General features: G+C 33.4%; 112 protein-coding genes, 6 tRNA genes and 1 other RNA gene (2 of these 119 cut by a window edge). 52 read left to right on the top strand and 67 right to left on the bottom strand.

Going from position 1 to position 115,343, the window contains the following annotated elements; genetic code table 11:
* Positions 1–1,798, bottom strand: partial view of a tetratricopeptide repeat protein gene (locus tag ACTU6T_RS10685; RefSeq protein WP_460218197.1) — the 5' portion only. It extends 1,226 nt beyond the left edge of the window; the window shows 1,798 of its 3,024 coding nt (coding positions 1–1,798); it begins with the start codon at positions 1,796–1,798; the stop codon falls past the left edge of the window.
* 219 nt (positions 1,799–2,017) lie between these two features.
* Here ACTU6T_RS10685 and ACTU6T_RS10680 point away from each other — a divergent pair, with 219 nt between their 5' ends.
* Positions 2,018–2,701, top strand: coding sequence for a cell division ATP-binding protein FtsE (locus tag ACTU6T_RS10680; protein WP_460218196.1), 684 nt, complete (start codon positions 2,018–2,020; stop codon positions 2,699–2,701).
* A 7-nt stretch (positions 2,702–2,708) separates the two neighbouring features.
* On the opposite strand, the gene ACTU6T_RS10675 is transcribed toward ACTU6T_RS10680, so the two are convergent.
* The 3 genes from ACTU6T_RS10675 to ACTU6T_RS10665 are packed head-to-tail and all read right to left on the bottom strand — an operon-like array spanning position 2,709 to position 5,763.
* Positions 2,709–3,656 carry a hypothetical protein gene (locus ACTU6T_RS10675; RefSeq protein WP_460218195.1) on the bottom strand — a complete coding sequence of 316 codons (948 nt, stop codon included), beginning with the start codon at positions 3,654–3,656 and terminating at the stop codon, positions 2,709–2,711.
* Entirely contained in the window at positions 3,649–4,095 is a 447-nt protein-coding gene (locus ACTU6T_RS10670; protein WP_460218194.1) for a hypothetical protein, read from the bottom strand. The genes ACTU6T_RS10675 and ACTU6T_RS10670 overlap by 8 nt, the downstream gene beginning before the upstream one ends.
* A gap of 51 nt (positions 4,096–4,146) precedes the next feature.
* On the bottom strand, positions 4,147–5,763 hold the full coding sequence (locus ACTU6T_RS10665; protein WP_460218193.1) for a right-handed parallel beta-helix repeat-containing protein: 1,617 nt from the start codon (positions 5,761–5,763) through the stop codon (positions 4,147–4,149).
* 71 nt (positions 5,764–5,834) lie between these two features.
* Here ACTU6T_RS10665 and ACTU6T_RS10660 point away from each other — a divergent pair, with 71 nt between their 5' ends.
* Positions 5,835–6,725, top strand: coding sequence for a glycosyltransferase family 2 protein (locus ACTU6T_RS10660; protein ID WP_460218192.1), 891 nt, complete (start codon positions 5,835–5,837; stop codon positions 6,723–6,725).
* Positions 6,722–7,657, top strand: a complete 936-nt coding sequence (locus ACTU6T_RS10655) for a glycosyltransferase family 2 protein (RefSeq protein WP_460218191.1) — start codon at positions 6,722–6,724, stop codon at positions 7,655–7,657. The genes ACTU6T_RS10660 and ACTU6T_RS10655 overlap by 4 nt, the downstream gene beginning before the upstream one ends.
* Here the strand turns inward: ACTU6T_RS10655 and ACTU6T_RS10650 are convergent.
* The gene (locus ACTU6T_RS10650; protein ID WP_460218190.1) at positions 7,630–8,040 is read right to left on the bottom strand and encodes a sugar 3,4-ketoisomerase; all 411 of its coding nucleotides are present in this window, start codon (positions 8,038–8,040) and stop codon (positions 7,630–7,632) included. The genes ACTU6T_RS10655 and ACTU6T_RS10650 overlap by 28 nt on opposite strands.
* A gap of 7 nt (positions 8,041–8,047) precedes the next feature.
* Positions 8,048–9,127 carry a glycosyltransferase gene (locus tag ACTU6T_RS10645; RefSeq protein ID WP_460218189.1) on the bottom strand — a complete coding sequence of 360 codons (1,080 nt, stop codon included), beginning with the start codon at positions 9,125–9,127 and terminating at the stop codon, positions 8,048–8,050.
* A gap of 36 nt (positions 9,128–9,163) precedes the next feature.
* On the opposite strand from ACTU6T_RS10645, the gene ACTU6T_RS10640 reads away from it, so the two are divergent.
* Complete coding sequence (locus tag ACTU6T_RS10640) at positions 9,164–10,303, top strand: glycosyltransferase (RefSeq protein WP_460218188.1); 1,140 nt, start codon at positions 9,164–9,166, stop codon at positions 10,301–10,303.
* Here ACTU6T_RS10640 and ACTU6T_RS10635 read toward each other — a convergent pair.
* The 7 genes from ACTU6T_RS10635 to ACTU6T_RS10605 form a co-directional block, all read right to left on the bottom strand.
* Entirely contained in the window at positions 10,300–11,133 is an 834-nt protein-coding gene (locus tag ACTU6T_RS10635) for a phytanoyl-CoA dioxygenase family protein (protein ID WP_460218187.1), read from the bottom strand. The genes ACTU6T_RS10640 and ACTU6T_RS10635 overlap by 4 nt on opposite strands.
* Entirely contained in the window at positions 11,126–12,379 is a 1,254-nt protein-coding gene (locus ACTU6T_RS10630; RefSeq protein ID WP_460218186.1) for an O-antigen translocase, read from the bottom strand. The genes ACTU6T_RS10635 and ACTU6T_RS10630 overlap by 8 nt, the downstream gene beginning before the upstream one ends.
* A gap of 95 nt (positions 12,380–12,474) precedes the next feature.
* Positions 12,475–13,788, bottom strand: coding sequence for an O-antigen translocase (locus ACTU6T_RS10625; RefSeq protein ID WP_460218185.1), 1,314 nt, complete (start codon positions 13,786–13,788; stop codon positions 12,475–12,477).
* Positions 13,789–14,892 carry a DegT/DnrJ/EryC1/StrS family aminotransferase gene (locus ACTU6T_RS10620; RefSeq protein ID WP_460218184.1) on the bottom strand — a complete coding sequence of 368 codons (1,104 nt, stop codon included), beginning with the start codon at positions 14,890–14,892 and terminating at the stop codon, positions 13,789–13,791. It abuts the gene before it with no gap.
* The gene (locus ACTU6T_RS10615; RefSeq protein WP_460218183.1) at positions 14,889–15,761 is read right to left on the bottom strand and encodes a GNAT family N-acetyltransferase; all 873 of its coding nucleotides are present in this window, start codon (positions 15,759–15,761) and stop codon (positions 14,889–14,891) included. Before ACTU6T_RS10615 ends, ACTU6T_RS10620 begins: the two co-directional genes overlap by 4 nt.
* Before the next feature lie 165 nt (positions 15,762–15,926).
* On the bottom strand, positions 15,927–16,871 hold the full coding sequence (locus tag ACTU6T_RS10610) for a glycosyltransferase family 2 protein (protein ID WP_460218182.1): 945 nt from the start codon (positions 16,869–16,871) through the stop codon (positions 15,927–15,929).
* A 96-nt stretch (positions 16,872–16,967) separates the two neighbouring features.
* Complete coding sequence (locus ACTU6T_RS10605; RefSeq protein WP_460218181.1) at positions 16,968–18,725, bottom strand: hypothetical protein; 1,758 nt, start codon at positions 18,723–18,725, stop codon at positions 16,968–16,970.
* A gap of 209 nt (positions 18,726–18,934) precedes the next feature.
* Here ACTU6T_RS10605 and ACTU6T_RS10600 point away from each other — a divergent pair, with 209 nt between their 5' ends.
* Positions 18,935–19,552 carry a class I SAM-dependent methyltransferase gene (locus ACTU6T_RS10600; protein ID WP_460218180.1) on the top strand — a complete coding sequence of 206 codons (618 nt, stop codon included), beginning with the start codon at positions 18,935–18,937 and terminating at the stop codon, positions 19,550–19,552.
* Here ACTU6T_RS10600 and ACTU6T_RS10595 read toward each other — a convergent pair.
* The 4 genes from ACTU6T_RS10595 to typA form a co-directional block, all read right to left on the bottom strand.
* Complete coding sequence (locus ACTU6T_RS10595; protein WP_460218179.1) at positions 19,530–20,993, bottom strand: alkaline phosphatase family protein; 1,464 nt, start codon at positions 20,991–20,993, stop codon at positions 19,530–19,532. The two genes, ACTU6T_RS10600 and ACTU6T_RS10595, sit on opposite strands and share 23 nt — an antisense overlap.
* Positions 20,990–22,372: a class I SAM-dependent methyltransferase gene (locus ACTU6T_RS10590; RefSeq protein WP_460218178.1), complete on the bottom strand. Its 1,383-nt coding sequence runs from the start codon at positions 22,370–22,372 to the stop codon at positions 20,990–20,992. Before ACTU6T_RS10590 ends, ACTU6T_RS10595 begins: the two co-directional genes overlap by 4 nt.
* Entirely contained in the window at positions 22,359–22,571 is a 213-nt protein-coding gene (locus tag ACTU6T_RS10585) for a hypothetical protein (RefSeq protein ID WP_460218177.1), read from the bottom strand. The genes ACTU6T_RS10590 and ACTU6T_RS10585 overlap by 14 nt, the downstream gene beginning before the upstream one ends.
* A gap of 86 nt (positions 22,572–22,657) precedes the next feature.
* A complete protein-coding gene (gene typA / locus ACTU6T_RS10580) occupies positions 22,658–24,457 on the bottom strand; it encodes a translational GTPase TypA (RefSeq protein ID WP_460218176.1) in 1,800 nt (599 codons plus the stop codon).
* A 307-nt stretch (positions 24,458–24,764) separates the two neighbouring features.
* Here typA and ACTU6T_RS10575 point away from each other — a divergent pair, with 307 nt between their 5' ends.
* The 3 genes from ACTU6T_RS10575 to ACTU6T_RS10565 all read left to right on the top strand — a co-directional run bounded on the left by ACTU6T_RS10575 (position 24,765) and on the right by ACTU6T_RS10565 (position 26,669).
* The gene (locus ACTU6T_RS10575) at positions 24,765–25,124 is read left to right on the top strand and encodes a hypothetical protein (protein WP_460218175.1); all 360 of its coding nucleotides are present in this window, start codon (positions 24,765–24,767) and stop codon (positions 25,122–25,124) included.
* Positions 25,125–25,162: 38 nt separating this feature from the next.
* Positions 25,163–25,981 (top strand): 3-deoxy-8-phosphooctulonate synthase, encoded by an 819-nt coding sequence (gene kdsA / locus ACTU6T_RS10570; RefSeq protein WP_460218174.1) that lies wholly within the window; start codon positions 25,163–25,165, stop codon positions 25,979–25,981.
* A gap of 214 nt (positions 25,982–26,195) precedes the next feature.
* Positions 26,196–26,669, top strand: a complete 474-nt coding sequence (locus ACTU6T_RS10565; RefSeq protein WP_460218173.1) for a GNAT family N-acetyltransferase — start codon at positions 26,196–26,198, stop codon at positions 26,667–26,669.
* Positions 26,670–26,671: 2 nt separating this feature from the next.
* Here ACTU6T_RS10565 and ACTU6T_RS10560 read toward each other — a convergent pair whose 3' ends face one another.
* A complete protein-coding gene (locus ACTU6T_RS10560; RefSeq protein ID WP_460218172.1) occupies positions 26,672–27,031 on the bottom strand; it encodes a DUF1801 domain-containing protein in 360 nt (119 codons plus the stop codon).
* 94 nt (positions 27,032–27,125) lie between these two features.
* On the opposite strand from ACTU6T_RS10560, the gene ACTU6T_RS10555 reads away from it, so the two are divergent.
* Positions 27,126–28,034, top strand: coding sequence for a transglutaminase domain-containing protein (locus ACTU6T_RS10555; RefSeq protein ID WP_460218171.1), 909 nt, complete (start codon positions 27,126–27,128; stop codon positions 28,032–28,034).
* Positions 28,035–28,069: 35 nt separating this feature from the next.
* Positions 28,070–29,044 carry a transglutaminase domain-containing protein gene (locus ACTU6T_RS10550; protein ID WP_460218170.1) on the top strand — a complete coding sequence of 325 codons (975 nt, stop codon included), beginning with the start codon at positions 28,070–28,072 and terminating at the stop codon, positions 29,042–29,044.
* Position 29,045: 1 nt separating this feature from the next.
* Here ACTU6T_RS10550 and ACTU6T_RS10545 read toward each other — a convergent pair whose 3' ends face one another.
* Positions 29,046–29,405: a hypothetical protein gene (locus ACTU6T_RS10545; protein WP_460218169.1), complete on the bottom strand. Its 360-nt coding sequence runs from the start codon at positions 29,403–29,405 to the stop codon at positions 29,046–29,048.
* 107 nt (positions 29,406–29,512) lie between these two features.
* Here ACTU6T_RS10545 and ACTU6T_RS10540 point away from each other — a divergent pair, with 107 nt between their 5' ends.
* The 7 genes from ACTU6T_RS10540 to ACTU6T_RS10510 all read left to right on the top strand — a co-directional run bounded on the left by ACTU6T_RS10540 (position 29,513) and on the right by ACTU6T_RS10510 (position 34,062).
* Positions 29,513–30,127 carry a hypothetical protein gene (locus ACTU6T_RS10540; RefSeq protein ID WP_460218168.1) on the top strand — a complete coding sequence of 205 codons (615 nt, stop codon included), beginning with the start codon at positions 29,513–29,515 and terminating at the stop codon, positions 30,125–30,127.
* A gap of 63 nt (positions 30,128–30,190) precedes the next feature.
* The gene (locus ACTU6T_RS10535; protein WP_460218167.1) at positions 30,191–30,484 is read left to right on the top strand and encodes a winged helix-turn-helix domain-containing protein; all 294 of its coding nucleotides are present in this window, start codon (positions 30,191–30,193) and stop codon (positions 30,482–30,484) included.
* A gap of 77 nt (positions 30,485–30,561) precedes the next feature.
* Positions 30,562–31,950, top strand: a complete 1,389-nt coding sequence (gene creD / locus ACTU6T_RS10530; RefSeq protein ID WP_460218166.1) for a cell envelope integrity protein CreD — start codon at positions 30,562–30,564, stop codon at positions 31,948–31,950.
* 65 nt (positions 31,951–32,015) lie between these two features.
* Positions 32,016–32,327: a hypothetical protein gene (locus ACTU6T_RS10525; RefSeq protein ID WP_460218165.1), complete on the top strand. Its 312-nt coding sequence runs from the start codon at positions 32,016–32,018 to the stop codon at positions 32,325–32,327.
* On the top strand, positions 32,324–32,707 hold the full coding sequence (locus ACTU6T_RS10520; protein ID WP_460218164.1) for a ribosomal maturation YjgA family protein: 384 nt from the start codon (positions 32,324–32,326) through the stop codon (positions 32,705–32,707). The genes ACTU6T_RS10525 and ACTU6T_RS10520 overlap by 4 nt, the downstream gene beginning before the upstream one ends.
* Complete coding sequence (locus tag ACTU6T_RS10515; RefSeq protein ID WP_460218163.1) at positions 32,695–33,351, top strand: DUF1361 domain-containing protein; 657 nt, start codon at positions 32,695–32,697, stop codon at positions 33,349–33,351. Before ACTU6T_RS10520 ends, ACTU6T_RS10515 begins: the two co-directional genes overlap by 13 nt.
* 6 nt (positions 33,352–33,357) lie before the next feature.
* Positions 33,358–34,062 (top strand): hypothetical protein, encoded by a 705-nt coding sequence (locus tag ACTU6T_RS10510; RefSeq protein ID WP_460218162.1) that lies wholly within the window; start codon positions 33,358–33,360, stop codon positions 34,060–34,062.
* Between the two features lie 20 nt (positions 34,063–34,082).
* Here ACTU6T_RS10510 and ACTU6T_RS10505 read toward each other — a convergent pair whose 3' ends face one another.
* Complete coding sequence (locus ACTU6T_RS10505) at positions 34,083–35,255, bottom strand: hypothetical protein (protein WP_460218161.1); 1,173 nt, start codon at positions 35,253–35,255, stop codon at positions 34,083–34,085.
* A gap of 72 nt (positions 35,256–35,327) precedes the next feature.
* Positions 35,328–36,536: an NAD(P)-dependent oxidoreductase gene (locus ACTU6T_RS10500; RefSeq protein ID WP_460218160.1), complete on the bottom strand. Its 1,209-nt coding sequence runs from the start codon at positions 36,534–36,536 to the stop codon at positions 35,328–35,330.
* A 417-nt stretch (positions 36,537–36,953) separates the two neighbouring features.
* Between ACTU6T_RS10500 and ssrA the strand changes: the two genes are divergently transcribed.
* Positions 36,954–37,347: a transfer-messenger RNA gene (ssrA, locus tag ACTU6T_RS10495) on the top strand.
* 281 nt (positions 37,348–37,628) lie between these two features.
* On the opposite strand, the gene ACTU6T_RS10490 is transcribed toward ssrA, so the two are convergent.
* Together ACTU6T_RS10490 and ACTU6T_RS10485 are read right to left on the bottom strand one after the other, a co-directional pair.
* Entirely contained in the window at positions 37,629–38,396 is a 768-nt protein-coding gene (locus ACTU6T_RS10490; RefSeq protein WP_460218159.1) for a hypothetical protein, read from the bottom strand.
* Positions 38,397–38,632: 236 nt separating this feature from the next.
* Positions 38,633–39,880, bottom strand: coding sequence for a hypothetical protein (locus ACTU6T_RS10485; RefSeq protein WP_460218158.1), 1,248 nt, complete (start codon positions 39,878–39,880; stop codon positions 38,633–38,635).
* 115 nt (positions 39,881–39,995) lie between these two features.
* On the opposite strand from ACTU6T_RS10485, the gene ACTU6T_RS10480 reads away from it, so the two are divergent.
* The 3 genes from ACTU6T_RS10480 to ACTU6T_RS10470 all read left to right on the top strand — a co-directional run bounded on the left by ACTU6T_RS10480 (position 39,996) and on the right by ACTU6T_RS10470 (position 43,869).
* On the top strand, positions 39,996–41,111 hold the full coding sequence (locus ACTU6T_RS10480) for a hypothetical protein (protein WP_460218157.1): 1,116 nt from the start codon (positions 39,996–39,998) through the stop codon (positions 41,109–41,111).
* Between the two features lie 274 nt (positions 41,112–41,385).
* The gene (gene glgA / locus ACTU6T_RS10475) at positions 41,386–42,588 is read left to right on the top strand and encodes a glycogen synthase (RefSeq protein WP_460218156.1); all 1,203 of its coding nucleotides are present in this window, start codon (positions 41,386–41,388) and stop codon (positions 42,586–42,588) included.
* A 6-nt stretch (positions 42,589–42,594) separates the two neighbouring features.
* The gene (locus tag ACTU6T_RS10470; RefSeq protein ID WP_460218155.1) at positions 42,595–43,869 is read left to right on the top strand and encodes a glucose-1-phosphate adenylyltransferase; all 1,275 of its coding nucleotides are present in this window, start codon (positions 42,595–42,597) and stop codon (positions 43,867–43,869) included.
* A 50-nt stretch (positions 43,870–43,919) separates the two neighbouring features.
* Here ACTU6T_RS10470 and ACTU6T_RS10465 read toward each other — a convergent pair whose 3' ends face one another.
* Positions 43,920–46,226: a transglycosylase domain-containing protein gene (locus ACTU6T_RS10465; protein ID WP_460218154.1), complete on the bottom strand. Its 2,307-nt coding sequence runs from the start codon at positions 46,224–46,226 to the stop codon at positions 43,920–43,922.
* A 193-nt stretch (positions 46,227–46,419) separates the two neighbouring features.
* On the opposite strand from ACTU6T_RS10465, the gene msrB reads away from it, so the two are divergent.
* The 6 genes from msrB to ACTU6T_RS10435 all read left to right on the top strand — a co-directional run bounded on the left by msrB (position 46,420) and on the right by ACTU6T_RS10435 (position 49,883).
* Positions 46,420–46,881, top strand: coding sequence for a peptide-methionine (R)-S-oxide reductase MsrB (gene msrB, locus ACTU6T_RS10460; RefSeq protein WP_460218153.1), 462 nt, complete (start codon positions 46,420–46,422; stop codon positions 46,879–46,881).
* On the top strand, positions 46,881–47,426 hold the full coding sequence (msrA, locus tag ACTU6T_RS10455; protein WP_460218152.1) for a peptide-methionine (S)-S-oxide reductase MsrA: 546 nt from the start codon (positions 46,881–46,883) through the stop codon (positions 47,424–47,426). Before msrB ends, msrA begins: the two co-directional genes overlap by 1 nt.
* Positions 47,427–47,515: 89 nt before the next feature.
* Positions 47,516–48,001 (top strand): peroxiredoxin family protein, encoded by a 486-nt coding sequence (locus ACTU6T_RS10450; protein ID WP_460218151.1) that lies wholly within the window; start codon positions 47,516–47,518, stop codon positions 47,999–48,001.
* 1 nt (position 48,002) lies between these two features.
* Positions 48,003–48,533 carry an N-acetyltransferase gene (locus ACTU6T_RS10445; protein WP_460218150.1) on the top strand — a complete coding sequence of 177 codons (531 nt, stop codon included), beginning with the start codon at positions 48,003–48,005 and terminating at the stop codon, positions 48,531–48,533.
* 46 nt (positions 48,534–48,579) lie between these two features.
* Positions 48,580–49,023 carry a peroxiredoxin family protein gene (locus tag ACTU6T_RS10440; protein ID WP_460218149.1) on the top strand — a complete coding sequence of 148 codons (444 nt, stop codon included), beginning with the start codon at positions 48,580–48,582 and terminating at the stop codon, positions 49,021–49,023.
* Positions 49,020–49,883, top strand: a complete 864-nt coding sequence (locus ACTU6T_RS10435) for an alpha/beta fold hydrolase (RefSeq protein WP_460218148.1) — start codon at positions 49,020–49,022, stop codon at positions 49,881–49,883. The genes ACTU6T_RS10440 and ACTU6T_RS10435 overlap by 4 nt, the downstream gene beginning before the upstream one ends.
* A 3-nt stretch (positions 49,884–49,886) precedes the next feature.
* On the opposite strand, the gene ACTU6T_RS10430 is transcribed toward ACTU6T_RS10435, so the two are convergent.
* From ACTU6T_RS10430 to ACTU6T_RS10410, 5 genes are all read right to left on the bottom strand, one after another.
* The gene (locus ACTU6T_RS10430) at positions 49,887–52,247 is read right to left on the bottom strand and encodes a protein-disulfide reductase DsbD family protein (RefSeq protein WP_460218147.1); all 2,361 of its coding nucleotides are present in this window, start codon (positions 52,245–52,247) and stop codon (positions 49,887–49,889) included.
* 142 nt (positions 52,248–52,389) lie between these two features.
* Positions 52,390–52,788 carry a rhodanese-like domain-containing protein gene (locus tag ACTU6T_RS10425; protein ID WP_460218146.1) on the bottom strand — a complete coding sequence of 133 codons (399 nt, stop codon included), beginning with the start codon at positions 52,786–52,788 and terminating at the stop codon, positions 52,390–52,392.
* Positions 52,789–52,802: 14 nt separating this feature from the next.
* The gene (locus tag ACTU6T_RS10420; RefSeq protein WP_460218145.1) at positions 52,803–53,114 is read right to left on the bottom strand and encodes a rhodanese-like domain-containing protein; all 312 of its coding nucleotides are present in this window, start codon (positions 53,112–53,114) and stop codon (positions 52,803–52,805) included.
* A 120-nt stretch (positions 53,115–53,234) separates the two neighbouring features.
* Positions 53,235–53,849: a thioredoxin family protein gene (locus ACTU6T_RS10415; protein ID WP_460218144.1), complete on the bottom strand. Its 615-nt coding sequence runs from the start codon at positions 53,847–53,849 to the stop codon at positions 53,235–53,237.
* Between the two features lie 6 nt (positions 53,850–53,855).
* On the bottom strand, positions 53,856–54,371 hold the full coding sequence (locus tag ACTU6T_RS10410; protein ID WP_460218143.1) for a TlpA family protein disulfide reductase: 516 nt from the start codon (positions 54,369–54,371) through the stop codon (positions 53,856–53,858).
* Positions 54,372–54,473: 102 nt separating this feature from the next.
* Between ACTU6T_RS10410 and ACTU6T_RS10405 the strand changes: the two genes are divergently transcribed.
* From ACTU6T_RS10405 to ACTU6T_RS10355, 11 genes are all read left to right on the top strand, one after another.
* Entirely contained in the window at positions 54,474–54,929 is a 456-nt protein-coding gene (locus ACTU6T_RS10405) for a MarR family winged helix-turn-helix transcriptional regulator (RefSeq protein WP_460218142.1), read from the top strand.
* A gap of 30 nt (positions 54,930–54,959) precedes the next feature.
* Complete coding sequence (locus ACTU6T_RS10400; protein ID WP_460218141.1) at positions 54,960–55,532, top strand: YceI family protein; 573 nt, start codon at positions 54,960–54,962, stop codon at positions 55,530–55,532.
* A 261-nt stretch (positions 55,533–55,793) separates the two neighbouring features.
* Positions 55,794–57,194, top strand: a complete 1,401-nt coding sequence (locus ACTU6T_RS10395) for an anthranilate synthase component I family protein (RefSeq protein WP_460218140.1) — start codon at positions 55,794–55,796, stop codon at positions 57,192–57,194.
* A 156-nt stretch (positions 57,195–57,350) separates the two neighbouring features.
* On the top strand, positions 57,351–57,914 hold the full coding sequence (locus tag ACTU6T_RS10390) for an anthranilate synthase component II (RefSeq protein WP_460218139.1): 564 nt from the start codon (positions 57,351–57,353) through the stop codon (positions 57,912–57,914).
* Position 57,915: 1 nt separating this feature from the next.
* The gene (gene trpD, locus ACTU6T_RS10385; protein ID WP_460218138.1) at positions 57,916–58,908 is read left to right on the top strand and encodes an anthranilate phosphoribosyltransferase; all 993 of its coding nucleotides are present in this window, start codon (positions 57,916–57,918) and stop codon (positions 58,906–58,908) included.
* On the top strand, positions 58,908–59,693 hold the full coding sequence (trpC, locus tag ACTU6T_RS10380) for an indole-3-glycerol phosphate synthase TrpC (RefSeq protein ID WP_460218137.1): 786 nt from the start codon (positions 58,908–58,910) through the stop codon (positions 59,691–59,693). The genes trpD and trpC overlap by 1 nt, the downstream gene beginning before the upstream one ends.
* The gene (locus ACTU6T_RS10375) at positions 59,690–60,316 is read left to right on the top strand and encodes a phosphoribosylanthranilate isomerase (protein WP_460218136.1); all 627 of its coding nucleotides are present in this window, start codon (positions 59,690–59,692) and stop codon (positions 60,314–60,316) included. Before trpC ends, ACTU6T_RS10375 begins: the two co-directional genes overlap by 4 nt.
* 65 nt (positions 60,317–60,381) lie before the next feature.
* Positions 60,382–61,569, top strand: coding sequence for a tryptophan synthase subunit beta (gene trpB, locus ACTU6T_RS10370; protein ID WP_460218135.1), 1,188 nt, complete (start codon positions 60,382–60,384; stop codon positions 61,567–61,569).
* 1 nt (position 61,570) lies between these two features.
* Positions 61,571–62,338, top strand: a complete 768-nt coding sequence (gene trpA / locus ACTU6T_RS10365; RefSeq protein WP_460218134.1) for a tryptophan synthase subunit alpha — start codon at positions 61,571–61,573, stop codon at positions 62,336–62,338.
* On the top strand, positions 62,338–62,745 hold the full coding sequence (locus ACTU6T_RS10360) for a DUF805 domain-containing protein (protein ID WP_460218133.1): 408 nt from the start codon (positions 62,338–62,340) through the stop codon (positions 62,743–62,745). Before trpA ends, ACTU6T_RS10360 begins: the two co-directional genes overlap by 1 nt.
* A gap of 17 nt (positions 62,746–62,762) precedes the next feature.
* Positions 62,763–63,221 carry a tRNA (cytidine(34)-2'-O)-methyltransferase gene (locus ACTU6T_RS10355; RefSeq protein WP_460218132.1) on the top strand — a complete coding sequence of 153 codons (459 nt, stop codon included), beginning with the start codon at positions 62,763–62,765 and terminating at the stop codon, positions 63,219–63,221.
* Between the two features lie 643 nt (positions 63,222–63,864).
* Here the strand turns inward: ACTU6T_RS10355 and ACTU6T_RS10350 are convergent.
* From ACTU6T_RS10350 to ACTU6T_RS10335, 4 genes are all read right to left on the bottom strand, one after another.
* Positions 63,865–64,104, bottom strand: coding sequence for a VF530 family protein (locus tag ACTU6T_RS10350; RefSeq protein WP_460218131.1), 240 nt, complete (start codon positions 64,102–64,104; stop codon positions 63,865–63,867).
* Positions 64,104–64,319 (bottom strand): DUF6500 family protein, encoded by a 216-nt coding sequence (locus ACTU6T_RS10345; RefSeq protein WP_460218130.1) that lies wholly within the window; start codon positions 64,317–64,319, stop codon positions 64,104–64,106. The genes ACTU6T_RS10350 and ACTU6T_RS10345 overlap by 1 nt, the downstream gene beginning before the upstream one ends.
* A gap of 2 nt (positions 64,320–64,321) precedes the next feature.
* On the bottom strand, positions 64,322–65,596 hold the full coding sequence (locus tag ACTU6T_RS10340) for a DEAD/DEAH box helicase (RefSeq protein ID WP_460218129.1): 1,275 nt from the start codon (positions 65,594–65,596) through the stop codon (positions 64,322–64,324).
* Positions 65,597–65,713: 117 nt separating this feature from the next.
* Positions 65,714–66,397, bottom strand: coding sequence for a M15 family metallopeptidase (locus ACTU6T_RS10335; RefSeq protein ID WP_460218128.1), 684 nt, complete (start codon positions 66,395–66,397; stop codon positions 65,714–65,716).
* Positions 66,398–66,427: 30 nt separating this feature from the next.
* Here ACTU6T_RS10335 and ACTU6T_RS10330 point away from each other — a divergent pair, with 30 nt between their 5' ends.
* The 10 genes from ACTU6T_RS10330 (at position 66,428) to ACTU6T_RS10285 (ending at position 73,698) form a co-directional block, all read left to right on the top strand.
* A complete protein-coding gene (locus ACTU6T_RS10330) occupies positions 66,428–67,027 on the top strand; it encodes an alpha-ketoglutarate-dependent dioxygenase AlkB family protein (RefSeq protein WP_460218127.1) in 600 nt (199 codons plus the stop codon).
* A gap of 377 nt (positions 67,028–67,404) precedes the next feature.
* Complete coding sequence (locus ACTU6T_RS10325) at positions 67,405–68,331, top strand: alpha/beta hydrolase (RefSeq protein ID WP_460218126.1); 927 nt, start codon at positions 67,405–67,407, stop codon at positions 68,329–68,331.
* Between the two features lie 249 nt (positions 68,332–68,580).
* Complete coding sequence (locus ACTU6T_RS10320) at positions 68,581–69,441, top strand: SPFH domain-containing protein (RefSeq protein ID WP_460218125.1); 861 nt, start codon at positions 68,581–68,583, stop codon at positions 69,439–69,441.
* Positions 69,442–69,443: 2 nt separating this feature from the next.
* A complete protein-coding gene (locus tag ACTU6T_RS10315; protein ID WP_460218124.1) occupies positions 69,444–69,629 on the top strand; it encodes a hypothetical protein in 186 nt (61 codons plus the stop codon).
* Positions 69,630–69,631: 2 nt separating this feature from the next.
* The gene (locus ACTU6T_RS10310) at positions 69,632–69,790 is read left to right on the top strand and encodes a DUF4177 domain-containing protein (RefSeq protein WP_460218123.1); all 159 of its coding nucleotides are present in this window, start codon (positions 69,632–69,634) and stop codon (positions 69,788–69,790) included.
* A 2-nt stretch (positions 69,791–69,792) separates the two neighbouring features.
* Positions 69,793–70,299: a DUF1648 domain-containing protein gene (locus ACTU6T_RS10305; RefSeq protein WP_460218122.1), complete on the top strand. Its 507-nt coding sequence runs from the start codon at positions 69,793–69,795 to the stop codon at positions 70,297–70,299.
* A gap of 67 nt (positions 70,300–70,366) precedes the next feature.
* Positions 70,367–70,546: a type II toxin-antitoxin system antitoxin gene (locus tag ACTU6T_RS10300; protein WP_460218121.1), complete on the top strand. Its 180-nt coding sequence runs from the start codon at positions 70,367–70,369 to the stop codon at positions 70,544–70,546.
* A gap of 58 nt (positions 70,547–70,604) precedes the next feature.
* Complete coding sequence (locus ACTU6T_RS10295; protein ID WP_460218120.1) at positions 70,605–71,936, top strand: DUF819 family protein; 1,332 nt, start codon at positions 70,605–70,607, stop codon at positions 71,934–71,936.
* A gap of 21 nt (positions 71,937–71,957) precedes the next feature.
* Positions 71,958–72,662, top strand: a complete 705-nt coding sequence (locus tag ACTU6T_RS10290) for a DUF4369 domain-containing protein (RefSeq protein ID WP_460218119.1) — start codon at positions 71,958–71,960, stop codon at positions 72,660–72,662.
* 79 nt (positions 72,663–72,741) lie between these two features.
* Complete coding sequence (locus ACTU6T_RS10285; RefSeq protein WP_460218118.1) at positions 72,742–73,698, top strand: acyltransferase family protein; 957 nt, start codon at positions 72,742–72,744, stop codon at positions 73,696–73,698.
* A 240-nt stretch (positions 73,699–73,938) separates the two neighbouring features.
* Here the strand turns inward: ACTU6T_RS10285 and ACTU6T_RS10280 are convergent.
* From ACTU6T_RS10280 to ACTU6T_RS10245, 8 genes are all read right to left on the bottom strand, one after another.
* Positions 73,939–74,012, bottom strand: a tRNA-Thr gene (locus ACTU6T_RS10280).
* A 63-nt stretch (positions 74,013–74,075) separates the two neighbouring features.
* Positions 74,076–74,345, bottom strand: coding sequence for a hypothetical protein (locus ACTU6T_RS10275; RefSeq protein WP_460218117.1), 270 nt, complete (start codon positions 74,343–74,345; stop codon positions 74,076–74,078).
* 26 nt (positions 74,346–74,371) lie between these two features.
* Positions 74,372–75,343 (bottom strand): type I phosphomannose isomerase catalytic subunit, encoded by a 972-nt coding sequence (locus ACTU6T_RS10270; RefSeq protein ID WP_460218116.1) that lies wholly within the window; start codon positions 75,341–75,343, stop codon positions 74,372–74,374.
* A complete protein-coding gene (locus ACTU6T_RS10265) occupies positions 75,343–75,750 on the bottom strand; it encodes a 6-pyruvoyl trahydropterin synthase family protein (protein WP_460218115.1) in 408 nt (135 codons plus the stop codon). Before ACTU6T_RS10265 ends, ACTU6T_RS10270 begins: the two co-directional genes overlap by 1 nt.
* Positions 75,747–76,274 carry an isopentenyl-diphosphate Delta-isomerase gene (gene idi / locus ACTU6T_RS10260; protein ID WP_460218114.1) on the bottom strand — a complete coding sequence of 176 codons (528 nt, stop codon included), beginning with the start codon at positions 76,272–76,274 and terminating at the stop codon, positions 75,747–75,749. The genes ACTU6T_RS10265 and idi overlap by 4 nt, the downstream gene beginning before the upstream one ends.
* 107 nt (positions 76,275–76,381) lie before the next feature.
* Positions 76,382–78,400: an OmpA family protein gene (locus ACTU6T_RS10255; RefSeq protein WP_460218113.1), complete on the bottom strand. Its 2,019-nt coding sequence runs from the start codon at positions 78,398–78,400 to the stop codon at positions 76,382–76,384.
* Between the two features lie 10 nt (positions 78,401–78,410).
* On the bottom strand, positions 78,411–79,340 hold the full coding sequence (locus ACTU6T_RS10250; protein WP_460218112.1) for a PorP/SprF family type IX secretion system membrane protein: 930 nt from the start codon (positions 79,338–79,340) through the stop codon (positions 78,411–78,413).
* A gap of 32 nt (positions 79,341–79,372) precedes the next feature.
* Positions 79,373–87,649: a DUF7507 domain-containing protein gene (locus ACTU6T_RS10245; protein ID WP_460218111.1), complete on the bottom strand. Its 8,277-nt coding sequence runs from the start codon at positions 87,647–87,649 to the stop codon at positions 79,373–79,375.
* Between the two features lie 392 nt (positions 87,650–88,041).
* Between ACTU6T_RS10245 and ACTU6T_RS10240 the strand changes: the two genes are divergently transcribed.
* A complete protein-coding gene (locus tag ACTU6T_RS10240) occupies positions 88,042–89,631 on the top strand; it encodes a peptide chain release factor 3 (protein ID WP_460218110.1) in 1,590 nt (529 codons plus the stop codon).
* Between the two features lie 143 nt (positions 89,632–89,774).
* Complete coding sequence (locus tag ACTU6T_RS10235; RefSeq protein ID WP_460218109.1) at positions 89,775–90,002, top strand: (4Fe-4S)-binding protein; 228 nt, start codon at positions 89,775–89,777, stop codon at positions 90,000–90,002.
* Between the two features lie 627 nt (positions 90,003–90,629).
* Here the strand turns inward: ACTU6T_RS10235 and ACTU6T_RS10230 are convergent.
* The 25 genes from ACTU6T_RS10230 to ACTU6T_RS10110 all read right to left on the bottom strand — a co-directional run bounded on the left by ACTU6T_RS10230 (position 90,630) and on the right by ACTU6T_RS10110 (position 113,922).
* Positions 90,630–90,944: a DUF3467 domain-containing protein gene (locus ACTU6T_RS10230; RefSeq protein ID WP_460218108.1), complete on the bottom strand. Its 315-nt coding sequence runs from the start codon at positions 90,942–90,944 to the stop codon at positions 90,630–90,632.
* A gap of 131 nt (positions 90,945–91,075) precedes the next feature.
* Positions 91,076–95,377, bottom strand: a complete 4,302-nt coding sequence (rpoC, locus tag ACTU6T_RS10225; RefSeq protein WP_460218107.1) for a DNA-directed RNA polymerase subunit beta' — start codon at positions 95,375–95,377, stop codon at positions 91,076–91,078.
* 73 nt (positions 95,378–95,450) lie between these two features.
* Positions 95,451–99,263: a DNA-directed RNA polymerase subunit beta gene (gene rpoB / locus ACTU6T_RS10220; protein ID WP_460218106.1), complete on the bottom strand. Its 3,813-nt coding sequence runs from the start codon at positions 99,261–99,263 to the stop codon at positions 95,451–95,453.
* Between the two features lie 124 nt (positions 99,264–99,387).
* Positions 99,388–99,765: a 50S ribosomal protein L7/L12 gene (rplL, locus tag ACTU6T_RS10215; RefSeq protein WP_460218105.1), complete on the bottom strand. Its 378-nt coding sequence runs from the start codon at positions 99,763–99,765 to the stop codon at positions 99,388–99,390.
* Between the two features lie 59 nt (positions 99,766–99,824).
* The gene (rplJ, locus tag ACTU6T_RS10210; protein ID WP_460218104.1) at positions 99,825–100,346 is read right to left on the bottom strand and encodes a 50S ribosomal protein L10; all 522 of its coding nucleotides are present in this window, start codon (positions 100,344–100,346) and stop codon (positions 99,825–99,827) included.
* Between the two features lie 20 nt (positions 100,347–100,366).
* A complete protein-coding gene (gene rplA / locus ACTU6T_RS10205; protein ID WP_460218103.1) occupies positions 100,367–101,047 on the bottom strand; it encodes a 50S ribosomal protein L1 in 681 nt (226 codons plus the stop codon).
* 18 nt (positions 101,048–101,065) lie between these two features.
* Positions 101,066–101,506 (bottom strand): 50S ribosomal protein L11, encoded by a 441-nt coding sequence (gene rplK, locus ACTU6T_RS10200; RefSeq protein ID WP_040251409.1) that lies wholly within the window; start codon positions 101,504–101,506, stop codon positions 101,066–101,068.
* Between the two features lie 74 nt (positions 101,507–101,580).
* Positions 101,581–102,138, bottom strand: a complete 558-nt coding sequence (nusG, locus tag ACTU6T_RS10195; RefSeq protein ID WP_460218102.1) for a transcription termination/antitermination protein NusG — start codon at positions 102,136–102,138, stop codon at positions 101,581–101,583.
* 16 nt (positions 102,139–102,154) lie between these two features.
* Positions 102,155–102,346, bottom strand: coding sequence for a preprotein translocase subunit SecE (gene secE, locus ACTU6T_RS10190; protein WP_460218101.1), 192 nt, complete (start codon positions 102,344–102,346; stop codon positions 102,155–102,157).
* Positions 102,347–102,439: 93 nt separating this feature from the next.
* Positions 102,440–102,512: transfer RNA gene (locus ACTU6T_RS10185), tRNA-Trp, on the bottom strand.
* Between the two features lie 63 nt (positions 102,513–102,575).
* Positions 102,576–103,763 carry an elongation factor Tu gene (tuf, locus tag ACTU6T_RS10180; RefSeq protein WP_460218100.1) on the bottom strand — a complete coding sequence of 396 codons (1,188 nt, stop codon included), beginning with the start codon at positions 103,761–103,763 and terminating at the stop codon, positions 102,576–102,578.
* 59 nt (positions 103,764–103,822) lie between these two features.
* Positions 103,823–103,894: transfer RNA gene (locus ACTU6T_RS10175), tRNA-Thr, on the bottom strand.
* A gap of 58 nt (positions 103,895–103,952) precedes the next feature.
* Positions 103,953–104,025, bottom strand: a tRNA-Gly gene (locus ACTU6T_RS10170).
* Between the two features lie 87 nt (positions 104,026–104,112).
* Positions 104,113–104,194 (bottom strand) — tRNA-Tyr (locus tag ACTU6T_RS10165).
* A gap of 54 nt (positions 104,195–104,248) precedes the next feature.
* Positions 104,249–104,322: transfer RNA gene (locus ACTU6T_RS10160), tRNA-Thr, on the bottom strand.
* 193 nt (positions 104,323–104,515) lie between these two features.
* A complete protein-coding gene (gene hpf / locus ACTU6T_RS10155) occupies positions 104,516–104,818 on the bottom strand; it encodes a ribosome hibernation-promoting factor, HPF/YfiA family (protein ID WP_460218099.1) in 303 nt (100 codons plus the stop codon).
* A 27-nt stretch (positions 104,819–104,845) separates the two neighbouring features.
* Positions 104,846–105,736 (bottom strand): tyrosine-type recombinase/integrase, encoded by an 891-nt coding sequence (locus tag ACTU6T_RS10150; protein ID WP_460218098.1) that lies wholly within the window; start codon positions 105,734–105,736, stop codon positions 104,846–104,848.
* A gap of 108 nt (positions 105,737–105,844) precedes the next feature.
* The gene (rpsU, locus tag ACTU6T_RS10145; RefSeq protein ID WP_460218097.1) at positions 105,845–106,039 is read right to left on the bottom strand and encodes a 30S ribosomal protein S21; all 195 of its coding nucleotides are present in this window, start codon (positions 106,037–106,039) and stop codon (positions 105,845–105,847) included.
* 89 nt (positions 106,040–106,128) lie between these two features.
* On the bottom strand, positions 106,129–107,556 hold the full coding sequence (locus ACTU6T_RS10140; RefSeq protein WP_460218096.1) for a carboxypeptidase-like regulatory domain-containing protein: 1,428 nt from the start codon (positions 107,554–107,556) through the stop codon (positions 106,129–106,131).
* Between the two features lie 58 nt (positions 107,557–107,614).
* Positions 107,615–108,781 carry an acyl-CoA dehydrogenase family protein gene (locus ACTU6T_RS10135; protein WP_460218095.1) on the bottom strand — a complete coding sequence of 389 codons (1,167 nt, stop codon included), beginning with the start codon at positions 108,779–108,781 and terminating at the stop codon, positions 107,615–107,617.
* Between the two features lie 22 nt (positions 108,782–108,803).
* A complete protein-coding gene (locus tag ACTU6T_RS10130; protein WP_460218094.1) occupies positions 108,804–109,661 on the bottom strand; it encodes a ComEA family DNA-binding protein in 858 nt (285 codons plus the stop codon).
* Between the two features lie 32 nt (positions 109,662–109,693).
* Positions 109,694–111,286: an alanine/glycine:cation symporter family protein gene (locus ACTU6T_RS10125; RefSeq protein WP_460218093.1), complete on the bottom strand. Its 1,593-nt coding sequence runs from the start codon at positions 111,284–111,286 to the stop codon at positions 109,694–109,696.
* A gap of 98 nt (positions 111,287–111,384) precedes the next feature.
* The gene (locus tag ACTU6T_RS10120; RefSeq protein ID WP_460218092.1) at positions 111,385–112,404 is read right to left on the bottom strand and encodes a potassium channel family protein; all 1,020 of its coding nucleotides are present in this window, start codon (positions 112,402–112,404) and stop codon (positions 111,385–111,387) included.
* Between the two features lie 3 nt (positions 112,405–112,407).
* Positions 112,408–112,635 (bottom strand): PspC domain-containing protein, encoded by a 228-nt coding sequence (locus tag ACTU6T_RS10115; RefSeq protein WP_460218091.1) that lies wholly within the window; start codon positions 112,633–112,635, stop codon positions 112,408–112,410.
* A gap of 15 nt (positions 112,636–112,650) precedes the next feature.
* The gene (locus ACTU6T_RS10110; protein ID WP_460218090.1) at positions 112,651–113,922 is read right to left on the bottom strand and encodes a DUF2851 family protein; all 1,272 of its coding nucleotides are present in this window, start codon (positions 113,920–113,922) and stop codon (positions 112,651–112,653) included.
* Positions 113,923–114,015: 93 nt separating this feature from the next.
* Between ACTU6T_RS10110 and ACTU6T_RS10105 the strand changes: the two genes are divergently transcribed.
* Together ACTU6T_RS10105 and ACTU6T_RS10100 are read left to right on the top strand one after the other, a co-directional pair.
* A complete protein-coding gene (locus ACTU6T_RS10105; RefSeq protein WP_460218089.1) occupies positions 114,016–114,489 on the top strand; it encodes a DUF1572 domain-containing protein in 474 nt (157 codons plus the stop codon).
* 37 nt (positions 114,490–114,526) lie between these two features.
* Positions 114,527–115,324, top strand: a complete 798-nt coding sequence (locus ACTU6T_RS10100) for a nucleotidyltransferase domain-containing protein (RefSeq protein ID WP_460218088.1) — start codon at positions 114,527–114,529, stop codon at positions 115,322–115,324.
* 13 nt (positions 115,325–115,337) lie between these two features.
* Here ACTU6T_RS10100 and ACTU6T_RS10095 read toward each other — a convergent pair whose 3' ends face one another.
* Positions 115,338–115,343, bottom strand: the final stretch of a protein-coding gene (locus ACTU6T_RS10095; RefSeq protein ID WP_460218087.1) for a uracil-DNA glycosylase family protein. It continues 762 nt past the right edge of the window; 6 of the gene's 768 nt are visible here — the last part of the coding sequence; its start codon lies beyond the right edge, outside the window — the gene reads right to left on this strand; it ends in the stop codon at positions 115,338–115,340.

The raw sequence follows: 115,343 nt of genomic DNA, 5'->3' as shown, positions 1-115,343 counted from the left end.
AGGCATCGAGACCTTGAATTTTTTTAGCAGCTTGTCCAACATAACCATAACTCATTGTTTTTTGAAAGGATGCATAATCACTTTCAATTTCGTTAATCCCAATAGCATTTTCATATGCAGATATGGCTTTATTGTAATTACTTGACACGAAATATCCATCTCCTAATCTGAGATAAGCATCATTTAATCGCAATTTATCATCCTGATTATTATCTATAAACTTCTGAAAGTTTGAAGTAGCTTGACTATAATCCTTCAGTTTAAAATAGGTGTATGCAATGTTATAATCGATATTTTTAATCTCATCAACATTGGATGCGCCAGTTTGTTGTGCAAATTGCTTAAATCCAATCAATGCCTCATCAAAATTATTTAAGTGATAATCTGTTTCTGCTTTCCAAAAGGTAGCTCTGGTCGTAAACTGAGCATCCTTTGCTTCATCAATTGACGTATTAAACAAGGCTTTAGCTTCATTATAATCTCCCTCGTTATAGACTTCAATCCCTCTATAAAAGGCTACTTTTTGATAGGCTACACGATTTTCAAAACTCTTTTTATTTTCTAAAAGCTTGATTGCTTCCTTGTAGTTTTTTGATGTGATGTAAGAGTCTATAAGTAACGTTTCAATTTCTTCTTTATAGCTTGTTTCAGGATATTTATCTAAGTAACTCGTTAACACTTGAGGAACTGATTGATATGGATTCCCTATATCATAGCTAATCTTAGCATAGTTGAGCCATGCATCTTCTTGGATTTTTAAATCGTAATCCATTTGAGATGCATTTCTAAAGGCATTTAAGGCTTCTTGTTTTTTATTTAAATTGATATAACTCTCTCCTAAATGATAATAAGCATTTTGAGCAACAGCATTATTACCACCTATGATTTTATTAAATTCGGAAATAGCATTTTCAAAATCATTTTGCTTGTAATGTGCATATCCTAATTGGTAGTAATCAACATTGTTCCAGCGTCCGCGTCGTCCTTTATATGCTTTTAAATATGGAATAGCTTCGGCATATTGCTCCAAATTAAAATAACTCTCTCCAATAATTTTATTAAGCTCCGATTGTTCTTTTGGACTACTTTTATCCAATTGTTCTTTGGCAAGCTGAATGGCTTTTTCAAACTTTCCGAGTTTAAAATTTAAATCGGCTTGATAGTAGGATAATTTTTCTTTGTATTTGTCTTGATCACTAACTTGATCGAAGTACTCATTTGCCTTATCATAATCATCACCTTCATACGCCATAAACCCAATATAATACTTTGCTTGAGAGCCATATTCTGGAGAAGTCACTACACGATTTAAATACTTATTTGCTCCAGTCTCATCACCTGTAGAATATAACGTATAGCCATAATTAAAATTGAATTTATCGCGTTCTGAACGTGAAATACTATTTTCATCTACTTTATCATACCACTTTCTTGCATAGGCATATTTACTATTGGTAAAATAATAATCGGCAACATCTAAAAACGCCGTATTACGCTTAGTACTTGTAGGGTATTCATCTACAAATTCTTGAATTAAATCATCAGCATTTTGTTGATTTAATCGCACTGCACAATTAGCAATGTAGTAGGCACATTCAGATTCTACTGTTTCATTTGGAGCTTCATCTTTAATGGATTCAAATAAAGACTGAGCAGCTTGATATTGTTTGTTATTGTAAAGTGTGAGTGCTTTTTGATACTCAACCAAGTCACTGGTGTAGGCTGCAGTTTGCTGAGCCTGCATATAGAAAGTCACTAATAAAAAACACAGTAAAACTCTTATTTTTCTGCAAATCATTACGTTCGATTTTTAATTGATGTCAAAATTAATTTATCTGATATCTATAACGCAACAATCGTGCTATAATTATAAACAGACTTATCAAAAGGACTAATGACATAAGATTTTGTTACAAAATTCGTTGTAGATGAGGCTCTAAAGATTAACTATTTTTGATATTGGTAGTTGCTACTTTTTATAATACATTTACATTTCTATAAAATCTCTGTACATATTATGTCTGAAACCATATTACAACTCAAAGATGTTTCCATTTATCAAGGTGATAGCATGGTACTTTCTGATGTAAACTTTGAAATGAATAAAGGCGACTTTGTATACCTCATTGGAAAGACAGGTAGTGGTAAAAGTAGTTTTATGAAAACTTTATACGGAGACTTACCATTAACTGAAGGTGAAGGTCATATTGTAGATTATGATTTAAGAACGATGAAAGAAAAAGACATTCCTTTTTTAAGACGAAAATTAGGAATCGTATTTCAAGATTTTAAATTGTTACCAGACAGAACCATAAATGGAAATCTAGAATTTGTTCTCAAAGCGACAGGTTGGAAAGACAAATCTAAAATTCAAGACCGAATTGAAACCGTTTTAGATAAAGTAGCCATGAAAACCAAGGGTTTTAAATTTCCACATGAATTATCTGGTGGCGAGCAACAACGTATTGCCATAGCTAGAGCCTTATTAAACGAGCCTGAACTTATTTTAGCCGATGAGCCTACGGGGAATTTAGACCCTCAAACCAGTATTGAGGTTATGGAAGTTTTACGAGAAATCAATACCAACGGAAATACCATTTTAATGGCTACTCATGATTACGCCTTACTTCTGAAATATCCGAGTAAGACTTTAAAATGCGACGAAAACAAAGTATTTGAAGTTGTGCAACGGAAAGACTAGTTGACTCTCAACGCTCGATAGATTTTCTTTTTGAAATATAAGCAAACCAATCTACAACTGGTAAACTCAAAAATGTTTGCTTCACATTAGTTTCTCTATAAAATGGAGACAGCAATAGTAGTATACCTATAGCACAAATAGCAATATAATTATTAACATCTAAGATTAGAGCCAGACCTAGCTTCATAAAAACAAGTGCTGCACCCCAAACTTTATATAAATTAGGCTTAAAAAAAATTGTTATAGAAAAAAACTCTAAATAAATAACCAGCAGGTACAATATCCATCCTAAAACGTAGTGTTCCATAAACCAACTTCCAAAAACAGTAATAGGTGTAACTTCATATTGAAGCACTAGAATATTCCTGAATGATAAAGGTGAAAACAAACTAACATCTTTAGTAAACAACTCAATGATTCCCCAAAATAACTTCCAGAACCCAGTAAGCGTATATGCCAAAAGCAAAAAAAACTTGGCGCTTAAATACATCAAAGCCGTTTTCTCTTTAAAATATGTATGACTTGCATTTGGAAGTAACGCAAAACAGAATAAAGGGATTAAAATAAAGTGCAAACCATGATTAATCTTTCCAAACGAGCTTAATAATGCAGCATACAACAGGTAATTTACAAATACATAGATTCTTAAAAAGCTTGTATTCTTAATAACTACAAAAACCAAACTAACCAACAAACTTATTTGAAGGAAAAAGGTAGTGAATAATAAATTATCCTGAGTAAGAAAAAACACTGGCCATAGCGGCTCTACGAGTCTAGATGTTGCGATATCATTTACATTAAACAAATGACCAAAAGCTAGAATTAAAAACGCCGCATAACTATATCTAACAAGTGAATTCAAATCTCGAAACAATGTCTCATTAGTCTCAGAGAATATTGATGTATAACGGACAACATATTTCCAAAAAAAATGATTTTTTAGTAGGTCATTCAAAATAAAAATTATTGTTTTTATAAGTTAATATCTCTTTGGTAACTAAACTAGATTTATAATCTTCTTTACTTAAATCTGCAGTAGTTTCATACAATTTGAAAACGGACTGTTTTGGAAGTGTATTAAATAACGTATTCTGTTTATAGTCATTTTTTTCTTTAACCTCTTTATAAAATTTTTGCACAATCAGGTTCATATCAACACTCTGTATATGGTGAAAATCAAAAAGGTTTCTAATATCTTTTGGCTCCTGTAACGTAGAATCTCCAATTTTTTCGACATGAATATAAGCTTGATTTAAAGTATTTGGGGTTTTAGAGTATAACGACCATCTAAAAAACGGAAAGTATTCCTTTTGAGACGATGTAAACCTTCCTATAAATGCAATTAGCAAATACAATATACTCCAATACACCAAGAAGTTTTTGTGGAATTTCATTTAGTTTCAAAACGGTAATGTAAATATAACTAAACTATTGATAAGGTAATATTAAAATCCGAGCCATCTAAAAAAACGCTTAAACGCATTGTCTCGTTTAACTTTTTTTTGCTGTTTAATGTCATCAAATTTGACAATAAATACTCCAAAGTTTGATAGCGTTTTTATTGCTTTTGTGTTATGTAATGGTTGCTCAAAATCGTTTAATTCCATTGAAAATGTAATTTTACGATCTTCTAATAATGTTCCTGTTCTCAGAATAACTTTCGAGTTTTCTACATCATAAATTTTATAGCTTTGGCCTACTTTAACATCTTTATCAGAAAAATCTATTGGAATATCTTTCCTATTTTCATCAAAAAGAACAACCTTAAACGCATCATTTTTTTTGCTAAATGGAGTGACAGAAGAAAAGGATGTTTGAAAGTTTTTAATTGAACTCCATCGACTGTTACTATCTAAATTAAATTCGGATTTCCAATTTTGGATTTTGTAATCTTTATCATTAATACTTCTGAAAGCATTACCTTTTTTTGTATAATATAAATTATCCTTAAAATCCCAATTCTTAACATGTGATTTAAATGAACCGTCTACAAGTACATAACCAGTATACGCTACATTATCACTAAAAGTTAATGATTTAGCATATAAAATTCTTAAGGCATTATTTCTACCAATAATGTAGTTATTCTTAACGATAACATTCTCAATTGGCGACCTTGGATTAAAGCCCAATGTTAAGGAAGCTGCATCACCATTAATTTCACTGTTTGCAACATTGGTATTATGATATAAAAAATTATCAAGTACTTGGATATCTTGTGCGATATTAATTCCGTTTCTATCACCTGAGGCAACTATCAAATTATCTTTTAAATATCCAGAAGGAGATCCGCTATTAAAAACAACCGTATTCTTTATTAAAATATTTTTTACATATGCCTCTTTAGCATTCTTATTTGCTGACCAAACTTCAATACCTTTATAAAAGTTGTTATAAATAATACAATTTGAGATAACTCGAGTTTGATTACTGTTATTTTGCACATAAATTCCTTCTCCTCTTCCTTTTCCGTTTTTTGCAATGTATCCATTATTGTAAATCATACAATTCTCAATAATAGAACCTGCACTATGTTTCCATGATCCAAATCCTAATCCTGGATTATTATAAATCTTCAGATTATAAAATCGACAATTTATACCTGTAAGATGGCGTATACCACTACAAACCTCAAAGTCATCGTCCTTTTCATGTCTGGAAAAATCTCCTAGCCATGTCACTTCAAAGTTTTTAAAAATAACTTGCTGACCTTTAACTTCTAAGACTGCATTTCTTGTAGACGTTACATTTCCGTTTAAAACTACAGTATCATTTTTATAAGCAGATACGGTGATATATTGATTGGGTTCAAGACTCTCAAGCGTACTTATAAACCGGCCATTATAGACCCCTTCATGTAGCCAAATGGTATCACCAGAATTCACAGTATCAGAATTTTGGCTTAAAGCCGTTTGTAAATCCCAAGGGTGAGAAAGTGATCCATCTCCTTCAACACTTCCTGGTGAATCTTTATCATCTATAGGGAAGACATGAAATTCTTGTTGTGCATTAAGATAATACCCAACAAAACATAAAATGATATATAGAAATTTCAACTTCATACTATCGGTATTTCAATTACTGTTCCAAATTACATAATAATTAATGTATTTTTAAACTTTAAAGTATTACAATGATTTCTGTATTAATTCCGGTATATAATTATGACGTTAAAACACTCGTAAAAACGATTCACAATCAACTAGAATTATGTCATATCCCGTTTGAAATTAGATGTTTAGATGATGCTTCTGAAGTTTCATTTCAGAAACAAAAAACTATTATAGAAGGGTTTTCCAATACATTTTATTATATATCCGAAAGAAATCATGGTAGAATAATAACCAGGCAACTTTTAGCTAAATCTGCACTTTACGACAATATTTTATTTTTAGATGCAGATGTTATTCCTAAGGAACATGCATTTATTTCTAATTATTTGACGTTTATAAATTCAAAGTACGATGCCGTTTACGGAGGTGTAACCTATACTAACGAAACACCTAAAAAAGAGTATAAGCTACGATGGGCTTACGGAAAGCTGAGAGAAAATGTACCAGCAGAAACTCGAAACAAATTGCCTTATAAAAACATTGTATCTGCCAATTTTTTTATAAAAAAGGCTGTGTTTTTAACATTAAACAATCAAATCGAACACAAAGGTTATGGTAGTGATAATTATTTTAGTATCATTTTAAAGCGTGCTGGAGTATCTGTTTTACATATTGATAATTTTGTATATCACTTAGGAATTGAAACGAGCACTACGTATTTAAAAAAGCAAGAAGAAGCCATAATAACACTATTACGCCTACATCAATCGCAAAACACTGAACTTCATGACAATCAACTCCTAAAAGTATTTGCTAGGTTAAAACGTTTTGGTTTTAATTATTTAATTTCGTGGTTTTATCCTCTAGGACATCATATAATCAAGAAGAATTTATTAGGATCAAACCCTTCTGTTACTATGTTACAAATGTATCGCTTAGGCTACATGTGTTATAAAGATTTAAATCCATGAACCCATTCTTTTCAGTAATCATATCAGTTTATAATAAGGAGGCTTATATTTCAAATACGTTAAACTCTGTTTTGAATCAAACCTATACAGATTTTGAAGTTATTGTGATAAATGATGGTTCAACAGATCATAGTTTGAAGATACTAAGTCAATTTAAGGATTCTAGAATTACCATTATCAATCAAGACAATCTAGGTGCCTCACAAGCCAGAAATCATGGAATGCGTATTACACAAGGTCAATATATAGCACTTTTAGATGGTGATGACTTTTGGGACAAATACTATTTAGAAAACATTCATACACTTATTAAGCAGTATCCTAATCAATCTGTATTTTCTACGGCAATAGCCCACAAACATGGCAACACTATCATTCCAGTAAAGTATAGCATACCTAATAACACTAAAGTCGCTGTATTAAATTACTTTGAAGCTAGTGAAGATCATACAATTTTATCTGGCTCTAGTACTGTATTTAAAACAACTATTTTAAAAATTACTGGTGATTTTGATTCCACAATAAGATCTGGTGAGGATACCGATTTATGGATTAGAATAGGTTTGCATTTTCCAATTGTGTTTTTAAACAAAGTATTGGTGTATTATGTGCAAAATCAAAATAGTCTATCTAATACTAATACCAACTTAAGCACAAAACCAAAATTTGACAAATACTTTAATGAAGAAAAGAATAATCCGAACTTAAAGAAATTTTTAGACAAAAATCGGTTTTCTTTAGCCATTCTAGCGAAGCTTAATAATGACCAAGATAATTATCATTATTATCGCAATGCACTTTCAAAACAAAGTTTGTCCTTTAAACGACAGCTACTCTTAATAACTCCAACATCATTATTAAAATTATTTTTAAAGTTTAAGAGCAGTAAAAATTTAAAAACATATTATCCGTTTTTAGAGGATACAAAATGATCATAATCTCTAATATAATCGCTTTCATCGAACTCAGTAGAAGCCATAACTAAGCAAATGGCACCCGCAGAGAAGTTTTCTATTTCTCTCCAAATTCCAGTAGGGATAAATAATCCGCGATCTGGTTTATTTAACATGATACGTTTTTTAGAGGTTCCATCATCAACTACAACTTCAAAACTACCACTCAAAGCTATAAGCACAGAGTTTTGTTTGATATGAGCATGACCTCCTCTATAGGCATCACTTGGCACATCATACAAATAATACACACGCTCAATTTTAAACGGAATAATATCTTTTTCTACAACGGCTAATTTACCACGATAGTCATGTACTTTTGGAATATTAACAAGATCAACCTGTTGTATGGTATGTTTCATATCATCATTAATTTAATACATTTTGCCATGCCTTTGCTATAGCGTCAATAGAAAAAGGCCGAACACTAGCTTGAGCATTAGCTTTACAAAACGCATACAAACTAGTATCATCTATAAAACGGTTCATGGCGTGAGCTAGTGCCTGAGGGTTATAATTTTCTACTAATAAACCATTATATGCCTCTGTAATCATTTCACTAGGTCCAGATTTACAATCTACCGAAATCACTGGAGTACCGATCGCTAAAGACTCTAGCACAGTTCTAGGAAATCCTTCATAGCGACTTGTAAGCACTGTGAATTTGGCATTTTGAACAGCATAGAACGGGTCTTCAGTAAAAGGTATAAAAATAACATTATTCTCAAGTCCAATAGCCTTAACTTTCAATTTCATGCGTTTTAAATCTTTTCCATCTCCAAGAATTACTAAAGAAATATTTTGCTTCGGCAATACTGACATCTTATAAGACTCTATGAGTAATGAAATGTTCTTTACCTCGTCTATAATTCTACCAAAGTATAATATATAGCCCTCAGGAAGATTATTAATTGTTTCTTGCTTTACCTCAATTTGTGGCACCGGATTGTAAATGGTCATAACATTTTCAAACCCATAAGTCGTTTCTATTGCATCTTGTATAGCTTTGGAAACAGCAACAATTTTAAATGCACTTGGATATAAGCATTTTACTATTGGCTTTATTGGTGGAAAATAAGTCTTTAAATTATAACTCCTTACACAATAAATTATTTTATCAGCTTTATATAACCATTTAGAGACAATTAACTCTTTAATTAGGTTTGGTCTAGAGCGGTTATCAATGATGACATCAAAATCATGCAACTTTAAATAACGTTTAAAAGCCTTATATTTTTTCACTTTCTTAAGTATAGACAATCTCGATGTTATCTTCCCTAAATTTAAAAGTGTTCCAGAAAAGCTATTATTAATATTGTCCATAATAGTCACTATATATATCTCATATCCTAAGTCACTGAGCAATTGAGATAGCAAAGCCGATGAACGCTCAGCTCCTCCCTTACCTAAGGATGTTACTACAATACATATCTTTTTCTCGTTAGACATGAACAATTAATTATCTTTATGCCAAATATAGCTTAAATGAACATATTATTGGTTGGTGAATACAACAGGTCTCATAAATCTTTAAAGGACGGATTAGTAGCATTAGGTCATGAAGCTAAGGTAGTAGGTTTAACCGATGGATTTAAAAAAGCCACTGTTGATATTGAAATTAAAAATCGATTTTCAAAAGGGCTCTTAAAAACATGGAGAACGTTTATTTATAAATTATTTAAGAAAGACCTTTATGCTCAAGATGTTAAAAAACAACTCCTCAAACGCAAAAGAGAATTAAGTGGTCATGATATTATCCAATTTGTAAATGAGTCTTCTTTTATTTGTCCGCCACATATTGAAATCGAATTATTTGACCTCCTTACCTCTTGGAATACAAAAGCATTTTTATTATCCTGCGGCACAGATTACACCAGTGTAAAATATGCCTATGATAAGAAGTTTAGGTATTCTATACTTACACCTTATTTTGAAAATCGGCTATCTAAAGACAGTTTTTCACTCGGACTCAAATACATTACCCCAGAGTTTGAAAAACTTCATAAGCATATCTTCAAAGCTGTAGCAGGTGTGATTTCTTGCGATTTGGATTATACCATTCCTTTAGAAGGTCATCCAAAGCATTTAGGGTTAATTCCACACGTGATTAATATAGATGCTATTACATATACTCCATTAACTATTGATCATAAAATCATCATATTTCATGGCATCAATAGAAATAATTATTATAAAAAAGGAAATGATATTTTTGAAAAGGCCATAGAGTTAATTGAAGAGCAATATGCAGATCGCATTGAAGTAATCACAGTTGAAAATTTGCCTTACAAAGCGTATATAGAGGCTTTTAATTCTGCCCATATCTTGTTAGACCAAGTGTATGCCTATGACCAAGGCTATAACGCTTTAGAAGCTATGGCAAAAGGTAAAATAGTCTTTACAGGTGCCGAACGAGAATGGCTAGACTATTATAAATTGGATGAAGATTCGGTTGTTATCAATGCATTACCAGATCCGGTAGCTATTGCAAAAAAATTAGAGTGGTTACTATTAAATCCTGAAGAACTTTTAAACATTTCTAAGCGTGCAAGAGCATTTGTTGAAGACAAGCATCACTACATAACAAATGCAAAACAGTATCTAGACCTCTGGCAAAAAGCTTAGTGTTTTAACTTCGGAAATCTCAACTCTATAGACACTCTTGTCGTGTCTTTATTTTTATTCACTGCCGAACCATGTATTAAAAAAGGTGTAAATAATAAAGCCTCTTTAGGCTTGGGATTTGGTCTCATCATTTTTATTTTCCCTTGTCTAGTTTCTAAAATACATGGCACATAATAGGTATTACCATTAATCTTAGCACCTTTACTTGCCGTTCTTAAAATATCATTTTCAGCAATTAAATGACTCCCAGGCAATACTGGCAAAGATGAGTATTCATTACATCCTACTATAGGTATCCATACATTAATAATATCTTCCCAATAGCTTAAATAACCATCTCGATGTGGCGGATTAATATCCAGAGAATTTGGTCGACTAATTCTAATTTGAATATGAGATTTTTGGAGTTCTTCAACCCAAGACGTTAAATCATAACCCAGCACCTCTCCAAAACGTTTGGCTAAGGCGTCAATATCAAAATCAAAGTCCTCATTTTCTAAATTTCGGGTAACCCCAATAATCTTATTATGCAATTCGTCGGTATTGACAACTTTATGATACTGCTCCAACTTAAAATTTGAAGGGTCAAAATCGGAAACGTGAGTTTGTATGGCTTTTACAATGTTTTGTTGGATAGACTGCTTAAAACGTTTAAAATCTTCAGAAGAAAATGCATCTACAACGCCAAAGCCCTCTTCCTTCCATGACATTTTAGAAATCACATTGTCTTGAGCTTTAAATAAGGTCTTTGGTTCTCCCCAAAAAAAATCACCTTCAACTTCAAATTGAAATCCTTCGTCATCTATAAACAACTCGCACACTTTAGACATTTGAACGCTTTTTATTGTTTCTTTTAAAGTAAAACCAAACAGTAACTATCACTATAAAAAAGTAAATGACATATCTATAAAAATGCGCCATTACAACGCCTTCGGCTCCATATAAATCTACATAATATTTTGATAAGCCATAAAACAAACCGAGAGATATAAGTTCTGTAATCACAAAACTCCAGACCATTTTTTTTGCTAAAAATTGATGTGCAACTACTAAAGTCCCTAAACGAACAAAATCGCCTAATAATTGCCATTTAAATAATGCCTCTAAACCTTCAAAATTAGGATATATAAAAGCTATGATAATATGTCTCAAAAGATAAACAGCAATCATTCCCAACCCAAATAAAGGGAGTAGTGTTTTGTATATATGAATAACTTCGTCTTTAAAGTCTTTTCCTGTCGTTATTTTTGCAAACTTTGGAATAACATACAGTGTAAAAATACTCGAAGAGAATACCATATAATTTTTAGAGATAAAATTCATAGCCGTCCAATAGCCTGCCTCTTCGATATTTATTCTATCGGTTATTGTGGTACGCACATCTAACTCTATATAGTTTAATAGAACAGTAGAAACAAATGACATTAAAGTAAAAGCCAGCAACGGTTTTGCAAATTCAAAATCGAGGCTTATGTCTTTGAGTTGAATATGCTTTTTAAGCTTATCTAAAAAAATTGTAAAAATTACTCCAAAACTAATTAGAGGTACTAATATGATTGAAAAGAGAACACCTTTAAGATTGAAATAATAAAGACATATTAATAACAAACATACCGATACAAGATATGCACCTAATTCAATTTTGGCATGCTTTTTATATTCTGATAAGCCATTAATTAAACCATATAGAATTCTATTTAGCCCTATAACAGGAGGTAAAATAGATAAGCACTTAATAAGATTAGTAAATTCATTCGTTTCAAATAATCTTACTGAAATATATTCTGCATTGAAGAAAAGAACGAGAGCAGATATCATAGACCCAATTGCTCCAAAAATAAATGCAGATGAAAACAATTTAGACAATTGTGCCTTATTGTTTTCGTTTTCAGACACATACTTTACAACACCATTAAAAATACCTAATGATGCTGTACTTGTTAGCATTTGCATTAAGTTTCGTAATTGTCCGATTTTAGCAATACCTGCCTCTCCTACATTTAATGCCAAAATACGTTGTACAAAGACAGAAATAACTAAGCGAATGACAATCACAACGGCATTCAAAGAGGTCATCTTTAATAAAAGATTTCTTTGAATAAGGCCTTTTAGATTTATCACAAGGATTACTGGTTTTTATAATACGTTAACTGTTTAAATATACTATTTGTTTATGAACTAGAATCGGGTTTATCATTAGAAATAACACCAAACAGTGAAGAACCAAATATCAATAATACAATTCCATAATGCATAAGATAACTTACAAAATGTCCAATTACGGCTCCTTTTACACCATAGACATCTATAAGATAAACGCTAGACACATATAACATTACTACCAAAAAGATTTCAATAATAATAAAGTGGGCAAACATCTTTTTTGCCAAGAATTGATAAGCAATTACAATAGATAATACTTTAATAAAATCTCCTAAAAGCTGCCAAAAAAACAAGTGTTCGACAGGCTCAAACTCTTTTGAAAAGATTAGAGGCACTATAAAAGATTTAAGTAAATACAAAAATACTAACCCAACACCAAAAATAGGCATCACCGATTTATAAAATCCGAAAACTTCTTTTCTAAATTCTTTTTTTGAATCGATTTCACTAAATCTAGGCACTATATACAAGGTAATAATAGACGTGATGAACATTAGGTAATAATTAGATATTCTATTCATTGCCTCCCAATGACCTGCTTCTTTTATACCAACTTCAGAAATAATATAGTTACGAATACAAATAGAAATTAACGGCAAAGCAATTGCCGATACTAGTGCCATAGCTGCATAAGGTCCAAACGATTTTAAGATATCAAAACTAATATGATCTGTTTTGATATAGGTCATTAAATTTCGTCGGTTTATAATTCCAACTAATGTAATTAAAAATATAAGCGATGGCGCTACTACTGCCGCAATTAAAGCACCATCAATATGGTTTTGATAAATTAAAAGCAAGGTCACCAATAAGCCTAAAATTTGACCAATAATATTAATTATAAGCAGCATTTTATAATTCGAAAATCCATTCATTATGGAAAAACTCATCATGTTTAAGGCATAAAATGGCAATGCTAATGCCATTATTTTTATGATATAAGCAAAATTATAATTTGATGAAAAGAGGATGTCATTTATGAATTGAGCATTGTAGTAACATAAAAAAGACGCAATTACTGTTGAGAAAAAACACAAGTAATATGCTGTGGATAATGTTTGGCTTAATTTCACACTATCCTCCTTAACTTTTGCAATAGTTTTTACCACTCCATTATAAAAGCCAAGTATAGAAACCGATTGCAAAGCACTAAGGAAATTTCTGAGGTTACCAATAAGAGCCATTCCTTCAGCTCCAATAAAAATTGCAATAGCTTTGGACGTTAGTATTCCAGCAATAATTTTTGTAATAATTGTTGCTGAATTAAGATGAGCAACTTTAAATAATACATTAGTATTAATGTACTTTATTAAACTTTTCAATTAATAAAGGTTTAGGGCATTAATTACGGTTTCAATCTCATTAGAAGTCATCACTGGACTTAGTGGAATACTTACCACAGTCTCATGAATCGCCTCTGTAATTGGTAAAGATAGAGATTTATATTGCAATAACGCCTTTTGATGATGAGGCGCAACAGGATAATGAATTAGACAACCAATACTACAGGCATCTAAATATGCCTTAAAGTGAGCTCTATCATGAACTCTAATAACAAACACGTGAAACACATGGTTTTCAGAAAAATCATAATAAGGCAATTTAATCTTAGGATTTACAATTTCATTTAAGTAACGTTTAGCAATTAATCGCCTTCTATTATTATCCTCATCAAGGTATGATAGTTTGACATTTAAAAACGCAGCTTGCAACTCATCTAAGCGGCTATTAACACCAATTTTTTCGTTAATATACTTTATTGAACTCCCATAATTATGCAACAAGTTAATGCAATTGGCAAGATCATCGTCATTGGTTGTAATAGCTCCTGCATCACCAAGTGCACCAAGATTTTTAGTTGGATAGAAACTAAAACCTGCGGCATGGGATAAATTCCCAGCTTTTTTCCTTTCGGAATCTAATACAGCGCCATGAGCTTGTGCAGCATCTTCAATGACTAATACATTATGTTGGCTCGCAATATTATTTATAGCGGTCATATCGGTTAATTGTCCATATAAATGTACTGCCAATATTGCTTTGGTTTGAGATGAAATATGCTTTTCAATTTCAGAAGGTGAAATATTAAATGTGACTTCATCTGGTTCAACAAATACTGGTTTCAAACCCGAATTTATAATTGCTAATATACTTGCGATATACGTATTTGCAGGTACAATAACCTCATCATTTACTTGTAATTTTCCTAATTCGATATAGGCTTTAAAAATTAAGCTAAGTGCATCCAAGCCGTTGGCAACACCAATACAATGCTTGACATTACAATACTTAGCAAAACGATGCTCAAAGTGTTTTACTTCTTGTCCTTTAATGTAATGTCCTGAATCTAAGAACAACTTAAACCGTTCTGAAAATTCCTCTTCAAATCGTGCATTCAATTTCTTTAAGTCTAGATACTTTATCATAACATGACGGTTTCCAACATTTTGTAATTATTTGTTTTTAGCTCATAAAAATCTTGTGTTTTTGTACGAGCACCAAAACCTTCCTTCCAATATTGAAGACCAGCATTGACTTGCTGACCTTGATTTTCGTTGGATGTTCCAAAATCAAAATACGTTTTTTCTTTAAAAACATCCTCAATAAGATACATATGTAAAAAGTCTAAACTACCTAAACTATTTTTATCATCATTTCCAGAAATATATTGAGAATGAGCAACGCATCTAGTTTCAAAAATAGTTGTACCAGCAACAATGTCATTATTCTTGTACACATTAAACTGTCTGATGCGCTTCGGAAATCGGGTCTTTAACAATGTAATTTCTTCTAATGTATGTACTGGTTTTGCTTGATGCTTTTTTTGAAGATTAGGTAGTAAAATAGTCGTCCAAAAAGCATCAAAAGTATCTTCTTCTTTGATAACTAAACCATGTTTTTTTCCTCGTTTATAACCTTCAATTCTGTTTTTTGACACTTTAGGTCTCTGCTCCAAATGTATGACAGACAAAGCATCTCGACGAATTAATTTTGCGTCACATATAAACATTAAATACAATAATTCATCATTAGGAATCTTAGCGTAAAATGAAGGCAGTTGTTTTAATTGGAGTAATTCAACACCATCATCGTACATGTGTTGAAGCACAGATTTAAAAACAGATAGCACATCTCTAAATTTTAGCGTTTCAAAAAACAACAACCCACCATAAGTTAACCCTTGATGAGAATACACTACATTACCTACTCTATTTGCAGGTAGAACAGCTATAAGTTGTTCCTCTTTATAGATCATTAATGAGTAATCCACAAAACGATCTTGATGATAGTCCATAAAATCCCTTAAGAATAGAAACGTAGCATTTTTACATTGTGACACAAATGTGTCCCATGTATTTTTTTGTTCAGGTTGGTATGTATGTATTGTTAAGATTGTAATATTTTAATAGTTAAACTTAAGAAAATACTATTTTATTCAAAAAATCAAACCAAATATCAATTAGTCATCTTTTTTAATATTAGTATCACTAATAATATATAACGGTCTGTTTTTAACATTGGTACTTATTCGGCTAATATATTCTCCTATAACACCAATAGATAGTAATTGTATACCTCCAATAAACATTGAACTAATAATAAGCGATGTCCAACCTGTAATCGTTTGTTTGAGGACAAAATGCGAGAAAATCGCAAATAAAATTACAAAAAATGATACCAGTGATATTATAAACCCAAGTCTACTAACCAACAACAAAGGCTTATCAGAAAATCCAGTTACAGCATCAAAAGCAAGACTAAACATTTTACTATACGAATATCCAGATTCTCCATATTTTCTTGGTTCTCTCTCAAACTCTACAAAGGTTTGCTTAAAGCCAAGCCAAGCTATTTGACCTCTTAAAAACTTATTTTGCTCTGGCATCCGTTGTAAGGCAGAAGCTACTTTTCTATCAAGAAGTCTAAAGTCGCCAACATCAAGCGGGATATCAAAAGCAGTAATTTTTTGGAGGATCCTATAAAACATTTTTGAGGTTAATTTTTTCAAGAATGTTTCCCCTTGTCTCGAAACACGTTTGGCATACACCACATTAAAACCTTTCTTATATTCGGCATATAATTTAGGGATCAATTCTGGAGGATCCTGTAAATCGGCATCAATAATCACAATAGCATTCGAAGTACAATAATCTAAGCCAGCAGATACTGCAACTTGATGACCAAAATTTCGGCTTAAATTAATATAAAGCACTCGACTATCTTCATTTGAAAGTGCTATTAGTTTTTTAAGTGAATCATCCTGACTTCCATCATTAACAAAAATGAGCTCAAAATCTTGAGTTATTTCATTAAGTGAAGTAATTAAACGTTTATATAATTCATCGATATTATGTTCCTCATTATAAATGGGAATCACAATAGATATATCTTTAATAGTTTTCATTTATTTGAAAATGTCTAAAAGCTAATTGCGCTACAAGATATAGGATATGACTAAAACTAGCATAGGTATCGTCTACTATTTTGATTAAAAATCAATTTATTTACTAGATTTATAGATATTGAAATAGTCATTACTCCAAATAATTTTATAAGCATTACGCTCGATAAAACTATTCATAGCTTTAGCTCTTCCTGGGTCATAAGTATTACTATAAGGCTTATCTTCAGCCAAATAATCATCTATGGGTTCTGAAAACTCCCAAATGGCAGTAAACTTCTGTTGTACAATAATTGGTAATGTAACTATATTTGTTTCAGCCAATTTAAGCTTTTGTTCAAATGATACATGATCATAAATCCAAACCCAAGGATTGTAAGTATATGGCCGTGTTTCAGTTAAAAAATGAAGCATTGGAGCACTATCATAAACAAACATGTAATCATTAGGCTCCACATGATTTTCAAGTTCTTTGAGGACATCATTGATAACCTTAGCGCGTTCATTTGTGGTATAGATGCCATTGGTAAATTTATTATCGATTACCGCCGTTTTACTTAATCGGTTTCCTTTATCAAAATAAGCTTCTTGTGATATGCTATAGCCTTTATATCCAAAATAAGAGATTGCTATAATTGAAAACAAATATTTAGATAATACCCCTTCAATTTGAATACTGTTATGTACATGTTCTATTTCAGCAGATAATGAAATCGTAGTAATCTGTGATATAAATTTGAAAAAAAATGGGGTAGCCAACCAAATACAGATATATCCACTGCTGTGAACTCCTCCTCCACTTCCTAGAGGTAAAAAAATCATAGTGAGCAATGCTAAAAAAGCAATGATTTTAATCTGCTCTGTTTTCTGTTTGGTAAACATAATACCCAAAGTTCCTATAAATCCTAACACGTAAACCATATAAATATCTCCTTTAGCAAAGAGCATTACAAATGAGAGTAAAGCAACAAGTGGCACAACATACTTAATTATGGCTTTGTCCTTTAAAAATCTATGTAGTACTAGTAATATGGAAATAACGACAACTAATTTACTAGTTTCATAAAAAATGGCGATATAATTATTCTTGATTACTCTAATTAAAGTTATGAAATTATGACCACTATCTTCTGTTTTTCCCAAGCTAAAAAGCACAGAAAAAGCATTTTCCATTATATGCCATTGATTTAACCCATACATCATTATAACCACTAAAGCAATACCTACAATGCTCCCAAAAAGCAATACCAACATTGGTTTTATTGACAAGAACAAGGCCTTTTTTCTCAATATAAAAGACGCATATGGGATTGCTAATAAAAATATGAGAAGTGTGATGTTTGGAAGTCTTGCAAAAATATTCACTCCTAAAATGAGACCACTCAAACCCAGCAACATCAACTTTTGTTGCTGTATCCCTTTAACTAAAACATACACACTCAATACAGTTAAAAATGTGGTAATATGGTTATGATAAAACGCTAAAAAGCCAAAATCATTAACAAACAAGACCATGGCTAATCCTATCATAATATAGGACAATTTAATATGGTTTTTCAGTATTTGATAGCATAGTAGTAGTGTTGCCGTATTAAATACTACAGTTAAAACCCTAAACCACAAAATCCCACCTGTTTCAAACAATTGATACCATAATCCACCAATGAGACCAGATAACCAATAGACAAAACAATATTCTACGTTTTCAGGTGCATTAAAGAATTGTTGGTAAAATGTGAGAGAAAACCCTTCGTCACAAATATCAAATCCGTGAAACATAAGCACTAGTTGAATTAAAACTATAATGACGACATACATTGGAAAACTCCAGGTCTTATACATTAATTCTTTAAGCATAAACTTGATTTCATTTATTAGTCGTTACAATCAATTCATTAGAATAATTGCTAATATAGATAAATACTAGCAATCATACATCTGGTAATTGATTAGTTATAATGAAATCCTACTTATGATGAAATCTAACACATCTTAAGCCTATTAGTTTAAAATAAATTCTATAATTTCGAAGCTTGAAAACGGACATACAACTCTAATCCAACATCATGAGTAAATTTTCTCTTAAACAGTTAATCCTAGGTAATCCATTTGTATATTGGAGTTATCAAAAACTAGTAGGTGGTGATAGAGCTAGACGTTTATTTATTAAAAATCAAGTACGTCCCAAAGTTGGTCAAAAAATATTAGATATCGGTTGTGGTCCTGGTAATATATTAGATTATTTACCAGAAATGAATTATGTAGGTTTTGATGTAGATCCAGAATACATTGAAGCCGCTCAAAAAAATTATGGAGATAGAGGTGAATTTATATGTGACGATGCTAGTACTTTTAAAGTCTCAGAACCTCATAGTTTTGATCTTGTAATTGCTACTGGAGTTATTCACCATTTAAATGACACTGAAACTACTAGGCTTTTTGAAATTGCTGCTGAAGCACTCAAACCTAATGCGCGTCTAGTGACTTTTGATGGCTGCTATATTAATAATCAAAATTTGATTTCAAAATTTATGCTAAAATCTGATAGAGGTAAATTTGTAAGAACTCAAGTTGCATATGAAGCATTAGCTCGTCAATCTTTTAAGACTATTGAATCTACTATTGACGAAAGCTATTTTAGAATTCCCTATACATCTATATTTATGGAGTGTCGAAATGCTTAAACACCACTTCGTCATTTTCATTTATACACTCATACACCTTATGATTCATTGGAATATAACTAATATTTGGTAAAAGATTAAGAAATTTCTCATCCCCACTTAATGCATAAAACACTGTCCTAAAAAGATTTACAGAAGTCTTAAACTCTAAGGTATTATCAGACAATTGTGATGGCCATTTTATTGCTAACATACTACTAAATGTAGATTTTGTTTGATCAATAGTCATTTGACGTTCCGTAGCTTCGAGAGTATAATTTAGGCCTACAAAACCCCCATGATCTGCTACAATAATAATAAGCGCATTATTGTCAAAGTTTTTAATTTTAGTGATAATACTTTTTAACCATAAATTAGCACCTTCCAATCGGTCAAGATAGTGCTTTCTTTCTTCTTCAATTCCCATAGAGCTATTCTCATAATAAGCAATATGACCTGGTATTGTTTTTTCAATAAAGAAAAAGTTTTTATCTGTATCAATAGTATCTAAAGTAGCACTAAAGTCTTGAAGCATATCAACTTTTACAGGACCACAATCAACATAAGACACTTTAGAATCATTGACATTACAATAATCAAATTTCATAGGTTTCCTATCAACTAAAAAGAATGAGTTATCAGTAATCAAATGTGAGCTATATCCATTATGATTTAAAATTTTGAGTACGTTATTATATTTTCCTATAATAACTTCATTAGAATTAAACGTCTTTAAGCTTTTGAGATAAGTATTACTGTAATAATTATGCTTCATAGAAAACATTGATGAGTTAGAAGTCATTGTAGAATAATAATTACTTCGGAAATTGTTATAGACAAAAAAACCGGTACTATCCAAATATTGAAGAAATACAGAATTATCATACTTATAAGGCGCTTTGACAATGTCTGCGCTATTGACATAACCATCAGGTTGAATCACAAATATGTTTGGACTAAACTGCAATTCTGTGTTTAACATTTTATCAGTCATGTTGGCCCACTCTTGATTGTTCTGATTTAAAGCAAAAATTAGAACAGGAATAAATGTTATCAAGCTTATTGCTGACATTAAGAACTGAAGTACAACAATTTTCTTAATATGCTTAAAAAGTATCATTGCAAAAACTAATGCAATGACAATCATCAATGCCGTTGCCTTCCTTTTAAAACTAAAAATCAAATAACCAATAAGTACAAGAAATACTGCAAAATTTAAAAAGGTCAGTCTATATCTTTCAAAAGGCTTAAAAACATTAGTATTGAAAATAATTTTAGATCCAAATAGCAATATGTAAGGGATTACAAAGCACAAAAAAATCATAAACAATAACTGTTGCCAGGTATTAGAAATATGCAAATTACTATTAAAATAATGCAAAAAAGGATACAACCCTCCTGCAAATACTGTAATTACGGGGAAATCTTCAGTTGATTCAATAAACCTTTTTATCTTTTTCAAATAATTCTTTTTAATAAATACATAGTCCTTTCCGAATTTTTAATCTCCTGTTTCCTTTCAATTTGAAAAAAATTAGAATATGAAGTTTCAAAACTCTGCATCGTATAAAAATCAAAATGACTTTCAAATTCTCCTTTAGTTTTTAATAAGCGTTGTACCCATGAATCATTACGCTTTGGAAATTCTATAATAAGGTATTTTGAAAATGATGCAAAAAATTGGGCAGACATTTCAAAAGGTATATTACCACTTAAACTCATATGATGAATTACAGCTAGAGCCATAGTAGTATCTGGAGCATAAGCTTTAATACGCTTTAAAAATGAATCACGCTCTTTATTATTAAAACCAATAGCTGGTGAAGGATTTAACACATCAAAAACGAATGGCAACATAGATCTCTCTTGGTTTTGTTTCAGGTATTTATAATTGGCATCCACAGCATTATTATCAATATCACAAACTAAGGCTTCATTCAAATTATGATTTAACTTTCTAACAAAGGTCCCATCATTACCTCCTATATCAATGATCGTTTTAGCATCTAATTGTTGCACCCAAGAATTGATAATCTCAGCTTTTTGTTCAAAAGCAGTATTGACATAATTAGTTTTATCGTAATAATTACCCCATTCACTTGTTTCATTTAAGGTCATTTTTTTTATATAACTATAAAGACCTTCTATCAAATTTAATTGTGCTTTCTTAGAAAGGTGAGCAGCTTTAGACTTACCTTCATAATCTTCATTATGCATGCCTTCGTACTTGGCTAGTAAATGAATATTAGTATATAAAAACGGATTCAGCTTAGTTTTAAAGGGTAGCATTTTTGATAACATCTTCATCGGTATACCATCTATAAAACTTGCTATCAATTTTAAGGATTCAGAGCCATTATATTTCGCCAATAATAGCGGACCAAAAAAATGGGTTATAAACTGTTTGTAAGCTCTCCATGGGGAATTATCTTGATAGAAATCAAAAGATAAAGTATCAATAAACACCATTTTTCCTTTATGAAACGTAACATTAAATGCTGAGGCATCTTTTAAAGAATACCCATTATCTAATGCAAACTTCTGAATTTTTAGCGTTAATAATGCTGCTTCTTTATATTGATTAAAGCTCCATTCGTATGGATAAGTAAAAAAAGAAATTTGTTCAGGTTCAATAATAATTTCAGAATCGGCTTTAGAAAACTCTTCATGCGGAATTAATAGGCCTGCATTATGAAGTTTTTTATAAAAATTAGATGATTTAAGTGCTTTATATTGCTTAAAGTAGATAGGAAGAATGCATCTTTTGACTATATTATTATCAATATAAATATAGCCTGAAGGATCTCTAAATGAAGACGAATGTCGATTATGTATTGTCACTATCAGAATTACTTTCTATGTCAGAATCAGTGACATCAATGTCATCAAAAACATCATCGTTATGTTTAGCAATTCCAAAAAATGATTTGATTTTGAACATTAGGTTTTTTGAAAACAATACAACTGCTGCTACGCCTGCAATAATCGCTTGAATTATCATTGCTCCCAAACCTGGATCAAAATATAAGAAGTGTATCATTTTTTACTTTTCGTAAATATAGAAAACTATAAACAAAAACGGAATCTAAAATTAGATTCCGTTTTTGTTATTTATGCATTAAAAGTTTAAATATTCTTATTACGCTTACGCTCTACTTCTTTTAAGAAAATCTTACGCAATCTTAAGTGATTTGGAGTTACCTCAACATATTCATCTTTTTGAATATATTCTAGAGCTTCTTCAAGAGAAAACTTAATTGCTGGCACAATCTTAGCCTTATCATCTGCTCCTGCACTTCGTACGTTACTTAACTTTTTAGTTTTAGTAACATTTACAGTCATATCATCACCACGAGAATTTTCTCCAATTACTTGACCTTCATAAATATCTTCGCCTGGATCGATAAAAAACTTACCTCTATCTTGTAATTTATCAATAGAATAAGGAATGGCTTGTCCGTTTTCCATAGATACTAAAGATCCATTTTGACGTTCTGGAATACCACCTTTTAAAGGTTGATATTCTTTAAAACGGTGTGCCATAATAGCTTCACCAGCAGTGGCTGTTAATAATTGGTTACGCAAACCAATAATTCCTCTAGAAGGCACTATAAATTCGCAAACCATACGATCTCCTTTAGCTTCCATGCTTAACATTTCACCTTTTCGCATGGTCACCATCTCAATAGCTTTACCCGAAACTGTTTCTGGCAAATCAATGGTCATTTCTTCAACAGGCTCACATTTCACCCCATCAATCTCTTTTATAATTACTTGTGGTTGACCAATTTGTAGTTCATAACCTTCACGACGCATGGTTTCTATTAAAACCGACAAGTGTAATACACCACGACCAAATACCATAAATTTATCGGCACTGTCTGTCTCTTCAACACGAAGCGCTAAATTTTTCTCTAATTCTTTTGTTAAGCGTTCTTTTATATGACGCGACGTCACAAACTTTCCATCTTTCCCAAAGAATGGAGAATCGTTAATGGTAAACAACATACTCATTGTAGGTTCATCAATCGCAATCGTTTTTAAACCTTCAGGGTTTTCTAAATCGGCGACTGTATCACCAATTTCAAATCCTTCAAGACCCACTAGAGCACAAATATCACCAGCTTGTACCTCATCAACTTTCTTACGCCCTAAACCTTCAAAGACATGTAGCTCTTTAATTTTAGATTTAACAATACTTCCATCGCGTTTCACTAAAGATATCTGCTGCCCAGCTTTTAATTCACCACGAGTGAGACGTCCAATTGCAATCCGTCCCGTAAATGATGAAAAATCTAAAGACGTAATCAACATTTGTGTTGACCCCTCTTCAATCTTTGGTTCAGGAATATGTTCAATCACCATATCTAATAGCGGTTCGATATTCTCTGTTTCATTTTGCCAATCGTCACTCATCCAATTATTCTTGGCAGACCCATAAACTGTTGGAAAATCTAATTGCCATTCTTCAGCACCAAGCTCAAACATTAAATCAAACACCTTTTCATGAACTTCATCAGGTGTACAATTTTCTTTATCCACTTTATTAATCACCACACACGGCTTTAATCCTAAATCAATAGCTTTTTGCAACACAAAACGTGTTTGCGGCATTGGCCCCTCAAAGGCATCAACCAAAAGCAACACACCATCTGCCATGTTTAACACACGTTCTACTTCTCCACCAAAATCGGCGTGACCCGGTGTATCAATAATATTAATTTTGGTGTCTTTATAGATAACCGAAACGTTTTTAGACGTAATTGTAATTCCTCTTTCACGCTCTAAATCGTTATTATCAAGAATTAAATCACCTGTGTTTTCGTTTTCACGGAATAACTGACAATGATACATGATTTTATCAACCAATGTTGTTTTACCATGATCGACGTGCGCAATAATCGCAATATTTTTAATAGTAGCCATAATGATGCCTTATTTTAAGCGTGCAAAGGTACGTTAATTTCCGATTAAAGTTGGATTCTTAGTCAAGAATTATATTTGCTCTCATCTCAATTGGTTCAATCGACTAGTTAATACAATAAAACACTGGTTTTAAAACCTTTATAACAACTAAACCAATATGTTAAAATTTCAAAAGCTTTCGTTAATTAATTGTTATACACAATTACAGGTATAATTTCTGAATGTATCTTACGTTATTAGATATCATTAATAGTAAATAGCCTCCCTCAACTAACCCTTGTGGCAATTTACATCTGAAACACTACAGATGGAAACAATTAGTAAATATTCAAAATTTGTGCCTTACCTCTACTTTTTAGCGGTAATTGCATACGGGTTCACAAGCGTTAACCGTGTTGAAGGCTTGACAGCATATCCTATTTTATTATTTGGAATCCCTTTTTTATGGCAACTTATCAAACCCAACAAACAATTGAATTTCACCTTAGGAATAACTTTTGTATGCCTCTCTTCTTATTTAATTTTAGCTTACCTGTCTGATGCACTACACATCATTGAGTTATCCTATCAAACCAAACAGTTTATGGTATTTGGCGGTGTATTTGTAATCGCAAATTTTATCATGGCCTTATGGATGATACGAAATAGTCTTAATAGAAGCTTTTAATATGTATCTTTGCTGCTGAAATTGAAAATTTTAAGCAGATGCACTTATCAGATGTCCCTAAACTGAAACATACCAATTCGAATAACTTCTTCCTACTCTGTGGTCCTTGTGCCATCGAAGGAGAAGATATGGCTTTACGTATTGCAGAAAAAGTGATTACAATAACCGATAAGCTAGAAATTCCCTATGTATTTAAGGGCAGTTTCAAAAAGGCCAATCGTAGTAGAATAGATAGTTTTACTGGTATTGGTGATGAGAAAGCACTTAAAATTCTACAGAAAGTATCTCAAACTTTTGATATACCAACAGTTACCGATATTCATGAAGTATCTGACGCGGTACGCGCTGCTGAATATGTCGATGTACTTCAAATTCCAGCATTTTTAGTTCGTCAGACCGATTTGGTTGTTGCTGCAGCAAAAACTGGCAAGGTGGTAAATTTAAAGAAAGGTCAGTTTATGAGTCCTGAAGCAATGACTCATGCGGTTCAAAAAGTCAAAGATTCTGGTAGTGATAAAGCTTGGATTACAGATCGTGGAACCATGTTTGGTTACCAAGATATGATTGTCGATTTTAGAGGTATTCCAACCATGCGAGCTATTGCTCCTACTGTTCTAGATGTGACACACTCATTACAACAACCTAACCAAAGTGTTGGTGTTACTGGTGGACGCCCAGATATGATTGAAACCATTGCTAGAGCTGGTGTAGTGAATAATGTTGATGGATTATTTATAGAAACTCATTTTGATCCCGCTAATGCTAAAAGTGATGGCGCAAATATGTTACATCTCGATAACCTTGAACGTTTACTCACTAACTTAATAGCTATTAGAAAAACAGTTAATGGCTTATGATTGATTTTCTTTTGTATATAATTGGTTGGCTCATTCTTCGAGTAACCTATCCTAACAAAGAAAAACGTAACGTAATTTTGAAAAATAAATATGACAACGATCTTTTAGCTGTAGCTATGGAATATCCATTAAAAATTGTTGCAGTTATATGTATTATGGCACTCATATTCTTTTTATTAGCAACATTATATAAAGTCTTATCCCCTATATCATTATGACAGACGACATCGAAATTAGAGAAGCAACCTTAGACGATATTCCAGAAATTACTGCGATTTTTAGAGATACTGTTAGAGCAGTAAACAGTAGAGATTACAACGAAAAACAAATTGAAGTATGGGCTTCTGGAGCGGATGATATTGCCAAATGGGAAGAACGTATTAATAAATTTTATTTCATTGTAGCTGAATACAGAGATACTATTGTTGGCTTCTCATACTTAACCAAAGGGTATTACTTAGATGGCTTATTTGTGCATAAAGATTTCCAAAGACGGACCATTGCTTCTAAATTACTTCGAATCATAGAATCTAGAGTATCAATTAATGGGTTTGAAGTCATCAAATCTGATGTCAGTATTACTGCACTTCCCTTTTTTGATTCACACTTTTATGAGGTTGAAAAGAAGCAGAAAAAGTCTCATAAAGGAATGGTTTTCGAAAACTATATTGTTTACAAGGAGTTATAAGTTTATTTAAGAAACGACTTGCTTTTATGCTTTTCAACTTCTTTAAGGATATTAATGAACAGCTCATCATCAATATCTTCTAGAGTTTTATATCGCATAGATTTAACGACTTTACGCTTTTCAGATACCATAAATTCGGTGTACTTTGTAAGATGTGCCGAATGCCAAAATCCAACATCTACATAATCTTTGCTCTGATTGAGATAGCATATAGGCTTATTGTTCACATAGTAGCACGGAATTTTCCACTTATATTTCATTTCAGCATCTGAAAACGTATGTTCAATTAGAATTTGTAAATGCATCAAAATAGACTTAAAAGGCTCTGATTGATTCAATATGTAAGTTTCGGCAGGATTCATTTCTTACGAATTTTCTTATATTTAGTATATGAAGTCTGTAGTTACAATAATATGTTCGTTTTTTATATTCAGTGTATATTCACAAAATTACAAATTGATTGATAACAATGTAAAACATTATCCTCAATTTGAAAATATAGAAGAACTGGTTTTAAGAGTTGATAACACGCTTAAAACCGATGAAGAAAAAGCAAGAGCCTATTTCACATGGATGTCTCTTAATATTGTGTATGACCTAGACCACTATTATGAGGTTCGACCTCCTGAGTTTTATATAACTTTCGACTCAGAACGTATCAATAAAAGCATTGAGAGACGACGACGTCAAGCTTTAGCAAAACGTGTTTTTAGTAATCGTAAAGGACTATGTATAGGAATAAGCACCTTGTTTAAAGAGCTTTGTGCTCGATCTGGGATTGAAGTAAAAATAATTGAAGGTATTACCAAGGTTTCTGTTAATGATATTGAAAATTCTCATTATCTAAAAAATCACGCATGGAATGCCGTAAAAATTGGAGAACAATGGCAACTTGTTGATATCACCTTTGCTTTAGGTTATGAAAATTCGACTACTGGCGATTGGGTACGTCGTTTCAATGACTTTTATTTTTTTACAGATCCCAAAAAGCTATTAACAACGCACTTACCAGCAGAATCTAAGTTTCAACTCGTCAACAAACCAATAGGTGTAGATACTTTTTTTAAGAAGCCCATATTTTACTCTAAATATTTTGATAGCGGCTTACTGCTTTCAGAACACCAAAAAGGAGTTTTAAATGTGTCTGATACAGATAAGAAAATCCGTTTACAGTTTAATAATATAGTTCAACATGGAACTATTTATTATAAGTTTAACAATGAGCATTATTTAAAAGAACTTCACATTACCAAAAAAGATCTCAATACTTATATTGCAGCATTAAAACATAAATCACATAAAGCTCAGGTACTAAGTTTATATTACGAAAATGAAAAAATATTAGATTTTAAAATAGATAAGTAACCTCTCTTCGGAATAATTTTTGAGCGTATCAATTTATGATAAAAACGATTACTTTCATCTTCATTTTTTTTATTGCATTTAGCTCTAAGGCTCAAGATTATTCATCAGTAGATGCTATAGTTAAAAATTACCCAAATAGATTTAAGTCAATTGACGATTTTGCGCATCGTATAGAATTAGATTTCGATAGTGATATTAACAAAGTGCGAGCTGTTTTTTATTGGGTTTCAAATCATATAGCTTACGATTTCAAATCTGCTACAAACAACACCAACGGATACAAATATATCAACTCAAATCCTGATGATGGTTATGAAGAACGCTTATTACAAATGCATAAAACCTATGCAGAACGTGCATTAAAAAGAAAGCTAGCGGTTTGCGAAGGTTATTCTCAATTAATAAAATTTACTCTGAATGCATTGGATATTAAATCTGAGGTTATTCATGGTTTTGCAAAAGTTTTTCCATCAGAAATTGGTATAATTCGAAATACCACAAATCATGCATGGAATGTCGTAAAAATTGATAATGAATGGAAGTTATTAGATGCAACATGGGCTACAGGAATTGAAATCAATCAACCAAAAATATTCAACTTTACGGATACCTATTTTTTAATCAGTCCTGAACATCTAATCCTAACCCATTTTCCAAAAGAAGAACAATGGCAACTTTTATATCCACCAATAACAAAGTCAAACTACTTTTTTAAGCCTATTTTTTATGAAGCCTATTTTAGTTCAGGATTAGAACTTAATATGGATTCAAGTGGAATCATTAAAGCAAAACAGGGAACAAAAATTAAGCTTATTTTTGATCATATAGATGAAGACAAAATGTATTATTATGCCTATAAAGATCAGAAGGTGAGTAAACCTCTAGTTTTTGAAAAAAGGTTAGGAAAGTACATTACCAAAATTCCTTTTTATTCTAAAAGAAAAACACATTTAGGTATCTTCGATAATACAGATGGTGTTTTAGAATTTAAAGTACTTATAGAGCGTTAGACTAAAAAATACTTAACAACCCAATAACGATAAGTCCAATACCAATAATAGCTTTAAAAGGCATCAATTTATCGGAAAGCTTTTTTAAAGTATCACCAAAAGCAGGTGCTTTACCAATAGCATGAGTCAATAATAGAAACCCTCCGAGCAAACTTATAATATTAAATAAAAGATTGTGACCTCCAAAAATACGCATGAGACTAATCACTACTAAGGCAGCTCCAATAACGGTTTGAAAAGGAGCTAACACACCAGCAATCTTGTTAAAAAAATTGCTTTCACCATCCCATTTGTCTAGTGTAGCTAGGCCTAATAAAACACCTCCAGAGAGATTTGCAATTGTTAAAAGTAATCCTATCATAATACGAATCTGTTTAAATTATAAGATAAATTTAACTAATAAAACATGAATATTATTTGTTAATCAAGATTAATTTATTTTACTTTGTTTTTCAAAGTACTTTTATTATGAGCAATGAAGATTATTTAAAAGACATTAGTGAAATAAAAGACTTAATGAATAAATCCTCTCGGTTTATTTCATTAAGTGGATTGTCAGGTATTTTAGCAGGCATTTATGCATTAATTGGTGCTGCAGTTGTGTATTGGTTGGTCATTAACCATAGCGATGGTATACTTTATATTTTTCATGGTTGGGTGTTTTGGACCAGTATGTCCATTTTGCTTTTGATAGCATTGCTAAGTGTAATAACTGGTGTTATTCTTACAACAAGAAAGGCCAAAAAGAATAATGAAAAGCTTTGGGATAATTCGTCTAAAAGATTGTTAGTCAATTTTCTGGTGCCTTTGCTTGTTGGTGGAATATATTGCATTATTATTTTAAGTCAAGGCAGATATGGTCAAACAGGAGGCTTAATGTTAATATTTTATGGATTAGCATTAGTTAGCGCATCAAAATACAGCATTGGAGATATTAAATATCTAGGATATATTGAAATTATTTTGGGACTCATAGCTAGTTATTATCCAGGCTATGGATTTTGGCTTTGGGTCTTAGGATTTGGTATTATGCATATCGTTTATGGTGCTTGGATGCATTTCAAATATGATAGAAAGCCTTAAATTTGAATTGAAGCAACACGACTAAGCTTTATATTTCAACTTAACAGTTAGACAAAGATAATTTTGAGCATCATCAACAACATAAACAAAGCATTTGATCATAGAATACGACTGGGAATTATGTCCATACTAATGGTAAATGAATATGCCGATTTCAATATGCTAAAAGACCTTTTAGGTGCTACGGATGGTAATCTAGCAAGTCACACTAAAGCTCTTGAAAAAGCAGAATACATACTTGTTGAAAAGCAATTTATAGGACGAAAACCAAACACCCGCTACTCTACTACAAAATTGGGCAGAGCAGCATTTAAAAAACATATAGAAGCACTGGAAAAACTAATACACAAACAATAACCACTCGACTAGGATAAACACTTGTCATTTTTTTTATTCATATACTTTGCATTTCAAAGTACTTTAAAATATTTATTATGGAACATTCAAACACACCGCCGCAAAACAAACCACAAATCAACAAATTTTCAAATTGGCTTAAAACATCTATTACGGCACGTATGCTAATGGTAGGTTTTTTAATTGTCATATTACTCATTCCTCTGTCTTATATTAATAGCCTAATTACCGAACGTTCCTTTAGGCAAACCGATGTTGTCAATGAAATCAATGAAAAATGGGGCAATAATGTGTTGGTCTATGGGCCTATATTAAAACTTCCATATAAAACGTATTCTGAAACGAAAATCTACGATGATAAAACAAAAACCTATTTAAAGGAAACACAAACACATATTAATTATGCTTATATATTTCCTGAGCGACTTCATTCAGAAGTTAATGTAGATTCTAAAACCTTGAAACGCGGCAATTTTGAATCGGCAGTATTTTCTACAATCATGGATTTTTCGGGTCATTTTATTCCCACAGATTTAAGTGCAAAGGGTATAAAAACTGAAGATATTGTTTGGGACAAGGCAAGTATACTTATTAAAACCAGCAATCTAAAAGGGATTAAAAGTGAAATGTCTCTTAAACTAAATACAAGTAATTATAGTTTTCAAACCAATTTTAATTCTAAAGATGATGATTATAATCGTCTTGATATATTAGAATCTAATTTTATCAATGCAGAAAATCTCTCCGATAATGAAAATGACTCCTTTAGTTTGAGTATTTCATTTAATGGTTCCAAACAGATTGATTTAATTCCTATTGGAAAAATAACCACTATGAAAATGGTGTCGAATTGGGCAGACCCTAGCTTTGTTGGCAATTATCTTCCTAATGATGAAACCAAAGAAATCACTAAAGATGGGTTTAAAGCCGATTGGAAAGTACTTCATATTAACAGAGCATTTTCTCAACAACACCTTAATAAAATTCCAAATCTCACAGCGTTTGCTTTTGGAACAAAATTTATGGTGATGGTAGACGAATATCAAAAAAGTGAGCGCTCGGCTAAATATGGGTTTTTAGTGATTGGGCTAACATTTTTAATTTTCTTTTTAATTCAAACCATGAGCAAGATTGACATCCATCCATTCCAATATTTCATGATTGGTATTGCTCTTACCATGTTTTACACCTTATTGGTATCCATTTCGGAGCACAGTAATTTCTTGAAAGCTTATCTCATTGCTGGTATTGCCGTAGTACTTCTAATTACTTTATACTCGCGGTCGATACTTAAAAGCTTTAAGTTTTCAATGCTCATAGGTTTATCATTAACTGCTTTATACACCTTTATTTATGTGATTATTCAATTAGAAAACTATGCGTTACTAGTGGGAAGTATTGGTCTTTTTGTAATACTTGCTATTGTCATGTTTGTATCACGAAAAATTGACTGGACTAACGGTTAATTAGTTGGTGTGTACCTCGTTCCGCTTTCCTCAAGGATATGAACGAGGTTTATAAAACTTTAAAAATGAAAAACAATATAAATCAAACCGGAAAAGTAATTGCCTTACTCAGCTTTGTTTTGGGAACAACACTTTTATCCTTCTTCTTATATTTTGGACCTCAATTTATAGGCTTAGGATTTGCACTATTCTGTGTCGTGTTTATGATCATTACAAATATTGCAATATTTGCTGCCATTGTAGGTTCGGCAATCCTCAAAAAAGTATGCCGTTTAGATGCTTTTAAAACGTGCTGCATTATGCTTTTAAATATTCCAGTTGCCATACTTTACTTTATTATGGTAATTACCTTTCCTTATAAAAATCTAATTATATGACCGTCAAATTCAACAAACCCTTTTTTGCTTCCAGTCTTATGCTGCTTTCTATAGAAATTTGCATTACAGCATTTTTAACCGAAGGTTTTATAAGACACACCTTTGGCGATTATCTGGCGGTCATTTTGATATATTGTGCCATTCGCAGCATATTAAATATAAAGCCAATTTATGTTGCAATTGGCGTATTAATCTTTTCTTTTAGTATAGAATCCCTACAATTATTTAATCTTTTAGATTATCTACACCTAAGAGACAACAATTTTGCCGTCATCGTATTGGGCAGCACTTTTGAAACCACAGATCTAATCGCCTATAGCTTAGGCATTATTACTATTTATTTAATTGATACTAAAATTAATATCACATGGATACCATAAAAATTCACATTTTCAACAGGTTTAAAACCTTATCTATTTTAACACTTTCTATGACCTTAAGTATTGTACTACTTATGGTTAGAATGAAATTAAATCAGTCATTTTATCTTCTCTTTTTAGTTTGGAATTTATTTCTAGCCATTATCCCGTTTGCAATAACAACTACTTTGGTAAGTAAATCAAAACCTCATAAATTACTCTTGCTTTTTTCGTTTGCCGTTTGGCTTTTGTTTTTACCAAATGCACCTTATATGGTAACCGATTTGATGCATTTAACTCGAACCAATAATCAGTTTCTATGGCTAGACATTCTAGTTATCATGTCGTTTGCATTTAATGGATTGATCTTATTTTTCTTATCACTTTCAGATATGGAAAACCTATTAAAAAGCTATATTAAATCCTCGTTAATATTCCCGATTATGCTCTGCATTTTTGGCTTAACAGCATTTGGCATATATCTTGGCCGGTTTTTACGTTATAATTCTTGGGAAATTTTAAACAACCCATTTGCCTTGTTTTCTGATATGTTTGCGCTCATTTTCGAACCCAATCTCGAAGCCTGGATATTCACCTTAACCTTTGCAAGCTTTTTAGCAATTTCTTATTGGATGCTTAAAGCATTTTCTAATTCTAAAAAATAAAATCACATGAAGCATTATATCAAATACCTAGTTATTATTTTACTCTTTATAGCCTGCTCTGATAATGACAACAGAAAAGTTGTAGCTAAAAATGATACTACTACTAAACATAACAAAACGTCAAAAACAAAAGTTATTGCCAATTTACCCATGCTTATTGATAGTACAGACTTTCTTATACACCCTATTGGTAAGTATGCATTGAAGAAAAGTCGATCAGAGTATTTTAGTTCCGATAGTTATGAGTCTCATGAATTTTCGAGCGTGAGCTCTTCTAGAGATGGATTTTATGGCAATCTTTCAAATGTGAAATTTCAACAAATTCCGTCTAAGGAATTAAAAGCACTAACAACGAGTACTATTAACATCACATCAATGACTTTTTTGCGTCAAGTATATAACGACTTAAACAAAGGGTATTTTCTCTATGAAGTAAATGACAAGGATACTAATGCAGATGGGACACTCAATTCAGGAGATTTAGAATCTTTATACATCAGTAATTTAAATGGGGCTGGCTTTAGAAAGCTCTCTCCAGATCGTCAAGAATTGATAACATGGAAAGTTATTATTGAAGCCAAAACCTTATATTTTAAAAGTATTGAAGACACTGATAATAATGGCAAATTTGACAATAAAGACACCATGCATTATTATTATCTAGATTTAAATCAAGATAATTCAAAAGTGATAGAGTACTTTCCTGTATAATACAACAAAAGAAATGTCGTCTAGTTTTTGGTATTTATTATATCTGGTAAAAACTGCTCCCAGTCATTTACTCTAAATTTATTCACAATTCTATTATTTGGTCCAATAACATAACAGATTCTGGAGCAATACATTTGTCGGTAAGCTTTATATACTTCGGTATTGTATTCATTCTCTACATCAATTTGAATACCAACCTGACTATCCTCAATTCTAGAATCTAATCTAATAACATGGGCTTTATCCTTGTATGCATCTAATATGTTGAAATAAGCTTGAGTGGATTCTATGTCACCACCACAACCACAAGAGTTTGCAACTATCAAAGGTTTATCTTTAAAAGCATCACTAATAATAGAATCACCTGCTATAGTCACTGCAACAAATTGAGGAGCCAACATTCCTAGTTGGGTACCTACTTTACTACTAAAATCAACTTCTTTTATAAGTGTAAGATGTTCACCTGTTTTAGATATTTTATCAAACTTATAATAGGTGTTACCTAACTTTAAAAATTCTCCGATTTTTAGTAATTGTCCCTCATTTAACGAATCAACCTTCACGTTATTTTGAGAAATAATTGCAATCTCAGACGTATTATTATAATCAAAGTAGAAGGTGTTAGATTCATTTACAACACCCAAAGTAAAAGGTTCTTGATCAATGCTAATTTTAGCGAGTAAATGTTCTCTTTTACCATAAAGCAAATGATCAAATGCATATCCCAAACTTATCCAAGTCGAATCTATAACTGTATCGTTCCCATTGGTTATAGAATAGTCAATTTTAATTAAATTATTTGATGTTTTCCATTCAAATTCTCCGATAGTATTAATTGTTTCGTCTGTAAAATCTAAGTTATTATTTTGATCGATAATAAAGACCTCCTTGCCGTCTAAATAACCTTTAATAACATTAAAAAAATTAGTATCTATTGCTTCAAAATCTGGATATATTTTAGCATACTTTATACTATCTATTGTATTAGGTATAATCAATGTATTACTAATTTTATTAGAGTTAGTAAACTCTAAACCTCCAGCTCCTATACTAAATATACCAGCACCTTTTTGTTTTTGAGTCTTAACAATAAGCGTATCTTGGTTTGAAGTAAAATGATTAAATGTTGTTGTTGCTTCTGAACAACTGGAGATAACAAAAGCAATAAAAATAGACACAAAGAAAAGCCTCATAATGCAAAAGGTATGGTTAGTTCCTTATACTAACGACTTGACTTGATATTTATTTTTATTTAGACTTTACTTTCACTCAAGACCATCTACATAATCTTGTAAATAGCTAAAACGTTCTGTTAACTTACCATCTGCTGTTGTGATTTTGGCACGTTTTAAAATACCTCGCTCATCATTATTAAAAAATGCAGGTATGACGTGTTCTAAAAACATCTCACCAAACCCTTCACTGGCATCTTTTGGTAATTCGCAAGGCAAGTTATCGACAGCCATTACGGTAATGGCTTCATCGGCATTGAAAGCTACTTCACTTTCGGTATGTGGGTCATAGCCATAAAATGGATCGGCAATAGTTGACGGACGAATGGTACTCGCCACGGGACCGTCAATATCGCAAGAGATATCTGCTACAAGATTAATTCTAAAATGAGGATGTTTGGCATCTTCTCTAGTAAAAATAAAAGGCGCACCATCACCATAAAAATGACCAGCTATGAACATATCAGTTTCTTTGGCGTATGGCATAAAGTTACTTTCATAACCACTTGGGTCTTTATAAAATTCTCGCTTATCTCCTACTTTACCATCAATACGTCTATTATATTCCATAACATCAATCATGCAATAGACTGGCTCTGTAAATTGTGATGTTAGATATAAGGCATCACTTACTTCCTTTATTTTTAAATGATCTAAAATTTCTTTTGCACCTAAAGCCACTTTTCCTGTTCCAGATAAGGCTATTTTGATATTAGGCAATGATATTTTATCGAGTTCTGCCTTTACTGCATCTAAATCGGCAAGCGTTTCTACTTTAGGCAATTCGAATAATTGGTCTCGTAATCCTAAAGCTCTAAATCCGTTATACGCACCAACCAATCCGGCATAACGACCAAATCCGATAAGACGCGCACCACTTTGTTTCACTATAGTTTCATGGTCATACATCTCAATATTTTTATGGAGCATATCAACCAACAATTTTCGATTGTAAGGTTGTTTTTTAATCGTGTGAGAAAAGTAAAAGTATTTCTTATTAGGAATCAAAGCATCTAATGGTACTTCTTTTACACCAATCATCACATCACAATCGGAAACATCATCAGTTACAGTAAATCCTTGCGCACGATACGCTTCATCAGAAAACACACGAATATCAGATGATTCAACAACAAACTCTGCCTGTGAAAATTGTGCTCTAGCTTCGGCTAATTTTTCAGGTGAGAATACGACTCGACGATCTGGCGGGTTTTTACGTTCTTTTATGATGGCGAATTTCATAGTTTATTTATATTTTTAAGGTAAATTATCAAATAATGAACAAAAAAATTACGCTCATTATTTATGGAGCAATATCATGCATCCTTGTAATAGTATTTTTCATTTTTTTATTTGAATTAGTATTATCTAATGGTTACCTCTCTAATAAAAACTGGATAAAAACCATTGGTACACTTTTAATTTCTATTTGGTTTATAAAAGATTTTATTCGTATAAAAAATGAATCAAATTAAAACTATTCACAATTTAAATCTGGAATAATTTTTGCACGAAAATACTAGGAAATGTAGGCTTATACAAACTTTTTGATAACTTTGCATCCCGCGTTAAGGATTGAGGTAATGTTGGAGCTCCTCGCAGAGAGCGACTACCGAAAGCCTGACCTGAAAGGGAACGCTAAACAACAATTACTAATAAGGGGTCGACTGGTTTTGACAGCGAGACTCATTAAACGGTAAGCACGTCGTGTAATGGCATTGAAACACGTAAAAGGCTAGACCAAATTTTAAACGGCGAGAATAACTACGCTTTAGCTGCATAATCTGAATTACAGTAAGATTAAGCCTCGGCTCACTAGGTGAGCAAGCTTTATGTCTCCTGAAAGCCTTGGTTAATGGCGTTCTATTTTGAGGCATCGTAAATATTAACTAAGATCATATAGCGCTTTGATGTATGTTCGAGATTTAGAAGATAAGTTATAGGTAGAGTGTTTTTAATCAGCCTATAATCGAAAACCATGAAAAAACTAAACGTGTAGAAAGCTCTTTAATAGCTTGTTTGGACGAGAGTTCGATTCTCTCCGACTCCACATCAAGCGTAATTTAATTGCGATTTGGAATGAAAAAATCTGACAAGTTTACTTGATCAGATTTTTTTGTTTCAAAGCGTTTGTCTTGTAAAGACAATAAATTGCATTTGCAGTAATGGAATGGTGAGCAAGGCGAAGTCAATCTCTCCGACTCCACAATTAAGCGTAACTTAATAACAGCTTTACGCATAAAAAGCGCAACAAGTTTTACTTGATTGCGCTTTGTTGTTTAAATGTGTAACATAAGTTACATTTACCTCATGGGAGTGATTGAGAACAGCAAGCTAATCTCCACTTAGACTTTTATTATACTCCCAAATTTCATCCCATCTATTCGTAAATGTATCATCAAGTGTATCAAGAAAAGAATCCCAAGAATTTTCGCCATATAATTTTTCATAAGCTGCCTTAAAATTTCTATCCTCATCCATTTCTGTCCAGTTTTTCAAAAAACTTACTGATGCGACATGCCTTCCTAAATCGCCTTGTAAAAACATATTATAGTATAATCCCCAAGGATTTTCTCCTTCCATAGATTTGATTGTTTTACTCACTTGCTCAAAGACTTGATTCATCGTATAATCATGATCATCTGAGACTTCAAAAAATCGGATATACAATATTGGATATTTCATCTCTGGTCCAGCTAACATACTTACGTTTGATTTTTTATCATCTTGTGTCCAATACTCTATTGTGTGTATCTTTTTTATATATGGCATCACATTGTCTCGCCAGTCTACATCATGACCACCATCACTTGGACGACTGTCATTGTGTCTAAACATCATTGGCCCCATTTGCCATATCATTTTTCCCGCATTTGGACCTGTAGTAATATTGTATACATTACAGTTATAAGGACCATCCTTGTGATACGTTTCGTTGTGCTTCCGCATGTTTTCTCCAAAAGTCTTCAGATTCGTATAATCTGGAGTAATCATCATGGTTTCCCACATTGTATAGTCTTTAGATTCTTGCGCATTTACAGAAGTCGTTAATGTAAATACCATTGCTAGCATCATTAAAGATGCAATAGATTTTGTCAACATAATTAATTGATTTTGTTGGTTAGTGAGTACCTCAACATAGTACTCTTAAAATAAATAATTGAAAAATAGCATATAATGAATGTAGAATTGATTCATACATTCAAGATCAAAGATCAGATCTGAAACTATTTAAATGTAAGGCATAAATCAATATTTAACAAATATTGACTCCAAAATCAGGTATTTATACCTATAAATTAATAGGCCTTTTGTAAGAAAAGTAATAAAATAACATATTAGTTTACTGGTCTATTTCTGCGAAATTCATCTAACAATTCAATTTGTGTAATCTTAGAAATACCCAAAAATCGATATCGAAGTCCAACAATATCTCCTATAGAATTCGTGTAAGACTTAGAAAACACTTCTAAACCATCTATATAAACTTTTAAAACTTTATTTATGGACATGATTTTAATAAGGCGTTCCTTAGAAAAATCGACACCTAAAGATGAGAGATCACTCGTTTTTCCATCTAACGGAAATTCACTTACCATTCCCTTTAAGTCCGACGTACAACCAGGTATTGAAAACGGAATTATGATAGCGCTTTTTGTACCCACAATAACAATAGACGTTTTTTGACAAACTGCCCATTTATCTTGATAGGTAGAAATAATTGATGATTTTAACGAAAAATTATTCCCAGACAATTTCGGAATATCATTTACATAATGAAAAGAGGATAAGATAGGTTGGTCATTATTTTTTATTTCTTCAGAAATACTTTTAGAAAACATCAATTCATCTGAGCTTAAGCTATCATCATATATATACTTAGGTATTGGTTCATAATCCAAGGTTCCTAACCACCCACCAGATTTGATAAATAAATCATGTTCTTTTAGAATGTTTCCGTCTGCGATAAGCTTTGCTCTAAAATACCCTGGATAATAATACTGTCCAGTTGCTTGAACTTGATTTTGCGACAGGTTAATTATTTTTGTTGGATCCCAAAACTGCTGAATATATATACTATCGGAAGTTATACCGTTTAAATCAAAATCAAAAACCACCGAATTAGGCAAGCCTTCTGTAATAGGTTTGCTACTAAATTCAATATTTGTGATATCAATATCATTTATTCTACTTTCAGTACCTGTCAATGAGTACAAAGAAATAAACACAACGGTCATAATAGAAGCACTCAGAATAATTACCCCTAAATGTGGTGATACTTTTTGTTCTAGCCAAGACACCTGTTTTATATCTGCTTTGTTTTTAAAATCTCGCCAATTATTAAAACCCGCAAATTGAGCTAAGGTATTCAAAGTACTAATACTTGGCGCACTTTTATAATTCACCTTTCCCCAAACACGTTTTAAAGTTACTGGACTCAACAACACTTGAGTATCTTTTTGTATAGTCTCGCTGAGTTCAATAAAAACATCGCTATGCCATTGCGAAGCACTTCCCCATCCCAGCTTTTCTTCAATAAGCAAAAGACATTTTTGTAATAGTTTATGTTCGGTAATATTACTCATAGTTATGTACAAAAATCTTCAAAAAATATGATGTGTACAACATTGAATGGATTTGTACGAACTTGTTTTCGTCTCTACATCAATCTTTTAAGACATTTAACAAAAAACAACTCTTATGTCAATAAAAACAACATTCTTAAACAGTTTATGCCTTTTATTTTTCTGCATACCATCAAGTCAGGCACAAAACATCATTCCTTTAGATACTACACATTGGAACATTCAGGCAAAGTCTTATGAATTAATGCGATACAAAGGTAAAAATGCCATTTACATTGATCAAGGTGCACTTATTTTAAAAGACGCTCAATTTTTTAATGGCACAATAGAATTTGATTTATTCCTTAATGAAGAACGCATGTATCCAGGTGTCTTTTTTAGAGCAGACAAAACCTTTAATAATGGAGAACAATGGTTTGTTAGGACGCACTTATCTGGGTTAGAAGACTGCAACCAAGCAGCTCCTGCAACTAATGGCATCACCCCATTTCAGTTTTATTTCGGTCCAAAATATTCGTTTGTCTATGATTATAAATATGATGATTGGACACATGTAAAAGTTGTTGTTAATAATGATAAGGCTCAAGTGTTTTTAGATTATGCCGAAAAACCTAATCTGTCTTGGTATTTATTTCACGAACCAAAATCTGGAGGCTTAATGATTAGAGGAGGTCGCGTGCCATTACATATCGCTGATATCAAAGTGAACAAAAATGATTACGAGCTTACAGACTTCAATCCTATTAAAAATAAGCCAATTGAAGGGTTAATACAAGAATGGGAAGTCTCGGACATGTTTGAAGAAAAATCACTTGAAGATAATGACGCATTACAGACTACGATTAAGAATAGAACATGGGGAAGACAAATTTACCTTGAAGAAGGTGTTGCTGCTAATATTTCAAGAGTTCAAGTATTACGTGATGGCACGCCTGGAAATACTGTTTTTGCTAAAATCATAATTCATTCTGATAAAGATCAACTTAAATTATTTGAATTTGGTTATAGTGATAGAGTTGTAACCATTTTAAATGGAAAACCCATTTATAAAGGCACTAACAAATGGCGTTCTCGAGATTATCGATATTTGGGTACAATAGGACTATTTGATGCCATTTATTTAAATCTAAAAAAAGGCAAAAATGAATTATTAATGGCAGTTTCAGAAGATTTTGGAGGTTGGCTTATTACAGGCCGATTTAAAGACAAAACAGGTTTAAAACTAGAATAATTAACATCCTTTTACTTTATTAAAAGGAAGAGACTCATATTATCTTGGACTATTTATAGGAATAATCCAAGGTAATTTGGTTAGAACCACTTCACTTAAATGAGAATATTTAAATTCATTGAATCATTTCAAGGAGTCTTTTTAAACAATTCACATAAATCAACATGCTTCATTAAGAACTTGATAAATATCACCAAAATCTAGTGTTTTTAGATTACAAACACGTTTTAATCCCCTAAAAATCACGACCTTTAACAAAATTTAATCCCTCATAATGAAAGTCGTTTTTTACACAAGAGAATTCCCTCCTTATGTTTATGGAGGTGCTGGTGTTCATGTTGAATATTTAGCTAGTGAGCTCGCTAATCTTATGGAAGTTGAAGTAAGATGTGAAGGTGATCAGGATAGCCAATCAGAAAACTTAAGTGTTAAAGGATTCTCTTCTAATGTATTAGATCTTTCTAATTCTAAGGAGAACCTGAAGCCCATTTTCAAATTTATGGAAACCTGTATCCGAATGAATACTGGACATTTTGATGCCGATGTTGTTCATTGCCATACATGGTATGCTCAATTTGCAGGGATTATTGCTAAACTGTGTTACGGAACGCCTTTAGTCGTAACTACTCATTCTTTAGAACCATTACGTCCATGGAAAAGAGAACAATTAGGGAAAGGCTATGATGCGTCATCATGGATTGAGAAAACTGCGATTGAAATGGCCGATGCCATAATAGCGGTTTCAGAAGAAACTAAAACTGATGTCATGACTCACTTTAATGTTCAAGAAGACAACATAAAAGTAATTTACAATGGTATCAATTTAGAAGAATATCAAACCACAGCTGATGCTTCAGCTCTAGAACGTTATAGTGTTGATAAGTCTAAACCCTATGTCCTTTTTGTTGGAAGAATAACAAGACAAAAAGGAATCATTCATTTGATTAATGCAATAAAATATATTGATAAAGACACGCAAATTGTTTTATGTGCAGGAGCACCAGACACTAAAGAGATTGAAAAAGAGATGCAAGATCGTGTTGCCGAAATTCAAAGTGAACGCGATAATGTGATATGGATTTCTGAAATGTTAAGTAAAAAAGACATCATTCAATTCTATTCGCATGCAGACGTGTTTTGTTGCCCTTCAATTTATGAACCTTTCGGAATTATCAACATAGAAGCGATGGCCTGTGATACTGCAGTTGTAGCAAGTGCTGTTGGAGGGATAAAAGAAGTGGTCGTTCATAATGAAACCGGATTATTAATTCCAATTGAACAACAACAAGAAGCTCCTTTTGAACCTATTAATCCTGAGCAGTTTTCTAAAGATTTAGCCGATGGTATCAATCAATTAATTAGTAATTTAGACCTAAGAAAAAAAATGGCTCTTAAAGGCAGACAACGTGTTGAAGATCATTTCGACTGGAAAGCCATAGCACAACAAGTAAAAGACTTATACCAATCTGTAATATAAATAATCATGATTAATAATGATGCACTAGCAATAATTTTAGGTGGCGGACAAGGTTCAAGACTATACCCATTAACTGCCGAGCGTTCAAAACCAGCCGTTCCAATTGCTGGTAAATATAGACTGGTTGATATTCCTATTTCGAATTGTATCAATTCAGAAATTAAGCGCATGTTTGTGTTAACCCAATTTAATTCTGCGTCGTTAAATCGTCATATAAAAAACACTTATCACTTCAGCTTTTTCAGTTCAGCTTTTGTCGATGTCTTAGCCGCAGAGCAAACTCCTCAAAACAAAACATGGTTCCAAGGTACGGCAGATGCTGTTAGGCAAAGTATGCATCACTTTTTAAGACATGATTTTAAATATTTTTTAATTCTATCTGGCGATCAATTATATCAAATGGATTATAAACAAATGATTGACGCACACGAAAAAAGCAATGCTGAAATATCAATAGCCACAATTCCTGTCAATGCAAAAGACGCTACATCTTTTGGAATTATGAAAGCAGATGACCAAAATGTCGTTAGATCGTTTATCGAAAAACCAGACACCAAATTATTACCAGATTGGACTTCAGAGGTTAGCGAAGACATGAAACATCAAGGCAGACATTATCTGGCATCTATGGGAATTTATATTTTCAATAGAGAGTTATTGACAGAATTAATGAAAAATCCCGATACTAATGATTTTGGAAAAGAAATTATACCACAAAGTATTGAAAAGCATAAAACCGTAAGTTATCAATACGAAGGATATTGGACAGATATCGGAAATATTGATTCGTTCTTTGAAGCTAATATTGGACTAACTGCAGACATTCCAGAGTTTGATTTGTACGATAAGAAAAAACGTATCTATACTAGAGCTAGAATGCTTCCAACTACAAAAATTGCAGGAACAACATTAGTTAGATCTGTAATTGCTGAAGGCTGTATCATTGGAGCTGCAAAAATTGAAAAATCGGTTATTGGTATCCGTTCAAGGATTGGAAAAGAATCTACTGTTATTAATACTTACATGATGGGAACAGATCATTACGAAACTCTAGAAAACATTGAAAAAAATAAGATAAAAGTGCTTTTAGGGATTGGCGAACGTTGCTTTATAAAGAACGCCATAATTGATAAGAATTGTCGCATTGCTGATGATGTTCGAATTAATGGTGGCAAACACTTAGAAGATACAGAAACCGATATGTATTTTATAAAAGATGGAATTGTAGTAATAAAAAAAGGGGTTACAATCCCAAAAGGTTATGTCATTGACAACCATTAATACTACTTCCAAAGCATATTGATAAAAGCTTTTCTAAAGAAAGGTTTTTATCAATTTTCCTTTTTTTCCTTTTGTTTTAAAAACCCAAACAACCCCTTTTTCTTCTTCCCTTCTGAAGACTCATCAAAGTCACGTTCTTTTCTATCTTTTTTGAATAGCCGTTTAAGAAACCCATCACGTTTTTCTGCTTTACAAGCCAATGCCTCTTTTACAGTTTCTGAAGGCAACTCGAACTTTGCTTTAGTAATACTATTAAATTGTTTGTTTTGATTTAACTGTTTTAAAAACAAAGCCGTAATAGGCAATGCCGAATTTGCTCCCTGTCCTATGGAAGTACTACTAAAACCAATACGGTGATCATCATGACCAACCCAAGATAACATAACTAATTTTGGGCTTATCCCAACAAACCAACCATCTTTATTATTTTGAGTAGTTCCAGTCTTACCTGCCAAATCATTTTGAAGACCATAACGCAAACGTATACGATTAGCCGTTCCAGAATTGATTGTTGATTTCATCATTTCTATCATGGCTTGTCTCGTTTCCTCAGAAAAAGCTTTTGGCGATTGTGTATTTGTCTTTGCCTTATAAATCACATGTCCAGATTTATTTTCAATTTTGGTGATATAATAAGGTGTTGAGGCGTGTCCATCATTGGCATAACTTGTGTAAGCTCCAATTAACTCTAACATACTTAATTCTGCGGTTCCTAAAGCCAGTGAAGGCACTTCTGGCAATTTTGACCTAATACCCATTTTTTCTGCCTGTTCAATAACTGGCTGAATACCTACATCTTCTAACACTTTAACCGCAATGGTATTAACCGACTCACTTATTGCTTTCTCAATAGAATAATTAAGGTGTCTATCTGATTCTTCTTTCCCATTATTTGTTGGAGTCCACCCTTTTTGATTTGAATAGGTTATTTCTTTAACAGGATAATAAGTACACGGAGAAATACCTTGCTCTAAAGCTGTTGTGTAAACAATTGGTTTAAAAGTTGATCCTACTTGTCGTTTTGAGGTAGATACATGGTCGTACTTAAAATGTTCAAAATTAATACCACCAACATAAGCTTTAATTGCACCAGAATTAGGGTCTACTGCAACAAAACCTGCATTTAAAAACTTCATAGATTGAATCAAACTATCTTTCATAGACATGTCTTGAATCTCCATATCATCCCATGAAAATATTTTATATCGTCCTTTGGCATTAATACTATCCATAATTTTTTTATCACTCCATTGGTCTTTTTTAAGTCTTTTGTAAAGTTTCAATTCTTTAATACGGCTATCAATTAAAGACTTATTTTTAATCCATGGGGCGTTTTGTCCATAAGCCTTTTCAAATTGCTTTTGTAAAGACTTCATATGCTGCTGCATAGCTATTTCAGCATATTTTTGCATATCTAAATCTAGAGTTGTGTAAATTTTTAATCCATCCTTATATAGATCATATTCTCCAGTATGAGATGCATTTAAGCTATCCAAAATTTCTTTGACTTCTAAACGTATTTTCTCCCGAAAATATGGAGCAACACCATCTGTATGGTTAAATTTTCTATAGTTTGTTTCTAAAGGGATATTGCTAGTAGCTTTTCTAACTTCTTCATCAATATAACCATTCGCTGCCATCTGATGCAAAACCACATCACGGCGTAATTGACTTCGCTCCGGAAACAGCCTTGGATTAAATCCATGAGTTGCCTTTAGAGTTCCAACTAAAGTGGCTGATTGTGCTAAATCTAAATCCTTTGTTTTAGTATTAAAAAAACGTTGCGAAGCACTTTCTATTCCGAAGACATTCTCACTAAATGGTACAGTATTCAGATAGAGCGTAATGATCTCTTCTTTAGAATAAATACTTTCAAAGCGTTTGGCAACAATCATTTCTTTAATCTTATTTACAGGCATTGAAAACCAACCATGATTCTCTCTTCCATAAATATTTTTAACTAATTGTTGACTTATCGTACTTCCGCCTCCCGAAGAATTATCTTGCATAAGAATAGACTTAAAGAATACGCGTATAAAACTTCTATAATCAACACCATCATGTTCATAAAAACGCGCATCTTCAGTAGCAACTAGTGCATCTACTAAATGCTTTGGAAGATCCTCATAGGTTACTATTTGACGATCAAAAATAAAATACTTCCCCAACAGCTTATCATTGGCATCCAATAGCACTGTTGCCTCAGCTTGTTTGATGTCTTTTAAGTCATTTTTAGAAGGTAGTGCACCCCAAAGTCCTACATATACTGAAAACCAAAATAAAGTCAATAATATAATTCCCGCCAAGAAAATTTTCAGAATACGTTTTAGCCAGATCGACTTTAATGTAAATGTCATAAATAGGATTTAAATTGGTAATCTTACTCTTAATATACGAGGCAACTAAAAAAACAGACTTTAGTTTAGTAATATATCTCGTAACTTTAGGATATTAAACCAATAAACTGTAAGGAATCCATTTAAAATGCGACCAATAGATTAAGTTAATTTTAGTGGTAATATTAATTAAAAACAGAAAGGACCAATAACAATGTTAACTTGGAAAGAAGTCATTAACTTCACAGTAAAAGGAAACCCTACTCCAGACCGGAGAGTAGAAAAAACAGACGCCGAGTGGCGCGAACAATTAACTCCAGAACAATTTAGAATTACACGACAAAAAGGAACAGAACGCCCTCATAGTGGTGCTTTGTGTAGTATTTATGATGAAGGACAATACAATTGTATTTGTTGTGATACACCATTGTTTGATTCGACTATTAAATTTGAATCTGGATCAGGTTGGCCAAGTTTCACTCAACCTATTCAACCCAATGCGATAAAGTATGAAAGAGATGCTTCTTTTGGTATGGTTCGCGTTGAAGTAATGTGTAATACATGTGACGGACATCTAGGACATGTTTTTCCTGATGGACCTGAACCTAGCAGATTGCGTTATTGTATTAATTCTGAATCTATGCAATTAGATTCTAAAATAAAGGAGACAAATTAATGACAACTAAAAATTTACAAATTGCTACTATTGGTGGTGGCTGTTTTTGGTGTACAGAAGCTGTATTCCAAGAAGTAAACGGTGTAGAAAAGGTAGTCTCTGGATATTCTGGCGGAAATGTGCCGGGAAGACCAACATATAGAGAGGTCTGTTCTGGCTTAACAGGTCATGCCGAAGTTATACAAGTTACCTTTGATGCTGATATCATTTCTTACGAGGATATCCTTGTCATTTTTATGACAACCCACGATCCCACCACACTAAACAGACAAGGTGCTGATCGGGGAACTCAATATCGTTCTGTAATTTATTATCATAATGAATCTCAAAAGAATGATGCTGAAATGGTGATTAAAGCCTTGGCTCAATATTATGAAGACCCAATAGTTACTGAAGTTTCTGAAGCTGTAACGTTTTATGAAGCCGAAGCAGCTCATCAGGATTATTATAAAAACAATCAATCACAAGGCTATTGCAGTTTTGTCATTACACCAAAACTGATGAAGTTGCGTCAACTTCATGCTGATAAGCTTAAAAGCGCTTAATCAAATTACATCTATAAATGCTCACTATGGCAATTCTGAAAACGAATTGTCTAGGAGCGTATTGCAACATTTAAAAGAAAGAACAACAAATGTCAAACCATACAAAACAACAAAAATATAGAGCACCAGAATTCAATGTCAATCAATGGATTGATCGTAACGGAAACAAAACAATTCCTATTAAACTTTCAGATTATAAAGGAAAGTTTAAAATTGTATATTGTTTTCAGAGTTGGTGTCCAGGTTGTCATAGTAAAGGATTACCAGATTTAAAAAAAATGGTAAACGCACTAAAGGATAATGATAACATAGCATTTATGGCAATACAAACTGTTTTCGAAGGCTATCAATCTAATACTTATGATAAAATGGTAGCCACTCAAAAACAATATGATTTAAAAATTCCATTTGGTCACGATGCAGGAAATGATGGCAAATCACGCTCAAACATTATGACCAACTACCAAACTGGTGGAACACCTTGGTTTATTTTTATTGATAAGCACGATAATGTAGTATTTAGTGACTTTCATTTAAATCCTGATGCTGCCATTGATTTTTTAAAAACGATATGATATGAAAGCTATACCAACAATAAAATTGTATGGCGCCAGTGGTTGCCACAAAACACGTTATTACCAAATCATATTAGATAAGATAGGATTACCTTATCATTTTTTAGACGTCGAACAACATGAAGAACATGCAGAAGAACTTCGTAATCTTTATGAGAATGGCAAACTCAATTTTCCAACAATTACCATAGGAAAAAAGAAACTTAGAAATCCAGACAAAAGAGAATTACATAAATGGATAAACAAACTAATTCCACAAATATTGGATATTGAGCACGATAAAGACAATGCGAGATTTATCTTAGATATAAATGGCGAATTAGCAAAAGTAGAATACAAACTAAACGAAAATACCATGTATCTTGTCCATTCAGAAGTACCATACAATCTGAGAGGAAAAGGAATAGGAAAAGTACTTGTTGAAAAAACTTTTGAGAAACTTACCGAAGAAGGTTATAATGCCATTGCAATTTGTAGTTATATTAAGGCAGTTGCAAAACGAAATAACGTTTGGAATAGCATTATTAAATGATAAAAAACACCGATTAGTAACATTGATTCTAATAACTAATAAAATCATGAGTAAAAATGACTTATCACTCGTCTCTATTTTTGGTGATGATATTCCAAAACTTGAAAATCTTCAAGGTAAACCATTACTTATCTTATTCTTCTACTTAGGATGCCCTGGATGCAAAGGCAGAGCAATTCCGTTTGCAAATAAATTGGTTTATGAAAATACGCCAATACATATTATCGGAATACATTCAAGATTCGAAGGTAAAGTTTATTCGAATGAAGAACTTAAACAAGCAAAAGATGAGTTCTATATCCGTTTCCCCTATTACAGTGATAAGAACCATGACGACACGTTTAAATCTTTTGAAGCTGGAGGCACTCCTCATTGGATTTTACTCAACAAAGATGGTGAAATAGTACAATCCATTTTTGGATCTGATCCCAACAATGCCTTATTGCGTATCGACTTAAAACTAAAAGAACTTTTAAACATGAGTAAATGACCTATTCTGAATTTAAATCAAAGCAGCAATTTTTAAGCTTACCGGAAGGCAAACTGGCATTTATCGATGAGGGTCAAGGAACTCCAATTATGTTATTACATGGCGTACCTACATCTGGTTGGTTGTATCGTCATATATTTCCTGAACTTATTTCAAAAGGATATCGTATTATAGTCCCAGATATGTTTGGTTTTGGTTCTAGCGACGCCCCAAAAGGCTACGATAAATACCATGAAAAATTGCAAGCCGAACGCTTACTCAAACTCATGCAGCATTTAAAAATAAAAGAGTGGACTCATATGTTTCACGATGCTGGTGGTCTATGGACTTGGGAATTACTGAAACTACAACCAAAAGCTATAAAACAACTCGTAATTTTGAATACAATTATTTTGAAATCTGGGTTTACGCCACCAATGCGTTTTGGCAATAATTTTGCTACAAAATTTATAATCAGTTTATATTCTAATAGACTCACCAATGGCATATTGATGAAAGGTCTATTTAAATCAGGCTTATTACACAATAACTTATCAACCAAAGCAATTGAAGGCTATAAAACACCTTTGTTACAAGGAAAAATTAAAGGTATGTATTATTTCTTTTCTAAAACTTGTCATAATTTACCTGACTATTCAAACTTAATTTCAACACTAGACCTACCTGTTTTAGTGATTTGGGGGAAGTATGATGAATTTCTGAAATGGGAACCACAACGCACAGAAGTTGTGCAATCTCTTAAAATTTCTGAATCTAATATTTATCAGATTGAAGCCAAACATTTCATTCAAGAAGAATGTCCAGGAAAAATAATTAACCTGACGCTTCAATTCATGGAAACATTCAATAAGATTGTATAAGCCTTATTTAAAACTTCCTATTCCTTTACTTAACCACTCAATATATTCTTCAGCATCTGGTGTATAACCTACAGGTTTGATGAGATTATTTTCATCATGATCCATAAGTACATAGAAAGGTTGGGTATTGGTTTTATACTTAATCGTTTGAAGTTCACTCCATTTCTGACCAATATATTTGAGTTTCTTACCTGGTTTCAATTTAGAATCGGTGATTTCGTTATCAGCAAGTTTACGTTTATCATCTACATATAACGAAATTAAAACAACATCGTTTTTCAATTTAGACAACACCTCTGGTTTCACCCATACATTCTGTTCCATTTTACGACAATTAACACAAGCCCATCCTGTAAAATCGATCATCACTGGTTTATTAACTTCCTTAGCGTAAGCCAAACCTTTATCATAATCATTAAATGCTAAAATATCGTGAGGTGCTAACAGATGCCCTCCATCAGGCAAATCAGAATGATTGGCTGAGCTTGATCCTCCTCCACCTTTAGAATTACCTACACCGTAAGGAGATTCACTGTAATCTAATGGCGGTGGAAATGCACTAATTAAATTAAGTGGTGCTCCCCACAATCCAGGAATCATATAGATTGTAAATGACAATGTCAATAAACCTAATAATAATCTACCTACAGAAATGTGCTTTAATGGCGAATCATGTGGTAATTGGATTTTCCCAAGGAGGTATAGAGACAACGCACCAAAAATGGCAATCCATATGGCGATAAAGACTTCGCGTTCTAAGAAATGTAATTGCAACACTAAATCGGCTTGCGATAGAAATTTAAACGCCAATGCTAATTCTAAAAATCCAAGTACAACTTTCACAGTATTTAACCAACCTCCAGATTTTGGTAACGAATTTAACCAACCTGGGAAAGCTGCAAACAAAGCAAAAGGGAGAGCAATCGCTGTCGAAAACCCTAGCATACCAATCACAGGGGCAATTCCTCCTTTAGATGCTGCCTCTACTAAAATTGTTCCCACAATTGGACCAGTACAAGAAAACGACACAATGGCTAAAGCCAATGCCATAAAAAAGATTCCAATAAGTCCACCTCTATCTGCTTGACGGTCGGCCTTATTTGCCCAAGAATTTGGTAATACAATTTCAAAAGCACCCAAAAACGAGATCGCAAATACGACTAATAATGCGAAGAAAATTAAATTAAACCACACATTTGTTGCCAAAGCATTTAAAGCATCAGCTCCAAAAATAGCGGTAATAATTGTTCCTAATAATACATATATAATGATTATTGACAAGCCATAAATAATTGCATTTCTGATTCCTTTTGCTTTAGACTGACTTTGTTTTATAAAGAAACTCACAGTCATTGGAATCATTGGAAATACGCAAGGAGTCAAAAGCGCAACAAATCCAGATAAAAATGCAACAAGAAAAATAGACCATAATCCTCGAGTTTCTCGTTCATCTTCTCCAGATTCTGCCTCATCAAAATTTTTAGCGTTTACACTTTTGGTTAAATCATATTCTAAATCTAGATAAGATGGTGTTAAACATTTCTCATCATCACAAGCCATAAAACCTACTTCAGATGCAATGCTAGATATATTTTTATTTTCAACTTTGATACGCTGCCTAAACTCGGCAGTATCTTCAAAATACTTAACTTTCATTTGAAAGACTTTATCGTCAATCGTGATACCTTTTTCTTCAGAAGTTGTTCCAACCAGAGTAACACCTTCAGGTAAAGTATATTCAAATGTTGTTGGGATTGGTCCATCATCTGGAACGTTTTGAGAATATAAGTGCCAGCCTTTATCAACTTTAGCTTTAGACACTAAAACATAATCGGTGTCTGAAATTTTTTCTACCGAAGCTTCCCATTTCACGGGTTCTAAAATTTGAGATTCATCATTAGAACTCTCATTTCCGTTTAAATTAAATTTTAATTCTACATAATCAGGAGGCAGACATTTTTCATCATCACAAGCCATGTATTCTACTTCACCTTCAACAACTGATAATTCCTGATTTAATATTTTAATACGCTGTCTAAATTCGGCTTTATCTTCAAAGAATTTAATTTTCATTTGAAACACGGGATCATCTACCACATGTCCATCCTCCTCAGAAGTTGTTCCTATCAACTCATAATCTGCATTAGCTTTATAAAGAAAAGTTGTTGGAATTGGCCCATCATCAGGAACATTTTGAGAATACAAATGCCATCCACCATCTACAGTAGCAATAGAAATTAAATCATATTCGGTATCTGAAATCTTTTCGACAGAAGTTTCCCATTTTACAGGTTCAAATACTTGTGCTTTAGCGCTGATTGAAAACACTAAAATACTACAAAGTGAAAGAATTAATTGTTTCATTAGATCACGTTAGGTTTTGAAAGACGCTAATTTATAAAAATCTAAAGGATTATTCTATAGGTTTAAGATATGATTACGAAACGAAAAATGTAGATATAAAAAAACCGAACATTATGTTCGGTTTTTTTTGGTTTATTTTGTCTTACTCAATAGTTTTAATATTGAGACCTTTAAATTTCCATTTTTCAAATCCACCTTCAAGGTCGTAGATTTTAACAAAACCAGCATCTTTTAATTTTTCTGAGCATTTTGCACTTCGATTTCCAGATTTGCAATACACAACAACTGGCTTAGACTTGTCTAATTTCACTAAGTCTTCTTCAAACGTAGGAGATGTTATATCGATATTCTGCGAATGTTCAATATATCCTAATTTACGTTCTTCTGGAGTTCTTACATCGACAAGTTGAATGTCTTCAAGTTCTAAAAGTGATTGCATCTCTTCTGGAGACACCATTTTAATTTCACTTTGTGGTTCTTCTTTGCAACTATATGCAAAAGCAAATAGTACAAAACAATAGATGAGTAGCTTGTTTTTCATTTTTGATTGATTGTTTACATGGACGTTTCACCAGACCACTCGGTGAAGCCTCCAATTAGATTATACGTGTTTTCAAAACCTAACTGATTCATAACACTACAGGCCTGAGCACTTCGTGCACCAGATCTACAATACACATAATAATTTTTTGATACATCTAATTCTTCAATGTCATCAATAAACCCCTGACCTTTATAAATATCAATAGCAATAGCATTTGGTATAAAACCAAGTGCTACTTCTTCTGGAGTTCTTACATCTAAAATTACTGCATTGTCATCGGCAGCTAATTGCGATGCCCATTCTTGTTGTGTTAAATCAGCCATATTTTTTATACATCAATAATCATGCAAATTTAACTTTTCCTTCTGATATTTTTTATAAAGACGAAAAAAAATCCGAAGTGTTACACTTCGGATATGTTAAATTTTGAAGTAACTATACCATTATACTTTTATAGAACATCCAATAGCTCTTGTTTTAGCTAATGGCACTTCTTTACCATCAATTAGTGCATCTACAGCATCTTCAACATAAGTTTTTGTAACTGCACTTGCATCTTGGTAGTTATCATCAATCGCTCCAATGTATTTCACTTGAGGTCCTTTCTTCGTATTTTGTAAAACATAAACATGTGGTGTTTTTGTTGCACCATACTGTGGGTAAACTTTCTGTCCTTCGTCCATCAAATAAGGAAATGTAAAACCTTTTGCTTTAGCACGAGCCTTCATAGCTTCCATATTATCACCAGGTTTTACGTCTGTATTATTTGGCATAATAGCAATTACTGGGTAACCTTTATCTGCATACTTTTTATTTAGTGCTTCTACTCTATCTTCATATGCAACAGCATACGGACAAGTATTACAAGTAAAAACAACGATAAATCCTTTAGCGTCTTTAAAGTCTTTCATAGATACTTTTGTACCATCTATATTTTCCAATTCAAAGTCTGTTGCAATATCTCCAATGTGATAACCATGACCTCCTCCATAATTAGTAAAGGAAGACAAACTAACAAAAGCTAATACTGCCATTAATGTTTTAAGTGTAGTTTTCATAATTTTCTATTTAATAAATTGTTTTAATTCAGATTCAAGTTCTTGGTAATTAAAAGAACGCTCATAAAATCGTTTTTTATTACTATTATATATTATGGTTGCTGGTATTGCACCAGTCCAATCTTTACTCACTTTTGGAATCCACGTATTTGAATCGACATCATCTAGTACAATGACTTCGCTTTTTAAATCATGCTTCTTTAAAAATGGTTTTAATCTTGTGTCTAATTGATTTGGAAAATCTAAGCTCACTAAAATAACCTCAACATCTTTACCTGAATAATTGCTTTGTAGCTGTTCAAAATACGGTAATTCCTTTACACATGGTGCACACCATGTAGCCCAAAAATTAATCACATAAGTTTTATCTGTTTGTTTAGCCTCTAAATAGGATTGCAGTTCTTCAAAATCAAATACTTTTAAAACTTCAGATGTAGAATTTTGATCGGTGTCATCGCTATATTCTGCACCATTTCCGAAGGCTAAAAAACTAGTGATTAAGATATATACAATATGTTTCATGATTTAAAGTTAAGCATCATAAAAAGCTTCTAAATAACTTTAACAAAAAATTAAAATTCAATCTCAGAAATAACACTACATTTGTATATACAACTATTGTATATGAAAGAGTTGAAATTAAGACTTCAAACTAAAACAGATTTGTCATTACAAAAGCAGACATTTATCAATATCATTTTGAGCAATAATTTGTTAAAAAATGAATTGTTGACGGTTTTGAAGCCTCATGATTTATCTATAGAACAGTTTAACGTTCTCAGAATTTTGAGAGGACAAAAAGGAAACCCTTTAAACCTTAAAGATATTCAAGAACGTATGGTAAACAAAATGAGTAATACGACAAGGCTTATAGATAAGCTCATAAAAAAAGACTATGTCAAACGTACAGAGTGCAAATTAAATAGACGAAAAATTGAGGTGTACATTACCAAAGCTGGCCTTGACATACTTAAAACTATAGACCCACTTATAAATGCAACCGAAGATATTGTAAGTCACAAACTGTCTACTGATGAATTACAACAATTGAATTATTTATTAAACAAACTACAAACATAAACCCAAAACAACATTTAAACTCAAAAAACAATGAAAAACAACATTTTTAAAACAGCATGTATCTTAGTATTAGCATTATCATTTACTTCTTTTACTGCATTTGTTAATGGTAGAGTTGACATCAAAGATGCAACAATCACATGGAAGGGACACAAAGTTACAGGATCTCATGAAGGCACAATCAACTTAGCAGAAGGGGCTCTGTTATTTGAAGACAACTATTTAGCTGGAGGAACATTCTCTATAGACATGACCTCTATTACAGTTACCGATTTAGAAGCAGGTAGCGGAAAGGAAAAATTAGAAGGCCATCTAAAATCTGATGATTTCTTCGGAACAGCAAATCATAAAACGGCTACGTTGAGAATTACGGATGTAGATGGAAAAAAAGGCGTTTATAAAGTCACTGGTGATTTAACTATCAAAGGAATAACACATCCAATCACATTTAGTATGAATGTATCCAATAATACAGCAACAGCATCTTTAAAAATTGATAGAACTAAATATGATATCAAATATGGTTCTGCGAGCTTTATTGACGGACTTAAAGACAAAGCTATCTATGACGAATTTGATCTAAATGTAACATTGAAGTTTTAAATAAATTTGATTAATAGCAACATTTAGAGTTAAAGGTTCCCTTGAATTAGGGAATCTTTTTCATTTTTATTCATTTAAGTTTGAAAACTAAATTTTGATGTCTATATTTGAACTTTATAATAACAATGAACGCAAATTTAAATCATACTTGGTGGTGGATCTCTCGAAACGAAAACGTCGTGAACTAACCCTGTAGGTATATTTAAACTAACATATCAAAAAGGCTTGTCATTCACGACAAGCCTTTTTTAATAATAAAAAATGAAAACATTTAGCTTATACACTCATTACAAGAAAATATTAGCAGATACTATTACACCTGTTAGCATTTACTTAAAAATTAGAGATAAATTCCCTAATAGTATTTTATTGGAGAGTAGTGATTATCATGCCAATGACAATAGTTTTTCCTATATCTGTTTTAATCCAATAGCTTCAATAAAAGTTGACGGTGATGTGATTGAGCAAAACTATCCAGATGGCAGTACAAAAACTAATAATGCAGCAAATATTTCGGTCACAGAAGAAATCCATAAATTCACACAACGTTTTAAAGTAGCTTCAAAAGACAACTTCAAATTTATAAATAATGGGGTTTTTGGGTATACAGCTTATGATGCCGTTAAATATTTTGAAGACATAGATATAAGTCAAAAACCAAATTCACTAGACATTCCAGATATATTTTATGCTGTATATCAAAATATCATCGCAATTAATCACTTTAAAAATGAAGCCTATATTTTTGCACACTGCTTTGAAACAGATAACAATATTCAGGAAGTATTACAATTAATACAATCTAAAAACTTCGCTTCTTATGACTTTAAGACCGATTCAGAAATTTCATCAAACCTATCAGATGATGAGTATAAACATCATGTAGAACTCGCAAAACAACATTGTGCTAGAGGTGATGTTTTCCAATTGGTACTCTCAAAGAAATTCTCGCAAGCCTTTAAAGGTGATGAGTTCAATGTTTATCGTGCATTAAGAAGCATAAACCCTTCGCCATATCTTTTTTATTTTGACTACGGAAATTTCAAAATATTTGGAAGTTCTCCCGAGGCGCAACTTGTGGTTAATAATGGCCAAGCCGAAATCCATCCCATCGCTGGAACTTTTCGAAGAACAGGAAATGATGAAGAGGATCAAAAATTAGCAAAACAATTAGCAGAAGACGATAAAGAAAATGCTGAACATGTAATGCTAGTTGACTTAGCCCGAAACGATCTCAGTCGCCATGGAAGTCAAGTACAAGTTGACACCTATAGAGAAGCCCAATTCTTCTCCCATGTCATTCACTTGGTGAGCAAAGTTACTGGAAAAGTTCATGATAACACAGCTACAATGCAGGTTGTTGCCGACACCTTCCCTGCAGGAACACTAAGTGGCGCACCAAAACATAAGGCGATGCAACTTATAGAGCAATATGAAAAAACAAGCAGAGCGTTTTACGGAGGCGCTATTGGCTTTATGGATTTTAATGGTAATTACAACCATGCAATCATGATTAGAACATTTATGAGTAAAAATCATAAACTTCATTGGCAAGCAGGTGCTGGATTAGTATCAAAATCAAATCCTGAACACGAATTACAAGAAGTATATAATAAATTAGGCGCCTTAACAAAAGCGATACAAATGGCCGAAGATATTTAAAATAATGGCGTTACCACAAGGGTCAGGCTTTCGGCAGTCGCTTCCTGATTGTAACCATCAGGAGAGCTTCAACATATGCCTCAATCCTTAACGCAAAATGAAAATAATAAAAAACTGCTGTCACATAGACCACAGTCGAAATGAAAGAACATAAACATGAAAGTATTAGTAATAGATAACTACGACAGTTTTACGTATAATTTAGTTCACTATTTAGAAGACTTAAATTGCGAAGTTACTGTTAAGCGAAATGATAAATTATCATTAGATGAAGTTGCAAACTTTGAAAAAATTGTACTCTCTCCTGGACCAGGCATTCCAGATGAAGCAGGATTACTAAAAGACATTATAAAAACCTATGCATCTACCAAAAGTATTTTAGGAGTGTGCTTAGGCCAACAAGCTATTGGTGAAGTCTTTGGAGGCACGTTAGTTAATTTAGATGAAGTGTATCATGGTGTTGCCACATCAGTAGATATTATTGTTAACGATGAATCATTGTTCAATAATATGGACAAAACTATTGAAGTTGGTCGCTATCATTCTTGGGTCGTTGCTAATGATCTACCTGATGATCTGGAAGCGACCTCTTTTGATAGTAACGGACAAATCATGTCCTTAAGACATAAGTTCTACGATGTTAAAGGAGTACAGTACCATCCAGAGTCGGTATTAACACCAAATGGAAAACAAATTTTAGAAAATTGGGTGAATAATTAATATGAAACAGATACTAAACCGCTTAATCAACCAAGAAAGCATCTCTAGTGATGAAGCTAAAAACGTATTGGTTAATATTTCAAAAGGAGCATATAACCAAAGTCAGATTGCATCATTTCTCACCATTTATATGATGCGTAGCATAACACTAGAAGAGTTACAAGGATTTCGAGATGCCTTACTTGAACTATGCATTCCAGTAGATTTATCTAATTTCAATACTATTGATTTATGTGGTACTGGAGGAGATGGAAAAGATACATTTAATATATCAACCTTAGCCTCATTTGTTGCAGCTGGAGCAGGTATAAAAGTAGCTAAACATGGAAATTATGGCGTATCATCTGCATCTGGATCTTCTAACGTAATGGAAGCCATGGGAATTCGATTTTCCAACAACCCAGAGGTTTTAAAACATACAATTGATAAAGCTGGTATTTGTGTATTACACGCTCCTCTGTTTCATCCAGCCATGAAAAATGTCGCTCCAATACGAAAAGAACTAGGCGTAAAAACTTTTTTTAATATGCTCGGTCCTATGGTGAATCCATCATTTCCAAAGAATCAAATGGTAGGTGTTTTTAATTTAGAATTACAACGCATTTATGGATATTTATACCAAAATACTGATAAAAACTATAGCATAGTTCATGCTCTGGATGGTTATGATGAAATCTCTCTTACCGGACGCACGAAAATTATATCAAATACAACCGAAACAATGTTAAGTCCTACAGATTTAGGGTTAAAACGCATAGAGCAATCTGAAATTTTCGGAGGCTCAACAGTAAAGCAAGCTGCAAAAATATTCAAGAATATCATTAACGGAAAAGGTACTGATGCACAAAACAATGTGGTATGTGCAAATGCTGGTTTAGCTATCGCTACAGTTAAAGGCATTTCTCACCAAGAAGGCTTTTATCTTGCTCAAGATAGTTTAGGAAGTGGGCGAGCAAAAGCGAGTCTTGAAACATTAATTGAATTAAGCAAATAATGGATATTTTAACTAAAATAGTAAATGATAAGCGCATAGAAGTTAGACTTCGAAAAGAACTTATTCCAATACAACAATTAGAATCTTCCATTCTTTTTGAACGGCAAACCATATCATTAGCAAATAAGCTTAAAAAAAGTAATACTGGTATTATAGCCGAACACAAACGACGATCACCTTCTAAACAGGTTATTAATCATGATTTAAATGTATTTGATGTTGCTAAAGGTTATGAAGATGCAGGCGTTTGTGGCATGTCTGTACTTACAGATGGCAAATACTTTGGTGGTAGCTTAGACGATTTGCTAATTGCACGCTCTAGCTGTAATTTACCTTTATTGCGAAAAGAATTCATTATAGACACCTACCAGATTATAGAAGCCAAAGCCTATGGTGCAGATGTGATTTTATTAATAGCTGCGATTCTAAGCAAAGATGAAATCACTCAATTTTCAAAATTAGCTAAAGAACTTCAATTAGATGTTTTGCTTGAAGTTCATAATGAAGAGGAACTTCATAAATCAATCATGCCAAGTATCGATATGTTAGGTGTTAATAATAGAAACTTAAAAACATTTGAGGTAAGTTTAAACACAAGTAAAGACTTAAGTGCAGTAATACCAGATGATTTTGTAAAAGTATCTGAAAGTGGCATTAGCAATATTGATGCTATTAAATTATTACAACCTTATGGCTACAAAGGATTTTTAATAGGAGAAAATTTCATGAAAACAGATAATGCTGGACATAGTGCAGCACAATTTATAAACGATTTAGAAGGATGAAATTAAAAGTCTGTGGTATGAAATATAAAGATAATATTAATGAGGTAGCTCTATTGCAGCCTGATTATATGGGCTTTATATTTTATGAGAAATCAAGCAGATATATTAAAACAGACATTCCTAAATTACCAGGCTCCATAAAGAAAACTGGTGTTTTTGTAAATCCTTCTTTGGAGTTTGTAAAAGAAAAAATACTAACTCATCAGCTTAACGCAATTCAATTACATGGTGAAGAATCTCCTGAGTATTGCCTTGAATTAAATAATGACACTATTGAAATCATTAAAGTCTTTAGTATCAAAGAAGATTTCGATTTCACAATATTAAAGCCTTATGAAAAGGTGTGTGACTATTACCTTTTTGATACGAAGGGAAAATTACCTGGAGGTAATGGCTTCACATTTAATTGGGATGTTTTAAAAAACTACCCATCATCAAAGCCATTTTTCTTGAGTGGAGGTATTGGATTAGATGAAATTGAAAAACTAAAAGCATTCAGAAAAACAAAGGCTTCAAATCAATGTTATGCAATTGACGTTAATAGTAAATTTGAAGTTGAACCTGGATTAAAAAACGTAGAAAAAATAAAAACATTCAAAACAGAATTGTCATTCCTCATTTGATGCGGAATCTAAACATAACTAAATCTAAAATTGAGATGCTTCGACTGCGCTCAGCATAACAGAACATGAAAACAAAATACAACATTAACGATAAAGGCTATTATGGTGAATTTGGAGGTGCATACATTCCTGAAATGCTGTATCCAAATGTAGAAGAATTACGACAAAACTATCTCAAAATAATGGCTGAGTCTTCTTTTAAAGAAGAATTTAACCAACTACTTAAAGACTACGTAGGTCGTCCTTCTCCACTTTATTTCGCAAAACGATTAAGTAAAAAGCACAAAACAAAAATCTACCTAAAACGTGAAGATTTAAACCATACAGGTGCACATAAAGTCAATAATACCATTGGACAAATACTAATGGCACAACGTTTAGGCAAAACACGAATTATAGCCGAAACTGGTGCAGGGCAACATGGTGTAGCTACTGCAACAGTTTGTGCATTAATGGGGCTTCAATGTATTGTTTATATGGGTGAAATTGATATTGCACGTCAAGCTCCAAATGTAGCGCGTATGAAAATGCTTGGTGCCGAAGTTAGACCTGCGTTATCAGGAAGTCGTACATTAAAAGATGCCACAAACGAAGCCATTAGAGATTGGATAAATAATCCTGTTGACACACACTATATCATTGGAAGTGTGGTTGGACCTCATCCCTATCCAGATATGGTAGCGCGTTTCCAAGCTATTGTTTCAGAAGAAATACAATGGCAACTCAAAGACAAAGAAGGCACCACAAAACCAAATTACGTCGTAGCTTGTGTTGGTGGAGGAAGTAATGCCGCAGGCGCTTTTTATCATTATTTAGAAGATACTGATGTAAAACTTATTGCAGTAGAAGCTGCAGGTAAAGGTGTAGATTCTGGTGAAAGTGCAGCTACTTCTGCATTAGGACGTGAAGGTATTATTCATGGAAGCAAAACCTTATTAATGCAAACTAATGACGGACAAATTACAGAACCTTACTCTATTTCGGCTGGTTTAGATTACCCAGGCGTTGGTCCAATGCATGCGCATTTGTATAAATCTGGTCGTGCTGAATTTATTTCAATAACTGATGACGAAGCTATGACAGCTGGTTTAGAATTATGTAAATTAGAAGGGATTATTCCTGCCATTGAAACCTCACATGCTTTGGCAATTTTGAGCCAGAAGACATTCAATGAAGATGATATTGTCGTGATTAACTTATCTGGTCGTGGCGATAAAGATTTACAAAACTATATTGACTATTTTAAATTGTAAAATGAATAGAATAAACCAAAAACTACAAGAGGACAAAAAACTATTGTCTATATACTTTTCAGCAGGATATCCTAACATCAGTGATACAGCAACTATCATTCAAAACCTTGAAAAAAGCGGTGTCGATATGATTGAAATTGGCTTACCTTTTAGTGACCCATTGGCGGACGGACCAACGATTCAGGCAAGTTCAACCCAGGCTTTAAAAAATGGGATGACCACACAATGTCTCTTTGATCAACTTAAAGACATTCGAAACACAGTATCGATACCATTAATTATTATGGGTTACTTTAACCCCATGCTTCAATATGGTGTTGAATCCTTTTGTGCTAAATGTCAAGAGATTGGAATTGATGGGCTTATTATTCCAGATTTGCCTATAGACGTTTATAATGAACAATACAAATCTATCTTTGAAAAGTATGGTTTAATTAATGTCTTTTTAATTACTCCTCAAACATCTGTAGAGCGTATTAATTTTATTGATTCTATTTCTAATGGATTTATTTACATGGTAAGTTCGGCTAGCGTTACTGGAAGTCAATCTGGCTTTGGCAAGGAACAAACCGATTATTTCAATCGGATTGCAAATATGAATTTAAATAATCCGCAAATTATAGGTTTTGGTATTTCAAACCATGATACGTTTTCTCAAGCAACGCAATATGCAAAAGGCGCTATCATTGGAAGCGCTTTCATAAAGTTTTTATCAGAAAATCGTATCGAAGATATTGATGTTTTTACCAAAAAAATACTGTACAAATAATGTATTGGTACTTAAAAGTCATAAGAGATAATTATTTAAATTTTTCAGGTCGTGCTAGGCGTAAAGAATACTGGATGTTTATTTTAGTGCAAATTATTATTGTTGGACTTTTTATATCATATGCATCTCTGATTGATAATTTTTTAGAATCTGAAATTGCTGGCTCAATACTTGGAATTTATGCTTTAGCGACACTAATTCCTTGGTTGGCCCTTAATGTAAGACGACTACATGATATCAATAAAAGTGGTATTTATATATTTATAAACCTTATTCCAATAGTTGGTCGCATATGGTATATTGTACTAGTAGCTACCGAAGGTGATTTTGGAGATAATAAATACGGTCCAGACCCAAAAAGAGAAGCTTATGATGATATAGATGATATTGGTAAATTAGAAGAATAATATAAACTCAATCAAAGATGCCTCTTAATATCGTTTTATTTGAACCTGAAATCCCCAATAATACTGGCAATATTGGAAGATTAGCCTTAGCCTCAGGCTCCAGATTACATCTGGTAAAGCCTTTTGGTTTCGAATTAAGTGATAGCCGGCTAAAACGCGCAGGACTTGATTACTGGCAACATCTTGATGTTATTATCTATGAATCTATTGAAAATTTTTTTGAAACTAACAATAACCAAAAATTTGCATTTTTTTCAAGTCACGGACATAAATCACATTGGGATATTCCATTTGAAGACCACATGTTTCTTATCTTCGGGAAAGAGTCTGTTGGTTTACCAAAACCCTTAATCACAAAATACAAAACTCAACTTTATAAAATTCCTTTGTACAGTGAGCACATTAGAAGTTTAAATCTAGCTAATGCTGTTAGTATTGTAATTTATGAAGGAAAGAGGCAGTTAGAAATCAATTAAAAATGACAAGAAAAGTATTCACTATCTTTGAGTATGAAACTTCTTAGAAAAAGCAACCTTTTATTTTTCGGACTAACACTTGTTATATGTTTAGTTTCATTTTCTGGCAACACCTGTGAAGCAGCTCCTAAAACTTTTAATACTGAATTAGTTGTAACAAAAAGTACAACAAGCAAACGATTCTCAATTTCTTATAATAAGGTAGGCCAAATAATTTTTGTATCTTTTTCTAAGTATACATACAGTTCATTTTACGCCTTTATAGTTGCTCAAAATTTCAAACAATTTACTGCTTTTAAAAACTACACAAATAGAACACTAACAGTTAAAACAAAACAGCTTCAAAATATACTTTACGCTTCGTTTAAGCATAACACACTTTACGAAAACCTCATAGTGTAATATCTCCACAGCCTTTTGGCTCATACATTTCCAAAATATTAATTGCATCACATTTCAGTAGATGCTCTACTGTATTATACTATGAATATAAAAAAGACATTAAGGTTAGTCGCCTTAATTTTTATAATAGTTCTGGCCTGTGCTATACCAGTCCCTATGACATTTAAACACAAAGATAATTTACCAAAAAACCTGATTGAACAGGTAGAAAAAAAAGAAGATGAAGAAGATGAAGACACGCTTAAAGAGATTTTCTAAGCGATGTGTTTTTTAGCATTTTAAGATACATCTGCTCTACTTTTGTACGAGCCCAAGGTGTACGTCTTAGAAACTTTAAACTCGATTTTACTGAAGGATCATGTGTAAAACAGCGAATATTGATTTGATATCCCATATATTCCCAGCCATAATGCTTTTGCAAATCGTTTACAATTTGCTCAAGCTTAATACCATGAAGCGGATTATTTTTTTGAGCGCTCATTATAAGTTTTTGACTAAGGATTTAATTTTAGTGGCTTTTTCAAAATGATCTAATTGATGCGTTTGGATCCACCAAGTAGCTGCTTCCATTAATAATTCAGGTTCATCGTTTTTATTCTTAAAAAATGCATAAAAAGATACCCCTACGCCATCTCCTTTTTGTGCAATCTTTTGATCGCAAACCTCTAAAATTTTATGCTTTAAAGCTATAGTCATTTTTAATGCCGTCTATCGTTACGACGTCTTGAATTATTGTTTTTCTTTCGGCTATTTCCGTTTTTATTCCTTCTCGAATTATTAGAACTTGAATTACGTCGTTGTCTATTTTGTCCTGGTTTAATGGGCTCAGTTGATGCATTTGGGTCTGGCTCAAACCCTTCTACAATCTCAACACCAATACGCTCTCCAATGAGCTTTTCAATATTTTTTAAATATGAGGTTTCATCTGCACTAACTAACGACAACGCTTGTCCGTTAGCTCCTGCTCTACCAGTTCTCCCAATACGATGCACGTAATCTTCAGAAATATTTGGCAATTCAAAATTCACTACATGTGGCAATAATGGAATATCCAATCCGCGAGCTGCAATATCAGTAGCAACCATCACTCGAACTTTTCCACTTTTAAAACCCGCCAAAGCCTTAGTTCTTGCACCTTGACTCTTATTTCCATGAATAGCCGCTGCACTTATTCCTGCTGAAATCATCTTTTTTGTTAATCTATTAGCCCCATGTTTGGTTCTTGTAAACACTAAAACCTGTTTCCAATTACCTTCCGAAATGAGCTTTATGATTAATCCTGTCTTTTTATTCTTGGCAACACGATATACTTTCTGAGAGATCGCATCTACTGTTGAATTTTCAGGAGTAGCTTCTACCTTTACAGGATTGTTAAGAATACCATTAGCTAACTTTCTTATATCTTTTGAAAACGTTGCAGAAAACATCAAATTTTGGCGTTTTTCTGGCATGAGTTTCATCACACGTTCTATATCTCTAAGAAATCCCATATCGAGCATACGATCGGCTTCATCAAGTACAAAGACCTCAACGCGTTTTATGGATAGCAAGTTTTGATTTTGTAAATCTAATAAACGTCCTGGAGTAGCTACCAACACATCAACGCCACGACGTAATGTTGCGACTTGTGGCTTTTGATTGACACCTCCAAAAATCACAGCACTTTTAATGTTTAAAAACTCACTATAGTCTTTAACACTTTCATATACTTGAGCAGCAAGCTCTCGAGTTGGTGTTAAGATTAATGCACGAATTGGTCTAAACTTTGCTTTTGGATTTTCAGATAAATAATGTAATAATGGCAAAGTAAAACCTGCCGTTTTCCCTGTACCTGTTTGTGCAGATGCTAAAACATCACGACCATCTAATACTGGAGGAATCGCTTTTTCTTGAATGGGACTGGGAGTTTCGTATCCTTTTTTGCTAATCGCTTTTAACAAGGCATCAGATAAGCCTAAAGATTGAAATGACATAAAAATTAGTTCTCGAATGATGTTCTAATTTATAGTACCATTCTTTTGTTGCTGGCAAATGTACAGCTAATTTATTGGGTAATTCTGTTTTGTTTAAAAATAGTCCCTTAGGCGGACTTATTCTACATTAAAATCAAAATAAGTTTTGGGAAATGGTTCCCAACGCAAAGTAAAATGCCACCACTCTTTCGGATAATTTCTGAAATTATGCTTAAGCATCACTTTTTGAAGTAATTGACGGTTAGCTTTTTGTTCTTTGGTTAATTCTGGGTGATCTACCCAAGATTCTTTTCCGAAGAAATCATAAGGGCTTCCCATATCTAAAGGCTCGTTCGTATTTCCATTAACAATGGTAAGATCTACCGTACTACCTCTACTGTGACCAGATCGGGAAGCAATATATTCTTCTCTAAACAAATGACGCTTCTCAACATCTGGATAGAATTGTTGTTTATTTATAGTATCGTTTAAATCCTGAGCCCATCGAATAAAATGATTCACCGCCTTTTGCGGACGATAACCATCATAGATTCGCAAACATAAATTTTGCTGCTGCAATTCGTCTTGTACTTTTTTAAGTGCATTGGCAGCTTGTTGAGTTAATATCAATGTATTGGCATGATAACCTTCAATTGTATCTCCAACAAAATTATTAGTAGTAAAGTACCGAAGCTCAATGTCTATATCTTTAATAAGGTCTTTTACATGAATAAACCCTTCTGGAAAAGTCCTTTTCTCTTGTGCAGAAAATGCAAAAGAAATGACAACTCCTAGAACTATTATTATTTTGAGAATCTTCATAGTATAGCTAATTTAGATAAAAAAATAGCGATGGACTTATTTTCTGAAGAAAAAACGATTTTTAAACTCCCAGATGCCGAGTTAATTTATATTCAAAACTTTTATAATCAAACAACCTCGACTATCTATTTTAATCATTTCAAACAGACCACTGAATGGCAACATGATGATATCACTATTTTTGGTAAAACTTATAAACAACCTAGACTTACAGCATTGTATGCAGAAAATAAAAAGCCATATTCTTACTCAGGAATAACCATGCACCCACATCGCTTTACTCCAGAATTAATAACTATTAAATCTGATATTGAAAAGGAGACACATCATAAATTTACAACCGTTTTATTAAATCGTTATCGAAATGGAAACGATAGTAATGGTTGGCATGCAGATAATGAAAAGGAATTAGGCTTCCAACCTGTTATTGCTTCCTTGAGTCTTGGAGCCATACGACCATTTCATTTTAAGCACAGATTGCTTAAAAATGAACGACACAAAATTGACTTACATCATGGCAGTTTATTGATTATGAAAGGTGATATGCAAAACTATTGGTTACATCAAATCGCAAAGACAAAAAAAACCATAGGAGAACGAATCAATCTAACCTTTAGAACGATTATATAATCTTCAATATAAGCCAAAGAAAAAACCAAGGTCCCTCAACCTTGGTTTTCCTAATTTGCTTTTTATATATGTGGTAGATTTAGGGTCTCTAATTCTTCACATATGCAAATATTAATTAATTAATCCATTGAACTAAAAACTAAATTTTAGTACACTTCAAATATAGAACTCTATTTTAATTTATAGGTTTAAATACGTAATTAATCGACGAAATACACATAATTTTAACATATATAGATGAAATATTGCATTTCATCGATGAAATGCAATTTAAAACTATCATAAATTTTATTACTCACAACATAAATCTCACAATTAACCGTTATTATTTTTAGTTAACTTTGAAACAGCTATTGCGTTAAATCACAAAAAAGGTCATGAAAATTTATTTAAGCCTCTTACTCTTTTGTTTATGTATAAATACATCAAGCCAAGAATTGCCTTATACCTCAACTGAAATAGCAATCAACAAACATATTGACGGCACTTTATTAAATCCCAAAGAAGTAAACCAACCTAAGCTTGCTATTATTATTGCAGGTACGGGACCAACTGACAGAAATGGAAATCAGAATTTCTTAAATAACAATTCGCTTAAAAAATTAGCAGAATCACTTACAACTAAAGGCATTGCTACATTTAGATATGATAAGCGAATTGTAAAACAAATCCTTAAACGTAAAATTGATCCAAATATAACATTTGACGACTTTGTAACTGATGCTATAGCTACCATTACGTATTTTAAAAAAGAGGATAAGTACTCAGGCATATATATTATTGGTCATAGTCAAGGAAGCTTAGTTGGAATGATTGCCGCTAAAGGTCGTGTTGATGGTTTCATTTCTTTAGCTGGAGCTGGGCAATCCATTGATGAAGTTATTACAGAACAAATTGGACAAATGGATCCATCTTTGATTGAAGACACTCAAAAAGCATTCGAAAGTCTAAGACAAGGTCAATTAACAATTAACTATCCACAAGCACTAGAATCCATTTTTAGAGCAGATGTACAACCATTTATAATGAATTGGATGCAATACAAGCCACAAGACATTATTAAAACACTAAGCATACCAATACTTATTGTTAATGGAACCAAAGATCTACAAGTCTCTGTTGAAGAAGCTAAATTATTGAAAGATGCCTCAGAATTATCAGACTTAAAAATAATTGAGAATATGAACCATGTTCTTTTTGTGATTGAGGGAGACGAATTAGAAAATTCAAAATCCTACAACGAATCATTCAGAGATATTTCAGAAGAACTTGTTAATTCAGTTGCTAAGTTCATTTTAAAGTAACTAATCCTCAAATATCCTAAATTAAAAACGCATCTCAAGACGAGATGCGTTTTTACTAACTAACCAACCAAATGTTAAATGTTACTCCGTTATGCGAGGTAATCACTCCTCTACTAACATCATCATAATCATTTACAATATCTATAAAGCAAATGGCGTGCCAAACTCGATTTGCAGGTTAAAATTATTTGATGTAAATTTGATATCAAAATAATATCATATTGAATTATTTAATTTAAATTTTAACCAATGAAAGAAGAAAAAATAATCGTCCCAGCAAATGGGTATCTGATGTTACTTGTATTCCTTATATTATTCTTTGGAGGCATAGCCGCAATGATTACAATGAAAAACCCGATATTTATTATATCCATTGTAATAGCAATTTTTATAGCACCTGGATTTATTATGGTACAACCAAATGGCTCTAGAGTTTTATTGTTATTTGGAAAGTATATAGGTACTGTGAAAAAGAATGGCTTTTATTGGGTAAACCCTTTCTACACCAAAAAGAAAATTTCACTTAGGGCTCGTAATTTTGATAGTGAACGCTTAAAGGTTAATGACAAATTAGGAAATCCTATTATGATTAGTACCATTTTAGTTTGGCGTGTACAAAATACTTACAAAGCGGCATTTGATGTTGATGTTTACGAAAATTTTGTACGTGTTCAAACCGATGCTGCTGTTCGTAAACTTGCTAGTATGTATCCTTATGACAACTTTGCCGATGAAGGTGTAGATGAAGATATTACTCTTCGCTCTAGTGTTAATGAAGTTAGTAATGCGCTTGAAAAAGAAATCGAAGAACGTTTAGCTATTGCTGGGATTGAAGTTCTTGAAGCACGAATAGGCTATTTGGCTTATGCACAAGAAATTGCAAATGCAATGCTCAAGCGTCAACAAGCAACAGCGATAGTAGCAGCAAGGCACAAAATTGTTGAAGGCGCTGTAAGCATGGTTGAAATGGCTCTTGATGAATTAGGTAAAAAAGAAATTGTAGATCTTGATGAAGAACGCAAAGCTGCAATGGTAAGTAATCTTATGGTCATTTTATGTGGTGATAAAGATGCCTCACCAGTATTAAACACAGGAACGTTAAACCATTAGAAATGAATAAAAAACAAACCTACAGCATTGCCTTTGGAGTAGCATTTGGTAGTAGTTTCGGAACTACTATCGGAGCAATTACAGGAAATATAGCCATGGGTGTCGTTTATGGCTCCCTTATTGGCACAATAATAGGTGTCATTATTGCATTAACCATTTTTAATGACAATCAATCGAAAAACGAATAAATATGAAAGAGTATAGAGTGATCGTTCCAAAATTAGGTCTAAGAAATCGCGTTGAAAAATATGAGGATTTACTAAACCAATATGCCAGAGAAGGTTGGATTGTCAAACATATAGGTCAAACATCTACAATGATAATATTTGAACGCGATAAAAACAGATAATCATGACCACAAACAGACCAAAAATTAAAGTACCCTTGCAAGCTTTAGATATCATATTGGATTTAATATCTATAACACTGTTAATTTTGATGTTAGCCTATGTAATTATGTCATATGCAGATTTACCAGAAACGATTCCTTCTCATTTCAACGGAAAAGGTGAAGTGGATGGTTATAGTGATAAATCAATGTTATGGTTACTTCCAGGTCTCGGAATAGTAATGTATATAGGCCTATTTATATTAAACAAATATCCTCACATCCATAATTATATGGTTAATATTACTGAGGACAACGCCTTAAAGAACTATCGTTTCAGCACACGAATAGTTAGAATCACAAATGTGTTTGTTGTTGCGCTATTTAGTTTTATAAGTTACAGCATGATTCAAGGTGCAAAACATGAGCATTTTGAATTAGGGAATTGGTTTTTAATTACAGTCATTAGTTTTTGTGTTCTACTTCCTGTTGGAATTTTTATATATCACCGAAAAATAAACAAGCAGTAATGATTAAACTTGTATATCTATATATACTTATTATATTAAGCATCATTATAATTTATTTATAATCAAAATGGCTAAAAAGAAAGCATTTGCATTACGAATCAATGAAGATATGCTCAAAGCAATCGAAAAGTGGGCTTCTGATGAATTTAGAAGCACCAACGGACAGATTGAGTGGATGCTCATGCAATACCTAAAAGAACAAAACCGGCAGCCAAAACAAAAAAAGAATAATGAAAGCAACTCCTAAGCAAGTTGCTTTTTTTATGGCTTTTATTTTGGTATTTTGCGTCTTTAAATTTTTGTTTATGGATACTACTCAATTAATTGAAGCAAAACCATTTTTTACTGAGGACACAGTAGTTTTTGGACTATTAATGTTAACACTAGGTTTTGTTTTTTACACTTCTACAAGTGAGAACAGTTTTTGGAAAAAATTCTACAAGTATGTTCCTGCATTATTAATGGCATATATGCTACCTGCAACTTTAACGACTTTTGGACTTATTGCTCCAGAATGGGGATTAGAAAATGAGCAAGGCGCATTGGTCGAAGTTACTGGGAAATCTCAAGCCTATTATATCGCAAGTAGATTTCTACTGCCTGCTGCTTTGGTACTTATGACCATTAGTATTGATTTAAAAGCAGTATTTAATTTGGGCTGGAAAGCATTAGCTATGTTCGGTACAGGAACAGTAGGAATCATCATTGGAGGTCCAATTGCTGTTTTTTTAATTGCATTAGTACATCCTGAAACCGTTGGTGGTGCAGGAGTAGATGCTGTCTGGAGAGGGCTTTCCACACTGGCAGGAAGTTGGATTGGTGGTGGTGCAAACCAAGCTGCCATGTTAGAAATTTACGAGTATAATACAACTAATTATGCCAGTATGGTTATCGTTGATATAGTTGTTGCAAATATTTGGATGGCTATTCTTTTATTAGGAATTGGAAAACAAAAGAAAATCGATAAATGGCTAAAAGCTGATAATAGCTCTATAGAAATCTTAAAAGAAAAAGTGTCTAGTTATGCTGCAAGCATTTCAAGAAATCCCACATTAGCAGATTTTATGGTTATTTTAGGAATCGCATTTACGGTTGTTGGTTTTTCTCATTTTGGGGCCAATGAAATTTCAGAATTTTTAAAGTCAAATGTTGAGGCTGTAAGTGATAAAAAATCAGCATGGTCCTCATTTGGATCTCAGTTCTTTTGGATGATTTCAATAGCAACTATTTTGGGCATCATATTATCATTTACTAGAGTAAAAAAATACGAAGGTGCTGGTGCTAGTAAAATAGGAAGTGTATTTATATATATACTAGTTGCAACCATTGGTATGAAAATGGACCTTACGAAAATTGTTGATAATCCAGGATTGATTATAGTTGGCTTAATATGGATGGCAATACATGTAGGCTTACTATTTTTAGTGGCAAAGTTAATTAGAGCGCCTTATTTCTTTTTAGCAGTTGGCAGTAAAGCAAATATTGGAGGCGCCGCGTCTGCACCAGTCGTTGCTGCGGCATTCCATCCATCCTTAGCGACTGTAGGCGTTTTATTAGCCGTATTTGGATATGTCGTTGGAACCTACGGAGCAATGCTTACCGCTGAATTAATGAGAATAGTTGCACCCATAACTTAATTAAAAAAAATAAAATTGAATATGACAAAAATCTCTAAACTCCTAAGTCTAATAATATTAATTGTATTAAACACTTCTTGTGAAAAACAAATTGATTCGAATTTCATATTAAAAGGCCATGTAAAAGGTTTAAAAAAAGGATCTGTGTATCTACAAAGACAGCAAGATTCTTTAATGGTTACTTTAGATTCTTTAGAAATTAATGGGAATTCAAGTTTTGAATTGTATTCAGATTTATCAGAACCAGAAATACTATTTCTAAAGTTAAATAAAAATGATGGAGATGAAGGCACTATAGTATTCTTTGCTGATAAGGGCATAACCGAGATCAATTCAACCCTCAAAAATTTTAGTTTTGATGGCAAGATTAAAGGATCAAAGCAACATGAAGTCCTTGAAGAATATTTAGATATTATGTCAAAATTTAGTGATGAAAATTTAGATTTAATCCATGATACATTAGAAGCCCAACGTGTAAATGACACAACAGCCAATTCTTTTGAGGATGAATACAACAAGCTACTGAAACGCAAATATTTATACACCATCAACTTTGCAGTAAATCATCCAGATAGTGAAGTCTCGCCTTATTTAGCAATTTCTGAAGTACCTAATACAAGTGTAAAATTTCTTCAGCAAATTTATGATGCCTTAAATGAAGATATCAAATCATCAAAATATGGTATAGATTTAAAAGAATTGATTGAAGAGCGAAAGAAAGAATAAAATTTTACAAGCATTAATCTAAACCGATTAAGTAGCCTAAAACTATTAAATAAAACCCATCTGTTTAAGTAGATTAACAATGAGATTTAGAAACATTGATTTATTTAAAGGTCTACTTATAGTCTTTGTAATTTCGGGACATATTCTTCTAGGAAAAGTGAACGAATCCATCTTGAAAACTATGATTTATAGTTTTCATATGCCAGTATTTATAGCGATTAGTGGTTTTCTTTGTAACCTAAATAAATTACTCAAAACCAACTGCTTAGAAATAATTAAAAAATATCTCTTTCGAATAATAATTCCGTGGACTTTAGCCGTCATTGTTTATTTTTTACTTACAGCTATAAAAAATCATCATTTTAATGCTTTAGAACTCATAAAAGCTTTTATAACTCCTATTTACCATCTATGGTATATCCCAGGGTTATTGAGCTGGATTATATTGTCATTGAGTTTCAAAAGACTTAAAATTAGTAATACGTTTCTATTAGGTATTGCTCTAATTATATCCATCATTTCATTTTATTTAGTGTATTATCCAGTCACCTATCAAGGTTTTGGAATCATTAGTACCTTTACTGAAGCTTTCCTTTACACTTTTAGACCATACTTCTATGTCTTTTTTGTTCTAGGTTTTGTTTATAGAAATTTAGAATTAAATATTCCAAAGACAATAGACTATGTGCTACCCCTAGTATTTTTTATTTTAGTCCCTGTAATGTATTATGCGCCAAACAAGGCGTTGAAAATTATAAATTTCTTATTATTCAATACGTTTCTAATACATCTTATTTTAAAAGTGGTATCAAATAACGCATTGGGGCGTGTTCAAATAATAGAATGGATGGGTTTAAACTCTTTAGGGCTCTATCTTTGGCATGTTATTCCAATCTTAATTTGCAAACATTATATCGGAACAGAAAATTTGGTTTACTATTATACTGCAACTATACTATCGGTAATTGCTTTCATTGTTTTATACAAGTACTTATCTAGAATACAATTTTTGAAAACGTACTTTTTTGGGATGTAATTAGCTAATTGTAAGATTAACACTTAATCATGAAATCTAACCTAGGATTAAACAATTATTGCAATTGAACAATTAAGCCATTGAATGTTAATAAAAAAATCCCAAACTTAAGATTTGAGATTTAAAATTAGAGCCGATGGAGGGTATCCCTTCGACTGCGCTCAGGGTAAACTTCTCGTCCAAAAGCGTTAATACCAAACATAAAGCCTCAACTATATATTGAGGCTTTACTCTTTATTGAGCCGATGGAGGGACTCGAACCCACGACCTGCTGATTACAAATCAGCTGCTCTAGCCAGCTGAGCTACATCGGCTTTTATTTTAAGGCTTGCAAATATAAGATTAGTATCAAAATTTGCAAAAACTCTTATAAAAATTTAGCTCAACTTATTTAACTTATCGATTAACGCTTTACCACGTTCTTCGAGTTCGTTATTAATAGCTTTAAAATGCGCCTTTTTATTCTCTACACCCTTATCATTAACTTTAGCTATTAAATCGTCAAACGTATCTATCGCTTCATCAATAATTGCCTCGCTCTTTTTTGTGTCTTTATCTGTATTGTTATATTCCCAGACATAAACTGCTTCAATGATATCTCCCAAAACGAAATTGATGTCTTTTTTAAGATCTCTAATATTTGCCATAATAATTATATTTAGTTGCTACAAAATTAAACATAAACTTCTAATAGTTTCGCATTACTTGATGTAATTTTATAGGTCTTAATTGCTGCCGGAATTAAAAGTGTTTCTCCTTGTTTAATAAATTCTGAAGCATGCTCTGTTTCAATCAAAACCTCGCCTTCAACACACATATATATAAAGAATGAATCTTTAGTGTTAAATTTTAAAATTGAATCTGTTACATGCAACATACTCGTAGTAAAATAGAGACAACTTACCATTTTATTAGAAGTGTTCTCTTCTTTTTGATAATTGATTCGAAAATTGTCAGGCATATCAAAATCAAATGCATCAATTGCTAAATCGTTGTGCAATTCTCTTTCGTTTCCTTCGTCATCAACACGATCCCAATCATATACTCTGTAAGTAATATCACTAGTTTGTTGAATTTCGGCTAATAACACTCCAGCTCCAATAGCATGAACTCTACCAACTTCTATAAAATAAGTGTCTCCCGTTTTTACTTTATCAAAATTTAATATCTCGGTTAGTGTTTTATCTTTTAAATGTTTCAGATAAGTATCTGCAGTCATCTTTTGATTAAAACCAACAATTAAATTTGCATCCTCATCAGCTTGCATGACGTACCACATTTCAGTTTTTCCAAAGGAATTATGACGCTTTGCTGCTAATTCATCATTGGGATGTAACTGAATTGACAAATCATCTTTGGCGTCAATAAACTTAATTAAAAGTGGGAATTTATTTCCAAATACTTTATAATGTTGCTCTCCTAATAATTCGGCTTGATAGGTTTCAAGAAGTTGCTTAAGTGATTTTCCTTTTAATGCTCCATTAATCACAACAGATGTATCGCCTTCTACGTCGCTTATCTCCCAACTTTCACCTACATTAGAAAGCTCTGTGTCTTTATTAAGTACTGTTTTTAATTTATCGCCTCCCCAAATTTTATCTTTTAAAATGGGCTGAAATTTTAGTGGATATAGTTGTGGTTTCATTAGCCCGAAAAAGTTACAAAGTTACGAGGTGTTTCATATAGGGTAATTTCAAGATCAAAATCTGAGTTTAATTTAGGCTTAATCTTATTATAAATGACAACTACAATATTTTCAGCAGTTGGGTTTAGGTTTTTGAATTCTGGAACTTCAACATTTAAATTTTTATGATCAAACGCATCTTCAACTTCAGATTTGATAATATCCTTAAGTACTTTCATATCTATCACATAGCCAGTTTCTTGGTCGATATGTCCAGTAACACTTACAATGAGTTCGTAATTGTGGCCATGATAGTTTGGATTGTTACATTTTCCGAAGATTTTATCATTCTTCTCAAAACTCCAATCTTTCCGATACAAACGATGAGCCGCATTAAAATGTGCCTTTCTACTAACCGTTACTCTCATGACTTTGTGATATTTATATGTTCATAAAACTTATCAAAAATGATTTTAAACCATTCGGTGTAGTCTTCAGGATGCAATTCAATATCAACCTTAACAGCCTCCAATGACATCCATTTCCATGCTTCAACTTCATCAGGATTGATAAGAGGCTCTTTATTATATAGACCAACCATTACATGATCATACTCATGCTCTGTGAGTCCATTGTCAAAAGGTGCTTTATACATAAATGAAATGGTTTCTTTCAAATCGGTTACAAAGCCCATTTCTTCCATTAAACGACGTTTACCAGCTTCTATATTGGTTTCACCAACACGTTGATGACTACAACAAGTATTGGTCCACAATAATGGTGAATGGTATTTATGTTTAGCGCGTTGCTGCAACATCAATTCATTATTATCATTAAAAATAAATACTGAAAATGCCCGATGCAACACTGCTTTTTGATGCGCTTCTAATTTAGGCATTGTTCCTATTTGCTCATCGTTTTCGTTTACTAGAATTACACGTTCTTCTGTCATAGCTAACAAAAATAACAACTAAATTTCATAAATCCATTAGAAATAGAAAAGCTGCCTTGAAAAAGACAGCTTTTAACTTATATTTAATACTACTTATATGGTCAAGTTTATTTTTCTGGACATTTCTCTCCATTAATACTTGTAACAATAAACTCACTACGTCTATTTAATTGGTGTTCTTCTTCACTACATGAAGAATCATTTGAAGGTTCACAACCACAATCATTAACTAAACGAGATTCTCCATAACCTTTTGCGGTTAAACGATCTCCGGCTATGCCTTTATCAATTAAGTATTGTCTTGTGGATTTGGCTCTTCGATCTGATAATGTCGTGTTATATGATGCTGGTCCTCTACAATCTGTATGACTACGAACATCAATCGTCATTGTAGGATATTTATTCAATACTGCTAAAACTTTTTGTAATTCGACCTCAGCATCTCTCCTTATATTAGCTTTATCAAAGTCGAAATATATAATTGGAATATCTAAAATCTTAGCTAAATCGGCACAAGGTTCTAGCTCAACTTCGTCACGCTCTAAATCGAACTCTATAACCAAGTCTTGCTTTTTCTTAGGTGTTGTAAAACGTTTTTCAACTGTAGCAAACTCATCCATTTCTACACGGATTAAATACTCTTTTTCACACTCTAAGTCTTCAAACTTATATGAAGCATCTGCACCAACTGTTTGTTGACTTAAAGGTGTTCCTTCTGCATCTAAAAGCGTTACAACTGCTCCTGGCAATAATTCTTGTGTATCTTGATCTTTTACAGTGCCTTCTACAACTTGTTCACACTCAGGAATGATAAATCTGTAAATATCATCATCTCCTTTTCCACCTTCTCTATTAGATGTAAAGAACCCTTCTTTTGTTCCGATATTTTCGTAATAACCGAAATCATCCATCGGACTATTAATTGGCCGACCAACATTTTCTAAAGCCATTGGTTGATTTAATTCTCTTTTATTTTTGAAATCTCTAATCACGTACACATCAAGTCCACCTAATCCGCTAAATCCATTTGAAGAGAAATACAAATCCCCTTCAGAATTTATAAAAGGAAAGGTTTCATGACCTTCAGTATTAACCGATGGCCCAAGATTTACAGGCTCACCTAAAGTACCATCAGCATTGATTTCTACTTCGAAAATATCAGACTTTCCTAAGGTACCGTTCATATCAGAAGCAAAATACATTTTTGTCCCTTCAACATTAATTGCTGGATGAGCAACACTATAGGCATCATCATTAAAATGTACAGACTCGATATTGGTCCATTTTCCATCATCATCGGCAGTTGCTCTAAAAATCTTTAAACGATTGGTCCCATCTTCATCGTTTTTATATTTCTTTTTGAAATAGTTATTACGTGTAAAATAAATTACCTTATCATCAGGTGTAAACGCCACTGTAGATTCATGAAACTTTGTATTAATATTTGCATCTAACGCTTCAACATTGCTATAAGACCCATCCTCTTGCTTTTCGGCAGCATAAAGATCTAAATACGGCTGTTCATTCCATTTATATTTTTGTCCACCACCACGAGTAGACGCAAAAATTAATTGATTCTGATATTGCGTCGTTCCGAAATCTGAAACCTCAGAGTTTATTGCCATATTAACCACATCAAATTCTCTACTTGCCTCATCAATCATAGACAAGTAATCTACAGTTGATGTAAATGCACGACCTCTTAAATCGCCTCTATCAGCTTCTGCGAATTTTTTCATCCATTTGTCCGATTCATCATAATTCTCAATAGACTTTAAAGCCTGTGCATATCTGAAATAGTATTCTGAATCTATATTTTCTTCCATTGCCATTAATTCACCATACCACTTAGCGGCTTCTTCCATCTGATTATTAAAATAGAAAGAGTTGGCAAGTTTCTGAAGTAAATCAACCGATTTATAACCGTTTTCTGCAACTTCTAAGAGAATCTCACTTGTTTTCAAATAGGCTAGATTATCATATGCTCTAGAAGCATCTCTTACCTTTCCTTTTTGGGCATATCCAAAAGAAAACACTAAACTAAAAGCAAGAACATATACAATTTTGAGTGTTTTACTCGCGCCAATTTTATTGACTATTTTGAGTTTGTGATTTATAAAATTCATAAGCATTGTTTTAGAAGAATCTTGGTGATAATATTCTACCTACTTTCTGTAATTCGAAGCGTAACATGATTTCATGTGAACCGCTATTGTAATTATTTAGATTTGTTGTTGTGGCATCGTAAGCATAGCCAATATATAAGCCATCTGTTACTTGAAAACCAGCTAAGCCACTCACAGAATCATCCCATCTATAGGCCAATCCTAAAGTAAGCTTATCATTAAATAAGAAATTTGCTGATACGTCGGCAATTATTGGTGCACCTGATACTGCTTTTACTAGTGCAGCAGGTTTCAGTTTTGTATTTTCACTTAAATCAAAAACATAACCAGCAATTAAGTAATAGTTCATTCGTTCACTAGCAACAGATTCTTGAAAATCATCATAATGATCGGTTGTCAAGAAATTTGGGACAGACAATCCAACATACCATTTTCGATTATGTAAATACAATCCAGCTCCAACCGTTGGGGAAAATAGACTGACATTTTCACTAAATACTACATCTGGATTTTGAAAACGTCCTTTACTCCAATCAGTATTTAATAAATGTGCACCAGCTTTGGCACCAAAGGATAGCTTGGTATTGTTTTCACCAACACGAATCGTATATGAAAAATTCGCATCAATATAAGTTTCATTTGCTGGCCCCAGTGCGTCATTAACGATAGACAGACCTAAACCAATCTTATCATTTCTAAGTGGTGCATGAATACCCAAGGTTTGCGTTTGTGGCGCTCCATCAATACCAACCCATTGTGTACGATGCAATCCTGTAATACTTAATACTTCTCTCTGTCCAGCATATGCAGGATTTACACTCATTGTATTATACATATACTGAGTATATTGAGGGTCTTGCTGCGCAAAACTAGTATTAATCGTTAGGGCACAAAACACTAACAGTATTAATCCTTTAACTAATGATGATTTTTGTATCATTTTAATATCGTTTTTAATCTTGCCTTTATTAATTATCTGTTTATGTATAACCATCCTACTCTTGGTTCAGAACCATTGCCTAAATCGATGACGTAGTAATACGTTCCTACTGGTAGCTCATCTCCTTCACTAAGGACAGCTCGACCATTAGAAATACCATTCCAATCGTTTCTATAGCCTTTAGTTTCATAAACAATATTTCCCCATCTGTTATAAATCTCTAACCTATTGTTAGGGAAGGTTTCTATACAATCGATAACAAAGAATTCGTTAACGCCATCACCATTTGGAGAGAACTCATTATAAATTGTTAAACATATTGGATCTACTCCAACAGAATCCGTATTGTTATTTTCATTTTGATCTGTTCCGCCATCAAATTCAGTTATGGTAGCCGTATTCAAGTAATCTCCAAATCCGAGTACTTCAACAGTAATAGATAGGACTTCAACCTGACCTGGATTTAATTGACCTACTGTCCATTCGCCATCAAATTCAGAATAAGTTCCTGCAGTAGCTATTGCCGAAACGAAGGTATATCCACTAGGAATAACATCTTCAACTACAACTCCTGTAGCCGTTACAAATCCTTCATTAGCCACTGTAATTGTAAAGGTTACTTGATCTCCAATTAATGGCTCCATTACATCTACTTCTTTTGTTACTGACAATTCAAAATCGGAATCTGTAATAGTCACCGTTGGATCATCATCAGTATTCCCGTCTGTATCGTCACCATCATCACTGGTATCAGTCGTTGTAGAACCATCTGGTCCCGTAGCACTGGCTTCAACACTATTACTAACTCCTCCAGCATCAACATCATCTTGTGTTATTGTATATGATGCTGTATAAGTAGCAGTTTCTCCTACTAATAAAATACCTTCTACACTTCCTAGATCTGCACTTACAAAAGTTGGACCAGAATCTAATGTTAATGGAATTCCGTTAGCATCAACAAAGGTGTCAACAATAGTAACGTTATCTAAAGTTACATTACCTGCATTTGTTACGGTAATTGTATAGGTTATGATATCACCAACACCAATTACACCATCACCATTATCTAATATATCTGCCACTTTCACGGCATCTAATGATGGTACTTGAGGTAATAAAGTAATCGTTGGATCATCATCACTCGTTGTATCTGTTGGATCATCACTATCATCAGTTACTGTGTTTCCTCCTGGATCAGAACCTGAAGCCGTAGCCTGATTCGTAATTGATCCAGCATCAAGATCCTCTTGTGTGATGGTATATGTTGCTGTATATATTATTGTATCTGTTCCTACAGCTAAATCTTCTAAATCTGCATCTCCATCTAAATCTGCACCTCCACTTACATAAACTGGTGCCGGTAAAGTTCCTGTTCCTGTAAAGTTTGCTGCGTTTTCTGTCACTGAAACATCAAAGATGGTAACATCGCCTGTATTAGACACAGTATATGTGTATGTTATGATATCACCTACATTTAATATTCCGTCTGTTCCTAAATCAACACTACTTGTCTTCGTAACACCTATTTCTGGATTTTGAGGAATAATAATATCTGTTGGATCGTCATCACTTGTTGTATCGGTAGGATCATCACTATCATCAGTAATCGTATTCCCTCCTGGATCAGAACCATCTGCTACAGCTTGATTTGTTACAATACCTGCATCAATATCGTCTTGAGTAATTGCATACGTTGCAGTATAAATAATTGTATCTGTTCCTACTGCTAAATCTTCAAGGTCTGCTTCTAAATCGATATCTGCGCCTCCACTTACATATACTGGTACTGGTAAAGTTCCTGTTCCTGTAAAGTTTGCTGCATTTTCTGTAACCGTAACATCAAAAATTGTAACATCACCTGTATTGGTAACTGTATATGTATAGGTAATCACATCACCTACACTCACAACACCATCTGTTCCTAAATCTAAACTTCCCGTTTTAGTAATGCTTAATTCTGGGTTTTGAGGAATAGTAATATCTGTAGGGTCGTCATCACTTGTTGTATCTGTTGGATCATCACTATCATCAGTAACCGTATTTCCTCCTGGATCAGATCCTTCAGCTACCGCTTGATTCGTTACAACACCTGCATCAATATCCTCTTGTGTAATAGCATAGGTTGCTGTATATATTATTGTATCTGTTCCTACAGCTAAATCTTCTAAGTCGGCTTCTAAATCAATATCTGCTCCACCACTCACATAGACTGGTACAGGTAATGTCCCAGTTCCTGTAAAGTTGGCCGCATTTTCAGTCACTGTAACATCAAAGATCGTCACATCTCCAGTGTTAGTTACCGTATATGTATAGGTAATCACATCGCCTACACTCACAACACCATCAGCTCCTAAATCTAAACTTCCTGTTTTAATTACACTTAATTCAGCATTGTTAGGAATAATAGTATCTGTTGGGTCATCATCACTAGTTGTATCGGTAGGATCATCACTATCATCGGTTACTGTATTACCTCCTGGATCTGAGCCTTCAGCTACTGCTTGATTCGTTACAACACCTACATTAATATCATCTTGCGTGATAGCATAAGTTGCTGTATATACAATAGCATCTGTTGTACCTGGAGCTAAATCTTGTAAATCGGCTTCTAAGTCAATATCTGCTCCACCACTTACATAAACTGGTATTGGTAAAGTTCCTGTTCCTGTAAAGTTTGCAGCATTTTCAGTTACTATTACATCAAAAATGGTGGCATCTCCAGTGTTTGTTACTGTATATGTATAGGTAATCACATCGCCTACACTCACAACACCATCAGCACCTAAATCTAAGCTACTTGTTTTAATAATACTTAGCTCTGGGTTTATTATTAATATTGTATCAGTTGGATCATCATCACTAGTTGTGTCTGCTGGATCATCACTATCATCGGTAACAGTATTTCCTCCTGGATCTGAGCCATTTGCTACGGCTTGATTGGTAACTACACCTGCATTAATATCATCTTGCGTAATGGCATAAGTAGCAGTATATACTATAGAACCTGCACTAACAGCTAAATCTTCGAGGTCAGCTTCCAAATCAAGATCAGCTCCACCACTCACATATACGGGAACTGGTAAGGTTCCTGTTCCTGTAAAGTCGGTTGCATCTTCAGTAACACTGACATCAAAAACGGTAACATTTCCGGTGTTAGTTACGGTGTATGTATACGTAATAATATCTCCAACACTTATTCCGCCATCAGCTCCTAAATCTAAACTACTAGTTTTAATAATGCTAACTCCTGAGTTTTGTGGAATTATTGTATCTGTTGGATCATCTTCATCAGTAGTTGGATCTGTAGGATCATCACTGTCATCAGTAATTGTATTTCCTGCTGGGTCATCAGCATTAGCAATGGCTTGGTTAGTTACAATTCCTGCATCAATATCTTCTTGAGTAATCGCATAGGTTGCAGTGTAGATAATTGTATCAGTACCAACTGCTAAATCTTGAAGATCTGCATCACCATCAAGGTCAGCCCCACCACTCACATAAATCGGAACTGGTAATGTACCTGTTCCTGTAAAATCGGCAGCATCTTCGGTAACACTTACATCAAACAATGTAACATCTCCTGTATTTGTTATAGTGTATGTATATGTTATGATATCTCCAACGCTTGCAACACCATCGGTGCCTAAATCTAAACTACTTGTTTTAGTTATATTAATTCCAGAACATAAACTTACCGTTGGATCTGTTGAACTTATATCATTTTGCTGAAGCGTATTATTCGACGTGTCTTGAGGCACACCATTAGCATCAACATTATCGCCTAAACTATCATCTGCATCTAAATCAGCTAATGTATATCCACCATCACCTTCAAGAGCATCAGGACAACCATCATCATCACTATCTGTATCTAAATAATCTGGAATACCATCATCATCAGTATCCGGATCTGTTGTTTGTGGATCAACGTAATTAGTAGCACAGTCAAAAAGAAGACTGTGATAACGAACTACATCTACCAAAGGATTAGTTGCCAATACACCTAATCTAAATGTATAACTTGAAAAATTATTGTAATTAGCTGTTATATTTAAAAACGGATTAGCATTAGAAGACCCAGGGAAATTTACATCTCCCGACGTAGCAACTAAGAAGTTTGGTTCTGATGAGATAGTTAACGTTGTAGGGTTATCTACTACATAATTTATTGGGTATGGTATTCTATTACGCTCTCTAGAATCTGAATTACCATCCATATCATTATATCCAACAAATACTTCTGGAAAATTCACTGGTGTTGTCGTTCCAGATTGAACTAACTGAATATTATACTCAACCCAACCCTCTTGACCAGGATTTAAATAATTGATTCTTGTGCCAGGTTTAAAATATTCTGGAGTAGATGAGTTATCGTCTAAAATATCCACAGAAGCGTTATTAAATTCAACTAAAGTAACTAGTGCATCTGTTCCAGCTGTTACATTAGCAAATCTAAAGACCTCTCCCTCTAAAAGTGTGGACACATTTCCGTCTCCAGATTCTTCAGTAGCTATAGCACTAAAGTCAAATACTGCCTGACTACCGCATAAAGGTGGCGTACTCGTTGTAATCCCTCTTTCATCCGTATCTAACAATCCATCATTATCATCGTCTAAATCACATCCATCTGGAACTAAATCACCATCTGCATCTGCATTATCATCAAAGCCTTCACATATATCTGCAGAATTGATTACTCCATCGCCATCACAATCATTTGTTGGGAAGAAGTCACATGCACCTATAACAATAATTACTTCGGCTGTGTCACAAATTGTTGGATTTACTTCTAAACAAATTGTATACTCTACTGTATATGTTCCTGGTGCAGAATTAGCTGGGATACTAATTGTTCCATCTGTATTTATAGTAACTCCAGTTAAACCGCCATCATTACTAATACTAATATTATCTGAAATATTACCATTAGTAGCTGGTGAGCCATCTGCTAAATCTATACCATTTCCATTATCATCAAAAACACTAGTCGTCGTTCCTCCTGTTACTGGGTTGAACGTTATTGTACTAAAATCATCATTTTCGGCAGTAATAGTAAATGGATCAGTTGCTGTTCCACCATTGTTTCCATCTGTACCATCATCAATATTATTGGTCGCATCTGGATCTGTCTCATCGCCATTTGCCGATGCTGTATTACTAAATGATCCTGCAGAATCTATCGTTGCTGTTACGGTAATTGTAACATCATTTGCTGCGCCTGAGGCTATACTGCCTATTGTACATGGGAAGGTCGTACACCCTCCTCCACTTACACTGGTTATAGTTAAGTTACTTGGTGTATCGGTAACTACAACATTGTTTGCCGTATCTGGTCCTGCATTAGATACTACTAATGTGTAAGTTACTGTATCGCCTGTCTCATATGGACTACTGTCAATTAATGTCTTCGTGATTGATACATCAGCAACACCTGTTGCTGTTCCGCCATTGTTTCCATCTGTACCATCATCAATATTATTGGTCGCATCTGGATCTGTCTCATCGCCATTTGCCGATGCTGTATTACTAAATGATCCTGCAGAATCTATCGTTGCTGTTACGGTAATTGTAACATCATTTGCTGCGCCTGAAGCTATACTGCCTATTGTACATGGGAAGGTCGTACATCCTCCTCCACTTACACTGGTTATAGTTAAGTTACTTGGTGTATCGGTAACTACAACATTGTTTGCCGTATCTGGTCCTGCATTAGATACTACTAATGTGTAAGTTACTGTATCGCCTGTCTCATATGGACTACTGTCAATTAATGTCTTCGTGATTGATACATCAGCAACACCTGTTGCTGTTCCGCCATTGTTTCCATCTGTACCATCATCAATATTATTGGTCGCATCTGGATCTGTCTCATCGCCATTTGCCGATGCTGTATTACTAAATGATCCTGCAGAATCTATCGTTGCTGTTACGGTAATTGTAACATCATTTGCTGCGCCTGAAGCTATACTGCCTATTGTACATGGGAAGGTCGTACATCCTCCTCCACTTACACTAGTTATAGTTAAGTTACTTGGTGTATCGGTAACTACAACATTGTTTGCCGTATCTGGTCCTGCATTAGATACTACTAATGTGTAAGTTACTGTATCGCCTGTCTCATATGGACTACTGTCAATTAATGTCTTCGTGATTGATACATCAGCAACACCTGTTGCTGTTCCGCCATTGTTTCCATCTGTACCATCATCAATATTATTGGTCGCATCTGGATCTGTCTCATCGCCATTTGCCGATGCTGTATTACTAAATGATCCTGCAGAATCTATCGTTGCTGTTACGGTAATTGTAACATCATTTGCTGCGCCTGAAGCTATACTGCCTATTGTACATGGGAAGGTCGTACATCCTCCTCCACTTACACTAGTTATAGTTAAGTTACTTGGTGTATCGGTAACTACAACATTGTTTGCCGTATCTGGTCCTGCATTAGATACTACTAATGTGTAAGTTACTGTATCGCCTGTCTCATATGGACTACTGTCAATTAATGTCTTCGTGATTGATACATCAGCAACACCTGTTGCTGTTCCGCCATTGTTTCCATCTGTACCATCATCAATATTATTGGTCGCATCTGGATCTGTCTCATCGCCATTTGCCGATGCTGTATTACTAAATGATCCTGCAGAATCTATCGTTGCTGTTACGGTAATTGTAACATCATTTGCTGCGCCTGAAGCTATACTGCCTATTGTACATGGGAAGGTCGTACATCCTCCTCCACTTACACTAGTTATAGTTAAGTTACTTGGTGTATCGGTAACTACAACATTGTTTGCCGTATCTGGTCCTGCATTAGATACTACTAATGTGTAAGTTACTGTATCGCCTGTCTCATATGGACTACTGTCAATTAATGTCTTCGTGATTGACACATCGGCTGTAGCAGGTCCTACTACTATGGTTGCTTCAGCAGTATCACAAATAGTTGGAGCCACATCAAGACATATCGTATATTCAACAGTATACGTTGTTGCAACTGTACCTGCAGGAACATTGATAGTACCATCAGTATTTATAGTTACTCCTGTTAAACCACCATCATTACTAATACTAATATTATCAGAAACATTCCCATCAGTAGCAGCTACAAAATCTGCATCATCAGTTCCATTTCCATTATCATCAAACACACTAGCAGTTGTGCCACCAGTTACTCCATTAATTGGGCTACCACTAAAGTCATCATCTTCAGCAATAATTCTGTTACAAGCTGAAGCATCTCCAGCATCTAAAACTGCCGAAGTAGTTGCTTGAGCTAAAGACGTTCCTCCAAGATCAGTTGGAACTCCTTGTCCATTAACTTGTCCTTCATCGATATCTGCTAAATTATCGCTAGTAGTTAAGTCGGTTGGTATAAATCCGCCTGCAGCTTCAACTGCATCTGGACAACCATCATTATCACTATCGGTATCAAAATGATTTGGAATTCCGTCTCCATCAAAATCATAAACATCAGGAATACCATCATTGTTAGCATCTGTATAATCAGTAGTACTTCCATCTCCCGCAAGATTGTCATCAAACACATCCTTCCAATTAGGGATGTTATCACCATCTTCATCACCATCAGGATCATTACCTCCAGCTTCATTGACATCCAAAATACCATCATTATCATCATCTAAATCTACATCATCAAAAATGCCATCATCATCTTCATCTGGTTGCTCAATAGCATCTAACGTCACAGAAATTTGTACTGATTCCCACATTGTCGCATCAAAAGGAACACCTGGAGCATTATTTCCAGGCTGAAATGTAAAATCTTCAGAGGCTGACGTCGCATAGAATCTGAACTTAGTTTCTTCCCAAGAATCCTGACTTACGCTAGGTTTAAATTGGCTAGGATTTGTACCAACCTGATATCTAAACGCATCTAAATATAATTGAGAATACCCACTAGACAGCCATGATCCAGAATATACCGTAACTTCGTATAATCGCCCAGGAATTAAACCAGTCATCGTTGTTCTTACTGTTTCTTCAAAACCAGCTGGCCCTAAATCTCTTAGCGATATCCAAGACGTATGACCATTTGGAGGTAAAGGAATAGGTTGATTATCCCAATTTGCAACATTTGCTGCATTTGAACTGTCAGACACATCGGGAGTTCCTCCTGCATCTACCCATCCTGTTGGAGCACAATTGAAACAATTTTGACTACCAACTGGGTCTGTTGTATTACCTGTTTGCGCAATTGACTGTCCAAGTATTGATTGGGACAACAAGAATACACTTAAAAAAGTAAAGGATTTTAAAAACGAGAATCGCGTAAAGATTTTCATATATATCTGTGTAAATTATTTATCATCAATTAAAATTTCTGATAGATTTTAACACCTATATAAAACCTTATGCCTTAAAACAAAAAAATGCCTCTCACATACATATTCGCATGTAAAAAAGGCAACATCTTATTTTTTGTAGGTTCAAAATAGTGCTATTAATCTATTTATTTATGGAAAAACCATATAGAGGGACATTTATATATCAAAAGTACTCATTCTATTTTATGAGTAATTTTTTTTCGCTAATGTATTAAAATACTCGTTGAAATGCGAAATTTCATACTTTTTAATGGTTAAAATATCTAATACAAGATACAAAATAATTAAGATGTTGAGTTTAATCATAAATAGTTTTATAACATTTATATTTGCAACCACTAAAAACAAACATGAGTTTTACTAAAGAAATTAATAGACGACGTACTTTCGGAATTATCTCGCATCCAGATGCAGGTAAAACGACTTTAACTGAAAAGTTATTACTATTTGGAGGTGCAATTCAAGAAGCGGGAGCAGTAAAAAGTAATAAGATAAAGAAAGGAGCAACGAGCGACTTTATGGAGATAGAGCGTCAACGTGGAATCTCTGTAGCTACCTCTGTTCTTGCGTTTGAATACAACGGTATTAAAATTAATATCCTCGATACGCCTGGGCATAAGGATTTTGCAGAGGACACTTTTAGAACACTAACAGCTGTAGATAGTGTTATTGTTGTAATTGACGTTGCAAAAGGTGTAGAAGAGCAGACCGAAAAACTAGTTGAAGTCTGTCGCATGCGTAACATCCCAATGATTGTATTCATTAATAAAATGGATCGCGAGGGTAAAGATGCCTTTGATCTTTTGGATGAAATTGAACAAAAGTTAGGTCTTACAGTATGTCCGCTGAGTTATCCAATTGGTATGGGATATGATTTTAAAGGCATTTACAATTTATGGGAAAAGAATATTAACCTCTTTAGTGGTGATAGCAGAAAAGACATAGAAGAAACCATTGAAATAAATGACTTAAGCTCTACAGAACTAGATAAGCTTGTTGGAGATAAGGCCGCCAATACGCTAAGAGAAGAAATTGAGTTGGTCGAAGGGATATATCCTATATTTGATAAAGATGATTACCTAAACGGCACACTACAACCTGTTTTCTTTGGATCTGCTTTAAACAACTTTGGTGTTAGAGAATTATTGGATTGCTTTGTCGATATTGCACCAAAGCCTAGACCAAAACAAAGTGAGGAACGACTTGTTAAACCTGAAGAAAATAAGTTTAGCGGTTTTGTTTTTAAAATTCATGCAAATATGGATCCTAATCACAGAAATCGATTGGCCTTTGTAAAAATTGTTTCAGGTGAATTTAAGAGAAATACTCCTTATTTACATGTCAGACATAATAAAAAACTAAAATTTTCTAGTCCGAATGCCTTTTTTGCAGAAAAAAAAGAAATTGTAGATATCTCTTACCCTGGAGATATTGTAGGCTTACAAGACACAGGAAATTTCAAAATTGGAGATACATTAACTGAAGGCGAAATATTAAATTACAAAGGTGTTCCGAGTTTTTCTCCAGAACATTTTAGGTACATTAACAATGCAGATCCTTTAAAGTCTAAGCAATTATACAAAGGTATTGATCAACTTATGGATGAAGGTGTCGCACAATTGTTTACTTTAGAACTTAATGGACGAAAAGTGATTGGAACAGTGGGTGCGCTACAATATGAGGTCATTCAATACAGATTAGAGCATGAATATGGTGCAAAATGTACGTATGAAAACTTAAATGTACATAAAGCCTGCTGGATTGAGGCAGAAGACACGAAAAATGAAGAATATAAAGATTTTATAAGAGTAAAACAGCGTTTTTTAGCCAAGGATAAGCGCGGACAGCTAGTGTTTTTGGCAGATTCGGCGTTTTCTCTTCAAATGACACAACAGAAATATCCAAGTATTACCTTTCATTTTACTTCTGAATTTGAATAAAAAAAGAGTGCCGTTCATCTAATATTTCAGAATAAATTTGTTTTTTATCGATGATTTCATACATTTAAACGTTGATTAAATTACGATAACGCTTTAGTTATCTAAATTTAAGTATAGATTCAAACCCCAAAATTGATCTACTCATGAAAACAAATCCTAACGTTTTCAGTAATAATGATATTACTGTAACTTACAATCCGTGTACGTGCATTAACGCCGAACGTTGTGCACAAGAATTATCCAATGTTTTTAGACAATCTGTTATTCCTTGGATAGATTTAGATGGCGCTTCAACTAAAAAAATCATTAAGCAAGTTAAAAAGTGTCCTTCCGGAGCTTTACAATTTCACATTAACCAAGAAGTTGCTTAACTATTTTTAGTATTGAAATTGCTATACCAATTTTGAAAGAATAAGTATATACAAAGAGTTAAGCTAGAAAAATAGCTTAATATATTATATCCATGAATATCAAAATCTAGTAGTAAAAATCTCTCAGACCTAATAAAAATTTCAATAAAAAGCCTTGATACAATATCAAGGCTTTTTTTTTTAATTTATTTTGTTATTAAATCTATGTTTGACCAGTTAGCTCAAAGTTTAGTGGTATTGGTGGTTGCTCTTCAAAAAATATGTCGAGCAACACAAATACAAAACAATTAAGCTTGGCCAGTAGGCCCAAAGTTTAGTGGTATTGGTGGTTGCTCTTCAAAAAATATGTCGAGCAACACAAATACAAAACAATTAAGCTTGGCCAGTAGGCCCAAAGTTTAGTGGTATTGGTGGTTGCTCTTCAAAAAATATGTCGAGCAACACAAATACAAAACAATTAAGCTTGGCCAGTAGGCCCAAAGTTTAGTGGTATTGGTGGTTGCTCTTCAAAAAATATGTCGAGCAACACAAATACAAAACAATTAAGCTTGGCCAGTAGGCCCAAAGTTTAGTGGTATTGGTGGTTGCTCTTCAAAAAATATGTCGAGCAACACAAATACAAAACAATTAAGCTTGGCCAGTAGGCCCAAAGTTTAGTGGTATTGGTGGTTGCTCGTAATCTTTGATTTCACCATGTGCTTTTTCAAAACGATTTACGTTATCTCCTAAAGCCTTCAATAAACGTTTTGCATGTTGAGGAGTCAATATTATTCTTGACTTAACCTTACTTTTAGGAGTACCTGGCATTATACTTACAAAATCGATTACGAATTCTGAAACCGAATGATTTATAATCGCAAGATTAGAATATGTGCCTTCAGCTATTTTCTCATCCAACTCAATATTGATTCCTGGTTTTTTATTTTTATTATCTTCAGCCATTTTTTTATTTTTTACATTTCCGTTAGAACGAAAAACTCATTAATACGCGATTTATTAAAAAAGCCTTCATACAAATTAATGCGTGAAGGCTTTTATTTTATAGCTTCCTGCCTCCGCAGGAATAAGAACTATTAATTATAGTTCATCTCTTCTTTTGCTTTCATCATTTCATTAAATTCCTCTTTAGAACCTACAATGATGTTATCAAATTTTCTAACACCTGTTCCAGCTGGAATTCTATGACCAACGATTACATTCTCTTTTAATCCTTCAAGATCATCGACCTTACCATTTACAGCAGCTTCATTAAGAACTTTTGTCGTTTCTTGGAATGATGCAGCAGAAATAAATGACTTAGTTTGTAACGATGCTCTAGTAATACCTTGTAAGATAGGAGTAGCTGTTGCTGGTTGTGCATCACGTGCAGTCACCAATGCTTTATCCTCTCTACGTAATATCGAGTTCTCGTCTCTTAATTCTCTTGAAGTTAAGATTTGACCTGCTTTTAAGTTTTCAGAATCTCCAACTTCTTCAACCACTTTCAATCCGAAAATTTTATCATTTTCTTCAATGAAATCAGATTTGTGTACTAATTGGTCTTCTAAGAAGATCGTATCTCCTGAGTCAATGATTTTTACTTTACGCATCATTTGTCTAACAACAACCTCAAAGTGCTTATCATTAATTTTCACACCTTGCAAACGATATACTTCTTGTACTTCGTTTACCAAGTACTGTTGAACTGCAGCAGGGCCTTTAATATTTAGAATATCGTTAGGCGTAATAGAACCATCAGATAAAGGCATACCAGCTTTTACATAATCATTTTCTTGAACAAGAATTTGATTAGATAACTTAACTAAGTATTTCTTAATTTCACCAAGTTTAGACTCAATGATAATCTCACGGTTACCTCTTTTGATTTTTCCAAAAGACACAACACCATCAATCTCACTTACTACAGCAGGATTAGAAGGGTTACGCGCTTCGAATAACTCTGTCACACGAGGTAAACCACCAGTAATATCACCAGCTTTAGCAGATTTACGAGGAATCTTAACTAAGATTTTACCAACCTTAATTTTCTCACCATCGTCAATCATTAAGTGTGCTCCAACTGGTAAGTTATAAGAACGTATTGTTTCACCTTTTGAATCTTCAATATGAAGTGTAGGAATTAATTTTTTATTTCTAGATTCAGAAATCACTTTCTCTTGGAATCCAGTTTGTTCATCAATTTCTACCTGATAAGTGACCCCTTGTTCGATGTTTTCATACTTCACTTTACCAGCAAATTCTGAAATAATTACACCATTATATGGATCCCACTGACAAATCGTATCCCCAGTTTTTACTTTATCACCAGGTTTTACGTATATAAATGATCCGTAAGGAATATTATTAGTACTTAGAGTAATTCCTGTTTTAGCATCAACCAACTTCAATTCAGAAGTACGAGAGATGACAACATCTACTTCATTTCCTTCATTATCCGTACTCTTAACAGTTTTTAAATCTTCAATTTCGGCAACACCATCAAACTTCACAACTAACTTGTTCTCTTCAGAAATGTTACCTGCAATACCTCCTACGTGGAACGTACGAAGTGTTAACTGTGTACCTGGCTCACCAATTGACTGTGCAGCTACAACTCCAACAGCTTCTCCTCTTTGAACCATTTTACCAGTCGCTAAATTACGACCATAACATTTAGAACAAATACCTTTTTTAGCTTCACAAGTTAATGCTGAACGTACTTCAACAGAATCTAAAGCAGACTCTTGGATACGCTTAGCAATGGCATCATCAATATGACCTCCAGCTTCAACTAATAACTCTTCAGTAATAGGATCAAATACATCATTTAATGAAGTACGACCAACAATTCTTGCTTCAAGAGTTTCAATTATTTCTTCGTTTTTCTTTAATGGATTTACTTCAATACCTCTCAATGTTCCACAATCTTCAGTGTAGATAATTACATCTTGAGATACATCTACTAAACGACGTGTTAAGTAACCAGCATCGGCAGTTTTAAGTGCGGTATCGGCAAGACCTTTACGTGCACCGTGAGTAGATATAAAGTACTCTAAAATTGAAAGTCCTTCTTTAAAGTTAGAAAGGATAGGGTTTTCAATAATTTCACCACCACCAGCATTAGACTTCTTCGGTTTTGCCATTAATCCACGCATACCTGTTAACTGACGAATCTGTTCTTTAGATCCACGAGCACCAGAGTCAAGCATCATAAATACCGAGTTAAAACCTTGTTGGTCTTCACGAATACGCTTCATAGACAATTCTGTCAATTCTGCATTTGTAGACGTCCAGATATCAATAACCTGGTTATAACGTTCGTTATTTGTAATTAATCCCATGTTATAGTTACCCATAATACCATCAACTAAACCATTGGCTTTGTCAATCATACCTTGTTTTTCAGCTGGAATAATAATATCTCCTAAACTGAACGATAAACCACCTTGGAATGCGAACTTATATCCTAAAGTCTTGATTTCATCTAAGAAAGCAGCCGTTTCTGGAACGCTAGTCTTTTTAAGGATTCCATGAATAATGTCTCTCAAAGACTTTTTAGTTAATACTTCATTGATATATCCTGCAGCTTCAGGTACTTTTTCGTTGAAAAGTACACGACCTACCGTTGTTTCAATAATTTGAGTTGTTAATTCACCTTCTTCATTAAAATCTTTAGTACGTACTTTAATTCCAGCATTAAGATCAACTTTTTTCTCATTGTAAGCTATTGTGACTTCTTCAGGAGAATAGAACGTCAAGCCCTCACCTTTAACTGTATAGTCTTTATCAGTTTTACGATGCTTGGTCATGTAGTAAAGACCAAGTACCATATCCTGAGAAGGTACAGTTACTGGAGAACCGTTTGCTGGGTTTAAAATATTGTGAGACGCTAACATTAATAGCTGCGCTTCTAAAATCGCTTCTGGGCCTAACGGTAAATGTACCGCCATTTGATCACCATCAAAATCGGCATTAAATGCAGTACACACTAATGGGTGTAACTGAATTGCTTTTCCTTCAATCAATTTTGGTTGGAATGCCTGAATACCAAGTCTGTGTAACGTAGGAGCACGGTTTAGCAATACTGGATGCCCTTTAAGAACATTCTCCAAGATATCCCATACAACAGGCTCTTTTCTATCTATAATTTTCTTTGCAGATTTTACAGTTTTTACGATACCTCTTTCAATTAGTTTTCTAATGATAAAAGGCTTGTATAATTCTGCTGCCATATTTTTTGGCAATCCACATTCAAATAATTTTAATTCTGGTCCAACAACAATCACAGAACGTGCAGAATAATCAACACGCTTACCAAGTAAGTTTTGACGGAAACGCCCTTGCTTACCTTTTAAAGAATCTGATAATGATTTTAATGGTCTATTAGAATCAGTCTTAACTGCAGAAGCTTTACGTGTATTATCAAATAATGAATCTACAGATTCTTGTAACATACGTTTCTCATTACGCAAGATAACTTCAGGAGCTTTGATTTCAACTAAACGCTTTAAACGGTTATTACGGATAATAACACGACGATATAAATCATTTAAATCTGATGTTGCAAAACGTCCACCATCTAAAGGCACCAAAGGTCTTAATTCTGGTGGAATGATTGGAATAGCCTTCATAATCATCCATTCTGGCTTATTCTCACGATTTGCATTCGAATCTCTAAAAGCTTCAACAACTTGTAAACGCTTAAGTGCTTCAGTTTTACGTTGCTTAGAGGTTTCGGTATTAGCTTTATGACGTAATTCAAATGATAATTCGTTTAAATCGATTCTAGATAATAGTTCGATTAAACATTCAGCTCCCATTTTCGCAATAAACTTATTAGGGTCTGTATCATCTAAATGTCTATTCTCTTGAGGAAGCGTTTCCATAATATTCAAATACTCCTCTTCCGTTAAGAAATCCATTTTCTGTAATGGTTCTCCTTCTGCATTCATAGCCTCACCTGGTTGAATTACCACATAACGCTCATAATAGATAATCATATCTAAACGCTTAGATGGTAGCCCAAGTAAATATCCTATTTTGTTGGGTAATGAACGGAAATACCAGATATGAGCAACAGGCACAACTAAATTAATATGTCCTACTCTATCACGACGTACTTTCTTTTCAGTTACTTCTACACCACAACGGTCACAAACAATACCTTTATAACGTATTCTTTTGTATTTACCACAAGCACATTCAAAGTCCTTAACAGGACCAAAAATACGCTCACAGAATAAACCATCACGTTCTGGTTTATGTGTTCGATAATTAATAGTTTCTGGTTTCAAAACCTCACCACGAGATGCTGCTAAAACAGATTCTGGAGATGCTAAACCAATTGAGATTTTATTAAACCTCTGTATCGTATTCTTATCTTGTCTTCTTGCCATAATAACTTTATAGTCTTAAAGTCTTCAATCTATAGCACACAATAAAATGTACTATAGACTGCATACTATTTTTTTATTCTTCTAATCTAATATCTAATCCTAATCCTTTCAATTCGTGCATAAGTACGTTGAAAGACTCAGGTAGTCCTGGTTCTGGCATTGGCTCTCCTTTTACGATTGCTTCGTAAGTTTTAGCTCTACCTATAACATCATCAGATTTTACTGTTAAGATTTCACGTAATGTACTTGATGCTCCATAAGCTTCAAGTGCCCAAACCTCCATTTCACCAAAACGCTGACCACCAAATTGTGCTTTACCACCTAATGGTTGTTGCGTAATTAAGGAATAAGGTCCAATAGAACGTGCGTGCATCTTATCATCAATCATGTGGCCTAGTTTAATCATATAGATCACACCTACTGTTGCTGGTTGATCAAAACGATCACCTGTTCCACCATCATATAAATATGTATGACCAAATCTTGGCACACCTGCTTCGTCTGTAAACGCATTGATTTGATCTAGTGTTGCACCATCAAAAATTGGAGTAGCATAAGTACGCCCTAATTTTTGTCCTGCCCAACCTAGAACTGTTTCATAAATCTGTCCGATATTCATACGTGATGGTACACCTAACGGATTTAATACGATATCAACAGGCGTTCCATCTTCTAAGAATGGCATATCTTCTTGACGAACTATACGAGCAACAATACCTTTGTTACCGTGACGTCCTGCCATTTTATCACCAACTTTAAGCTTACGCTTTTTAGCAACATAAACTTTAGCTAATTTGATAATACCTGCTGGTAATTCATCACCTACAGAAATCGTGAACTTCTCACGACGTAATGACCCTTGAAGATCATTTTCTTTAATTTTATAGTTGTGAATCAAATCTGCAACTAAAGAATTTAAATGATCATCTGTTGTCCATGTTCCTGAAGTTAAGTGCGTATAATCATCTACAGCATTTAACATCTTAAGTGTATACTTCTTTCCTTTAGGAATGATTTCTTCACCGAGGTCATTATAGATACCTTGAGCTGTTTTACCATTAACAAGAGCGAATAATTTTTCAACTAAAACGGCTTGTAAATCATCAAATTTCTTGTAGTAGATATTTTCTAATGCTTCAATATCTTCTTTATCCTTAGCTCTCTTGCGTTTGTCTTTGATAGCTCTTGAGAATAACTTCTTCTCAATTACTACACCGTGTAATGATGGAGATGCCTTTAAAGAAGCATCTTTTACATCACCTGCTTTATCACCAAAGATAGCACGTAATAACTTTTCTTCTGGTGTAGGATCCGATTCCCCTTTAGGTGTAATTTTTCCAATAAGGATATCACCAGGTTTAATCTCTGCACCAATTCTAATCATACCATTTTCATCAAGGTCTTTAGTTGCCTCTTCAGAAACGTTTGGAATATCATTAGTTAATTCTTCATTACCTAATTTGGTATCTCTAACTTCTAATGAATATTCATCAATATGAATAGATGTAAATATATCGTCGCGTACTACTTTTTCTGAAATCACGATAGCATCCTCAAAGTTGTAACCTTTCCATGGCATAAATGCCACTTTCATATTACGACCTAAAGCTAACTCTCCATTTTCAGTAGCATAACCTTGACAAAGCACTTGCCCTTTCTTTACTTTATCACCTTTCTCAACGATTGGTTTTAAGTTGATAGACGTACCTTGGTTGGTTTTTCTAAATTTCACTAATGGATATGTTTTGGTATCACTATCAAAACTTACCATTGCAGCTTCTTCAGAACGCTCGTATTTAATTGTTATTTCATTTGCATCAACGTACTCAACAGTTCCATTTCCTTCAGCATTTATTAATACTCTAGAATCTGAAGCCACTTGACGCTCTAGACCAGTTCCAACGATTGGTGCTTGCGGGCGCAACAATGGTACTGCTTGACGCATCATGTTAGATCCCATTAAGGCACGGTTGGCATCATCATGCTCTAAGAATGGAATCAACGATGCTGATATAGAAGCAATTTGATTAGGTGCAACATCAGTATAATTTACAGTAGAAGGCTCCACTACTGGGAAATCTCCTTCTTGACGTGCAATAATTTTATCTTCAATAATTTTTCCATCGTCATCTACACGAATATTTGCTTGCGCAATTAGCATGTCTTCCTCTTCTTCTGCACTTAAATATGTAGGTGCATTCTTGATGTCAACAACTCCATTATCAGATTTTCTATATGGTGTTTCAATGAATCCCATAGAATTCACCTTAGCATAAACTGATAAAGAAGATATCAATCCAATGTTTGGCCCTTCAGGAGTTTCAATTGGACATAATCTTCCGTAGTGTGTATAATGAACATCACGAACCTCGAATCCTGCTCTTTCTCTAGATAATCCTCCAGGTCCTAAAGCCGATAGACGACGTTTGTGAGTAATCTCTGCTAATGGATTGGTTTGATCCATAAACTGAGACAACTGATTTGTTCCGAAGAACGAATTAATAACAGACGATAAGGTCTTTGCATTAATTAAATCAATAGGTGTAAATACTTCGTTATCACGAACGTTCATTCGCTCACGAATAGTACGAGCCATACGTGCTAAACCAACACCAAATTGAGAAGACAATTGCTCACCTACAGTACGTACACGGCGATTAGATAAGTGGTCAATATCATCAATTTCTGCTTTAGAGTTAATTAATTCTATTAAGTATTTTATAATTGTTATGATATCTTCTTTAGTAAGCACTTGCTTATCCATTCCGATATCCAACTGTAACTTTTTATTCATTCTATAACGACCTACTTCACCTAAAGAGTAACGCTGGTCAGAGAAGAATAATTTGTCAATAATACCACGTGCTGTTTCCTCATCTGGCGGCTCAGCATTACGTAATTGACGGTAAATATGTTCAACAGCTTCTTTTTCAGAATTTGTTGGATCTTTTTGTAGTGTATTATGAATAATTGCGTAATCTCCTTGTTGAGATGTTTCTTTGTGTAATAAAATAGTTTTTACACCAGCCTCAAGGATTTCTTCAATATTTTCTTTGTCTATAACAGTATCACGATCTAAAACAATTTCGTTACGTTCGATAGACACTACTTCTCCAGTATCTTCATCCACGAAATCTTCATGCCATGTATTTAATACACGTGCAGCAAGTTTACGATCGATCACTTTTTTAAGTCCAGATTTTGATACTTTAACCTCTTCAGCAAGATCAAAAATCTCTAAAATATCTTTATCACGTTCAAAACCGATAGCTCTAAATAAAGTTGTTACAGGTAACTTTTTCTTTCTATCAATATAGGCGTACATCACTTGGTTGATATCGGTAGCAAATTCAATCCAAGACCCTTTGAAAGGAATAACTCTCGCAGAATATAATTTAGTACCATTGGCATGGAATGACTGACTAAAGAATACACCAGGAGATCTATGTAATTGCGAGACTACAACACGCTCTGCACCATTGATACAAAACGTTCCACTAGGCGTCATGTAAGGTATTGTTCCTAAATATACATCTTGAACAATCGTCTCAAAGTCTTCATGTTCTGGATCTGTACAGTACAATTTTAAACGTGCTTTTAAAGGCACACTGTATGTTAATCCCCTTTCAATACACTCTTCAATTGAATATCTTGGTGGATCTATAAAATAATCTAAGAATTCTAATACGAATTGATTACGTGTATCTGTAATTGGAAAGTTTTCCATGAAGGTGTTGTATAGCCCTTCATTTCCTCTTTCTTCTGATTTTGTCTCTAACTGGAAAAAATCCTGGAAGGATTTAATTTGAATATCTAAGAAATCTGGATATTCAGTTCTGTTTACTATGGAAGAGAAATTTAATCTTTCAGCTGTATTTGCTAACATCGATGAACGCGTTTTTGATTAAAAAAATTACTAGTTTATTTGTGTATGTTTTTATACACAAAAGGGTTTAGGTCATTCCGAGTGTTTCGGAAGACCTAAACCATAATTTGTAGGTTAGTTAAGCTTACTTAAGCTCAACCTCTGCTCCTGCTTCTTCTAATTGAGATTTTAGAGCTTCTGCTTCGTCTTTAGCAACGCCTTCTTTAATAGCACTTGGTGCATCGTCAACTAAACCTTTTGCTTCTTTTAATCCTAAACCAGTTAATTCTTTAACTAATTTTACAACAGCTAATTTAGAACCACCTGCTGCTTTAAGGATTACGTCGAACTCTGATTTTTCTTCAGCAGCGTCTCCACCACCTGCTCCGCCACCTGCTGCTACTGCTACTGCTGCTGCTGCTGGTTCGATACCATATTCGTCTTTTAATATTGTAGCTAATTCATTAACTTCTTTTACTGTTAAATTAACTAATTGTTCTGCGAAATCTTTTAAATCTGCCATTTTCTATCGTTTTAATAATTTTAATAAAATATAATTTGTTTAAGTGCGTACTTATTTGATTATCCTTCTTTTTCGGATAATGTTTTGATGATACCTGCTATTGTTCCACCACCTGATTTAAGTGCTGAAATAACATTCTTAGCTGGTGATTGTAACAATCCTACGATTTCTCCAATCAACTCCTCTTTAGACTTGATATCTACTAACATGTCTAATTGATCATCGCCAATGTAAATTGCCTCTTCAATAAAAGCACCTTTAAGCAAAGGCTTTTCAGATTTTTTACGGAAGTTCTTAATTACTTTAGCTGGAGCGTTACCAGTTTCAGAATACATTACAGAGGTATTACCTTTTAAAACTGTTGGAAGTTCTCCAAAATCTTTATCGGAAGCTTCCATAGCTTTAGTTAATAATGTATTTTTTACTACATTTAATGTTACGTTAGCTTTAAAACAAGCACGACGTAAATCTGAAGTGTTACCTGCATTTAATCCAGAAATATCTGCTAAATAGATATTTGTATTATCTGCTAACTGAGCAGTTAACTCTTCAATTACTTGTGATTTTTCTTCTCTTGTCATAATATTAAAGATTTAACTACTTATGCGAATTTAACATCAATCGCAATACTAGGGCTCATTGTACTAGATATGAAAATACTTTTCATGTATACACCCTTTGCAGCAGTTGGTTTCAGTTTATTTAAAGTGGTTAACAATTCCATTGCATTGTCCTTGATTTTATCAGCACTAAATGATGCTTTCCCAATTGGAGCGTGTACAATTCCAGTCTTGTCTACTTTAAAATCTATCTTACCAGCTTTAACTTCTGCTACTGCTTTAGCAACATCCATTGTTACTGTTCCTGTCTTTGGATTTGGCATCAAACCTCTTGGACCTAACACTCTACCTAATGGACCTAGTTTTCCCATAATAGCTGGCATAGTGACGATAACGTCAACATCAGTCCAACCACCTTTGATTTTCTCTAGGTATTCATCTAATCCTACGTAATCAGCACCAGCTGCTTTTGCTTCCTCCTCTTTATCAGGAGTGACTAAAGCAAGTACTTTCATGTCTTTACCTGTTCCGTGAGGAAGAGATACCACACCTCTAACCATTTGATTAGCTTTACGAGGATCAACTCCAAGTCTTACAGCTAAATCAATAGAAGCATCAAATTTTGTATACGTAATTTCTTTTAATAATGCTGAAGCTTCTTCAAGAGAATATAATTTATTCTTCTCTACTTTTGCTCTTGCTTCTTTTTGTTTTTTTGTCATTGCCATTTCAAAACGTTTTTAGTTAGGTGCTTCTCCACCTTTAACTGTAATACCCATTGATCTTGCAGTACCAGCAACCATTTTCATTGCAGATCCAATTTCGAATGCATTTAAATCTTGCATCTTATCTTCTGCGATTGCTTTTACTTGATCCCAAGTAACTTTTGCTACTTTCTTTCTGTTCGGTTCTCCAGATCCTTTTTTTACTTTGGCCGCTTCCAATAATTGTACCGCAGCTGGAGGAGTTTTAATAACAAAGTCGAACGACTTATCTTTGTAAACTGAAATTACAACTGGAAGAACTTTACCAGGTTTATCCTGAGTCCTGGCGTTGAATTGCTTACAAAATTCCATGATATTAACTCCAGCAGCTCCTAAAGCGGGTCCAACCGGTGGCGACGGATTCGCAGCACCTCCCCGAACTTGTAATTTAACTACTTTACCTAATTCTTTTGCCATTTTAAAAATTTTAGTTTTGCATGTCTTTCATTGTGGAAGCAAAAAAAACACACTATCTATATATGTAACAATTATTATACTTTTTCAACTTGCATATAGCTTAATTCTAATGGTGTTTTTCTTCCGAAAATCTTAACCATTACTTCTAGCTTACGCTTTTCTTCATTAATCTTTTCTATAGTACCATCAAATCCATTGAATGGTCCATCAATTACTTTTACTGTTTCACCAATAGTATAAGGTATCGCAACATTTGCATCAGCTTCAACAGCTAATTCGTCTACTTTACCTAACATTCTATTAACTTCAGATTGTCTTAATGGTACAGGGTCTCCTCCTTTTGTTTCTCCTAAAAACCCAATTACATTAGTAATGGACTTAATAATGTGAGGAATTTCACCACTCAAGTTTGCCTGAATCATAATATATCCTGGAAAATAAACACGTTCTTTGTTAATTTTCTTTCCATTACGAATCTGGATAACTTTTTCTGTTGGAACTAATACTTGATCTACAAAATCTTCTAATCCTAATCTCGAAATTTCATTCTCGATATAGGCTTTAATTTTGTTTTCCTGACCACTTACAGCTCTAACAACGTACCATTTTTTATTTACATTAGTCTCAGACATTCTATTCAGTTATTAGTTATATTAATTCAAAATAAGCTTTAATAACTTTACTAAAAACAGTATCAACGCCCCAAATAGCTAATGAGAATATGATTGAAAATACAGCTACTAAAACGGTTAAACTTTGTGCCTCAGCCCAAGTTGGCCAAGAGACGTGATTTTTTAACTCGTCAAAAGATTCTTTTATATAATTAACTATTCCTGCCATTTGATTTTGTATTTGCACACTTCGACTTCGCTCAGTGTAAACTTATTGAGAGACTTAATTAACATTAAAACAAAGCCTCGTTTATTTCGTTTGCACGGGTTGAGAGACTCGAACTCCCGACACCTGGTTTTGGAGACCAGTGCTCTACCAACTGAGCTAAACCCGTAAATATAAATCAAGGCGTTCCGACAAATCGGAACACCTTAATTAATATTTATTTAATAAATATTTAGTCTAAAATTTCAGTAACCTGACCTGCACCTACAGTTCTACCACCTTCACGGATTGCGAAACGTAAACCAACGTTCATTGCAATTGGTTGAATTAATTCAACAGTGATTGTAAGGTTATCACCAGGCATTACCATTTCAACACCATCAGGAAGCGCAATGTTTCCAGTCACGTCAGTTGTACGTACGTAGAACTGTGGACGGTAGTTATTATGGAATGGAGTGTGACGTCCACCTTCTTCTTTCTTAAGGATATAAACCTCAGCTTTGAAGTTTTTATGCGGTGTTACAGAACCAGGCTTAGTAATTACCATACCTCTAGAGATTTGAGTTTTCTCAATACCTCTTAATAAGATACCAGCGTTATCTCCTGCCTCACCTCTATCAAGAATCTGACGGAACATTTCAATACCAGTAATAGTAGATGTTAATTTTTCAGCACCCATACCAATAATCTCAACTGGATCACCTGTATTTGCAACACCAGTTTCGATACGTCCTGTAGCAACAGTTCCACGACCAGTAATTGAGAATACATCTTCAATTGGCATTAAGAAAGGCTTATCCATATCACGTACTGGCTCTTCAATCCAGTTATCAACAGCTTCCATTAATTCCATTACTGTATCAACCCATTTTTGTTCACCGTTAAGTGCTCCTAAGGCAGAACCAGCAATCACAGGACCATTATCACCATCATACTCATAGAATGACAATAAATCTCTGATTTCCATTTCTACTAATTCTAATAACTCATCATCATCAACCATATCCACTTTATTCATGAATACAACGATACGAGGAATACCTACCTGACGTCCTAAAAGGATGTGCTCACGAGTTTGTGGCATTGGACCATCAGTAGCAGCTACTACTAAAATAGCACCATCCATTTGAGCAGCACCAGTAACCATGTTCTTTACGTAATCGGCGTGACCTGGACAGTCAACGTGAGCGTAATGACGGTTAGAAGTTTGATACTCAACGTGTGATGTATTAATTGTAATACCTCTTTCTTTTTCTTCAGGAGCGTTATCGATAGTATCGAAATCTCTTGCTTCAGATAAACCTGCATCAGCTAATACTTTAGTAATAGCAGCAGTTAAAGTTGTTTTACCGTGATCTACGTGTCCAATAGTACCAATATTAAGGTGCGGTTTTGAACGATCGAAAGTTGCCTTTGCCATGTTTAATTTATTTAATCTTATTTATATTAGTGTTCAATTTAATTCTCAATTTGAAAAAGAGCCAATGACGAGATTTGAACTCGTGACCTCTTCCTTACCAAGGAAACGCTCTACCCCTGAGCTACACCGGCGTAAAGTGTTTACTTCCTCATTACAATAATGAGATTCCTGCCTTCGCAGGAATTTTAGAGCGAGAGACCGGGTTCGAACCGGCGACATTCAGCTTGGAAGGCTGACGCTCTACCAACTGAGCTACTCTCGCATTTTATAACCGTTTAACCAGTTAAAGGATTTTAAATTTCATTACTCTATATAGAATCAAGCTTTCTTTATAGAATTGAAAAAATTGTGGGGAGAGCAGGATTCGAACCTGCGAAGACATAGTCAGCAGATTTACAGTCTGCCCTCGTTGGCCGCTTGAGTATCTCCCCAATTTTAATGAACTTTCGCTAAAAATCACTCACATGATTTTTAGACTTTTTTAGAGCCGATGGAGGGACTCGAACCCACGACCTGCTGATTACAAATCAGCTGCTCTAGCCAGCTGAGCTACATCGGCTTTTCTATAACTTTTTTGCTATAAAAAAAGCCCGCTATTTCTAACGGACTGCAAATGTAAAGATTTATTTATTTATTCAAAACATTTTTTGAAAAATTTTACTCGATAATCGAGATTTTATTTCTTAAATACTTTTTTTGTGATTAAGTGTTTTCCAAAAACATGTTCTATAAAGATTTTTAAGTGACGTTTCTCACATATGTGCTCTTAATTTTTCTTTTCGTCTTTTTAACTGTCTTTCTAATGACGAAACAGCCATATCTGTTCCTTCTTCAAATGTTTTGCATTGCTTTTTAACTATAAAACTATCCCCTGGGACTTTTACCCTTGCTTCAAATATTTTATTTTCTTTGTCACTTGTATTTTCAACTTTTAAATACACATCAGATTGGATGACCTTGTCGTAAAACATATCTAGTTTATCCATTCGCTTTTGGATAAAAGCGATAAGCTTTTTGTCCGCATTGAAATTTACAGATTGAGTGTTTACCTTCATAATCGTTCGTTTATTGGTTAGACAATATTATTTTTTACTTCTTGGATGTGTATTAGAATACACTTTTTTTAATTCTGCTATACTATTGTGTGTATAGACTTGGGTTGCTGCCAAACTTGAATGCCCAAGAAGTTCTTTAACAGCATTTAGATTTGCACCTTGATTAAGTAAATGAGTCGCAAACGAGTGTCTTAATATGTGAGGACTCCGCTTTACCTTTGTAGATACCTTACTAAAGTAATCATTTATAATTCTGTATACAAGAGTTTCATAAATTTTAACCCCTTTTTTTGTTAAAAACAAATAAGACTTATCTTCGATAACAGATAATCTATTTCTTTCAATACTATAAGCTTCAATAGTTTTTACTACCGATTCTAATAACGGTATATAGCGTTCTTTATTTCGCTTCCCTAATACTTTTAAGGTTTTATTAGCAATATCTATATCTGTAATTTTAAGCTGAACTAGTTCTATCCGTCGAATTCCTGTGGCATAAAATAATTCTATGATTAATCGATTTCTTAATCCTTCAAAATCTTTTGCTGCATGAAGGTCTTCCAAAACCGCTTTCATTTCAGCCTCTGAAAATGGCACTTGTACTTTTTTACTGACTTTTAGTGCTTTGTGCTTTACTAATGGATTAACATCTATCGTTTTTGTTTTAAGTAGAAATTTATAATAGGTATTTAATGACGATACTTTTCTATTAATACTACGGTTGGAAATTCTAGATTCAACCAAACTTACAATCCAGTATCTAATTTGTTGGTAACTAACCTTATCAATATTTTTAGAATTAAATTCTGAAACTATAAAACTTTGAAACGCTTCTAGATCTGTAAGATATGCCTTAAGTGTTAGTTGAGAATAGTTTTTCTCTAGCAATAAATAATCTGAAAATGCTCTAAAAGCCATATCTACTATTTTTCGGAAGTATACATTAAAAGTACAATTTTTATTTATAGAAAAGGCAAAAAAAATCCCGCCAAAATTTAGCGGGATTATTATTAAAAAAAGACTTACTTATACTGCTTCTTGGTCCCTTAGACCTTGAACGTATTGCGCTTTTTGGATTTGTGCTCTACGTGCTATTGAAGGCTTTGTAAATTGCTTACGTTCTTGCAACTGACTTTTAACCGTTGTTTTTACAAACTTGCGCTTGTAACGTTTTAACGCTCTATCTATATTTTCTCCTTCTTTAACTGGAATTCTTAACATAGTTCTTAACCTCCTCTCTTTTAGATTTTTTAAGGCTGCAAATATAGGAACTAATTTAAGATGTCAAACTATATTTTAAAAAAAATATACTAGTCTTTAAATAAGGAAGCTCGCTGACTTAAATCTTCGATCATCTTTTCATCTTCTTCGCTTTCTAAAAGTATATTATAGTTATTCCAAAACGCTTTATCATAAGGCTTAGGTGAAAAAATATCCATGTCCCAAGTGTCAGAAAGCTCAGTTTTAATAAGCGCTTTATCTAAAATAATTTCAGAAAATAATATTTCCTGAACGGTATAGTAATAACGTTCCTCTTTATTATATCGCTCTTTTTCTTCATCACTAACTTTCTCATCAGCTTTAAAACCTACATTTACCAGTTTAGGAGTTTCGTAATATATGTAGTTTGGGTACATTTTATCTTCGTACTCTATATAATTCATAATCAACTTATGATTAACTTGGGTATCAAACAATCTTTTACTTCTCACTTTTTGCGCGTCGGAAGCAGCTACCAACTCATACTCGATTCTTTTAATTGCATAATTATCGTAATAAATATACAACCATCCATTAGCAACATAACCTTCATTGAATATACCTTTAGTTCCTAATCCTATAAAATCTTCACTATCGGAAATTTTAATTTTATAAATCTTTCTGTCATTATCTACTAAAATCGTGTCTAATTTAAATTGATGTGTATCCAAAATATCTTCTCCAAATAAGGATTTAGCAGTATTTGAATTTCTAAGTAAATTCAGTTTTCCATGAAAGATATTTTGAAGGCCATTTACGCGGTTATCATTCCATTTTATAGCATCGATTAATTGTGATGTTTCCAACTGACTTCGTCTAACATCCTTAGGTTTTAATCGACGGTTTCTAGTATTCTGATTCTTATACGACACATAAGAAAAAATACTATCAACATCTCTCAAATCATAGCTCTTTCTCATTTGATCCACATTGATTTTTAAATAGTCATCTGAGTTAGAAGCAAAGCCAGAATCATAGACTGTTATAGCGCTTTCTATTAGCCATTTAAATTCAACTTTATTACGTTCTTTATGACGCAAGAAACCTTTTTGAATATACGCTGAATCTGGCAAGTTATTAGACAACTTCTCCATAGCCCTCAATACAATATCATTACCAGTAGTTGGACGCGTTTCAGCAATAAGTAAGATCTCATCAAGCGATGCTATATCTTCTTCGAGATACACCTCTTCAGAATTATCAAACTCTCCAACCGGAATTTTAAAACTCTTATATCCTATTGAAGAAATAATTAAAGTGTCTTTCGCAAATTCTTGAGATACTTGAAGCGCAAACTTACCATCAGAATTACTAACTGTTCCTATTGTAGTATTCTTAACATAGATACTAGCACTTTCGATGGGCATTAGTGTTCCAAAGTCGACTATTTTATTTTTAACTTCAATTTGTGCAAAGCCAAATAATGAAACTAATAAAAGACAGTACAATAAAACAGCTTTAGAGTTTTGCGCTACCATAGATACATTTATTTTTTATTATAGAAATCCTATGAATGTCTCAATATATCCAGCAGAATTATGTTGCCGGTTTATAATCTTTACCATCTATTTCCATTTTGGCGATAATTTCTCTCAGAATCTCCGAGGTTCCACCACCAATAGGTCCTAATCTACTATCTCTTAATAATCTTGCCATTGGATATTCTTCCATGTAACCATAACCTCCTAAAAATTGTAAACATTGGTAAATCACTTCATCCGCCATTTTCGTAGAACGCAATTTAGAGACTGTAGCTTCTTTAACGACGTATTCTCCTTTATCTAAACGCTCGGCTACTGTATAATTAAATTCTTTACACATGAGCATATCAGCATAACAATCGGCAAAGGAATGACGCAATGCTTGAAATTTATCTATAGATCTTCCAAAAGCTTGACGCTCACTCATGTATTGCTTAGCATAATCTAGAGCATACTCAGCTCTTGCATGAGCGTTAATTCCCATAATTAAACGCTCTAAAGCAAAGTGCTGCATGATATACGGAAATCCCATATTCTCCTCGCCCATTAAATTAGATATCGGAATCGTCACATTATCAAAAGCAATTTCTCCGGTATCTGAAGCACGCCACCCTAATTTATCTAATTTTGTAGCTGAGATTCCAGGTGAATCTCTATCCATGATAAAAATACTAATGCCTTTATTACCAAGCTCAGGGTTTGTTTTAGCAGCTACAACCAAATAATCACTATATACACCATTTGTGATAAAAGTTTTAGACCCATTTATCACGTAAGTATCTCCTTGTTTTACTGCAGTAGTTCGCATGCCTGCCACATCACTACCTCCAAATGGTTCGGTAATACACAAACATCCTATTTTCTCTCCAGTAATACTTGGCGTTAAATATTTTTCCTTAATCGCATGATTTCCTTCTTTATTCACATGTGTCATAGCTAAATATGCATGTGCCCAAATCGCAGCAGAAAACCCAGCTGAGTTAATTTTTTGAAGTTCTTCAAGTAAAATAACAGTATAGAACAAATCAAGATCCATTCCGCCATACTGTTCAGGATACGCTAATCCAAAAAAGCCCATCTCTCCAAACTTTTCCCAAATGAAACGTTCAATATGTCCTGTTTCTTCCCATTTTTCAATATGCGGAACGACTTCTTTCTGTAAAAAATCTTTTAAACTTTGTCTGAATAATTCGTGCTCTTCGGTGAAGTACCTACTGCTCATAACCTGCTCTTTTATTTGATGATTAATCGAATGTCAAATATAGCTTAATTATATCACTTTTTTTAGTTGGGAAATCTTTAACTTTTGTTAATTCGTCGAACGACTTAAATCCCTCTCGAAGTATACGTTGTTCAATAATATTATGAGCAATTTCATAATCAATATATTTAATAGAAACCAATTCATCTAGAGTTGCAGTATTCACATTAATAGTTGAAATTGGCTTTGCGCTTTTCACTGTAAACTCGTTTAGTATGCGTGCAATTACTTCGGGAGACAACCCATAGACTTCTTGTAACTGCACATCTGCAATAAAACCATCAGATTTCGTTCTGTAGTTCACAATACGTTCAGACAATTTATCTCCAATTCCATAAACACGTTTAAGTTGAGCAGCCGAAGCTGTATTTAAGTCTTTCTTTTCAGCAAAAGTTTTAAGCTTTGAATTCGTAGTATAATCATTTAAGTACTTAGTCTTAGGCTTTGGGTTGGTTACCCATTCAGGAAATTTAAAATAAGGTGATATTTCAGCGAGTAACGAATCGGAAACTTTTGTCACTATTTGAAATTCCTTTACTGAATTGACCCATTTATTTGTCTTTCTGAAAGCATGCAATCTGTCAATCTCTTCACTTGACATACCCAAAGCATAACCTTTATAGTCGGTAATATAATTTGGATTAAAAGGATATATTTTAGGTTGACTATTGGTGATTTTCTCTGAGCGCAACGCATCTACTTCGGCTCTAAACTCAGTAAGCAATAATGAATTAACCTCAAGCTCTTCTGAAGAAAAATCAATAAAAAAGTATAGACCTTGAGTAATCAATATAAGTAATACTAACGCAAAAATCCCACTACGTTGTTGTTTTGTAAACATGAAGTGGGATTTAAAATGTTTCATATTATCATTTAAGATTTTCGAGCTTTTATAGCTGCCATATATTTATTTAATTCGTCTCTTACTTTTGGGGCTAGAATAACGAGTCCAATCATATTTGGAACCATCATAGCAAAAATCATGGCATCTGAGAAACCAATCACTGAACCAAGGCTAGCAGCTGCTCCAATAACTACGAATACACAAAATATAATCTTGTACGTATACTCCATTTTCTTTGTTCTTCCAAACAAGTAAGCCCAACCTTGAAATCCATAGTATGACCATGAAATCATAGTACTAAATGCAAATAACACTACTGCCACTGTCAATACATATGGGAACCATGAAATTGTAGATTCGAATGCACTTGATGTTAATAAAATTGCTTGAGCATCATTAGCAGGCGGATTTAATGGATCAACAAAACCTGTGATAATTAGAACAAGAGCAGTCATTGTACACACGACAACCGTATCAATAAATGGTTCTAATAAAGCTACCATTCCTTCACTAGCTGCATATTTAGTTTTAACTGCAGAATGGGCAATAGAAGCAGACCCAACACCCGCTTCGTTAGAAAACGCTGCTCTTCTAAATCCTTGCACTAAAACCCCTACAGCACCACCAGCAATTCCAACAGGGCTAAAAGCACCATCCCAAATTGCAGAGAAAGCACTACCAATTAAATCATATTTAGCAATAATCACAAACAGAGATGCAGCAACATAAATCACAACCATAAATGGCACGATTTTATCTGTCACTTTAGCGATTTTCTTAATCCCGCCAATAATTACGATACCAACAAAAACAGACATCACTAATCCGAATAACCAACCTTTACCATGTAAGAATGATTCATTACCACCAGTAATATTTTCAACAAGTTGGAAAGCCTGATTCACTTGAAACATATTTCCACCTCCAAAAGAACCTCCAATAACGAATACAGCAAAAAGAGCAGCTAAGACTTTTCCTAGTCCACCTAAGCCTTTAGACTTTAATCCTTTAGTTAAATAATACATTGGACCTCCATAAACAGTCCCATCTTCAGCAATATCTCTATATTTCACACCAAGTGTACATTCTACAAACTTAGAAGCCATACCTAATAATCCAGCTACTATCATCCAAAATGTTGCTCCAGCGCCACCAATAGACACAGCAATAGCCACACCTGCAATATTCCCTAAACCAACAGTAGCAGATAAAGCAGCGGTTAAGGCTTGGAAATGTGACACTTCCCCTTCATGACCTTCAACAGCTATAGTCTCAATAGCATCTCCTCCTGGCGTAGAGTCACCTGCACCAACAAGAGACTCGTGATGATCTATATCATCATACTTACCTCTAACTATATTTACAGACGTAAGAAAGCCTCTGAGATTAATTCCTTTAAAATAAAAGGTAAAGTATAGTGCTCCAATAATTAAAGGGAATAATACCCAAAACACTTTAACACCACCTCCAAAGTCGATTTGATAAAAAATCGCTTGAACAAACCAGCCGGTAGCATCTCCAAATTTTTCATCTATAATTTGGTCAACGCCTTTTTCGGCATCTTGAGCAAAGGTTAATATTGGTAATACGAGTGCAAAAAGTGAAAGAAGATATTTCTTCATACTTGATTTATTTAAGTTAGTTAGTTTCGTTATTAGAGTCACAAGATGCTAAAAAAAAACGACTTTTTAAAACCATGCTTGTTAAAAAGACATGCTATTTAATCGATATCATAAAGTGAATTCAGCTTTTGAATTTGTTCTGGTCTCCCTAAAACGATTATTTTAGAATTGGGTAGTAATTGCATATCTGCTTCTGGGTTAACTATATATTCACCCTCATCATCTTTATAACCTATGACCGTACAACCCGTTTTTTTACGGAGATCTAAATGACGTAAAGTTTCAATTTTTGAGCTAGAAAACAATTTTTCTACTGCGACTTCTTCAATATTTACGTTAGCCTTTCCAACAATTGATAAGTTATCAATGAACTCAATTAAATCTGGGACTACAACTAAAGAAGCCATATGGTCTCCACCAATTCTATCTGGTAAAATAACATTATTAGCTCCTGCTAATTTCAATTTTTGATAAGACGTTTCCTGAGAAGCACGACTTATGATGTTCATTTCTTTGTTAATTTGTCTGGCTGACAATACAACAAATAAGTTGTCTGCATCATTAGGCAAGGCAGAGATTAGCGTTTCAGCTCTTTCAACACCTGCCTGCAGTAAAACTTCATCTTCATTGGCATTTCCTAAAACAAAAGGCATCATTTCACTCTGAAACTTATCCAATACATCTTTGTTTTTCTCAATGACCACAAAAGGTTTTTTGTACGCTAACAACTTTTTTGCAGCCTGCTTCCCATTTCTTCCGTAGCCGCAAATTATAATATGGTTTTTGAAGCTATCAATTTTCTTTTGCATCTTTTTTTGTTTTAGTTCTTCAAAATCATTTTTACTTAAAATATATTCGGTTATCACTGTAATAGCATATCCAAGAATAACAACACTTGCCAAAATTAAAAATATGGTAAATATTTTAGCATTATCGTCGAGTGGCTGAACCTCACCAAAACCAACTGTAGTAATGGTTATTACTGTCATGTATAAAGAATCAATCCAGGAGTAATCTGACATGATTTTAAAACCGAACACACCAATAATCAATATCAGCACTAATAAAAAAATTGCTGTATAAATTTTAACTCTAAATAGTTTAATTAATGGATTCATAGTTTATAAATCAAATACTGATGAGCGTTTAGTATATATGAGGTCTTTGATTTTTATCCAAAAGGCGAAAAATAAATATAATGCAAAACCAAAGCCTACTGTAACAAATGTGAGATAGATGAATGACGTACGAACTACTTTCGCTCTAATACCCAAACGATCAGCAATTCGCTGACATACATAATAGCCTCGTTTCTGAAAATAGTACAGTATTTGATAAAATAATTTCACACTGCAATTTAAACTTTATTTGTTTAACAATGAATTTCCAATAGCACATTTTAAACATTGATGTTGATCACAATATTCGGTTTTCAATTGAATCAATGCTTGAGAGTTCATAGCCGATTTCGAATCATAATTCATTCTATTAAAACCATCAATAATTTTATTTTTTTCTGAATCTATTAACCTAATAAAATCTAAAATAGCATTAACATTCACGCTCCCATGATATTTCTCATAACTAAATTTTAAGGGAATTATCGCATTGATGATTATTAAATCAATAAATGACCGACTTAGTTTTTTAATTGATGGGGTTGAACTACTCGTAAATGTATAATGAGTATTCCAAAATGTTGAACTTGAGACATTAAATAACGAATAGATTTGGGATGACTCCTTTGCATTAACTATCTTCGAGAACAAATGCTGGTTATTATGATACAAACTAGCTAATTGTGACAAACGTAAAGTTGGAAAACTAGAAGGTCTTAACCTAAAAAACTTTAAGGGAAAAACACCACTAGAATCTAACTGAAACTTTTGTTTTAAAAATTGATAGTCTTTTTGAAGTTGTATATAGTAGCTGTCTTTTATAGTCTTATCCAATAAACCTGATTGCCCAAATAGTAATGCTTCTAGCATGTGCAAATGTGATTGCAATTTTCTAACAACCGAAAATTCCATGGAATTAGCTAGGCTAAAAAATGTATCACCATTAACTTTGAGTCCGAAATTTTTAGCCAATAATTTAAACAGAACAGCTTCCCAATCATAATTTGAAGTTTTCAATAAACCGAAAATGACTTCTGACTTGCGTTCTAATCGCTCAAAATATAGACGCTCTAACCAATTGTCCATCTCAAATTTTGGAACATCAGTGAAATTTTGTTCGCAATTTATCCATGACTTTTGTTTAGAAAACAAGTTGTAATATTTAGATAATAGTGCTTCATGGATATAGTTTTTAAGTTCTAATGTTGGTGTTATGGAGTTGTCTCTTCTATAAACATCTATATCATGTTCATACACCACATGTAATATTACATTATCGTAAGCAGGATCTTTTTGATGATTATGAAGAAACCAATCACTAGATTTAACATGAATTTCAATATTTCCAGCCCAAAGTTGCTCTCCAATACGCAACCGACCATTGAAAAAATCTGGACCGCTATTCAGATTCAATAATCCTACTGATATAATTTCCAACGGTTCATGTTGCGTAGTTTCTATAAGGAGAACATCAAACTTTTTATATTGCCAAACATAATGGAGAAAATTTTCTCTCATATTCAAATATAGTAAATTTTCTATACTAAACAAATAGTTTTTAGAATCCGTACATAAATCTTATTTTTATGTAATTTGGAAATAAAAACAACTATGAACCTGTCGCAACACTTAGCCAAACATTTTAGAGCCGTTCATTTTGGTGGCAATTGGACCAGTGTGAACCTTAAAGACTTGCTATCTGACGTTACTTGGGAAGAAGCTAATACCAAAATTGAAGATCTCAATACAATTTTAGCACTCACCTATCATGTAAGTTATTATGTGACAGGCATTATTGAAGTCTTTCACAACCGACCATTAGAAATACGAGATAAGTTTAGTTACGATCACCCTGAAATTAAATCAGCAGACGACTGGCAGCACATGCGTGACGCAATCTACACCAATGCTGAAACTTTGGCAAAACATATTGAAGCAATACCAGAAACTCAAATATGGTCGGACTTCGTTGATCCTAAATACGGCAACTACTTTGCTAATATTAATGGCATTATAGAGCATACACATTATCATTTGGGACAAATTGCGTTAATTAAGAAATTGATTCGATCAAAAAAGGGTTAACTTTAGTTAATTAACACATCTAATTAGTCCATGAGCTATGAGAACTGATATCCTACCACATCATAAAACCACCATCAAGAACCTAATCAATGCATATGAAAATGATCCTAGATTCCTTGGGCTTATTATTGGAGGTTCTGTAGCGAAAGGTTATGCTAGAGTTGATTCTGATGTTGATTTTATGATTATTGCCACAGATGAGACTTATGAAAATTGCAATGCTGAAAGCAATTTATTTATAAATCGGACAGACTTGGCAACCTACGACGGTGGCTTTGTGGATGGAAAAATCATCAATATGGATTATCTCAATAAGGTAGCAGCAACAGGTAATGAGCCATCAAGAGCTGCATTTGATGGTGCCTTCCTTGGCTATTCTCGATTAGATAATTTAGACACATTATTATCTTCAATACCGATATATCCAGAAACTAATCACCATAAGCGTATTAAGTCATTTTATGCTATGGCTTTTATTCAAAACTGGCTGATGGGTGAAGCTAACCGACATAACAACATTTATACCATGACACGAGCGGCTTCTCAATTAAGCTTATTTGCAGGCCGACTCATACTTGCTCATAATCGCGTATTATTCCCTTACCATAAATGGTTTTTAAACTATATTGAAAAATGCCCCAATAAACCTAAAAATTTCATAAAAAACATAACAACACTTTTAGAATCACCAAATGCCAAAACTGCTCGTGTTTTATTTCAAAGTTTGAAAGACTTTAATGATTGGAATATTAGTGATCATGAAGCCTATATGTGGTTTATGGAAGACGTAGAATGGAGTTGGATGGATAACACTACACCCTTAGAAGATTTATAATATCTTGTTACAATTACAA

This window comes from Psychroserpens citreus (assembly GCF_055686305.1).
Note: the sequence above shows the minus strand (reverse complement) of the source record. Positions and strands in the feature narration are given on the sequence as shown.

What these genes read in the sequence shown, in the direction of transcription:
- ACTU6T_RS10680 (WP_460218196.1), top strand. Translation starts at nt 2,018, where the DNA reads ATGTCTGAAACCATATTACAACTCAAAGATGTTTCCATTTATCAAGGT.
- ACTU6T_RS10670 (WP_460218194.1), bottom strand. Translation starts at nt 4,095, where the DNA reads ATGAAATTCCACAAAAACTTCTTGGTGTATTGGAGTATATTGTATTTG.
- ACTU6T_RS10665 (WP_460218193.1), bottom strand. Translation starts at nt 5,763, where the DNA reads ATGAAGTTGAAATTTCTATATATCATTTTATGTTTTGTTGGGTATTAT.
- ACTU6T_RS10660 (WP_460218192.1), top strand. Translation starts at nt 5,835, where the DNA reads ATGATTTCTGTATTAATTCCGGTATATAATTATGACGTTAAAACACTC.
- ACTU6T_RS10655 (WP_460218191.1), top strand. Translation starts at nt 6,722, where the DNA reads ATGAACCCATTCTTTTCAGTAATCATATCAGTTTATAATAAGGAGGCT.
- ACTU6T_RS10650 (WP_460218190.1), bottom strand. Translation starts at nt 8,040, where the DNA reads ATGAAACATACCATACAACAGGTTGATCTTGTTAATATTCCAAAAGTA.
- ACTU6T_RS10645 (WP_460218189.1), bottom strand. Translation starts at nt 9,127, where the DNA reads ATGTCTAACGAGAAAAAGATATGTATTGTAGTAACATCCTTAGGTAAG.
- ACTU6T_RS10640 (WP_460218188.1), top strand. Translation starts at nt 9,164, where the DNA reads ATGAACATATTATTGGTTGGTGAATACAACAGGTCTCATAAATCTTTA.
- ACTU6T_RS10635 (WP_460218187.1), bottom strand. Translation starts at nt 11,133, where the DNA reads ATGTCTAAAGTGTGCGAGTTGTTTATAGATGACGAAGGATTTCAATTT.
- ACTU6T_RS10630 (WP_460218186.1), bottom strand. Translation starts at nt 12,379, where the DNA reads ATGACCTCTTTGAATGCCGTTGTGATTGTCATTCGCTTAGTTATTTCT.
- ACTU6T_RS10620 (WP_460218184.1), bottom strand. Translation starts at nt 14,892, where the DNA reads ATGATAAAGTATCTAGACTTAAAGAAATTGAATGCACGATTTGAAGAG.
- ACTU6T_RS10615 (WP_460218183.1), bottom strand. Translation starts at nt 15,761, where the DNA reads ATGGACTATCATCAAGATCGTTTTGTGGATTACTCATTAATGATCTAT.
- ACTU6T_RS10610 (WP_460218182.1), bottom strand. Translation starts at nt 16,871, where the DNA reads ATGAAAACTATTAAAGATATATCTATTGTGATTCCCATTTATAATGAG.
- ACTU6T_RS10605 (WP_460218181.1), bottom strand. Translation starts at nt 18,725, where the DNA reads ATGCTTAAAGAATTAATGTATAAGACCTGGAGTTTTCCAATGTATGTC.
- ACTU6T_RS10600 (WP_460218180.1), top strand. Translation starts at nt 18,935, where the DNA reads ATGAGTAAATTTTCTCTTAAACAGTTAATCCTAGGTAATCCATTTGTA.
- ACTU6T_RS10585 (WP_460218177.1), bottom strand. Translation starts at nt 22,571, where the DNA reads ATGATACACTTCTTATATTTTGATCCAGGTTTGGGAGCAATGATAATT.
- typA (WP_460218176.1), bottom strand. Translation starts at nt 24,457, where the DNA reads ATGGCTACTATTAAAAATATTGCGATTATTGCGCACGTCGATCATGGT.
- ACTU6T_RS10575 (WP_460218175.1), top strand. Translation starts at nt 24,765, where the DNA reads ATGGAAACAATTAGTAAATATTCAAAATTTGTGCCTTACCTCTACTTT.
- kdsA (WP_460218174.1), top strand. Translation starts at nt 25,163, where the DNA reads ATGCACTTATCAGATGTCCCTAAACTGAAACATACCAATTCGAATAAC.
- ACTU6T_RS10565 (WP_460218173.1), top strand. Translation starts at nt 26,196, where the DNA reads ATGACAGACGACATCGAAATTAGAGAAGCAACCTTAGACGATATTCCA.
- ACTU6T_RS10560 (WP_460218172.1), bottom strand. Translation starts at nt 27,031, where the DNA reads ATGAATCCTGCCGAAACTTACATATTGAATCAATCAGAGCCTTTTAAG.
- ACTU6T_RS10550 (WP_460218170.1), top strand. Translation starts at nt 28,070, where the DNA reads ATGATAAAAACGATTACTTTCATCTTCATTTTTTTTATTGCATTTAGC.
- ACTU6T_RS10545 (WP_460218169.1), bottom strand. Translation starts at nt 29,405, where the DNA reads ATGATAGGATTACTTTTAACAATTGCAAATCTCTCTGGAGGTGTTTTA.
- ACTU6T_RS10540 (WP_460218168.1), top strand. Translation starts at nt 29,513, where the DNA reads ATGAGCAATGAAGATTATTTAAAAGACATTAGTGAAATAAAAGACTTA.
- creD (WP_460218166.1), top strand. Translation starts at nt 30,562, where the DNA reads ATGGAACATTCAAACACACCGCCGCAAAACAAACCACAAATCAACAAA.
- ACTU6T_RS10525 (WP_460218165.1), top strand. Translation starts at nt 32,016, where the DNA reads ATGAAAAACAATATAAATCAAACCGGAAAAGTAATTGCCTTACTCAGC.
- ACTU6T_RS10520 (WP_460218164.1), top strand. Translation starts at nt 32,324, where the DNA reads ATGACCGTCAAATTCAACAAACCCTTTTTTGCTTCCAGTCTTATGCTG.
- ACTU6T_RS10515 (WP_460218163.1), top strand. Translation starts at nt 32,695, where the DNA reads ATGGATACCATAAAAATTCACATTTTCAACAGGTTTAAAACCTTATCT.
- ACTU6T_RS10510 (WP_460218162.1), top strand. Translation starts at nt 33,358, where the DNA reads ATGAAGCATTATATCAAATACCTAGTTATTATTTTACTCTTTATAGCC.
- ACTU6T_RS10505 (WP_460218161.1), bottom strand. Translation starts at nt 35,255, where the DNA reads ATGAGGCTTTTCTTTGTGTCTATTTTTATTGCTTTTGTTATCTCCAGT.
- ACTU6T_RS10500 (WP_460218160.1), bottom strand. Translation starts at nt 36,536, where the DNA reads ATGAAATTCGCCATCATAAAAGAACGTAAAAACCCGCCAGATCGTCGA.
- ACTU6T_RS10490 (WP_460218159.1), bottom strand. Translation starts at nt 38,396, where the DNA reads ATGTTGACAAAATCTATTGCATCTTTAATGATGCTAGCAATGGTATTT.
- ACTU6T_RS10485 (WP_460218158.1), bottom strand. Translation starts at nt 39,880, where the DNA reads ATGAGTAATATTACCGAACATAAACTATTACAAAAATGTCTTTTGCTT.
- ACTU6T_RS10480 (WP_460218157.1), top strand. Translation starts at nt 39,996, where the DNA reads ATGTCAATAAAAACAACATTCTTAAACAGTTTATGCCTTTTATTTTTC.
- glgA (WP_460218156.1), top strand. Translation starts at nt 41,386, where the DNA reads ATGAAAGTCGTTTTTTACACAAGAGAATTCCCTCCTTATGTTTATGGA.
- ACTU6T_RS10470 (WP_460218155.1), top strand. Translation starts at nt 42,595, where the DNA reads ATGATTAATAATGATGCACTAGCAATAATTTTAGGTGGCGGACAAGGT.
- ACTU6T_RS10465 (WP_460218154.1), bottom strand. Translation starts at nt 46,226, where the DNA reads ATGACATTTACATTAAAGTCGATCTGGCTAAAACGTATTCTGAAAATT.
- msrB (WP_460218153.1), top strand. Translation starts at nt 46,420, where the DNA reads ATGTTAACTTGGAAAGAAGTCATTAACTTCACAGTAAAAGGAAACCCT.
- msrA (WP_460218152.1), top strand. Translation starts at nt 46,881, where the DNA reads ATGACAACTAAAAATTTACAAATTGCTACTATTGGTGGTGGCTGTTTT.
- ACTU6T_RS10450 (WP_460218151.1), top strand. Translation starts at nt 47,516, where the DNA reads ATGTCAAACCATACAAAACAACAAAAATATAGAGCACCAGAATTCAAT.
- ACTU6T_RS10445 (WP_460218150.1), top strand. Translation starts at nt 48,003, where the DNA reads ATGAAAGCTATACCAACAATAAAATTGTATGGCGCCAGTGGTTGCCAC.
- ACTU6T_RS10440 (WP_460218149.1), top strand. Translation starts at nt 48,580, where the DNA reads ATGAGTAAAAATGACTTATCACTCGTCTCTATTTTTGGTGATGATATT.
- ACTU6T_RS10435 (WP_460218148.1), top strand. Translation starts at nt 49,020, where the DNA reads ATGACCTATTCTGAATTTAAATCAAAGCAGCAATTTTTAAGCTTACCG.
- ACTU6T_RS10430 (WP_460218147.1), bottom strand. Translation starts at nt 52,247, where the DNA reads ATGAAACAATTAATTCTTTCACTTTGTAGTATTTTAGTGTTTTCAATC.
- ACTU6T_RS10425 (WP_460218146.1), bottom strand. Translation starts at nt 52,788, where the DNA reads ATGAAAAACAAGCTACTCATCTATTGTTTTGTACTATTTGCTTTTGCA.
- ACTU6T_RS10420 (WP_460218145.1), bottom strand. Translation starts at nt 53,114, where the DNA reads ATGGCTGATTTAACACAACAAGAATGGGCATCGCAATTAGCTGCCGAT.
- ACTU6T_RS10415 (WP_460218144.1), bottom strand. Translation starts at nt 53,849, where the DNA reads ATGAAAACTACACTTAAAACATTAATGGCAGTATTAGCTTTTGTTAGT.
- ACTU6T_RS10410 (WP_460218143.1), bottom strand. Translation starts at nt 54,371, where the DNA reads ATGAAACATATTGTATATATCTTAATCACTAGTTTTTTAGCCTTCGGA.
- ACTU6T_RS10405 (WP_460218142.1), top strand. Translation starts at nt 54,474, where the DNA reads ATGAAAGAGTTGAAATTAAGACTTCAAACTAAAACAGATTTGTCATTA.
- ACTU6T_RS10400 (WP_460218141.1), top strand. Translation starts at nt 54,960, where the DNA reads ATGAAAAACAACATTTTTAAAACAGCATGTATCTTAGTATTAGCATTA.
- ACTU6T_RS10395 (WP_460218140.1), top strand. Translation starts at nt 55,794, where the DNA reads ATGAAAACATTTAGCTTATACACTCATTACAAGAAAATATTAGCAGAT.
- ACTU6T_RS10390 (WP_460218139.1), top strand. Translation starts at nt 57,351, where the DNA reads ATGAAAGTATTAGTAATAGATAACTACGACAGTTTTACGTATAATTTA.
- trpD (WP_460218138.1), top strand. Translation starts at nt 57,916, where the DNA reads ATGAAACAGATACTAAACCGCTTAATCAACCAAGAAAGCATCTCTAGT.
- trpC (WP_460218137.1), top strand. Translation starts at nt 58,908, where the DNA reads ATGGATATTTTAACTAAAATAGTAAATGATAAGCGCATAGAAGTTAGA.
- ACTU6T_RS10375 (WP_460218136.1), top strand. Translation starts at nt 59,690, where the DNA reads ATGAAATTAAAAGTCTGTGGTATGAAATATAAAGATAATATTAATGAG.
- trpB (WP_460218135.1), top strand. Translation starts at nt 60,382, where the DNA reads ATGAAAACAAAATACAACATTAACGATAAAGGCTATTATGGTGAATTT.
- trpA (WP_460218134.1), top strand. Translation starts at nt 61,571, where the DNA reads ATGAATAGAATAAACCAAAAACTACAAGAGGACAAAAAACTATTGTCT.
- ACTU6T_RS10360 (WP_460218133.1), top strand. Translation starts at nt 62,338, where the DNA reads ATGTATTGGTACTTAAAAGTCATAAGAGATAATTATTTAAATTTTTCA.
- ACTU6T_RS10355 (WP_460218132.1), top strand. Translation starts at nt 62,763, where the DNA reads ATGCCTCTTAATATCGTTTTATTTGAACCTGAAATCCCCAATAATACT.
- ACTU6T_RS10350 (WP_460218131.1), bottom strand. Translation starts at nt 64,104, where the DNA reads ATGAGCGCTCAAAAAAATAATCCGCTTCATGGTATTAAGCTTGAGCAA.
- ACTU6T_RS10345 (WP_460218130.1), bottom strand. Translation starts at nt 64,319, where the DNA reads ATGACTATAGCTTTAAAGCATAAAATTTTAGAGGTTTGCGATCAAAAG.
- ACTU6T_RS10340 (WP_460218129.1), bottom strand. Translation starts at nt 65,596, where the DNA reads ATGTCATTTCAATCTTTAGGCTTATCTGATGCCTTGTTAAAAGCGATT.
- ACTU6T_RS10335 (WP_460218128.1), bottom strand. Translation starts at nt 66,397, where the DNA reads ATGAAGATTCTCAAAATAATAATAGTTCTAGGAGTTGTCATTTCTTTT.
- ACTU6T_RS10330 (WP_460218127.1), top strand. Translation starts at nt 66,428, where the DNA reads ATGGACTTATTTTCTGAAGAAAAAACGATTTTTAAACTCCCAGATGCC.
- ACTU6T_RS10325 (WP_460218126.1), top strand. Translation starts at nt 67,405, where the DNA reads ATGAAAATTTATTTAAGCCTCTTACTCTTTTGTTTATGTATAAATACA.
- ACTU6T_RS10320 (WP_460218125.1), top strand. Translation starts at nt 68,581, where the DNA reads ATGAAAGAAGAAAAAATAATCGTCCCAGCAAATGGGTATCTGATGTTA.
- ACTU6T_RS10315 (WP_460218124.1), top strand. Translation starts at nt 69,444, where the DNA reads ATGAATAAAAAACAAACCTACAGCATTGCCTTTGGAGTAGCATTTGGT.
- ACTU6T_RS10310 (WP_460218123.1), top strand. Translation starts at nt 69,632, where the DNA reads ATGAAAGAGTATAGAGTGATCGTTCCAAAATTAGGTCTAAGAAATCGC.
- ACTU6T_RS10305 (WP_460218122.1), top strand. Translation starts at nt 69,793, where the DNA reads ATGACCACAAACAGACCAAAAATTAAAGTACCCTTGCAAGCTTTAGAT.
- ACTU6T_RS10300 (WP_460218121.1), top strand. Translation starts at nt 70,367, where the DNA reads ATGGCTAAAAAGAAAGCATTTGCATTACGAATCAATGAAGATATGCTC.
- ACTU6T_RS10295 (WP_460218120.1), top strand. Translation starts at nt 70,605, where the DNA reads ATGGATACTACTCAATTAATTGAAGCAAAACCATTTTTTACTGAGGAC.
- ACTU6T_RS10290 (WP_460218119.1), top strand. Translation starts at nt 71,958, where the DNA reads ATGACAAAAATCTCTAAACTCCTAAGTCTAATAATATTAATTGTATTA.
- ACTU6T_RS10285 (WP_460218118.1), top strand. Translation starts at nt 72,742, where the DNA reads ATGAGATTTAGAAACATTGATTTATTTAAAGGTCTACTTATAGTCTTT.
- ACTU6T_RS10275 (WP_460218117.1), bottom strand. Translation starts at nt 74,345, where the DNA reads ATGGCAAATATTAGAGATCTTAAAAAAGACATCAATTTCGTTTTGGGA.
- ACTU6T_RS10270 (WP_460218116.1), bottom strand. Translation starts at nt 75,343, where the DNA reads ATGAAACCACAACTATATCCACTAAAATTTCAGCCCATTTTAAAAGAT.
- ACTU6T_RS10265 (WP_460218115.1), bottom strand. Translation starts at nt 75,750, where the DNA reads ATGAGAGTAACGGTTAGTAGAAAGGCACATTTTAATGCGGCTCATCGT.
- idi (WP_460218114.1), bottom strand. Translation starts at nt 76,274, where the DNA reads ATGACAGAAGAACGTGTAATTCTAGTAAACGAAAACGATGAGCAAATA.
- ACTU6T_RS10255 (WP_460218113.1), bottom strand. Translation starts at nt 78,400, where the DNA reads ATGAATTTTATAAATCACAAACTCAAAATAGTCAATAAAATTGGCGCG.
- ACTU6T_RS10250 (WP_460218112.1), bottom strand. Translation starts at nt 79,340, where the DNA reads ATGATACAAAAATCATCATTAGTTAAAGGATTAATACTGTTAGTGTTT.
- ACTU6T_RS10245 (WP_460218111.1), bottom strand. Translation starts at nt 87,649, where the DNA reads ATGAAAATCTTTACGCGATTCTCGTTTTTAAAATCCTTTACTTTTTTA.
- ACTU6T_RS10240 (WP_460218110.1), top strand. Translation starts at nt 88,042, where the DNA reads ATGAGTTTTACTAAAGAAATTAATAGACGACGTACTTTCGGAATTATC.
- ACTU6T_RS10235 (WP_460218109.1), top strand. Translation starts at nt 89,775, where the DNA reads ATGAAAACAAATCCTAACGTTTTCAGTAATAATGATATTACTGTAACT.
- ACTU6T_RS10230 (WP_460218108.1), bottom strand. Translation starts at nt 90,944, where the DNA reads ATGGCTGAAGATAATAAAAATAAAAAACCAGGAATCAATATTGAGTTG.
- rpoC (WP_460218107.1), bottom strand. Translation starts at nt 95,377, where the DNA reads ATGGCAAGAAGACAAGATAAGAATACGATACAGAGGTTTAATAAAATC.
- rpoB (WP_460218106.1), bottom strand. Translation starts at nt 99,263, where the DNA reads ATGTTAGCAAATACAGCTGAAAGATTAAATTTCTCTTCCATAGTAAAC.
- rplL (WP_460218105.1), bottom strand. Translation starts at nt 99,765, where the DNA reads ATGGCAGATTTAAAAGATTTCGCAGAACAATTAGTTAATTTAACAGTA.
- rplJ (WP_460218104.1), bottom strand. Translation starts at nt 100,346, where the DNA reads ATGACAAGAGAAGAAAAATCACAAGTAATTGAAGAGTTAACTGCTCAG.
- rplA (WP_460218103.1), bottom strand. Translation starts at nt 101,047, where the DNA reads ATGACAAAAAAACAAAAAGAAGCAAGAGCAAAAGTAGAGAAGAATAAA.
- rplK (WP_040251409.1), bottom strand. Translation starts at nt 101,506, where the DNA reads ATGGCAAAAGAATTAGGTAAAGTAGTTAAATTACAAGTTCGGGGAGGT.
- nusG (WP_460218102.1), bottom strand. Translation starts at nt 102,138, where the DNA reads ATGTCTGAGACTAATGTAAATAAAAAATGGTACGTTGTTAGAGCTGTA.
- secE (WP_460218101.1), bottom strand. Translation starts at nt 102,346, where the DNA reads ATGGCAGGAATAGTTAATTATATAAAAGAATCTTTTGACGAGTTAAAA.
- tuf (WP_460218100.1), bottom strand. Translation starts at nt 103,763, where the DNA reads ATGGCAAAGGCAACTTTCGATCGTTCAAAACCGCACCTTAATATTGGT.
- hpf (WP_460218099.1), bottom strand. Translation starts at nt 104,818, where the DNA reads ATGAAGGTAAACACTCAATCTGTAAATTTCAATGCGGACAAAAAGCTT.
- ACTU6T_RS10150 (WP_460218098.1), bottom strand. Translation starts at nt 105,736, where the DNA reads ATGGCTTTTAGAGCATTTTCAGATTATTTATTGCTAGAGAAAAACTAT.
- rpsU (WP_460218097.1), bottom strand. Translation starts at nt 106,039, where the DNA reads ATGTTAAGAATTCCAGTTAAAGAAGGAGAAAATATAGATAGAGCGTTA.
- ACTU6T_RS10140 (WP_460218096.1), bottom strand. Translation starts at nt 107,556, where the DNA reads ATGGTAGCGCAAAACTCTAAAGCTGTTTTATTGTACTGTCTTTTATTA.
- ACTU6T_RS10135 (WP_460218095.1), bottom strand. Translation starts at nt 108,781, where the DNA reads ATGAGCAGTAGGTACTTCACCGAAGAGCACGAATTATTCAGACAAAGT.
- ACTU6T_RS10130 (WP_460218094.1), bottom strand. Translation starts at nt 109,661, where the DNA reads ATGTTTACAAAACAACAACGTAGTGGGATTTTTGCGTTAGTATTACTT.
- ACTU6T_RS10125 (WP_460218093.1), bottom strand. Translation starts at nt 111,286, where the DNA reads ATGAAGAAATATCTTCTTTCACTTTTTGCACTCGTATTACCAATATTA.
- ACTU6T_RS10120 (WP_460218092.1), bottom strand. Translation starts at nt 112,404, where the DNA reads ATGAATCCATTAATTAAACTATTTAGAGTTAAAATTTATACAGCAATT.
- ACTU6T_RS10110 (WP_460218090.1), bottom strand. Translation starts at nt 113,922, where the DNA reads ATGAGAGAAAATTTTCTCCATTATGTTTGGCAATATAAAAAGTTTGAT.
- ACTU6T_RS10105 (WP_460218089.1), top strand. Translation starts at nt 114,016, where the DNA reads ATGAACCTGTCGCAACACTTAGCCAAACATTTTAGAGCCGTTCATTTT.
- ACTU6T_RS10100 (WP_460218088.1), top strand. Translation starts at nt 114,527, where the DNA reads ATGAGAACTGATATCCTACCACATCATAAAACCACCATCAAGAACCTA.